Origin of the sequence: Mesorhizobium sp. B2-5-7, assembly GCF_006440875.1 — a bacterium.
Taxonomy (GTDB): Bacteria; Pseudomonadota; Alphaproteobacteria; order Rhizobiales; family Rhizobiaceae; genus Mesorhizobium; species Mesorhizobium australicum.
Genome location: NZ_VFUO01000005.1, coordinates 1 through 115,343 on the forward strand (window position 1 = coordinate 1; position 115,343 = coordinate 115,343).

98 protein-coding genes, 13 pseudogenes and 1 other annotated feature (1 of these 112 running past the window's edge) are annotated in these 115,343 nt (G+C 60.0%); of the genes and pseudogenes, 65 read left to right on the top strand and 46 right to left on the bottom strand.

Annotation, left to right across the window (positions count from 1 at the left end):
• From FJ543_RS21145 to FJ543_RS21165, 5 genes and pseudogenes are all read right to left on the bottom strand, one after another.
• A partial coding sequence (locus FJ543_RS21145; RefSeq protein WP_210243708.1) for a VCBS domain-containing protein occupies positions 1-1,283 on the bottom strand: 1,283 nt, incomplete at its 3' end.
• A gap of 19 nt (positions 1,284-1,302) precedes the next feature.
• A complete protein-coding gene (locus tag FJ543_RS31510) occupies positions 1,303-1,755 on the bottom strand; it encodes a hypothetical protein (RefSeq protein ID WP_181174029.1) in 453 nt (150 codons plus the stop codon).
• A 1,294-nt stretch (positions 1,756-3,049) separates the two neighbouring features.
• Positions 3,050-4,783: a DNA methyltransferase gene (locus FJ543_RS21155; protein WP_140876856.1), complete on the bottom strand. Its 1,734-nt coding sequence runs from the start codon at positions 4,781-4,783 to the stop codon at positions 3,050-3,052.
• A gap of 285 nt (positions 4,784-5,068) precedes the next feature.
• A pseudogene (locus tag FJ543_RS21160) lies at positions 5,069-6,144 on the bottom strand (nucleotidyl transferase AbiEii/AbiGii toxin family protein).
• A complete protein-coding gene (locus FJ543_RS21165; RefSeq protein WP_140876858.1) occupies positions 6,141-6,971 on the bottom strand; it encodes a DUF6088 family protein in 831 nt (276 codons plus the stop codon). Before FJ543_RS21165 ends, FJ543_RS21160 begins: the two are co-directional and overlap by 4 nt.
• Positions 6,972-8,578: 1,607 nt before the next feature.
• Here FJ543_RS21165 and FJ543_RS21175 point away from each other — a divergent pair.
• Entirely contained in the window at positions 8,579-9,559 is a 981-nt protein-coding gene (locus FJ543_RS21175; RefSeq protein WP_140876862.1) for a hypothetical protein, read from the top strand.
• 308 nt (positions 9,560-9,867) lie between these two features.
• Here FJ543_RS21175 and FJ543_RS21180 read toward each other — a convergent pair whose 3' ends face one another.
• Positions 9,868-10,746, bottom strand: coding sequence for a GNAT family N-acetyltransferase (locus FJ543_RS21180; protein ID WP_140876864.1), 879 nt, complete (start codon positions 10,744-10,746; stop codon positions 9,868-9,870).
• Positions 10,747-10,980: 234 nt separating this feature from the next.
• Between FJ543_RS21180 and argE the strand changes: the two genes are divergently transcribed.
• The 5 genes from argE to FJ543_RS21205 all read left to right on the top strand — a co-directional run bounded on the left by argE (position 10,981) and on the right by FJ543_RS21205 (position 16,186).
• Positions 10,981-12,105 (top strand): acetylornithine deacetylase, encoded by a 1,125-nt coding sequence (gene argE / locus FJ543_RS21185; protein ID WP_140876866.1) that lies wholly within the window; start codon positions 10,981-10,983, stop codon positions 12,103-12,105.
• A gap of 16 nt (positions 12,106-12,121) precedes the next feature.
• Positions 12,122-13,045, top strand: coding sequence for a glyoxylate/hydroxypyruvate reductase A (locus tag FJ543_RS21190; RefSeq protein WP_140876868.1), 924 nt, complete (start codon positions 12,122-12,124; stop codon positions 13,043-13,045).
• A 15-nt stretch (positions 13,046-13,060) separates the two neighbouring features.
• Entirely contained in the window at positions 13,061-13,417 is a 357-nt protein-coding gene (locus tag FJ543_RS21195) for a cupin domain-containing protein (RefSeq protein WP_140876870.1), read from the top strand.
• A 229-nt stretch (positions 13,418-13,646) separates the two neighbouring features.
• On the top strand, positions 13,647-14,690 hold the full coding sequence (locus tag FJ543_RS21200) for a tartrate dehydrogenase (protein ID WP_140876872.1): 1,044 nt from the start codon (positions 13,647-13,649) through the stop codon (positions 14,688-14,690).
• A 20-nt stretch (positions 14,691-14,710) separates the two neighbouring features.
• Complete coding sequence (locus FJ543_RS21205) at positions 14,711-16,186, top strand: NAD-dependent succinate-semialdehyde dehydrogenase (RefSeq protein WP_140876874.1); 1,476 nt, start codon at positions 14,711-14,713, stop codon at positions 16,184-16,186.
• A gap of 155 nt (positions 16,187-16,341) precedes the next feature.
• Here the strand turns inward: FJ543_RS21205 and FJ543_RS21210 are convergent, their stop codons facing one another.
• Entirely contained in the window at positions 16,342-17,031 is a 690-nt protein-coding gene (locus FJ543_RS21210; protein WP_140876876.1) for a haloacid dehalogenase type II, read from the bottom strand.
• 323 nt (positions 17,032-17,354) lie between these two features.
• On the opposite strand from FJ543_RS21210, the gene FJ543_RS21215 reads away from it, so the two are divergent.
• Positions 17,355-18,194, top strand: a complete 840-nt coding sequence (locus FJ543_RS21215) for a GNAT family N-acetyltransferase (RefSeq protein ID WP_140876878.1) — start codon at positions 17,355-17,357, stop codon at positions 18,192-18,194.
• Between the two features lie 14 nt (positions 18,195-18,208).
• Complete coding sequence (locus FJ543_RS21220) at positions 18,209-19,585, top strand: aspartate aminotransferase family protein (protein WP_140876880.1); 1,377 nt, start codon at positions 18,209-18,211, stop codon at positions 19,583-19,585.
• 179 nt (positions 19,586-19,764) lie between these two features.
• On the opposite strand, the gene FJ543_RS21225 is transcribed toward FJ543_RS21220, so the two are convergent.
• The 7 genes and pseudogenes from FJ543_RS21225 to FJ543_RS21255 all read right to left on the bottom strand — a co-directional run bounded on the left by FJ543_RS21225 (position 19,765) and on the right by FJ543_RS21255 (position 26,378).
• The gene (locus tag FJ543_RS21225; protein WP_140876882.1) at positions 19,765-20,241 is read right to left on the bottom strand and encodes an Lrp/AsnC family transcriptional regulator; all 477 of its coding nucleotides are present in this window, start codon (positions 20,239-20,241) and stop codon (positions 19,765-19,767) included.
• 10 nt (positions 20,242-20,251) lie between these two features.
• The gene (locus tag FJ543_RS21230; protein ID WP_140876884.1) at positions 20,252-21,325 is read right to left on the bottom strand and encodes a tartrate dehydrogenase; all 1,074 of its coding nucleotides are present in this window, start codon (positions 21,323-21,325) and stop codon (positions 20,252-20,254) included.
• Positions 21,326-21,401: 76 nt separating this feature from the next.
• Positions 21,402-22,727: pseudogene (locus FJ543_RS21235) on the bottom strand (FAD-binding oxidoreductase).
• Positions 22,728-22,930: 203 nt separating this feature from the next.
• On the bottom strand, positions 22,931-23,563 hold the full coding sequence (locus FJ543_RS31870; RefSeq protein WP_246678844.1) for a hypothetical protein: 633 nt from the start codon (positions 23,561-23,563) through the stop codon (positions 22,931-22,933).
• 39 nt (positions 23,564-23,602) lie between these two features.
• Positions 23,603-24,319 (bottom strand): hypothetical protein, encoded by a 717-nt coding sequence (locus tag FJ543_RS21245; protein WP_224682090.1) that lies wholly within the window; start codon positions 24,317-24,319, stop codon positions 23,603-23,605.
• A 20-nt stretch (positions 24,320-24,339) separates the two neighbouring features.
• A complete protein-coding gene (gene pdxA / locus FJ543_RS21250; protein ID WP_140876886.1) occupies positions 24,340-25,332 on the bottom strand; it encodes a 4-hydroxythreonine-4-phosphate dehydrogenase PdxA in 993 nt (330 codons plus the stop codon).
• A complete protein-coding gene (locus FJ543_RS21255; RefSeq protein WP_140876888.1) occupies positions 25,329-26,378 on the bottom strand; it encodes a four-carbon acid sugar kinase family protein in 1,050 nt (349 codons plus the stop codon). The genes pdxA and FJ543_RS21255 overlap by 4 nt, the downstream gene beginning before the upstream one ends.
• Between FJ543_RS21255 and FJ543_RS21260 the strand changes: the two genes are divergently transcribed.
• The 12 genes and pseudogenes from FJ543_RS21260 (at position 26,377) to tdh (ending at position 41,268) form a co-directional block, all read left to right on the top strand.
• Entirely contained in the window at positions 26,377-27,339 is a 963-nt protein-coding gene (locus FJ543_RS21260) for a LysR family transcriptional regulator (RefSeq protein ID WP_224682089.1), read from the top strand. The genes FJ543_RS21255 and FJ543_RS21260 overlap by 2 nt on opposite strands.
• A gap of 92 nt (positions 27,340-27,431) precedes the next feature.
• Positions 27,432-27,983: a hypothetical protein gene (locus tag FJ543_RS21265; protein ID WP_140876890.1), complete on the top strand. Its 552-nt coding sequence runs from the start codon at positions 27,432-27,434 to the stop codon at positions 27,981-27,983.
• 145 nt (positions 27,984-28,128) lie between these two features.
• Positions 28,129-29,793 carry an ABC transporter ATP-binding protein gene (locus FJ543_RS21270; RefSeq protein WP_140877679.1) on the top strand — a complete coding sequence of 555 codons (1,665 nt, stop codon included), beginning with the start codon at positions 28,129-28,131 and terminating at the stop codon, positions 29,791-29,793.
• Between the two features lie 36 nt (positions 29,794-29,829).
• Positions 29,830-31,500, top strand: coding sequence for a peptide ABC transporter substrate-binding protein (locus FJ543_RS21275; RefSeq protein WP_140876892.1), 1,671 nt, complete (start codon positions 29,830-29,832; stop codon positions 31,498-31,500).
• Positions 31,501-31,576: 76 nt separating this feature from the next.
• Complete coding sequence (locus tag FJ543_RS21280) at positions 31,577-32,527, top strand: ABC transporter permease (RefSeq protein WP_140876894.1); 951 nt, start codon at positions 31,577-31,579, stop codon at positions 32,525-32,527.
• A 32-nt stretch (positions 32,528-32,559) separates the two neighbouring features.
• Positions 32,560-33,438 (top strand): ABC transporter permease, encoded by an 879-nt coding sequence (locus tag FJ543_RS21285; RefSeq protein ID WP_140876895.1) that lies wholly within the window; start codon positions 32,560-32,562, stop codon positions 33,436-33,438.
• Positions 33,439-33,493: 55 nt separating this feature from the next.
• On the top strand, positions 33,494-34,807 hold the full coding sequence (locus FJ543_RS21290; RefSeq protein ID WP_140876897.1) for an FAD-binding oxidoreductase: 1,314 nt from the start codon (positions 33,494-33,496) through the stop codon (positions 34,805-34,807).
• Between the two features lie 358 nt (positions 34,808-35,165).
• Positions 35,166-36,488 carry an FAD-binding oxidoreductase gene (locus tag FJ543_RS21295; protein WP_140876899.1) on the top strand — a complete coding sequence of 441 codons (1,323 nt, stop codon included), beginning with the start codon at positions 35,166-35,168 and terminating at the stop codon, positions 36,486-36,488.
• A gap of 168 nt (positions 36,489-36,656) precedes the next feature.
• The gene (gene thrC, locus FJ543_RS21300) at positions 36,657-37,847 is read left to right on the top strand and encodes a threonine synthase (protein WP_246678845.1); all 1,191 of its coding nucleotides are present in this window, start codon (positions 36,657-36,659) and stop codon (positions 37,845-37,847) included.
• Positions 37,844-38,035: a hypothetical protein gene (locus tag FJ543_RS31875; RefSeq protein WP_246678846.1), complete on the top strand. Its 192-nt coding sequence runs from the start codon at positions 37,844-37,846 to the stop codon at positions 38,033-38,035. Before thrC ends, FJ543_RS31875 begins: the two co-directional genes overlap by 4 nt.
• Before the next feature lie 1,049 nt (positions 38,036-39,084).
• Positions 39,085-40,236, top strand: a pseudogene (locus tag FJ543_RS21310) (glycine C-acetyltransferase).
• Positions 40,236-41,268: pseudogene (tdh, locus tag FJ543_RS21315) on the top strand (L-threonine 3-dehydrogenase). Before FJ543_RS21310 ends, tdh begins: the two co-directional pseudogenes overlap by 1 nt.
• 217 nt (positions 41,269-41,485) lie before the next feature.
• On the opposite strand, the gene FJ543_RS21320 reads toward tdh, so the two are convergent.
• A complete protein-coding gene (locus FJ543_RS21320; protein ID WP_140876901.1) occupies positions 41,486-42,424 on the bottom strand; it encodes an ornithine cyclodeaminase family protein in 939 nt (312 codons plus the stop codon).
• A 305-nt stretch (positions 42,425-42,729) separates the two neighbouring features.
• Here FJ543_RS21320 and FJ543_RS21325 point away from each other — a divergent pair, with 305 nt between their 5' ends.
• From FJ543_RS21325 to FJ543_RS21350, 6 genes and pseudogenes are all read left to right on the top strand, one after another.
• Entirely contained in the window at positions 42,730-43,593 is an 864-nt protein-coding gene (locus FJ543_RS21325; RefSeq protein ID WP_140876903.1) for a GNAT family N-acetyltransferase, read from the top strand.
• An 18-nt stretch (positions 43,594-43,611) separates the two neighbouring features.
• A pseudogene (locus tag FJ543_RS21330) lies at positions 43,612-44,781 on the top strand (alanine racemase).
• A gap of 56 nt (positions 44,782-44,837) precedes the next feature.
• A complete protein-coding gene (locus tag FJ543_RS21335) occupies positions 44,838-45,029 on the top strand; it encodes a hypothetical protein (RefSeq protein WP_181174031.1) in 192 nt (63 codons plus the stop codon).
• Positions 45,026-46,480, top strand: coding sequence for an aldehyde dehydrogenase family protein (locus FJ543_RS21340; protein WP_140876905.1), 1,455 nt, complete (start codon positions 45,026-45,028; stop codon positions 46,478-46,480). The genes FJ543_RS21335 and FJ543_RS21340 overlap by 4 nt, the downstream gene beginning before the upstream one ends.
• Before the next feature lie 161 nt (positions 46,481-46,641).
• Positions 46,642-47,421, top strand: a complete 780-nt coding sequence (locus FJ543_RS21345; RefSeq protein ID WP_246678847.1) for a phosphotransferase — start codon at positions 46,642-46,644, stop codon at positions 47,419-47,421.
• Positions 47,328-48,126: pseudogene (locus FJ543_RS21350) on the top strand (aminotransferase class III-fold pyridoxal phosphate-dependent enzyme); the annotation flags it as partial. The gene FJ543_RS21345 and the pseudogene FJ543_RS21350, both read left to right, overlap by 94 nt.
• A 232-nt stretch (positions 48,127-48,358) precedes the next feature.
• On the opposite strand, the gene FJ543_RS21355 reads toward FJ543_RS21350, so the two are convergent.
• The gene (locus FJ543_RS21355; RefSeq protein WP_140876909.1) at positions 48,359-48,835 is read right to left on the bottom strand and encodes an Lrp/AsnC family transcriptional regulator; all 477 of its coding nucleotides are present in this window, start codon (positions 48,833-48,835) and stop codon (positions 48,359-48,361) included.
• A 930-nt stretch (positions 48,836-49,765) separates the two neighbouring features.
• Here FJ543_RS21355 and FJ543_RS21360 point away from each other — a divergent pair.
• From FJ543_RS21360 to FJ543_RS21410, 11 genes and pseudogenes are all read left to right on the top strand, one after another.
• The gene (locus FJ543_RS21360; RefSeq protein WP_140876911.1) at positions 49,766-51,166 is read left to right on the top strand and encodes an aspartate aminotransferase family protein; all 1,401 of its coding nucleotides are present in this window, start codon (positions 49,766-49,768) and stop codon (positions 51,164-51,166) included.
• A 1-nt stretch (position 51,167) separates the two neighbouring features.
• Entirely contained in the window at positions 51,168-51,968 is an 801-nt protein-coding gene (locus FJ543_RS21365) for an amino acid ABC transporter ATP-binding protein (protein WP_140876913.1), read from the top strand.
• A gap of 44 nt (positions 51,969-52,012) precedes the next feature.
• Positions 52,013-52,831 carry a transporter substrate-binding domain-containing protein gene (locus FJ543_RS21370; RefSeq protein WP_140876915.1) on the top strand — a complete coding sequence of 273 codons (819 nt, stop codon included), beginning with the start codon at positions 52,013-52,015 and terminating at the stop codon, positions 52,829-52,831.
• A gap of 59 nt (positions 52,832-52,890) precedes the next feature.
• Positions 52,891-53,601, top strand: a complete 711-nt coding sequence (locus FJ543_RS21375) for an ABC transporter permease subunit (protein ID WP_140876917.1) — start codon at positions 52,891-52,893, stop codon at positions 53,599-53,601.
• A 1-nt stretch (position 53,602) separates the two neighbouring features.
• Complete coding sequence (locus tag FJ543_RS21380) at positions 53,603-54,283, top strand: ABC transporter permease subunit (protein WP_140876919.1); 681 nt, start codon at positions 53,603-53,605, stop codon at positions 54,281-54,283.
• Between the two features lie 23 nt (positions 54,284-54,306).
• The gene (locus FJ543_RS21385; protein WP_140876921.1) at positions 54,307-54,660 is read left to right on the top strand and encodes a cupin domain-containing protein; all 354 of its coding nucleotides are present in this window, start codon (positions 54,307-54,309) and stop codon (positions 54,658-54,660) included.
• A 146-nt stretch (positions 54,661-54,806) separates the two neighbouring features.
• Positions 54,807-56,024 carry an FAD-binding oxidoreductase gene (locus FJ543_RS21390; RefSeq protein ID WP_246678848.1) on the top strand — a complete coding sequence of 406 codons (1,218 nt, stop codon included), beginning with the start codon at positions 54,807-54,809 and terminating at the stop codon, positions 56,022-56,024.
• Positions 56,025-56,030: 6 nt separating this feature from the next.
• Positions 56,031-56,243: a hypothetical protein gene (locus tag FJ543_RS21395; RefSeq protein WP_140876925.1), complete on the top strand. Its 213-nt coding sequence runs from the start codon at positions 56,031-56,033 to the stop codon at positions 56,241-56,243.
• A gap of 37 nt (positions 56,244-56,280) precedes the next feature.
• Positions 56,281-56,454, top strand: a pseudogene (locus tag FJ543_RS21400) (Tn3 family transposase); the annotation flags it as partial.
• Positions 56,455-56,512: 58 nt separating this feature from the next.
• Positions 56,513-57,275, top strand: a pseudogene (locus FJ543_RS21405) (IS1595 family transposase); the annotation flags it as partial.
• Positions 57,276-57,297: 22 nt separating this feature from the next.
• Positions 57,298-57,744 carry a hypothetical protein gene (locus tag FJ543_RS21410; RefSeq protein ID WP_181174032.1) on the top strand — a complete coding sequence of 149 codons (447 nt, stop codon included), beginning with the start codon at positions 57,298-57,300 and terminating at the stop codon, positions 57,742-57,744.
• A 183-nt stretch (positions 57,745-57,927) separates the two neighbouring features.
• On the opposite strand, the gene FJ543_RS21415 is transcribed toward FJ543_RS21410, so the two are convergent.
• Together FJ543_RS21415 and FJ543_RS21420 are read right to left on the bottom strand one after the other, a co-directional pair.
• On the bottom strand, positions 57,928-58,905 hold the full coding sequence (locus FJ543_RS21415; RefSeq protein WP_181174033.1) for a zinc-binding dehydrogenase: 978 nt from the start codon (positions 58,903-58,905) through the stop codon (positions 57,928-57,930).
• A gap of 30 nt (positions 58,906-58,935) precedes the next feature.
• Positions 58,936-60,585, bottom strand: a complete 1,650-nt coding sequence (locus tag FJ543_RS21420) for an ABC transporter substrate-binding protein (RefSeq protein ID WP_140876931.1) — start codon at positions 60,583-60,585, stop codon at positions 58,936-58,938.
• A gap of 161 nt (positions 60,586-60,746) precedes the next feature.
• On the opposite strand from FJ543_RS21420, the gene FJ543_RS21425 reads away from it, so the two are divergent.
• The 5 genes from FJ543_RS21425 (at position 60,747) to FJ543_RS21440 (ending at position 66,364) form a co-directional block, all read left to right on the top strand.
• On the top strand, positions 60,747-61,631 hold the full coding sequence (locus FJ543_RS21425) for a LysR family transcriptional regulator (protein WP_140876933.1): 885 nt from the start codon (positions 60,747-60,749) through the stop codon (positions 61,629-61,631).
• Positions 61,632-61,792: 161 nt separating this feature from the next.
• Positions 61,793-62,206 (top strand): ester cyclase, encoded by a 414-nt coding sequence (locus FJ543_RS21430; protein ID WP_140876935.1) that lies wholly within the window; start codon positions 61,793-61,795, stop codon positions 62,204-62,206.
• Positions 62,207-62,514: 308 nt separating this feature from the next.
• Positions 62,515-62,667 carry a hypothetical protein gene (locus tag FJ543_RS31515; RefSeq protein ID WP_181174034.1) on the top strand — a complete coding sequence of 51 codons (153 nt, stop codon included), beginning with the start codon at positions 62,515-62,517 and terminating at the stop codon, positions 62,665-62,667.
• Between the two features lie 339 nt (positions 62,668-63,006).
• Positions 63,007-64,455: an aldehyde dehydrogenase gene (locus FJ543_RS21435; protein WP_140876937.1), complete on the top strand. Its 1,449-nt coding sequence runs from the start codon at positions 63,007-63,009 to the stop codon at positions 64,453-64,455.
• A gap of 190 nt (positions 64,456-64,645) precedes the next feature.
• On the top strand, positions 64,646-66,364 hold the full coding sequence (locus tag FJ543_RS21440; protein ID WP_140876939.1) for a GMC family oxidoreductase: 1,719 nt from the start codon (positions 64,646-64,648) through the stop codon (positions 66,362-66,364).
• 122 nt (positions 66,365-66,486) lie between these two features.
• On the opposite strand, the gene FJ543_RS21445 is transcribed toward FJ543_RS21440, so the two are convergent.
• The 5 genes from FJ543_RS21445 to FJ543_RS21465 form a co-directional block, all read right to left on the bottom strand.
• A complete protein-coding gene (locus tag FJ543_RS21445) occupies positions 66,487-67,056 on the bottom strand; it encodes a maleylpyruvate isomerase N-terminal domain-containing protein (RefSeq protein WP_140876941.1) in 570 nt (189 codons plus the stop codon).
• Complete coding sequence (locus FJ543_RS21450; protein WP_140876943.1) at positions 67,053-68,156, bottom strand: cupin domain-containing protein; 1,104 nt, start codon at positions 68,154-68,156, stop codon at positions 67,053-67,055. The genes FJ543_RS21445 and FJ543_RS21450 overlap by 4 nt, the downstream gene beginning before the upstream one ends.
• A 29-nt stretch (positions 68,157-68,185) precedes the next feature.
• Complete coding sequence (gene maiA / locus FJ543_RS21455) at positions 68,186-68,830, bottom strand: maleylacetoacetate isomerase (RefSeq protein ID WP_140876945.1); 645 nt, start codon at positions 68,828-68,830, stop codon at positions 68,186-68,188.
• A gap of 32 nt (positions 68,831-68,862) precedes the next feature.
• On the bottom strand, positions 68,863-69,561 hold the full coding sequence (locus FJ543_RS21460) for a fumarylacetoacetate hydrolase family protein (protein ID WP_140876947.1): 699 nt from the start codon (positions 69,559-69,561) through the stop codon (positions 68,863-68,865).
• A gap of 64 nt (positions 69,562-69,625) precedes the next feature.
• Entirely contained in the window at positions 69,626-72,367 is a 2,742-nt protein-coding gene (locus tag FJ543_RS21465; protein ID WP_140876949.1) for a benzoate-CoA ligase family protein, read from the bottom strand.
• A 95-nt stretch (positions 72,368-72,462) separates the two neighbouring features.
• Between FJ543_RS21465 and FJ543_RS21470 the strand changes: the two genes are divergently transcribed.
• Positions 72,463-72,873: an acyl-CoA thioesterase gene (locus tag FJ543_RS21470; RefSeq protein WP_181174035.1), complete on the top strand. Its 411-nt coding sequence runs from the start codon at positions 72,463-72,465 to the stop codon at positions 72,871-72,873.
• Complete coding sequence (locus tag FJ543_RS21475; RefSeq protein ID WP_224682079.1) at positions 72,860-73,657, top strand: IclR family transcriptional regulator; 798 nt, start codon at positions 72,860-72,862, stop codon at positions 73,655-73,657. Before FJ543_RS21470 ends, FJ543_RS21475 begins: the two co-directional genes overlap by 14 nt.
• A gap of 177 nt (positions 73,658-73,834) precedes the next feature.
• Here FJ543_RS21475 and FJ543_RS21480 read toward each other — a convergent pair whose 3' ends face one another.
• The 3 genes from FJ543_RS21480 to FJ543_RS21490 all read right to left on the bottom strand — a co-directional run bounded on the left by FJ543_RS21480 (position 73,835) and on the right by FJ543_RS21490 (position 75,820).
• Complete coding sequence (locus FJ543_RS21480; protein WP_140876955.1) at positions 73,835-74,398, bottom strand: LysR substrate-binding domain-containing protein; 564 nt, start codon at positions 74,396-74,398, stop codon at positions 73,835-73,837.
• Positions 74,399-74,701: 303 nt separating this feature from the next.
• Positions 74,702-75,160 (bottom strand): hypothetical protein, encoded by a 459-nt coding sequence (locus tag FJ543_RS21485; protein WP_140876957.1) that lies wholly within the window; start codon positions 75,158-75,160, stop codon positions 74,702-74,704.
• 57 nt (positions 75,161-75,217) lie between these two features.
• A complete protein-coding gene (locus tag FJ543_RS21490) occupies positions 75,218-75,820 on the bottom strand; it encodes a hypothetical protein (protein ID WP_140876959.1) in 603 nt (200 codons plus the stop codon).
• Between the two features lie 96 nt (positions 75,821-75,916).
• On the opposite strand from FJ543_RS21490, the gene FJ543_RS21495 reads away from it, so the two are divergent.
• Positions 75,917-76,489 (top strand): helix-turn-helix transcriptional regulator, encoded by a 573-nt coding sequence (locus FJ543_RS21495; protein WP_140876961.1) that lies wholly within the window; start codon positions 75,917-75,919, stop codon positions 76,487-76,489.
• Positions 76,490-76,628: 139 nt separating this feature from the next.
• On the opposite strand, the gene FJ543_RS21500 is transcribed toward FJ543_RS21495, so the two are convergent.
• Positions 76,629-77,270 carry an ATP-binding protein gene (locus tag FJ543_RS21500; protein ID WP_140876963.1) on the bottom strand — a complete coding sequence of 214 codons (642 nt, stop codon included), beginning with the start codon at positions 77,268-77,270 and terminating at the stop codon, positions 76,629-76,631.
• 165 nt (positions 77,271-77,435) lie between these two features.
• On the opposite strand from FJ543_RS21500, the gene FJ543_RS21505 reads away from it, so the two are divergent.
• Entirely contained in the window at positions 77,436-78,290 is an 855-nt protein-coding gene (locus FJ543_RS21505) for a hypothetical protein (protein WP_140876965.1), read from the top strand.
• Here the strand turns inward: FJ543_RS21505 and FJ543_RS31520 are convergent.
• From FJ543_RS31520 to FJ543_RS21520, 3 genes are all read right to left on the bottom strand, one after another.
• The gene (locus tag FJ543_RS31520; RefSeq protein WP_181174036.1) at positions 78,282-78,653 is read right to left on the bottom strand and encodes a hypothetical protein; all 372 of its coding nucleotides are present in this window, start codon (positions 78,651-78,653) and stop codon (positions 78,282-78,284) included. The two genes, FJ543_RS21505 and FJ543_RS31520, sit on opposite strands and share 9 nt — an antisense overlap.
• A gap of 188 nt (positions 78,654-78,841) precedes the next feature.
• Positions 78,842-79,138 carry a hypothetical protein gene (locus FJ543_RS21515; RefSeq protein ID WP_140876967.1) on the bottom strand — a complete coding sequence of 99 codons (297 nt, stop codon included), beginning with the start codon at positions 79,136-79,138 and terminating at the stop codon, positions 78,842-78,844.
• A 578-nt stretch (positions 79,139-79,716) separates the two neighbouring features.
• Positions 79,717-80,274, bottom strand: coding sequence for a dihydrofolate reductase family protein (locus FJ543_RS21520; protein ID WP_140876969.1), 558 nt, complete (start codon positions 80,272-80,274; stop codon positions 79,717-79,719).
• Positions 80,275-80,708: 434 nt separating this feature from the next.
• Between FJ543_RS21520 and FJ543_RS21525 the strand changes: the two genes are divergently transcribed.
• The gene (locus tag FJ543_RS21525; protein ID WP_140876971.1) at positions 80,709-80,927 is read left to right on the top strand and encodes a hypothetical protein; all 219 of its coding nucleotides are present in this window, start codon (positions 80,709-80,711) and stop codon (positions 80,925-80,927) included.
• On the opposite strand, the gene FJ543_RS32215 is transcribed toward FJ543_RS21525, so the two are convergent.
• Positions 80,924-81,058: a hypothetical protein gene (locus FJ543_RS32215; protein ID WP_281405330.1), complete on the bottom strand. Its 135-nt coding sequence runs from the start codon at positions 81,056-81,058 to the stop codon at positions 80,924-80,926. The genes FJ543_RS21525 and FJ543_RS32215 overlap by 4 nt on opposite strands.
• Before the next feature lie 350 nt (positions 81,059-81,408).
• On the opposite strand from FJ543_RS32215, the pseudogene FJ543_RS21535 reads away from it, so the two are divergent.
• Positions 81,409-82,601, top strand: a pseudogene (locus FJ543_RS21535) (IS3 family transposase).
• Positions 81,692-81,806 (top strand) — a sequence feature (AL1L pseudoknot). Its footprint overlaps the pseudogene before it by 115 nt.
• Positions 82,602-83,616: 1,015 nt before the next feature.
• Here FJ543_RS21535 and FJ543_RS21545 read toward each other — a convergent pair.
• The 7 genes from FJ543_RS21545 to FJ543_RS21575 form a co-directional block, all read right to left on the bottom strand.
• The gene (locus tag FJ543_RS21545) at positions 83,617-84,072 is read right to left on the bottom strand and encodes an autotransporter domain-containing protein (protein WP_181174038.1); all 456 of its coding nucleotides are present in this window, start codon (positions 84,070-84,072) and stop codon (positions 83,617-83,619) included.
• Complete coding sequence (locus FJ543_RS21550) at positions 83,990-85,420, bottom strand: autotransporter outer membrane beta-barrel domain-containing protein (protein ID WP_140876977.1); 1,431 nt, start codon at positions 85,418-85,420, stop codon at positions 83,990-83,992. Before FJ543_RS21550 ends, FJ543_RS21545 begins: the two co-directional genes overlap by 83 nt.
• A 29-nt stretch (positions 85,421-85,449) precedes the next feature.
• Complete coding sequence (locus FJ543_RS21555) at positions 85,450-86,286, bottom strand: hypothetical protein (RefSeq protein ID WP_140876979.1); 837 nt, start codon at positions 86,284-86,286, stop codon at positions 85,450-85,452.
• Positions 86,287-86,333: 47 nt separating this feature from the next.
• Positions 86,334-86,600 (bottom strand): hypothetical protein, encoded by a 267-nt coding sequence (locus FJ543_RS21560; RefSeq protein ID WP_140876980.1) that lies wholly within the window; start codon positions 86,598-86,600, stop codon positions 86,334-86,336.
• A gap of 356 nt (positions 86,601-86,956) precedes the next feature.
• Complete coding sequence (locus FJ543_RS21565; protein WP_224682077.1) at positions 86,957-87,565, bottom strand: hypothetical protein; 609 nt, start codon at positions 87,563-87,565, stop codon at positions 86,957-86,959.
• Between the two features lie 44 nt (positions 87,566-87,609).
• A complete protein-coding gene (locus tag FJ543_RS21570; RefSeq protein WP_140876982.1) occupies positions 87,610-88,884 on the bottom strand; it encodes a YadA-like family protein in 1,275 nt (424 codons plus the stop codon).
• Positions 88,885-89,259: 375 nt separating this feature from the next.
• Complete coding sequence (locus tag FJ543_RS21575) at positions 89,260-90,372, bottom strand: helix-turn-helix transcriptional regulator (protein WP_140876984.1); 1,113 nt, start codon at positions 90,370-90,372, stop codon at positions 89,260-89,262.
• A 328-nt stretch (positions 90,373-90,700) separates the two neighbouring features.
• Between FJ543_RS21575 and FJ543_RS21580 the strand changes: the two genes are divergently transcribed.
• Positions 90,701-90,877: a hypothetical protein gene (locus FJ543_RS21580; RefSeq protein WP_181174071.1), complete on the top strand. Its 177-nt coding sequence runs from the start codon at positions 90,701-90,703 to the stop codon at positions 90,875-90,877.
• Between the two features lie 1,283 nt (positions 90,878-92,160).
• Here FJ543_RS21580 and FJ543_RS21590 read toward each other — a convergent pair.
• On the bottom strand, positions 92,161-92,784 hold the full coding sequence (locus tag FJ543_RS21590; RefSeq protein WP_140876988.1) for a TetR/AcrR family transcriptional regulator: 624 nt from the start codon (positions 92,782-92,784) through the stop codon (positions 92,161-92,163).
• Positions 92,785-92,874: 90 nt separating this feature from the next.
• Between FJ543_RS21590 and FJ543_RS21595 the strand changes: the two genes are divergently transcribed.
• Positions 92,875-93,330: a hypothetical protein gene (locus FJ543_RS21595; protein WP_140876990.1), complete on the top strand. Its 456-nt coding sequence runs from the start codon at positions 92,875-92,877 to the stop codon at positions 93,328-93,330.
• Between the two features lie 300 nt (positions 93,331-93,630).
• The gene (locus tag FJ543_RS21600; RefSeq protein ID WP_246678849.1) at positions 93,631-94,353 is read left to right on the top strand and encodes an alpha/beta fold hydrolase; all 723 of its coding nucleotides are present in this window, start codon (positions 93,631-93,633) and stop codon (positions 94,351-94,353) included.
• Positions 94,354-94,498: 145 nt separating this feature from the next.
• Here FJ543_RS21600 and FJ543_RS21605 read toward each other — a convergent pair whose 3' ends face one another.
• The gene (locus FJ543_RS21605; protein ID WP_140876994.1) at positions 94,499-94,951 is read right to left on the bottom strand and encodes a GNAT family N-acetyltransferase; all 453 of its coding nucleotides are present in this window, start codon (positions 94,949-94,951) and stop codon (positions 94,499-94,501) included.
• Positions 94,952-95,330: 379 nt separating this feature from the next.
• Here FJ543_RS21605 and FJ543_RS21610 point away from each other — a divergent pair, with 379 nt between their 5' ends.
• From FJ543_RS21610 to FJ543_RS21625, 4 genes are all read left to right on the top strand, one after another.
• Positions 95,331-95,804: a carboxymuconolactone decarboxylase family protein gene (locus FJ543_RS21610; protein WP_140876996.1), complete on the top strand. Its 474-nt coding sequence runs from the start codon at positions 95,331-95,333 to the stop codon at positions 95,802-95,804.
• Complete coding sequence (locus tag FJ543_RS21615; RefSeq protein ID WP_140876998.1) at positions 95,804-96,661, top strand: sigma-70 family RNA polymerase sigma factor; 858 nt, start codon at positions 95,804-95,806, stop codon at positions 96,659-96,661. The genes FJ543_RS21610 and FJ543_RS21615 overlap by 1 nt, the downstream gene beginning before the upstream one ends.
• Before the next feature lie 210 nt (positions 96,662-96,871).
• Positions 96,872-98,350: an FAD-dependent monooxygenase gene (locus tag FJ543_RS21620; protein ID WP_140877681.1), complete on the top strand. Its 1,479-nt coding sequence runs from the start codon at positions 96,872-96,874 to the stop codon at positions 98,348-98,350.
• 170 nt (positions 98,351-98,520) lie between these two features.
• Positions 98,521-98,907, top strand: coding sequence for a recombinase family protein (locus tag FJ543_RS21625; RefSeq protein ID WP_224682228.1), 387 nt, complete (start codon positions 98,521-98,523; stop codon positions 98,905-98,907).
• 181 nt (positions 98,908-99,088) lie between these two features.
• Here FJ543_RS21625 and FJ543_RS21630 read toward each other — a convergent pair whose 3' ends face one another.
• Positions 99,089-99,814: a GNAT family protein gene (locus tag FJ543_RS21630; protein ID WP_210243711.1), complete on the bottom strand. Its 726-nt coding sequence runs from the start codon at positions 99,812-99,814 to the stop codon at positions 99,089-99,091.
• A gap of 701 nt (positions 99,815-100,515) precedes the next feature.
• Here FJ543_RS21630 and FJ543_RS21635 point away from each other — a divergent pair.
• From FJ543_RS21635 to FJ543_RS21675, 10 genes and pseudogenes are all read left to right on the top strand, one after another.
• On the top strand, positions 100,516-100,842 hold the full coding sequence (locus FJ543_RS21635) for a DUF736 domain-containing protein (protein WP_140877000.1): 327 nt from the start codon (positions 100,516-100,518) through the stop codon (positions 100,840-100,842).
• Between the two features lie 292 nt (positions 100,843-101,134).
• The gene (locus FJ543_RS21640) at positions 101,135-101,416 is read left to right on the top strand and encodes a helix-turn-helix domain-containing protein (protein ID WP_140877002.1); all 282 of its coding nucleotides are present in this window, start codon (positions 101,135-101,137) and stop codon (positions 101,414-101,416) included.
• Between the two features lie 17 nt (positions 101,417-101,433).
• Positions 101,434-101,973, top strand: a pseudogene (locus FJ543_RS21645) (replication initiator protein A); the annotation flags it as partial.
• A 33-nt stretch (positions 101,974-102,006) separates the two neighbouring features.
• A complete protein-coding gene (locus FJ543_RS31880) occupies positions 102,007-102,255 on the top strand; it encodes a TrbG/VirB9 family P-type conjugative transfer protein (protein ID WP_246678871.1) in 249 nt (82 codons plus the stop codon).
• Positions 102,252-103,385, top strand: coding sequence for a TrbI/VirB10 family protein (locus FJ543_RS21650; RefSeq protein ID WP_140877004.1), 1,134 nt, complete (start codon positions 102,252-102,254; stop codon positions 103,383-103,385). The genes FJ543_RS31880 and FJ543_RS21650 overlap by 4 nt, the downstream gene beginning before the upstream one ends.
• A gap of 1 nt (position 103,386) precedes the next feature.
• A complete protein-coding gene (locus tag FJ543_RS21655; RefSeq protein WP_140877006.1) occupies positions 103,387-103,608 on the top strand; it encodes a DUF2274 domain-containing protein in 222 nt (73 codons plus the stop codon).
• Between the two features lie 860 nt (positions 103,609-104,468).
• Positions 104,469-104,567 carry a hypothetical protein gene (locus FJ543_RS31885; protein WP_246678850.1) on the top strand — a complete coding sequence of 33 codons (99 nt, stop codon included), beginning with the start codon at positions 104,469-104,471 and terminating at the stop codon, positions 104,565-104,567.
• A gap of 276 nt (positions 104,568-104,843) precedes the next feature.
• Positions 104,844-105,445 (top strand): annotated as a pseudogene (locus FJ543_RS21665) (transporter substrate-binding domain-containing protein); the annotation flags it as partial.
• A 768-nt stretch (positions 105,446-106,213) separates the two neighbouring features.
• A pseudogene (locus FJ543_RS21670) lies at positions 106,214-106,493 on the top strand (DUF2285 domain-containing protein).
• Between the two features lie 594 nt (positions 106,494-107,087).
• Positions 107,088-107,955 (top strand): annotated as a pseudogene (locus tag FJ543_RS21675) (SDR family oxidoreductase).
• 727 nt (positions 107,956-108,682) lie between these two features.
• Here FJ543_RS21675 and FJ543_RS21680 read toward each other — a convergent pair.
• The 5 genes from FJ543_RS21680 to FJ543_RS21710 all read right to left on the bottom strand — a co-directional run.
• Positions 108,683-109,747 carry a pilus assembly protein TadG-related protein gene (locus tag FJ543_RS21680; RefSeq protein WP_140877008.1) on the bottom strand — a complete coding sequence of 355 codons (1,065 nt, stop codon included), beginning with the start codon at positions 109,745-109,747 and terminating at the stop codon, positions 108,683-108,685.
• A 1,780-nt stretch (positions 109,748-111,527) separates the two neighbouring features.
• Positions 111,528-112,595: an NAD-dependent epimerase/dehydratase family protein gene (locus FJ543_RS21695; protein ID WP_140877012.1), complete on the bottom strand. Its 1,068-nt coding sequence runs from the start codon at positions 112,593-112,595 to the stop codon at positions 111,528-111,530.
• Positions 112,596-112,664: 69 nt separating this feature from the next.
• The gene (locus FJ543_RS21700; protein ID WP_140877014.1) at positions 112,665-113,768 is read right to left on the bottom strand and encodes a DegT/DnrJ/EryC1/StrS family aminotransferase; all 1,104 of its coding nucleotides are present in this window, start codon (positions 113,766-113,768) and stop codon (positions 112,665-112,667) included.
• A 1-nt stretch (position 113,769) separates the two neighbouring features.
• On the bottom strand, positions 113,770-114,795 hold the full coding sequence (locus tag FJ543_RS21705; protein ID WP_140793325.1) for a Gfo/Idh/MocA family oxidoreductase: 1,026 nt from the start codon (positions 114,793-114,795) through the stop codon (positions 113,770-113,772).
• A gap of 295 nt (positions 114,796-115,090) precedes the next feature.
• On the bottom strand, positions 115,091-115,343 hold the 3' portion of the coding sequence (locus FJ543_RS21710) for an acyltransferase (protein ID WP_140793327.1). It continues 233 nt past the right edge of the window; the window shows 253 of its 486 coding nt (coding positions 234-486); the start codon falls outside the window, past its right edge; its stop codon occupies positions 115,091-115,093.

Sequence of the window (115,343 nt, forward strand, 5' to 3'; positions counted from 1 at the left end):
GTGACGGCTACGACCTGCGTTGCCGTCGAGCCGTGGCCGTCGTTGACGGTTACGGTGTAATGCTCGATCACGCTCTGGCCGGCAGCCAGGTACTGCGAAGCCGCGTTGTTGAGGGCGTAATGCCACTGCACCGAGCCGTTGGCGGCATTCGCGGCTTCACTGACAGGGTCGAGCGAGAAGGTGCCGAGCGCAGTTTCGCCGGCGGTCGGAGCAAACGAAGCGGTATGGCCGTCACTGAGATCGACGTCGTTGAACGCAATCGTGCCGGCGGCGTTAAGGGAATCGGCCGGCGAAGGCGTCGTGTCGGCATCTTCGACGACCGCGCCAACCTGTGCGCCGCCGGTGATCGAGACGATGTCGTTGGTGCCGGTGATGGTGACGGTTAGTTGAGCAGTATCCGTAAGTCCGTGAGGGTCACGGACGGTGTATGTAAACACCTCAGTAACTGTGACCCCGTCCGACAGCGCATTGGTGTCCACATCGCTGTTGTCGAGAGCGTAGGTATAGGTGCCATTGGCATTCAAGGTCAGTGAGCCATACGTGCCCACCAACGCAGATCCGACCGTGCCAACACTTCCTGATCCGGATTCCGTACCTGTCCGCACCGCCAACACGACCAGCGACGCCTGGCCGTCGTCGGAATCCGTGTCGTTGGCCAGCACATTACCTGCCGCCGTGGAGACGCCCGCAAACGGTGTGTTCCCAGGGCCAACGCCAGCCTCTCGGACTCCAGTGGCATCGTCGAAACCGACGGGGGCGGTTGGGTCGACTCCGTAGCGCACCTGCTCAATCGCGGAGACCTTGAGGTTGATCGTGGTGAATGTGAATTCTGCCTGACCTGCCTGGCCGGTATTCGCGTTCGAGTTTGCGGCAATGAAGGTACGAAACTGAGCAATTTCAGCGTTAAACGCTGTCATGAATGACGTATTTGATAGTTGATCATTGCTTAGATAGATAACAAGCGTATCGATCTCGGCAGTGCCTTTCGCAGCATTGCCATTACCGCCGTCGTAGACGTCGTAGCCGGAAAAGGTCGTTTGTCCGACCGTTATCCCCGTGCCGTAGACTTGGGTACCAATCTTGTACTGATTTTCCCATGCTCGATAGATAAGCGTGTCCACTCCGGATCCGCCCAGGACTGTATCGAAACCACTGCCTCCATCGAGCGTATCTGCGCCTGACCCGCCATTCAGGCGGTCATTTCCAGCCCCTCCCGACAGTACGTCGTCGCCGCTGCCGCCGACCAGATTGTCGTCGCTACCTGTGCCGATGGTCGTTGCCATGCCCGTACCCCCTATCGCCTTAGTTGTTCTTGTCGGTCAAAAATTGCCGATGTCGACCTGACGCTGCGGCGGCGTGGTCGCTCAAAAAATGCGTCCTATGCGGGCAAATTCGCCATCGCCAAAAGGCGGCTTGATCCCTCGCGAGAGCGCCAGGATCATATGAATTCTCATTCAGCCCAATGACATTTGTACCGATGCGAAACGCCCACGCCCGCGGGTCCGCCGGTAGCTTGACGTCTGACGATTCTTTGCAATCGCCTTCCGCGGGTTTCTTTGCATCGGTCGAGGGGGAAAACTCGCCATCGATGGAGGAAACTATCTTTGCGGTACCGTTGCTCAGCGCGTTGTGGGAAATAATGACCAGGAGGGTAGAAGTGAGGACGACTGAATCTTCAGCAAAATTAAAGCGGTCGCCGACATCAGAAAGCGATATCGTCGCCCCATCGGCACCTGTGATTTGAGAATAAATCACCCTTGTCCCCACCCATTTTACTCGTACATACGTACAAATACAGATGCCCCCACACCTGTTTTACTGCCGCATTGAAAGCTTGACCATTCTCCATCTAAAACAGTATGAGCAACATGCTAGTTCGTCCACTGTCAGTGCGAAGTCCAGTCGCCGGTAGCGCAAAGTTCCGCGATCAGCCAGATGTCAAAATGGCCGCCCACATGCAGTCTTGGCTCAAGATTGCTAGGCACGACTCAGCTAGCCGCGCTGCGTTCCCTTTAGCCCCCTTGGCGCCGCCCATTCCCTGATTGTCGGTCACGCCATTTTTTAGGAGATGCTTATGTTAACACATTTCTAACGCTATCGAAGAGTAAGCGTCAACATCCAAATGGACGAACAGTTAACGGCCGAAAGTAGAGCATCAGCAGGGCCAGCTGCCGCGCCGGAGAACTGGCAGCACGAGAGCGGAAGGAAAAAGGGTCCGGCGACCTCATCCCCTCACCAGGTGCGATTGGCGATCTCTTTGCGCACGCCTTGACCTTCAGAGCCCTTGAAGCGCGCTCCTGCCATCGCAAAGTCGCGGTGGTGCGCACGCTGGCGGTGATCATGCTGTATCTATGGACCGGCCGCGCGGCGCAACGGAATTCGAGGGGAGGCCTATTTCGGCCCGAGACAACCTATCCTGCCTCGCACGGGAGCCGATGCTCCGGGCCCCGCACACCTGATCTATGTGGCAAGCCTCTATCGGCCATGGGTGCGCGTCCAGGTCTCAGGTGCGCGGGGAAGACCGCTGTGCCATCAGTTTCAAGTCACCTCGCAGGCCTTGGCAGGAACAGAGATACTCAAAACATCTGACGCGTTACAGCACGGGCTGCCTATGCGGTTCGAATCCGTGCGCAAACGAACGAGCGTGGTAAAGCACGCTCCACGCAATGCGCGCGAACTTGTTGGCCAGCGCCGCTGTCCAGGACGTTGTGATGGAGCCGCCGGGCTGCGGCGCTCAGCCATCAAGGCCCAACTTGGCCCGACCCCGAGACCGCGGTGCGGTGGCCGACGAGCCTGCCACGAACCCGATACAGGGCCTGAAGTCGAGCTGCTCGGCGCTCTTGATTGCACCAAGCGCATGGTGGGCCGCTGCACCGCTTCGGGGTCGGTCTCAACGGAATGTCCATCGTCTTGGCAGCCGCTGTGGTCGGCGACGACCTGAAGCGATATCCTGGCCTGGCCTTCAGATGCGCGGCGGAACAATCACGCGCATATTGATGAAGATGGTGAAGCCGCCACCGCCAAAAGACAAGCCAAAAAGCGCGATAGCCTATCTGGTTTTGCGCGTGTAGGCCGATCTGGTCACTTCGATCTCGACTGCGCGGATTGGCCGGTTGCCCTTGCGCTTTGGCGCTTCGGCTGCACCCTCAATGGGGAACAGCATCTCTGTCTGGCCCTCTACGCGCTTTCGTCCGCGCTTGGCCGGCGACGCCGGGGCTGAGAGCACCTCGGGCGGGTCTACCATTCCCGGCAGAAGAACGGGAGCTGATTGAAAGAGCTGCTCAATAGTGACGATTTGAATTCTTGGAACGCGCTTCGTCGAGGGGCCGGTCTCGCCCTCGGATGCGGCCTCACGAAGCATTGGCCCAGTCGGGGGATTAACGCAAACGAGAACGCCTATCTCAGCTTCCTCACGCTTCACCACGGACTTAAGTTTGTGAATTGCATCCACGCCTACGTTCAAGCCGCCTTTCACCGAGACTATCGCCCGGCTGGCGCGGTCCTTGCCAACTTGATGGTAGCGAATAATGCCGTCGATACCGCCATCAGCTCCCGGTCTGTCCTTTGGTAAGCCGTCGAGTGTGAACACCGCCCATTTCTGGAACTCAAGCCAATCGCGTGCAGCGAGAGCCCTTGCGTCTTCAGCATCTTCAGGGCGCCCGTATAGCTTATAAGTTCCTTTGATCGAGGGGCCGAACGCCTTCAGCAACCGCCCCTCAATCACATGAATAGCAAGGTATGTGACATCAATTCCAATCCATCGGCGGTTCAGGTTTTGAGCGGCTTCGATGGCAGTACCGCATCCGCAAAATGGATCGAGGATGATATCTCCCTCGTTGGACGACGACTGGATTATCCGTTTCAACAAGGCCAGCGGCTTTTGCGTCGAGTAACCAAGCCGCTCCTGCGCCTGAGAGTTGATCGGGCGGATATTGTCCCAATCGTCGCTTACAGGAACGCCGGGCATTTCATCCAGGTATCGCTTGAACTGCGGGACCATGCCGGGCTTTGTTTGGATGATGCGGCCCTCAGCAATTAGCTGGTCCATCTTTTCTTTCGAATAGCGCCAGTAGCGTTTAATCCCCATGACCTCGTAATGGGCATTGCCTTTCGCTGCACCTCCCGGTCCTGTGAGGTTGTCGAGCCGGTAGAGACGTCCGTCTTTGTCGAGATGGCGGTACTTGGAAGCCAAATATTCTTGATCGTATTCCGTAAACTGCTGGTTGAACGTCTGTCGTTCTTTCGGGTCTTTTGCATATCGGAGAATGATATCGCGAACTCTTGGAAAATGAGTTGCGCCTTGGACATAGTCGGCTTTCGCGGTGGTTCGCCGCCAACTAATCTCATTGATATAACCGCCCGACCCGAAAATCGCATCGAGAATAATTTTCAGGTAGTGGCTAGCGGTAGGGTCGCAATGCAAATAGAGCGTGCCTGTCGGATTCAGCACGCGACGCATCTCGATCAATCGCACGGTCATCATGGCCAGATAGGCCATCATATTGCTGTTTCCAAAGACCTTTTGGAACGCGTCTAAAAGAGACCCAGCCTCAAGATGTCTCTCTGCCGTCTCGTCCAACGCCCTTTGCGCATCTCTACCCCAAGTCCATGTATCTTCGAATGCATGAGATTGAGCTTTGGAAGCCCCACCATGTTTCGTGCCATAGAGGACGTTGTAATTCGCATTCGAATTGAAAGGCGGGTCAAGGTAGATCAAATCGATCGATTCTGCTGGCATCGATCGCAGCACGTCTAGATTATCGCCAAAATGAAGTTCATTCATAGCGTTGCTCTCCAGCTACAGAGTTGCAGCTTGTGGTTAAATATTTGAGAATTAAGGGGTTCTTTACGAGTTCATCGGCTTCGAACCGCGTGAATGGGACTGCTATGGCATTGCCAAGGAGAAGCTAAGGCAGGACCATAATTCTAGATCGGGTGATCCTCGCGGAGGTCGCGGTAGTCGGGCGCAAAGGCCAAGCAGCTATCAGAGGTGGAACTGAAGCGGTTCATGACGGCAGCGGCGGCGCTGCACAAAAGCATCGCCGCTGATATCGCCGCAGTGCGACCATTACCGCTCAATGCGCGGCCTATTACCCTGCTCGTTCAGACGCGTCTCAATCGAGCTGATGCTGCCGAGCACCCCCTCGAAATCCGGTGGGTCGCCGAAAATCATGCCCTGCATGGCCCTGTAGTCGACACGCAGTTGATCGATCATCGCGTCATGCGGGGCGAGCGCGAACGAGCCGGGCGCAGCGCTCGCGAGATCGAAGTCCGGTCGATTGAAGAACATTCGGGCGTGCGCTACGCAGTCTTCACCGAGCGCCGGATCAGCGATGGCGGCGGCGCCGACGGAGGCCGCGGCGAGCTGGTGCAAGTCATAATAGTGACGCGACACGCGTTGGCCGCCTCCGCGCAGTTCGCCGCGCTCGTCGAACCAGCGCCTCAGCCCGTGGAGGATGACGACCTTGTCCCAGAAGGTACGTTCCGGGTCGACCGTGCGCACGGCCGGCACGGTCAGGTCGAGCGCTGGCAGGTCATCATCGACATAAGGTATAATCGGCACCTCGCTGTTCGGATCGAGCGCGGATTTCGCGCCCGACTCGATCTTGATCGTCGCCCGCACATAATCCGATCGCGGCGTCGCCGTGGGATACCAAATCAGCAGCGTCTGCCCGTCGGGATCGGCGTCATCCGCCTCCACTCGTCCAGCGCGATATCGAGGCCGGCAGCATGGAGCCGGTCTCGTAGGATCAGGGTTAACTCAGCGTGCAGCGGACCGTTGATGTGGGCTTGGCAAGCGTCCTTGATCGCATTGAGGCGCGCCCGGCGTTTCTTGCCGCTTAGCGCATCGAGCTCCTCGATGGTCGCCGGCTCGCCAATGTCGTCTCGAAAAACCGTGACATCGATGTCTTCGGAGAAGCGGTTGATCAGACCGAACCCTTTAGAAAGAGAGGTTCCACCCTTGAAGAGGAGGCGGGGTCCGCTCTCTTTCAAGCCGTTGAACAAGGCATCCAGCGTCCAGCAGACCCAGAAGTCCTCCTCGATATTCTGAGATGACGTGCCGAGGCGTAGCGCCGCCGTATCGAAGGCGCTCAACATCGCGTCCGAACCGGCCGCGAGAACCTCGTCGAAAGCCGGATTCATGTCTTCACCGCCCGGGTTGTACTGCGCTTAGCGGGTTGTGTCTTCTGCCTAGGGAGCGGTTTCCGCTCGGGCCGGGCAACGCCAGCATGACGCTGATCATCCGCATCGTCCGTCGTTCCTTGGCGATGACGATCATGATCAGCATCATCACGATAATCATCGGTGTGCCGACGATGAACGCCGGCGTCGCTTTCAACGAGCGGCTTAAGAAACACCCACATCCATGTCGGAAGCGCCATCATACCGGCAGTGAGATCCGCTTTGAGGGGCGGTCCCACCGTCGGATCTTTGAAAAGCTTGGCGAGCTTACGTCTGACCTGATCACTCTCTCCTTCACGAACCAAGAGATCGCGTAGCCAGTGTAGCGCTTGGACTACGCGCATCGCTGGCCGTCCGGCCCAGAAGAGCTTGCTCGCTGCGGTCGGACGGAAGATGATCGTTACGTTGCCCAGCTTGATTGCGCGGCGCCGAGCGTCGGTGTGTACCACGATTTTGGCCGGGACGGCGTCAGTCAGGCCCAAATCGTTCGCCGCGGTCATGCCATCGACAAGCATCCGGGTTTGGTCACGTCGCCCGACGGCGTCGATGACTGAGCGCGGATCAGGTGGGTTGGGTTTGTGGGTGAGCTTGTTGAATCCAGGCTGATCATAGAGCCCGCGATCGATCCGTCTGAGGGTTCCGGCTTTCGTCAGCCGCTGCAACGCCTTATCGACGGCATCGCGCGAGGCGAGATCGACGAAATCGCTGGGCGTCCATATCTTGCGCGGCGCGTCTACACGGATGCGCTCAAGTATGGCTGTCTTTAGATTGGGCGAGGCATCGCTCATGTCCGAAATTTGTAGGCGTGTTTCGGACGAGGTGCAAGTTCTCTTGTCCGAAATATACAGGCAAATTTCGGACACCTTGCCAGCTAGGCGCCTTGCCCAGGTAGCCCAAATTCGTGTGGGCGCGCCATCAGGCCCACATAGAACGCGACCTCTACCTACCGGCTGAGACACAGAGCTCTCGACTTTGCGAACCTATGGTACTAATCGCTCGCTACGGTCTTGATAGAGGTGTGACAAGCTAATGCTGCAACCTGGCAACGAATTTGAACGGCTAGTAGTCGATTTCTGCAAGAGGAATTGGCCTACAGAACAGGTCCAATCGAATCGATCTGTCGATGGCCGGGAAATGGATGTCATCATTGATACTCCCGCCGACCTCACAATCATTGAATGCACGATCGAGCGATCGAGAAAGAAGGCCGAGCAAGACATCATTAAGATACGCTCAGCCAGACGCTCATTGCTAGGAGACCTCGAGAACAAGCCGGTTCATGGCTACTTCGTGACTCAAGGAGATCCTACACCGGAGATTCATCAGATCGCCGCGGAAAACGGATCGTGGATCGAGGCCTGCTCCTTTCCGGCATTTGTAAACCGCTTTAACTGCAGCTCTACTTACCTCATTGAACGCAGAAAGAGACCTTTTGGTAGCGTCCGCAACCCCGTTGACGACTCGATTCATATTTCCAGAAATCAGTACGTACCAGTACCGTTCAAGCTGTATGAGTCTAATCAAGAGATTACGTTGGATACCATAGTAAATGATATAAACGCACGTCGAAAAAGTAGGCTGATAGCGACGGGTGATTTTGGTATCGGCAAAAGCATGACGTATAGGGAGATATTCTTCCGGTTAGCAGAATTGTACGAAACTGGACAAACCTACCGATTTCCAGTGTACATAAACCTCAGTGATGCGTCAGTCGACGAGAACGATGATTTTGTCGATCTCTTAGAGCGGCATGCAAAATGGCTGGGATTGCGATCGGAGCGCGACAAGCTAGTTCATGCATGGACGTCGGACTGCTGCACGTTGATATTGGACGGGTTCGATGAGCTGATCCGAGCGGGCTTTACGAGGCTTACGACTTCATCACGGGACATAAGGTATGCTTCGTCTCGAATCATAAGAATGTCTGTCTCCGAGTCACCCAGATCAACTCCGATTCTAATTTCGGGTCGGCAGAGCTATTTCGCAAATTTTGATGAAATGAGGCAGTGCCTTGGCGCAAAGGAGTTTTCGCTCCTGTCACTTCAAGACTTGCGGGAGAATGAAGTAAAGGCGCTCTTCCGAAAGATAAATCCTAAGATGTCGGAACCGATCTTGATGGATTGGCTGCCTCAAAGGCCGCTTTTGCTATCTTACATTTATTTTGAGCTCGGGGATACAATCGCCCCTGACGATGAACTGCTAAATCCGCTCTCTCCGGGAATTGGATGGAACTTGTTACTCGATCGACTGTGCGCTCGAGAAACTAACGTAGCGCGCGGTGCAGAGCCAAACCAGATACGCAGGCTTCTTGAGCGAATTGCACTGTTCGCGCGAACGAACGTATCAGACCCAGGCCGTGTGACGAGCCTCTGTGGCGGATGCCTACCGAGATGTGATGTTGATCGAACCCGACATCTCGGTTCAACAAGTTCTCATGCGATTTCCCGGACTGACGACGGGGCATGCCAATGAGGAACGCGCCTTCATCGAGGCCAGTATTTTCGAAGCGGCACAAGCGGGTTCTCTCACTGAGATCATCGAAGCTCTCGCGACAAAAAGCGAGGAGTATATGAGGTCGGACGGTATACAGAAACTGATGCGTCTGTTCTGTAAAACAAGAAACGCGATTACGGCGCTCACGGCAGAATTGGTAATTGCGACTCTCAAACAACAGGAAAGGGTGGGCCTGCTCAGCGTGGCCCTGCAACAGGCGATGCTCAACGAGCAATCCGCCGTCGGCAATCTTCCGGCAGACCTCTTGATATGTGGCTCTCTACAGCCTGATCGACTGTTGCGTAAAGAGGTTAAAGCCATCGCGCTTCGGGGCGCGTCTATTCCTCATCTCGAAATCACTGCGGAGCTAACTGGCGGCAGAAAGCTTACATTCGAGGACTGCATATTTGATGAGTTAGACTTATCATTCAACTCTGACTCAATAGGAAGCGTTTCGTTTCATAGGTGCAGGGTACAAAGGCTTAGCTGCGCGCAGGATGTAGCGAACTGCATTAGAGACGTCGGCTTGGAGCCGGGAGATGTCGAAGAAACATCCGTTATTGATGCGACAAATGCGGATATCATGGAGATGTCGATCCCAGCGCAGCTAAAGGTGTTGAAAATAATACTCCGAAAGCTTTTCCAACAAAAAGGATCGGGCAGGAGAAGGGGCGCATTCTACAGGGGGATACACGGAATCGATCCTGATATCGTCGATCGTTGTCTGACCGCCCTCCTCAAAAGCGGTATTGCCTACGTGGTAGGGGCTCAACATTCTGATGACGCTGTATGGCATCCGAACCGGGCGCATGCACGGCGGGTGGCATTTCTGGTTGATACTCTGTCGATACCCGATGATGCCGTAGTTCAAGAAATTTTATAACGCTTGGCACGCAGACAACGCACGCATGCGATGACGAGGGTTCAATAGGCGCGCCGCAAAGTTGATGGTGCGTCCCAACACCCGGTTCCCGGTCTGTGCTCGAAAAGTCGCATAAATGGCAGACTGGAACTGCGGCTGCTTCGTCTCATATCGCCGACGCGATACCGACCTTGATCAGGACTGGTTCTGTCGTCTCGCCGAGCGTTATGAGGTCGGATATGACCCCATGGGCGAGCCAGGCATAATCGTTGGAAACCGCACCACCCCAATCTGCAGTGACGCCTTTCGCCCGCATTGTGGTGACGTCCTCAGCTCAATGCGTGGCCGGCCAATCCATAAACCCACGGTCCGTTTTCTTCCCGGTTCAGGAATCGGCGCCCTTTGGACATGGTCGTGACAGTCTCGGCAATGCCGAGGCCGCTCTGCTCGAGAAACGTGGCAAACACGCCATCCTTTTCCCTGGTATCCACTCGGACGAAGCGTCCTGCAAGATTTCTCATATGAACGCCGGTGAGATGGACCGCGTCCAGATCGCTGCGCGCGACCATCGGCCCGATCACATAACCACGTCCAAACTCGCGACACATAGAATAGCCGACGATCTCGCCGCCGCGGCTCAAAGTTTGGATTGAAGCATTCGCTGAAAGCAATGCGAGCAGCCTCTCGCGGTCTGTCCCAAATGCGCGCCTGTCGAGCGCAATGATCTCCGTCAGCCTCTCGCTCGGCAACGCCTGCAATTCACCGTCCAAGGCCGGCGGGGCCGAGAGTGCCGGCGGAACCTCCCCTTGGCGCATGAATACAATTCCCTCGGTCGTGAAACCGAGTGAGACATAGAGGGGATAGGCGGCATGGGTGGCGTTGAGCGCCAAATTGCGATCGCCACACTGCTCGAGCACCTGGTCCATGAGCCATCGGCCGCCGCCTTGCGCTTGTGTGCGGGGCGTTGTGATCACCACGCCGATGGTGGCGAAATCATCCCCTTGCGGAAACCACATCGCGCTGCCGAAAACTCGGCCAATGCCGTCTACGGCAACGATGCCGCGGCCCGCGCGGCGCAGAATGTCCCAGTCCTTCGGCCGATGCGGCCAGCGGACTGAGATCGAGAGCGCGTGGAGCAGATCGACTTCGACTTCGTCGATGTCCCGCGCGACCAGTTCGAAAGACTTCAGGCGCACTGATCTCTGCATTTCAGTCGACCCGCTCCTTATCCAAGTCCCGTGCTCGCGCCCCACGTCCTGACGCCGCTGGCGGTTCCGCAGCCGTCTTTTGCCCTATGATTGCATCCGAAAGCCAGCAGGTTTCGCTGGTTACAGACCGATATTCGAAATCTTCGGCCAAAGCATAGCTTCATTCGGCACGGAATGCTCTCGCCTGCTGCCACACTTGTTGCATCCAGCGAACTGCGAGTGGAGCGGCGCCCGGTGAATGTCGAAGAGATTCTTGCGAGGCTGATCGCGTTCCCCTCGGTCGTGGGCTCGCCCAATGGCGCGATCGTCGACTGGGTGCGTGAATATTGCGAGGCGGTCGGTGCAGAAGTGACTGTCCTTCGCGGCCCCGAAGGCGATCGGTCCAACCTGTTTATCACAATCGGACCTCGGCGCACCCGCGGCTACATCTTGTCAGGCCACATGGATGTGGTGCCGGCCGGGGAACGGGAATGGAATTCGGATCCCTTCGTACTGCGCCAAGACGGCGCCAGGCTCCATGGTCGGGGCACCTCCGACATGAAGGGCTTTCTCGCTTGCGTGCTGGCTGCCCTGCCGCGGCTTGCCGCGATGAACTTGCAGCGGCCCATTCATCTCGCATTCTCCTATGACGAGGAAGCAGGTGCCCGTGGTGTGCCCCATCTCATCGCCGCCCTGCCAAACCTGTGCGAGAAGCCGCTTGGCGCGATTATCGGTGAGCCGAGCCAGATGGAAGCCGTGCGGGGGCACAAAGGCAAGGCAGCTGCGCGGCTCGAGGTGATCGGACGGTCCGGCCATTCTTCACGACCTGAGCTCGGACTGAATGCAGTGCACGCTATGGCAGGTCTCGTCACGCAGCTCGTGGCCTATGGCCAGACCCTCGCAAACGGGCCGTTCCACACGGATTTCGCGCCTCCATACTCATCATTGCAGGTCGGGGTTATTGCCGGCGGCCAAGCCGTCAACATCATACCCGATCGCTGCACCGCCGATATCGAGGTCCGCGCCGTGCCGGGTGTTTCCCCATCATCTTTGCTCGAGCCCGTAAAGGCCGAACTCGCCGCTTTACGCGACAGAGGCTTTGAGGTGGCGTGGCATGAATTGAGCGCGTATCCGGGGCTTTCGCTCGCTCAGGAGAGTGACTTGGCAGCCCTTCTGGTCGAGTTAACGGGGCGGGAGCCCCTGTCTGCAGTGAGTTATGGGACGGAGGCTGGCCTCTATCAGCAGGCTGGCATCGACGCGATCATCTGCGGTCCCGGCGATATCAGCCGGGCTCATCTTGCCAACGAATATATCGAAATCGGCGAACTTGCTGCCTGCCAGAGCATGATCGAGCGTCTCGGCACGCGCCTTGCCGCATAGCAGGAGGGAGCGGTTTATGGCCTTTCTTTTCAATTCCGACCCAGTGCGCGCAGCAGTCTTCCGCAAGGTTTTCGCACGTGAGCTCCCGGACGTCGAACTTCTCCACAGCAGCGAATGTGTCGACCCGGAGAAGGTGCGCTACCTCCTGACCTGGACGGCGCCGGACGATATCGAGCACTACCGCAATCTCGAAGTGCTGTTTTCGCTTGGCGCCGGCGTCGACCAGTTCAAGCGTGAAAGCCTGCCTCAGCAGGTGAAGCTGGTGCGCATGGTCGAGGACGGCATCATTCGCATGATGCAGGAATATGTCGTTCTCGGCGTACTGAGCCTCCACCGGGATATGGTGGCGTATCGTGAACAACAGAAGCGCCAAGCGTGGCTCGGTCTTGCCGCTCCGCAAGCCGCCGAGCGCCGCGTGGGCTTTCTGGGCCTTGGCATGCTGGCGCAGGCGGCTATCGAGCGATTGATGCCGTTTCGCTTTCCTCTCGCCGCCTGGAGCCGAAGCAGGAAGGAGCTCGACGGCGTCACCTGCTTTCATGGCGCGGACCAGCTTGCCGGCTTTCTCGCGCGCACGGACATTCTCGTTTGCCTGCTGCCATTGACGGAAGAAACCCGCGGCATTCTCGATGCGGAACTCTTTTCCCTCCTGCCGGCCGGGGCGAGGCTGCTGCATGTCGGCCGCGGGCCGCAGTTAGACCAAACCGCCCTGATCCAGGCTCTCGACAACGGTCACCTCGCCGCCGCGATGCTCGATGTTACCGATCCCGAGCCGCTGCCGGACGACCATCCACTCTGGCGGCACCCGAAGGTGGCGATCACGCCGCACATTGCTTCCATAACGCAAGCAGATTCCGCGGCGCAATCCGTCGTGGACAATATCCGGCGCCACCGCGCCGGAGAAGAACTGATCGGCCTCGTCGATCGGACACTCGGCTACTAACCAGGGAAGCATGACATGTCACTTCTGATCACGATCGACACAGATCCAACCTTCGCGCCCAAGCAGGCTTTGCCAACTCCAGAGCGGCTCATTTCGGGCAATCCATCCTTCAAGACTTGGGCGCAGGATGCTTCGAAAGGCGACAAGGTCCTGACCGGCGTGTGGGAGGCGACGCCCGGCGAAACGCATTCGATCAAGGGCACTACCTGCGAGTTCTGCCACATCGTTTCAGGCCTCGTCGAGATCGAGGAGACGGGCGGTGAGACCAAGACTTATCGTACCGGCGACAGTTTTGTGATGAAGCCCGGCTTTGTCGGCGTCTGGCGCACGATCGAAACCGTGCGCAAGATCTACGTCAGCGTTTACGACTGAGCTCAACGCTCAAGGTCCGGCCGAATAGCGTGCGTAGTGGCTCCAGAACAATCGACTTTCCAAGTCCCGCCCGACGCGATTCGACGCCGTCGGGCGGCTCATCCTCGGCGGAAAATGCGGCGCGCTGTCGACTACTGTCCCGATGAAACCCGGTAAGAGATGCCGAATGTCGCTGCCGTGTTGAGCAAGCTGCGACCATCGGTGCCCATCGGTCTCCAGGAGGATCTCAATGAAGGCTTACACGATAGCGCACATCCCAGGCGACGGCATCGGCAAGGAGGTGACTGAGGCTGGATGGGAGGTGCTTCAGGCCGCGGCAAAGCGAGGCGGTTTCGCCCTTGAAGATACAAGGTTCCCATGGTCGTGCGCCTACTACCTGGAAACCGGTGCGATGATGCCGCCAGACGGGGTCGAGATCCTACGGAAGTTCGATGCGATCTACCTCGGCGCTGTGGGGTGGCCAGCGAAGGTGGCCGATTCCGTATCGCTTCACGGACTTCTCCTGCCGATCCGGAAAGGCTTCACGCAGTATGCCAACATACGGCCGCACAGGCTGTTGCCAGGCGTTCAGGGACCTCTTCGCCGTGATGGTTTCGACATCCTGTGCATCCGCGAGAACACGGAAGGCGAATACTGCGGCGCCGGTGGGCGCATTCATTCCGGCACGGCCAATGAGGTCGCGATCGAGACGGCAATCTTCACGCGTGAGGGTGTCGAAAGGATCCTCCGCTTCGGATTCGAACAGGCGCGGACGCGCCGCATGAAGCTCGCATCTGTCACCAAGTCCAACGCGCAGAAACATTCCATGGTTTTCTGGGATGAGGTCACGCGCGAGGTGGCGAAAGACTATGCCGATGTGGAGGTCTCGCACTACCACGTCGACGCCATTGCCGCCCGCATGGTCCTGGCGCCTGAAAGCCTCGACGTGATCGTCGCCTCGAACCTTTTTGGCGACATCCTCACGGATATTGGAGCGGCCATTCAGGGCGGACTGGGTTACGCCGCCTCCGCCAATATCAACCCCGATCGCAGTGCGCCCTCCATGTTCGAGCCGGTCCACGGTTCGGCGCCTGACATCGCGCATCTCGGCATCGCCAATCCGATCGCCGCAATCTGGTCGGGCGCCATGATGCTGGGGCATCTGGGCGAGGGGCAGGCCGCGGCCGAAGTAATGACGGCAATCGAGTCCGCAACCGCACGCGGGATAGGCACGATTGCGGGCAAGGACAGCACTGAAGCAATCACGCAGGCCGTGCTGGCAGGATTAAGCTGAAAGAGCAGAGGAAAAGAATCATGAACGCAATAACGAAGATTGGTTTCCTGAAGGATGCGGACCTGTTTCGCCAGCGGGGGCTCATTGGCGATGTCTGGCAGCATGCACACAGCAACGCGACTGTCGATGTCATCGATCCGGCCAGTCTGGAAGTGCTTGGAACCGTGCCCGACATGGGCCGGGATGAGACAAGGGCTGCAATAGATGCAGCGCACGCGGCGTTCAAGGACTGGAAGGCCAGGACCCACGCCGAACGCGGAGCGCTTCTGGAACGCTGGCACAGCCTGATACTGGAAAATGAAACGGACCTGGCGTTGCTGCTGACGCTGGAACAGGGCAAGCCTCTGGCGGAGGCCCGCGGTGAAATCCGCTATGGCGCCTCCTTCGTGAAATGGTTCGCCGAAGAAGCACGCCGGATCGGCGGCTCGACCATTCCGTCTCCCACGGCCGATCGCCGCATTCTGGTGCTGAAGGAGGCCGTCGGCGTCTGCGCCATCATCACGCCATGGAATTTCCCCAACGCGATGATCACGCGTAAGGTGGCGCCGGCGCTGGCCGCGGGTTGTACGGTTGTCATCAAGCCGTCTGAATTCACGCCATTCTCGGCGCTGGCGCTCGGCGTCCTGGCGGAACGGGCGGGTATCCCTGCCGGCGTGATCAACATTGTGACCGGCATGCCCACCGAGATCGGCAACGAATTCATGGCTAACGAGACGGTACGCAAGATCTCGTTCACCGGCTCGACCCGCGTCGGAGCGCTGCTCATGCGTGGCGCGGCCGATAGCATCAAGCGGCTCAGCCTCGAGCTCGGCGGCAATGCGCCGTTTATCGTCTTTGACGACGCCGATCTGAGCAATGCAGTGGAGGGTGTGATCGCATCCAAGTTCCGCAATGGCGGTCAAACCTGCGTCTGCGCGAACCGGATTCTCGTGCAAGCGGGCGTTTACGACGCTTTCGCCGAAAAGCTGAGCCAACGTGTCAACCGCATGAAGGTTGGCGCGGGGACCGACGACGGCACTGAGATCGGCCCGATGATCAATGCGGCGGCCATCGACAAGATCGAGCGTCACATCGCGGATGCACAGGCGAAAGGCGCGCGGATCATCGCCCAGAGTGAGACGGTGCCGGACGGCAAGCAATATGCACGGCCCGTCGTTCTGGGAGGGGCTACGACCGAGATGCTGCTGGCATCGGAAGAGACCTTCGGCCCGGTGGCACCGCTGTTCCGGTTCGAGACGGAGGACGAGGCCATCGCGATCGCAAACGGTACGCCGTTTGGCCTTGCCGCCTACTTCTACACCGAAAATCTCAAGCGGTCATGGCGTGTTGCCGAGGCGCTGGAGTTCGGTATGGTCGGGCTCAACACGGGCATGATCTCGACCGAAGTTGCGCCTTTCGGCGGTGTCAAGCAGTCAGGGGTGGGGCGCGAAGGATCCCAGCTCGGCATCGAGGAATATCTCGAGGTCAAGACGCTTCATGTTGGCGGGCTGAACTAGTTTCTCTTGCGAGCAGGTTGAAACCCCTGCAGCTTCCAAAGTGTTGGAACAACAAGAAAGGGGCGGTGAAAACCGCCCCTTTCTTGTTGCAACCGGTGATCATTAACGTGGTGGAGCGCGCCTCAGCCTGGCGCGGCTGCAGTAGCAACAGACGTTCAGGCGAATTCCCGAACGGGCTCCAATCCGACGGCGCCGGCCAGCCCGCCGATATCCTTGATTTCGGTGTACTCGTAGTAAGGGTTGGCGGGTTCGTGGCCGCGATTCACCCACACCTTGCTCTTGATGCCAAGATCGTAGGCGGTCATGAGATCGTAGCGGAATGAGGACGACACATGCGTGATGTCTTCCGGGCCGCAGCCGAGCTTGTCGAACATGTACTCGAAGCCCTTCATATGCGGCTTGTAGGCGCCGGTCTCCTCGGCCGTGATGATCATGTGGAAGGGTGCGCCAAGTTTCTCCACGTTCGACATGATCAGGCTCTTCATGGAGTTCGACAGGATCACCAGCGGAATCTCCTTGGCGATCCTGGCCAGCCCCGCCGGGACATCCGGGTGCGGACCCCATGTCGGTATTTCCGAATAAATGCGCTGGGCATCCCCGGGGCGGAACGTCACATGGTTGCGCTTGCAGGCGCGCTCCACGGAATTGTGCACGACCTCGCTATAAGGCTTCCAGGCGCCAAGAACCTCATCGAGGCGATACGCCGAGAAATCCTTGATCAACTGCGTCATTACGGCGGGGGAGAGCTCCGCACCGTAAACTCGTCTTGCCGCGCCGGCCATGTCGAAGTTGGTCAGCGTACCGTAGCAATCGAAGGTGATGTATTTCGGTCTGAAACGCGTCATTGGCGTCTATCCTTCCAATCCTGGCGGCACCGCGTGCCTTTAACGACAAGGATCATAACGAGCAGCGGAAAGGACTAGTCACCGCATTCTTTGCCGCTTGAAGCAGATTGTTTTGTATCGTGGCAGGGCTTTGGCAGAGAGTTGCGCACGACGTGGTTCCGAGCTTGCCAGGCGCTTCCCTCGTCCGCCGGCTGGTCGGCATAAGATGCGGCGCGGGCGGCAAAGGAAAGTCAAAACACCTATGGCTCAGGTTCCGGTCGGGAGGAACTGCTGTCGGCCGCAGCCTAACTTGGCATTGAAGAATTCAGGCCGGGAAACGACCCATGACCGCAGAGCGGGTCACGCTCAAAACGATGACAGCCGAGCATCTGAGCGATGCTGTCGAATTGTCCCGTCATGTTGGATGGCCGCACAATCGTGAAGACTGGGAACTGATGCAATCGCTCAGCCAAGGCGTCGTTGTCCAGGAGGAAGGACGAGTGGTGGGGACGATCTTGATGACGCCCTTTGGCGACGATGCCGCTACCGTCAACATGGTCATCGTCGATGCCGCACTGCGCGGTCGCGGGCTTGGCCGCAAGCTGATGGAGGAGGCGCTTGCCAAGGCAGGCGAGCGCACCTGCTATTTGGTGGCGACGCAGGAAGGGCTCCCGCTCTACGAGAAGTTGGGATTTGTCGCGACCGGCAGGATAGGGCAGCACCAGGGCCTGGCGCCGTCTGTCGACGCGCCGGCACATGTGTCATGGGGCGAGCCCGGCGACCACGCCCGCCTTGTTGCTCTGGATCGCACGGCGTTTGGTCATGACCGGTCGGCACTCATGAGCTCATTGCGCGAGCGCGCGAAGTTCGCCGTCGTTCGCGATCAAGGCGATGTTCAGGCGTTTGCGGCAATTCGTCGGTTTGGCCGAGGGCTGGTCATTGGGCCGGTGGTGGCAAGGAAGCTTCACGAAGCGAGATGCCTTGTCGACTTCCTGCTGGCCGACAGTCCGGGCGAGTTTGTCCGCATCGACACTGATGAATCCACAGATCTCGGCGAGTGGCTTACCCGCCGCGGGCTGGCCCGCGTAGGCGGTGGCATAACGATGCGACGAACCGCAGGCGAGCCGAAGGACGAAACCAAACCACACCGAACTTATGCGCTCGTCAGTCAGGCGCTACGCTGAAATCGGAGGAAGAAATGCTTGCAAACTCCCTGATCGAACTCGATCGCGAACATCTGGTTCACCCGTTTTCATGCTACCGGAGCCACGAAGAGACGGGCGTGCGTGTACTCAAATCCGCCAAGGGCGCGACAGTGACCGAGGCAAGCGGGAAAACCTTGCTGGACGGATTCGCGGGTCTATGGTGTGTAAACATCGGATACGGGCAGGAAAGCGTCGTCGAGGCGGCGGCCAAGCAGCTAAGAGAGCTTCCTTATGCGACGGGATATTTCGGGCTTGGGTCTGAGCCGGCCATTCGTCTTGCCGCCCGGCTTGCCGAACTGGCGCCTGGCGATCTGAACCATGTCTACTTCACGCTGGGCGGGTCCGACGCGATAGACAGCACGATCCGTTTCGTTCGCTATTATTACCACGCCAAGGGCACGCCGCGAAAAGACCAGTTTATCTCGGTCGAGCATGGCTACCATGGATCCTCGACGGTAGGGGCAGGTCTGACCGCGCTGCCGGCTTTCCATGCTGGCTTTGGCGTGCCTTACGACTGGCAGCACAAGATCCCCTCGCACTACGCCTATCGCAATCTGGTCGGTTCCAACCCGCAGGCGATCATCGATGCATCGGTCGCGGCGCTGCGGGCCAAGATCGCTGAACTGGGCGCCGATCGCGTCGCGGCCTTCTACGCCGAACCCATCCAGGGTTCGGGGGGTGTCCTGGTTCCACCGACAGGTTGGCTAAAGGCCCTGCACGCCGTGTGCAAGGAACACGACATTCTGTTCGTCGCCGACGAAGTCATCACCGCGTTTGGCCGCACGGGCCCCCTTTTCGCCTGTGAAGAGGACGAGGTCGTGCCGGATCTGATGACCACGGCGAAAGGACTGACGTCGGGCTACGTGCCGATGGGCGCCGTCTTCATGACCGACCATGTCTACAATACGATCGCGGACGGAGCCGGCAAAGCGGCTGTCGGCCACGGCTATACCTACTCAGCCCATCCGGTGAGCGCGGCAGTCGGGCTCGAATGCCTGCGTCTCTATGAAGATGGCTTGCTCGAGAACGGGCGCAAGGCCGGGAAGCGCCTGATGGACGGCCTCCGCTCGCTCGCCGATCACCCGCTGGTTGGCGATATTCGCGGTCGCGGCATGCTGGCTGCGATCGAGCTGGTCACGGACAAGGAGCGCAAAACGCCGCTGCCGGCGGCGGCCGACCCGGGGCGCCGCATCTTCGACCGCGCCTGGGAGAACGGCCTTGTCATTCGCGCCTTCAACAGCGGCATCCTCGGCTTTGCGCCGCCGCTCTGCTGCACCGACGACGATATCGATGGTATCCTCGAACGCACCCGGATGACGCTCGATCAAACACTCGAAGACAAGGATGTGCGGGAAGCGATGAAGGGGTGATCCTTGCCATCGCCGAGCCGCCTCGGTGGCGCTGCTCTCCAGACAACAAAAGGGTGATGGTTTCCCGGGAAAAGCGCATAGCGCTTTCCCTTGGGAATTGCGTCAAACCGAAGAGTTAGAGCGGTTAGCCGTTTTCGTGAAACGGTGAGATGCTAGGTCCAAGACTGCGGAGCGGCTGTTCATTTGTCGAAAATGACATCGAGAGGCAAATGGGATTTTACGATCGGTGACTTCAGCACGACGAAGCTGAAATATTTGTCGATCCCGATATCCAACTCGAGCATGCGCTCCATGATCGTTTGATACTCGCTTATGCCCGCTGTCACGAATTTCACAAGGTAATCGTAGCCGCCCGAAATCAGATGGCATTCGATGACGGAATCTACTTTCTGAATGGCGGTGAGAAATCTCGCGAAGTCGTTCTGTTGATGGTGCTTGAGCGTAACTTCGGTGAAGATCGTTAGGGTCTGTCCGAGCTTGGACACATCGATCTGGGCGGAATAGCCGGTAATGAAGCCTTCCGCCTGAAGCTTTTTCACCCGCATCAGGCAAGGGCTTGGCGATAGATTGACCAGGTCGGCAAGCTCGACGTTGGTGACCCGCCCGTTCTTTTGCAGTTGGGATAAGATCTTGATGTCGATCTTGTCGAGCTTCATTGCATACCCGTCACACGTTAGAACCGCGGATCGTGCGGCAGACGGCGTCCGTCACGTCCTGCGTGGTCGCTGTGCCACCCACGTCCGGCGTCAGCACGCCCTCACTCGTCACTGTTTCCACAGCGCTCATCAACCGGACGGCGGCTGCGCTTTCGCCCAGATGTTCGAGCATCTGGGCAGCGGTCCAGAAGGTGGCGACTGGGTTGGCGATACCCTTGCCGGCGATGTCGAAGGCCGAGCCGTGAATTGGCTCGAACATAGAGGGATAGCGCCGCTCGGGATCGATGTTGGCGGTCGGTGCAACGCCGAGACTGCCCGCGAGCGCGCCTGCAAGGTCCGACAATATGTCGGCGTGAAGATTGGTGGCGACGATCGTGTCGAGGCTGCGAGGTTTGAGTGTCATGCGCACCGTCATAGCATCAACCAGCATCTTGTCCCACGCGACGTCAGGGAAGTCCTGCGCTACTTCGGCTGCGATTTCATCCCACATTACCATGCCGTGACGCTGCGCGTTGGATTTCGTAACAACAGTCAGTAGCTTTCGCGGCCGTGACCGCGCCAGCCGGAATGCATAGCGCATGATGCGGGTGACGCCGACGCGCGTAAAGATCGCGACTTCGGTTCCGACCTCCTCGGGGAGACCGCGGTGAGCACGGCCGCCATGGCCGGAATACTCGCCCTCGGAATTCTCGCGCACGATCACCCAATCCAGGTCGCCGGGGCCAACGCCCGCCAGCGGCGAAACGATGCCGGGCAATATCCTGGTCGGCCGCACGTTCGCGTACTGATCAAAGCCTTGGCAGATCGGCAGCCGGAGACCCCAGAGCGTGATGTCGTCAGGCAGATCGGGGGAGCCTACCGCGCCAAAGAAGATGGCATCGAAGCGCTTCAGTTGCGACACTCCATCTTCGGGCATCATCAGGCCATTGGCCTTGTAGTAGTCCGAGCCCCAGGCGAAGTGCTGGACGCGCAGCTTGAAGTCGCCGCAACGCTGCTGCAGCGCCTCAAGTGCCTGGAGACCGGCTGCGATCACCTCTGGGCCAATCCCGTCGGCAGGAATGGCGGCAATCTCGTATTCTCGCATCGTCTCTTCCCTGTTTCAGCACCGGCTGCTCGGGCCTCAATCTCGTCTGCGACCGATTGTACCTTGGCTGATCTTCTCAGAATTCAGCGACCTTGCCCCACGCACCGGTCTTCAGGCGTTCTGGCCTATAAGGACGCGGATCGACGATAGGCTCGCTGCCAGTGATGATGTCTGCGATCATATGCCCCGCGCCGAGGCCAATGCCGAAGCCGTGACCACTGAATCCCGCCGCCAGGATGAAACCCGGAATCCCTTCCACTTCGCCGATCGCTGGAATGCCGTCGGGTGTGCTGTCGATATAACCCGCCCAGGCATCGGAGATCGCGACGCGATTGAGTTCGGGGATCAATTCGCAGGCTCTTCGATATGTCAGCCGGATCTGTCCCATGTCGGGCTTCGGGTCGAGAATCCGGTTCCGTTACATTGGCGTAATATCGTCAAGGCCCCATTTGCGCAGGCTTTCATGTCCCTGACGCCAGCCCTCGAAGGCGCCCGGGGCGAGATTGCGCCAGCGGCGGGCGAACATCGGCAAAAACTCGCGGCTGAACCTGAATTGCTGCGGCGTCGGGTCGACGCGAGCCCGTCCGCTGATCGCCAGCGTGTATGCACCGTTGCTGCGCCGCGTCAGCGAGACGCTCGCTGTGTGCAGGGCATCGGGCAGGCCGATTGCGCCTGGCGCCACGGCTAGAATGGATTGACGCACGGCAGCTTGCGGGAAGCGCATACCAAGCTGGTTGCAAAAGGAGGAGGCCCACGCGCCTCCGGCCATGACCACGATCTTCGTACGGATGGTTCCCGCTTCCGTCACGACGCCGCTGACCCTGCCGGCGCTCAACTCCAGTCCACGCGCCGCGCAATGCTGATGCACGGTACCGCCCGCCGCCAAGATGCCGCGCGCGGCAACCGGCACTGCCTTGGAGGGATCCGCCGTTCCGTCAGTCGGTGAGAAAACGCCGCCCTTCCATTTGCGTCCGGTCGCCTTGCCCTTCTCGGTGGCTTCCTCAGCGCTCAGAACATGCGTCGTAACGCCTACCGTCCTGGCGAAGTCACGCCATTTCGCCCAGCCCGCGAGTTCATTTTCGTCCTGTGAGAGATAGAGGAGCCCGCAACGGCGAAATCCGGTATCCCCGCCAGTCTCCTGTGCCACCTTCTCCCAGAGATCGAGGCTCTTGGTTGCCATAGGCAACTCGCGCGCATCGCGGTTCTGCTGGCGGCACCAGCCCCAGTTTCGGCTGGACTGCTCGGCGGCCACGCGCCCTTTCTCTACCAGGGCGACGCTGACGCCGCGGCGCGCGAGATAATACGCCGTGAACACGCCCACGACGCCGCCGCCGATGACGACGACGTCCGCCTCGCGGGGGAGGGAAGGGCTGCACTCGATGTGCATTAGCGGCGCGGGCATCTGCGGAACTCCGGAAACTCTGAAGCATTCTAACTCGCGCCGAGAATAGGCAGGCTGCGGAGTTGTGTGCCTGGACGGAATGTCCTGCGGTTAGTGACCCTTAGGACGTGCAATTATTGCGTGAAAAGCTCGCTGGCGTCCCACCTCACAGAGGGAGGTAGGCTGAAGCCTAAAAGCCGCCAGGGGACATGATGGATCTCGCTCTACGTCAGGCCTGGACGCTTTGGACCACGAAAAACTTCGCCACGCGATCGTTGCTTTCCCATCCGATAGATGCGCCCTGGGGCACGAAAAGCGCATCTCCGGTGCCCGCCGACAGTACGCTGCCATCGAGCGCGGCGAATCGTACACTCCCGGCCAGCAGATGCATGAACTCGTTCTGGCGATGCGGGCGAAAGGCCAAGCAAAGCCTCGGCCGGTAGCGAAGCAGACGGCTTGAAGTCGGCGTCGGCGCGCAATGGGACAAGGCCGGGCTTCGTCGGTTTGTCGCAAGCGGCCGCGCAGAACGAAAACCGCACGCCTGATTCAGTCTGGATGCGAAGCGTGGTGCCGCATCCGATGACAGCACCCGCTTGCGGACCGAGCACCAGCGGGGCCGCGCCGGCCGCCGTCAGGATCAGCTCTCCTTCCACCACGACGATGGTTTCGATGTGGGGGAAGCTTGCGACTTCGAGCTCACCAACAAAGCTGGTTCGGCCCACGATCATCGAGTCCGGTCCTTCCCAGGCGATTTCGCGATCTCCCACAAAGGGATCATCCGTGCCGAACGCTGTCCTGCGGAAAGGGGTTGCAACGGGGGCGCCGTCGGCGCGATGCAGCACTATAGCCACGGTCATGATTGCTCCTGCGAATTGCGCCATGATGTCACTGAAAACTTAGCAGACGGCACCGTCGTGAATTGGCGAAAGGTGCTTGTTCAGGACAGCGACGTCGCGAATGATTGCGGTGAGTTGGCTTGTTAGGTCATTCCCATTGGCCGGGTATTTGCCATCCAAAGCCGCAGTCCCAATCGTAAAGCCAGCTGCGCCGGCGCTTTGCACGACTGCAATTCGTTCAGGGGTGTCGATCGAACCTGCAACGTAGACAGGCTTGGTGACTGCAGCGCAGACAGCCTTCATCAGCTCAGGCACGTTCTCCGCCGAACGGTATGCCAGCAGGTCCAGGCCATGCACTCCATCGTGCTCTGCAACCGTCTTGGCACTTTCGACAATTTCGTCGATGGCGCCTTCAAGCACGCTCGGATGACCTGCGATCCGACCCGGAAACGGGAAGTACTGGATGCCGGTGTCCTTGATGATCGGCAGCACATCGTCGACCCGCGTGCCACCAAGAAGAACGTTAACGCCGATTTCGGCAGCTGCCCTTGCCGAAGCAATTTCGCTTTTGCGGTCCAGTGACACGACTTCCAGATAGGAAGTTGCACCGCCCGCCCTGATGGCTGCACTGAGGCCTTTCAGCTGCTCGATCGGCAAGCCGATATCCTTGAACCCGATGTGCCGCACGCCGAGGCTGAGCGCAGTTTTTAGCTGCTGTGAGGCGTCCGGAACCGTTCGGTCGTTGCGCGTGAGCATGAAGATGAAGCGTAACCCCATTGGTGTGATTCCTTTCGTATCTAGTTCTTCTTGGTTTGCGCCAACACGAGGCGCTTGGCGTAGGCAAGTGCTGTTTCCAAGCTGGCGTGGTCTGCAATTCCACGGCCCGCGATATCGAACGCCGTGCCGTGATCTGGGCTGGTGCGGACGAACGGCAGGCCAAGCGTGATGTTCACGCCTTTTTCCAGCCCGAGATACTTCACAGGGATCAGCCCCTGATCGTGGTATTGTGCCACCACAAGATCGAATCGACCTTGACGTGCTTGCATGAAGACAGTGTCGCCAGGATAAGGGCCAGTGGCATCGATGCCCTCGGCTCGGGCCGCGTCGATTGCAGGTCGTATGATCCGGATCTCCTCGTCGCCGAAGAGGCCACCTTCACCTGCGTGCGGGTTGAGACCTGCTACGGCGATACGCGGGGTCGCGAAGCCGAGAGCTTTTCCACCCTCATGGGCAAGCCGGATAGCGGATAGCTGAGCGTCGAAATCGCCTTGTTCGATCGCCTTGCTCAGCGACGTGTGGATCGTGACGAGCACTGTGCGGATGTCATCGTTGGCAAGCATCATCGCCACGCGCTTGGCACCGCCGTAGTCGGCCAGAATTTCGGTATGGCCGGGGTATCTGATACCCGCGCTGGCCATCGCCTCTTTATTGATCGGCGCCGTGACGATGCCGCTTACCTCGCCGGACTTCGCTGCTGCGATCGCTGCAACGAGGGCGTCGAAGGCCGCCTGCCCGGAGATCGCGCTGATACTCCCGATTGGAGGAGGCTCAGTAATCCGGGTGGTGTCGATGACTTCAATTGCCTGCGGCGGGAACTGGGCTGCATCGGCCGCATTGATGCGTCGCACCTCGACGTTCAACCCGAGCCGCCGCACGATGTCCTGCATGACAACATAGCTGCCGAACACGACGACGCGTTCGCCGCCCTTCGCAAGCACCTTCGCCACGATCTCCGGCCCAATGCCGGAGGCGTCGCCCATTGTGAGAGCAAGCGGGGGAATGTTCTTCATTGGGTTGCTCCACGTATCCGCGCGACGGCGCGCTCCAGAGCGTCGTCACCGCCAAAGCCACCCGCCTTCATAGCGAGCAAGAGCGAGCGCCCATCGCCAAGCCTGGCGAGACCAAGCGGGAATCCGGGATCGAGTTCTTGCAGGATCTCGAACTCACGGACGTTGAGAAGGTCCAGGATCGCTTCCATCGTGTCGCCGCCGGTGGCGATCAAAGCGCCGAAGCGTAGGCTTTGAAGCTCTCGCGCTGCGTCTTGTGCGATACGGCGCAGCACCGCTGCCGAGTCCCCTTCGCGCGTTCTTGGTCCGCGCAGCAGCATAACGCCGCTAGCCTCCTGGAGTTGATCTGCCTGCTGATGACTGCGCAAATTTGCGCTCCCAATGACGACCAAGACATCGCTGCTGATGCCATCGAGCAATGGCAGTGGTAGGGTCTTCGCCGGCACAAAACGCCGCGATAGCGCTGTAGCCATTCCAGGAGAGCCAACCCAAAGGATCGACGCTGGATCCTCGATGGCAGCAATCTGTGAGTCGAGTTCTTCCTGCGTTTCAGCATCAAGCAGCGTGACATTCTTGATGCAGCTTGGGACCAGGTCGACTAGCGCGGAATGCCGCACGGGATGCACAGGGTCATGGCCATACGAACTTTCCGAGACCGGAATGCCGTCAACAAGCTGAATGCCCCTCACCGTCGTACGACCGGCCTGCGGGAACGCCGGTGCAAACACCAGTGCTTTGCGGCCGCTCGCCGCAAAACATGCTTCAAGCTCAGCCGTTATGTGACCGCGAAGTGTGGAGTCTACCGTTTTATACAGCACGGTATGGCTGGCAAGTCGGGCGGTCAATCGAGCGACCGCCTCGAACGCTTGCGATGGAGTAGCAGACCGCGAACCGCTATCGACTGCCATTACCGCTGCCGCTCGGCTCGGAAGCTGGCCCCTGCCGATCGACGCAGTCAAGCCGCGGGCGACGAAAGGTGCTGCGCCATCTGCCGCGCTGGTGAGGTCGTCGGCGAGGACCGCTATACTGGGTTGATGATTGGTGCGCATGCATCAATTAACAAAACTCCACCAACCACGAATAGCGATAGTTTCTGACGGGATCGGTGATATATTGTCACCGATGGATCGCTCAGACATACCATCGCTCGACGACCTGCGAGCGTTCGAAGCAACAGCGCGGCTGGGCTCGGTCCGGCTTGCAGCAGACTCGCTTGCACTCACGCACGGCGCCGTCAGTCGCCGTATCACCAAACTCGCCAATGACATCGGGGTCAGGTTGTTTGAAAAGAATGGGCGAGGCCTGCGGCTCACCCCGGCCGGCGAGACGCTCAACCTTACCCTCAGCAGGTTTTTCGGCGAGTTGGCCGCCACAGTGCAAAGCCTGCGTGCTGCCAATGCCGGGAGGAGTGCCCTGGTGCTCTCCTGCGAGCCTTCAGTTGCCATGCGTTGGCTCATTCCGCGGCTTGGGGCGCTTCAAGTGGCGCATCCGAACATGGCCCTCCACCTCTCCGTTGGTGGAGGGCTTGTGGACTTTCATAAGAAACAGGTCGATCTCGCTATTCGACGGCTGGACTTCGCTGTGCCTGAGACGTGGAACGTCCGGCCCCTTTTTCCCGAAAGGGTTGGGCCTGTCATGAGGCCGGAACTCGTGCCAGAGTTCGAACATGGCGACTATCTCGCTCTCGGGTCGAAGACCCGACCTGAGGCGTGGGCGCAATGGCTGAAGACCCATCCGTCGGCGCTTCGACCCACAGAAATCCGTTACTTCGACAATCACGCCCTGATTGTCGAAGCTGCATCTGCAGGCCTGGGTGTAGCCCTCAGTCCGCTCGTACTCGCGATTGACGATGTGGAACGAGGAAGCCTGGAGGCACCTGCTGGCTTTGATCCTGACGGCAGTCAGTACGGGTTGATATGGTTGGGCTCGACTGAACTACAAGGTGTGGAGTTTGAACTCGCAGAGTGGCTCCAGGCGCAGTTCAGCCGCCTGGGCCCAAATCACCTTTGAAAGAGCGCCCTGCGAGCTTCGCCCAGCTAAATGTGGTCGACCGGCATCGAAAAGCAGCAACCGAGCATCGATGGGCCGGGTAGAGTTTCCCGATGAGCGGCACAGTTTGCCGTGCTTGGTTCTGCACTACCTTTTATTGGTATCCAGATGAGGCATCGCATCGGCGCATCACGGGCTTCGTGCAGGTGGCGCCGGTTGTTGCCTGCCTTCAACGCCTGGATGGGCGCCAATCTATTTCAAATGCGGAAAATTCCGGCGCGGCGGATCCTTCAAATTTCCTGGGCAAGGAATGCCGTGCCCGCCTTGGACAGGTCGGCACGGCCGCTGGCGTCATTGCTCATTCATTTTCGGGCAATCACACTCAGACTCTCACCTATGCCACGCTACCATCATCCATGCCAAACAGAGTGAAATGCCAATTCGGACGTTTTTTTCAGAAGTTCATGCCGCCCGAGCGCCAACTTTCGAAGACTCTGCGGAAACAGAACAGTCACACTGGCTGGAACAACGGGGTACCCTTCCTTACGGCAGGCAAGCTCCCGAGGACCTCCGATAGGCAGAGCTGCCCGATTGGAGAGTTCTCCAAGAAAAGGGAACAATGTCCGGTACACGGCCGGATTTTCATAAGGGAGCCGCCAGGGTGAGCAGAATCCGTCTCTCGCAGCCTCAGGGCGCGAAGCGCCGAGATGGCCAGGCTACGGCTGCTACGGTGACGTGTTGCTGCTCAAGGGGCGATGATGCGGTCCGCAACAGGGTGGATACGCTTCGATGGAATGGGAGGTGATCCAGATGGTCGCAAGTATCCAGGCTGTAGCCTCTCACGATGTGGCGCTTTCGGTGCGCGACCTCACGGTGAATTTGCCGAAAGGCATGGAACGAACCTATGCGGTCGAGAACATTTCCTTCGATCTGAAACGTGGCCAGATCCTCTGCATCATAGGCGAGTCAGGATCAGGCAAGTCGGTCACGGCGAACGCGATCATGGGGCTCCTGCCCAAGGTGATCCGCGTCTCATCGGGTTCAATACAGTTGGAGGGGATGAACATCATCGGCATGTCGCCCGACAAGCTGCGCAATCTGCGTGGTCGGGTCGTGTCGATGATCTTTCAGGACCCGCTCTCGGCGCTCAACCCCTTGATGACGGTGGGTGCACAAATTGACGAGGTCATGGCCGCGCATGGCTTCGGCACATCACAAGCCTGTCGAAACCGCGCCATCGAACTGCTCACCGAAGTGGGCTTGCCAGATCCCGAACTCATGTATCACCAGTACCCTTTCCGGCTTTCGGGCGGGCAGCGGCAGCGCGTCATGATCGCCATGGCCCTGGCGCTCGAGCCGACGGTTCTGATCGCGGATGAACCGACGACAGCGCTCGACGTGACCACCCAGGCACAGATTCTGGAGCTGATCCGCGAAATTCAGCGCCGCAAGGGCATGAGCGTGATGTTCATCACCCACGATTTCGGTGTGGTGGCCGAGATCGCCGACAGTGTCGTGGTGATGGAAAAGGGTCACATCGTAGAGCAGGGCAGCGCCGAACAGGTGTTGAAGGCACCCAAGCATCCTTACACCCAGCGCCTGATCGCGGCCGTACCTCATCTGATCGGCGAGGATCGCCCTCGTGCGGAGCCTGCCAGCAAGGTGCCGATCCTGAAGGTCGAGGGTCTGGTGAAGACCTATCGTGGTGGCGGTGCGTTGTTCGGCGCGCAGCGAATTGTGAAAGCTGTGAACGAGGTTTCGTTCGAACTGGCGCCTGGCCGAACGCTGGGGGTCGTAGGCGAGAGCGGTTCAGGAAAATCCTCGCTGGGCCGGCTTCTGATCAAATTGCTGGACAGCGACGGCGGCGAGATTTTGTTCGAGGGATCTGACATAGCCAAGCTTTCCGAAGCGAAGTTCCGCCCACTTCGACCGCGGATCCAGATGATCTTCCAAGATCCCTTCGCTTCTCTGAACCCACGCTCGACGGTCGGCCACATCATCACGGTAGGCCCGGTGGCACACGGGATGCCTTATGCCCAGGCGCGCGAAGAAGCGCGGGTGCTTCTGGCCCATGTCGGTCTCGATGCCGGCGCCTTTGGCCGCTATCCGCACGAGTTTTCTGGTGGGCAACGCCAGCGCATCGGCATCGCCCGGGCTTTGATGTTCAAGCCGAAGCTTTTGATTGCTGACGAAGCGGTCTCCGCGCTGGACGTGTCGATCCAGGCGCAGATCCTGCAGCTTCTGGATCAGATCCAGCGCGAGACCGGCGTGTCGATGGTCTTCATCACGCACGACCTGCGTGTCGCCAGCCAGATCTGCGACGAAATCGCGGTGATGCAGAAGGGCCGGATCGTCGAGCGCGGACCGCCCTCGCAGATATTCCTGAACCCGCAAGCAGCCTACACGCGCCAACTCGTGGCGGCGATTCCAGGGGAGAGACCGGGCAATGCCCATCCAATTGCAGCAAACGCATGAAAAGTACGCGAAAATCGCCACAAGAGAGGAACTGCTATGACCAAGAATTCAACGACTCAATCCAACTACTCAAGACGCCAGGCGCTGCGACTGATGGCGCTAGGTGGAGCTGCAGGCTTGATCGCGCCCAATTTGTTTGGCAAGCCCGCTTTCGCCAAGACCCCTGCCGGAGGTCCGGCCGGCCGCGTCGTCGTCGGACTCTCGCAAGAGCCGACCGTGTTCAATCCGTTGATGGCGCATATCGAAGTCGATGACGCGGTCCATTTTTCGATTTTCGACGCTTTGGTCAGGATGGATGCCAAGGGAGTCTTTCAGCCGAATCTAGCGGCCGAGGTGCCAAGCCAGAAGAACGGCGGTATCTCAGCGGACGGCCTCAACTGGCGCATCCGGTTGCGTGACAATGCACGGTGGCACGACGGTGAGCCCTTCACGGCCGAGGACGTGAAATACACCCTTGAGCTCATCACGAACCCGAAGTTTCGCGCCTGGCGTACAAGCGGCCATTCGCTCGTGCAGGACATTACGGTGGTTTCGCCCACCGAGATCACATGGCGGATGAAGGAGCCTTTTGCACCCTATCTGTCGTTCCTGGCCGAGACCTTCATCGTGCCCAAGCATATTCTGGAGAAAGAGGCCGATCCGAATGCAGCCGCGTTCAACCAGGCGCCGGTCGGCACCGGCGCATTCAAATGGAGCCAGCGCGTCGCGGGCGATCATATCGAACTCGTCGCCAATCCAGACTACGCCGGCGAAGGTCCGTATATCGAACAGCTCATCTTCAAATACATTCCCGATATGACGGTGCTCTACACTCAGTTCAAGAGCGGCGACGTGGACCTTGTCGATCAGTCATACATCACTCCCGACCACTACACTGAAGCCCAGGAACTGCCAGACCGTCTGGTGACACTGGAGACCGGCGCATCGCTCGAGTCGTTCTACCTGAATATGGGCCGCCCGCAGTTCAAGGACCTGGCAGTGCGCCAGGCGCTCTACGCCGCCTTAGACAGGAAGGCGATTGTCGACACGATCTATTACGGCGTCGGCACCCTCACCGAGACCTTCATGCCGAAGGAGTCCTTCTACTACGACCCGAACCTGCCGGTTCAGGAGTTCAATCTGGACCGGGCGCGCCAAATCCTGGATGAGGCCGGCTGGAAGCCGGGGCCGGATGGAATCCGCGCCAAGGATGGAGTGCGGCTGGCCTTCTCCAACTCGACAACTTCTGGCAACAACCTGCGCGAGCAGACGCAGCAGTTCATGCAGCAGACGTTTGCGGAGATCGGCGTTGAGATGACGATCTCAAACTTGCCGGCTGCTGTCATGTGGGGGGATTTCTGGCTGAAGTCGCAATTTGACACCGCCATGTCCGGCGTCACCTATCTGATTGCCTCGGACCCCGACGCCACAAACCGGCTGCATACGAAGGCAATCGCCGCACAAGGCGGACACGGTTCGAACACCGCGCAATATTCCAACCCTGAGGTCGATGCCCTGCTCGACAAGGGGGCTCGCAGCTTCGATCCGGACGAGCGGCGTGGGATCTACAATCGCGTGCAGGAAATGGTGCGCCATGATCTGCCCTTCCTGCCGCTGTTCGCGTACACAACCGTCCTCGGGCGCAAGAAGGGCCTGGATGGCTTCGAGCCCAATGCCAACACGCGCACCGCGTCGTGGCATGCCGCAGCCTGGCAGTGGAAGGCCTGATCCACTCAGTTGCCGCCGCCCGATTTCAACGCGGCGGCAACAAACAAAAATCGCCAACCCACAACGGAGGACACGAATGCGCGGCTTCCTGCTCAATCGCCTCTCGCAGAGCCTGGTGATGCTTGTGATCGTTTCGATCATCGGCTTCGGGATTCTGAACCTTCTGCCGGGGGGCCCGCTGGCGCAATTCGGGCTCGACCCCGGCATGACCCAGCAGGATATCGAGCGCCTCAAGGGGCTGCTGGGCCTTGATCGCCCCATATGGATCCAATATCTGGACTGGGCTTGGCGGCTGCTGCAGGGCGACTGGGGTCACTCCTTCCGCGACGGAGCGCCGGTGTTGCAGATCATTGGCAGCCATCTCTTTGCCACCCTGCTGCTGATGGGATCCTCAACGGCGATTGCGATCTCCCTTGGCGCCTGGATTGGAATCCGGGGCGCCACGCGCCGCTACTCGCTATTCGACTATCTCGCAACTGTCGGTGCCATGGTTGCATTGTCGGTCCCTACCTTCTGGTTCGGCCTCGTCGGCATCTACATCTTTACCTTGAAGCTGGGCTGGCTGCCCGCGGGCAATATGTCCGAGATCGGCGATAGCTCGATCCTGGGCTATCTCCACCATCTGATCCTGCCAAGTGTCGTGCTGTCGCTGGTCCATGTCGCGATCTGGAGCCGCTACATGCGGACGGCGACCCTCGATGCCATCAGCCAGGACTTCGTCAAGACGGCTCGGGCCAAGGGGTTGAGTGAACGCCGGATTTTAATGAAGCACGTCGTCGGCAACGCGCTTTTGCCGATGATTACGTTGGCCGGGATGCAGCTTCCCAGCGTCCTGACCGGCGCGCTGGTGACCGAAACTGTCTTTACCTGGCCAGGAATGGGACGGTTGTTCCTCGATAGCCTTGGTTACAGCGACTATCCGGTTGTGATGGGGCTGCTGATGTTCTCCGCTATCCTCGTTCTGCTTGGAAACCTGATCGCCGACATTGTCGTCGCTATCGTCGATCCGCGCATTCGACTGGCTTGAGCGCGCAACTTCCCCGACAGGAGACAGCCGATATGACCGCTCTCACCGCAAATGCAGCTCCAAGCCGATGGACAAACAACCGGGCGGCCCTTCGTTTCATGCGGCATCGCCTGGCGCTGCTCGGCTTGGCGATGATCATCCTTCTCAGCCTCGCTTGCGCCGTCGGCCCGCATCTCTTGCCTTATGATTCATTGTATATCGATCTGCGGGCCCGCTTTGCTCCCCCGCTTACGGGGCACCACTTTCTGGGTACTGATCCACTCGGCCGTGACTTGGCGGCAAGGCTCTTGATGGCGGGACGAATCTCGTTGCTGGTGGGCTTCTTCGCCATGCTGTTGTCAACGCTGATCGGCACGCTCGTTGGGGTAATTGCTGGATACCGCGGCGGCTGGATAGGAGCCTCACTGATGCGCTTGGTAGACGGCTTTCTGGCCTTTCCCTCTATCTTCCTTGTGCTGGCCCTTGCCGCAGCCCTGAAACCCAGCCCAATAATGATTACCGTCGTCATCGCTGCGACCAGCTGGATGGAAGTAGCCCGAATTGTAGAGGCCGAGGTCCGCTCGCTCCGCGAGCGCGAATTCGTCCAGGCCGGGCGAATGCTGGGGCTGAGCGGCACACATATCATGTTCCGCGAGATACTGCCCAACGCCATGGGACCGATTATCGTTGCTTCCACTTTGACCGTCGCGCGCGCCATTCTCATGGAAGCTTACATCAGCTTCCTCGGCTACGGCATCCAGCCGCCACTGCCAAGCTGGGGCAACATGCTCAATGGCGCCCAGCAATATCTGGGCAGCGCACCTTGGTTGGCGATCATTCCCGGAGCGGCAATCACCATCGCGGTGACCAGTTTCAATTTCATTGGTGACGGACTGCGTGATGCTCTGGACGTGCGAGATGACCATATTTGAATACCGCGACCGGTAACGTTCCTAACCCCTGAAAGCGCCAAGAGAAGTCAGTCACGTGCAAGAGCCAAAAGCCGCCGAAAAGAACACGCCCTACTGGTGGGAAGCGGCGCCCGTCATGCCGCTGCCGCCGCTGCCCGTTGCAAAGAAGCTCGACGTGGTGATTGTCGGCGCGGGCTATGCCGGGCTTTCTGCCGGGCTTGTGCTGGCGCGCGAGGGGCGCTCCGTAGCCGCTTTTGATGCGATGCATCCGGGCGAGGGTGCTTCCACGCGCAACGGTGGAATTACCAGCGGGAGCATCCGGCCCAACTATGCCACGATCACACGGCGCTTCGGTGAACAGAAGGCCATGGCGATTGAAACCGAGGGCAAGGTCGCGCGCGAATTTCTCTATGAATTGATTAAGACGGAAGGGCTTGACTGCGATTTCCAGCTGGTCGGCCGGTTCATGGGTGCTCTCGGATACGACCAGTACGAGAAGATGGCACGCGGCGCCGAGGCGCTGGCGAAGAGGCTGGGGATCGAATCCTACGCTGTTCCGCGTGCCGAGCAGTGCAACTACATCGGCACCGACTTCTACCGCGGCGGCACGGTTCGGATGGACATCGGTGGGCTGCACCCGGCCAAGTTCCACGCCGAGCTCTTGCGGGTGGCGCTCGCCTCGGGTCTGACGGTGCATTCAAAAACGCCTGTGACCTCGATCGAGAGGGATGGGTCGGGGTTCCGCGTCGCCACTTCGGCCGGAACGGTGCAGGCGCGGCAGGTCCTGGTCTGCACGAACGGCTATACCGATGGGGCCAGTCCCTTCCTGCGCCGCCGCCTGGTTCCCGTCCGCAGCCGAATTATCGCCACCGAGGAACTTCCGCATGAATTGATGGCGCGGCTGATGCCGAAGCTGATGATGATGGGCGAGAACCGGGAGCTAGGCTTCTACTATCGTCCTTCGCCCGACGGCACGCGCATTCTGCTCGGTGGGCGAGACAGTTCCCGCGGCAACAGCGATCCGGCAGCCCCGACGCTCCGCCTGCGTAACGGTCTGGTAGAGCTTTTCCCGGAGCTGGAGAAGGTTCGCTTTTCGCACAGCTGGTTCGGCAACGTGGCCATGAACCGCGACATGTTGCCCCGCATCTTCGAAAAGGATGGCATCGTCTATGCCACGGGCTTTTGCGGTTCGGGTGTGGTCTGGGCACCGTGGGTCGGTACGCGTGCCGCCTCCAAGCTGATGGGTCGCGCGACGGAAGCCAGCACGGCTTTCGACTTCCGACCGCCGGCTTCCATCCCTTTCTATAGGGGCGACCCCTGGTTCTTGCCGGCGATCATCAAAGGCTATGGTCTGCAGGACAAGATCGCTTGGTGGCGCGCCCGCCGCTGACGGCCAAAGGTGACGGCCTTTTGACCGTTCGTCGCTGCGGACCGGCTGTAGGCACCGCGAAGCTTGAGGGCGCTGGCGAAGCGGTATGGAATCAACCAGAAGACGTTGCCGCCCATAACTTCGCATGCAGGCTCAAGACCCTCAAGCGCGAACCAACGGACTCGCGACCAGGCTGCGCCGCCCTGCGCCGAACTGGAACTCGGTCGGACTTGAGCAGTTCGTATCGATCGGGGATCAAAAACCCGCACATCTGGCGAAGTCCTGGATGATTTCGGCACATTCTTTCGAGCGCACGATGCGATGAAGGGCTGATCGGAACTTTGCTTCCGCATTCTTGGCAGCCGAGGTTGGTTGGAACATGTCGCCCCGAGTCGAACGTATTCACAGCGATGAGCGTCTCCCGGCCGAAGTCGACGTCGTCATCGTCGGCGGCGGCATCCTCGGCTCTACGGCCGCCTATTTCCTGGCGAAGCGTGGCCTCTCTGTGGCTCTGCTCGAGAAGGGCCACGTCGCCTGTGAACAATCGAGCCGAAACTGGGGTTGGTGCCGCCAGCAGAACCGCGATCGGCGCGAACTGGCGCTCTCGGTGATCTCCATGCGACTGTGGGACGAACTGACGCGCGATATCAATCGCGACCTTGGATTTCGACGCTGCGGTCTGGTCTCTGCGACTCACGACGAGGCTGTACTCGCCGGCTGGGAAAGGTGGCGCGAGGTCGCCAGGGAATACGAGGTCGACACCCGCATGCTGAGCCGGGCGGAGGTGGCCGAGCGCGTCCCCGAAGCGCGCGACAAATGGGTCGGCGGGACCTATTCGGGCCGGGATGGCAAGGCCGAACCTGCGCTTGCCGCGCCGGCTATCGCCGAAGGGGCCAGAGCTCTGGGCGCCACCATCCATCAGGAATGCGCCGCGCGCGCGCTCGACTTGGCCAATGGCAAGATTGCGGGCGTGCACACGGAGAAGGGCTACATCAGAACCAGCGCGGTGCTGTGCGCCGCTGGCGCCTGGTCCTCGCGCTTCCTTAGGCCGCTCGGGATCAGTTTCCCCCAAGCGAGCATCCGGCAGACCGCGCTGCGTTCCACCCCGACAATCAACATAGGCGAGGCAATCTCCACACCCTACTGCACGATCACGCGCCGACTGGACGGCAGCTATACGCTTGCGATCAGCGGCAAGGCAAACCTCGAAATCACGCCCCAGGCTATCCGGTATAGCCGGGAATTCATGCCACAATTCTTGCGTCGCCTGAAGAACGTCAGGCTCGGCATCGGCCAATCGTTCGTTTCGGGGCCGGATTCAATGCCGGCGCTGCTGACCAACAACGATCGGATTTTCGAACAGAATCGCGTGCTGGATCCTCCGCCCTTGAAATGGCTGGTGAGCCAAGTTGTGGAGAGTGTCCGGAAAACCTTTCCCCAACTCGGCGATATAAAGATCGATAGCGCCTGGGGAGGCTTCGTCGATTGCACGCCGGACGCAGTGCCTGTGGTGTCGCAGGTGGACGGGGTGAAGGGCCTCGTCCTCGCGGCGGGCTGCTCGGGCCACGGCTTCGGTTTGGGTCCGGGGCTGGGCTATCTGGCTGCAGAGCTTGTCGTAAACGACACGCCTTGCGTCGATCCTACACCGCTCCGCCTGTCGCGTCTGGTCGACGGCTCGAAGCTGGACATCGCCGCTATCTGAAGATCAGCCGGAAGTCACGCCTGACGCGCACCAACAATCGTCGCTATGGCCTGCAGGACAAGATTGCCTGGTGGCGGGCCCGACGCTGACGGCTAGAGCTGGCGGCCCATCGACCATGGAGCACTGCGGCCCCGGCTGAACGATCGCGTCTACAAGGAAGAGCATCACATGCACTACATCTCGACGCGCGGCCACCCCGAACGCAGGAAGTTTTGCGAGATACTGCTTGAAGGTCTGGCCCCGGATAGCGGGCTCTATGTGCCCGAGACCTACCCGCGTGTGGATGACGCAATGCTGGATCGGTGGCGGAGGTTGTCCTATCCGGACCTCGCCTTCGAGATCCTGTCGCTCTACATCGACGATATTCCGCCCGCCGATCTGAAGGCTATCTGCGCGAAGACCTATACGTCCGAAATTTTCGGGACCGCCAGGATCGCGCCGGTGCGCGCGCTTGAGACTTGTCTCCACGTTGCGGAACTGTCGAACGGCCCCACGCTGGCGTTCAAGGACATGGCGATGCAGTTGCTTGGCAATCTGCTCGAGTATGAACTGGCGCGACGGGGTGAGGAGTTGAACATCCTCGGGGCGACCAGTGGCGACACGGGCAGCGCGGCGGAATATGCCATGCGCGGCAAGAAGGAGGTGCGGGTCTTCATGATGTCGCCGCACGGACGCATGAGCACCTTTCAGCAAGCCCAGATGTTCAGCCTGCAGGACGAAAACATCCATAACATCGCCATTGAAGGGGTGTTTGACGATTGCCAGGATATTGTGAAAGCCGTGTCCGGCGATGGTGATTTCAAGAGGCGCCACCGGATAGGCGCCGTCAATTCGATCAACTGGGCCCGGCTGGTGGCTCAGGTCGTCTACTATTTCTCCGCCTACTTCCAGGTCACTGCGGGGAACGCATCAGAGGTCGACTTCACTGTTCCTTCGGGCAACTTCGGAAACATCTGTGCTGGTCACGTTGCGCGCACGATGGGACTTCCCGTATCCGCACCGGCGTATATCGCGTGCGGGGCCGGGCGGACACGTACGAAACATCAAGCCCATCGATGGACATTTCCAAGGCCTCCAATCTCGAGCGTTTCGTCTTCGACCTGCTCGGTCGCGATGCGAGCCGGACGAAATCAATCTTCGACGACCAACTCAGGGGACGAGGCTCGTTCGATCTCAGTGGGAATTCCGCCCTCGCGCAGGTGGCCGCTCGTTTTGGCTTCTGCAGCGGCAAGAGCACGCACGCCGACCGGTTGGAAACGATCCGTGACACTTGGCGCCGCTTCAACACGCTGGTCGACCCACACACAGCTGACGGCATCACGGTCGCACGCAGGCACTCCGTCCCGGAGGTGCCGATGATCGTGCTCGAGACGGCCCTGCCGGTCAAATTTGCGGAGATCATCAGGGAGGCTTTGGGCCACGAGCCAAGCCGTCCAAAACGGTTCGACGGAATAGAAGATTTGCCGAGGCGATTTAAGGTCCTTCCCGCCGATGGACAGACCGTAAAGACCTACGTCGCCGAAATTTTGCACGGTGCGGCCCGTTGAAGACCGGCTTGAGCAATCGGAGACCGCTATTTCCGCCATGGCTGTATATACGGAGCTATCAGTCGACGAAGTCGCAGCGTTCTTTGGGGCGCTGGGTCTAGGCTGGCCGCGTTCTGTTCGCGGCATCACGACCGGAATTGAGAACACGAACTACTTCGTAGATACCGAATCCGGAGAGTATGTGCTCACCTTGTTTGAGCGCCTCACATTCGAACAATTCCCTTTCTACCTCCATCTCATAAAACACCTTGCGGCGCGGCGAATGCCGGTCCCGAATCCGGTTGCCAACGCGAGGGGCGAAATCCTTCACTCGCTGAAAGGCCGGCCTGCTGTGGTCGTCAACAGGCTTCCTGGCGAAAGCTTGACAGCACCGACAGTATCGCATTGTCGCTCTATTGGGGACATCCTGGCGCAAATACACCTGGCGGAACCGATTACCCACGACACCAGGTCAATCTGCGGGGGCTCGAATGGTGGAACGAAGTGGTGCCGGTGGTCGGCCAATACGTGTCCGATGAACAACGGTCGCTGCTCACCAGCGAGTTGACCTTTCAAAACCGAATTGCTGTGTCCTCCGCCTACGAGCAACTCCCCAAGGGGCCGGTGCACGCTGATCTCTTCGTGACAACGTGTTGTTTGACGGTGGTCAGCTAACCGGCGTTTTGATTTCTACTTCGCCGGATGCGACGCCTTCCTATTCGATATTGCCGTGTGCCTCAACGACTGGTGTGTCGATGACTGCACCGGCCGCCAAGACGGTGAGCGGGCAGCCGCTTTCTTAGGCGCTTATGAATCCGTTCGAGCGCTTACTCCAGCCGAGCGCATATTGCTTCCCGCGATGCAACGCGCTGGAGCATTTCGCTTTTGGCTTTCGCGTCTCTGGGATCTTTACCAGCCCCGGGAAGCTGCAACCCTCAAAGCACACGATCCAAGCCACTTCGAGCGCATGTTACGCGTGCACAGGGAAGAAATCGTATGAGCAAGGCCGCGAAGATCACCAGTGGAAGCGAAGGCAGTATGGCACCACTCTCAAAGACCGCGTTCTCGAGCTGCTTTCGCAGATCGAGGCGGAGGGCCTGTACAAGCGCGAGGCGCGTCATCACTTCGCCCCAGTCGTCCCAGATCGAGGTTGGATGCCGCAAGCTGCTCAATTTCTGTGCCAACAACTATCTCGGCCTTGCCGACAGCGAAGAGCTGCGCGAGGCGGCGAAGGCGGCGCTCGACCAATACGGCTACGGCATGGCCTCGGTGCGCTTCATCTGCGGCACACAAGAGGAACACAAGCAGCTCGAGGCAAAGATATCGAGCTTCCTGGGTATGGAAGACGCGATCCTCTACGGTTCCAGCTTCGACGCCAACGGCGGCCTCTTCGAGACGCTGCTTTCCGAAGAGGATGCGATCATCTCCGACGCACTCAACCATGCCTCGATCATCGACGGCGTGCGGCTCTCCAAAGCGAAACGCTTCCGCTATGCCAACAACAATATGGAGAGCCTCGAGGAAGAACTGAAAAAGACTGAAGGCAGCCGCTTCAAGCTCATCGCAACCGACGGCGTCTTCTCGATGGACGGCATCATCGCGAATTTGGCGGGCGTCTGCGACCTCGCGGAAAAATATGATGCAATGGTGATGGTGGACGACAGCCACGCTGTCGGCTTCGTCGGTGAGCATGGCCGTGGCACGCCGGAATATTGCGGCGTCGAGGGCAGGGTGGACATCATCACCGGTACGCTGGGCAAGGCGTTGGGGGGTGCCTCCGGTGGCTATACGGCGGCGAGCACGCCGGTGGTTGACTGGCTGCGCCAGCGATCGCCTTACCTCTTCTCCAACACACTGATGCCAGCGATCGCGGCAGCATCGCTCAAGGTTTCGACATCATCGAGAGGGGCGACCGGCTGCGTGAAAGTCTCTACGAGAACGCGCAGCGCTTCCGCTCCGGCATGGAAAAGCTCGGCTTCACATTGGCCGGAGCTGATCACCCGATCATTCCGGTGATGATCGGCGATGCTGCGCTGGCTTCGCAGATGGCCGATATGCTGCTTGAGCGCGGCATCTATGTGATCGGCTTTTCCTTCCCGGTCGTGCCCAAGGGCCAAGCCCGGATCAGGACGCAGATGTCGGCGGCCCATTCGGCAGCCGATATCGACCGGGCAGTTGCAGCGTTCGGTGAGGTCGGCCGCGAACTCGGAGTGATTGGCTGATATCCAACATGATGCGCGCACTCGTCAAAACTCGCGCCGAACCGGGCATCTGGTTGGAAGAGGTGCCGGTGCCGGAGATCGGCCCCAACGATGTGCTGATCAAGGTCAGGAAAACCGCGATCTGCGGCACCGACGTGCACATCTACAATTGGGATCAGTGGGCACAGAAGACCGTGCCCGTGCCGATGGTGACCGGCCATGAATTCGTCGGCACGGTCGCCGATTTCGGCGCCGCGGTCACCGAATACAAGATCGGCCAGCGCGTCTCCGGCGAGGACCACATCGTCTGCGGTCATTGCCGCAACTGCCGCGCCGGGCGAGGGCATCTCTGCCGCAACACGCTGGGCGTCGGCGCCCATCGCCCCGGCGCCTTCGGCGAGTACCTGGCGATCCCGCAGCACAATGTGGTGCCGATCCCTGACGACGTCCCCGACGAGATCGCCGCCATCTTCGATCCCCTGGGCAATGCGGTCCACACGGCGCTGTCGTTTGATCTCGTCGGCGAGGACGTGCTGGTCACCGGCGCCGGGCCGATCGGCATCATGGGCGCTGGTGGCGCAATGCGTCGGAGCGCGCAAGGTCGTCATTACCGACATCAACCCGGTGCGGCTGTCGCTGGCCAAAAAACTCGGCGTCCAGCATGTCGTCGACGCCTCGAAGGAAAAGCTGCGCGATATCATGCCGGCGCTCGGCATGACCGAAGGTTTTGACGTCGGTCTCGAAACGTCTGGCGCCGCACCCGCCTTCCGCGACATGATCGACGCCATGAACAATGGCGGCAAGATCGCCATTCTAGGCATCGCGCCGACCGGCTTCGAGATCGACTGGGACAAGGTCATCTTCAAGATGCTGCATCTCAAGGGCATTTATGGCCGCGAGATGTTCGAGACCTGGTACAAGATGATCGCACTGGTGCAAGGCCCGCTCGACGTCACCGGCCTCATCACCCACCGCATCGGCATCGACGATTTCCAGACGGGGTTTGACGCGATGCGGAGCGGCAGTTCGGGCAAGGTGGTGATGGATTGGTAGCCGGCGGTCGGGACTAGCCTCGAGAGGCGCGATCTACCCATGAAATTCCGGAGCCCCGCGATTTCCGATTCCTGAGGTGTTCCACTCAGGGCTGCCTTGTGTGGTTGGCGGTAGGCCGGCGGATTTGCGCTCGCACCGGGCCGCGGAGCTCCGTCGTAAGGCTCTTTGTTCCAGTGCAGCCGCACCATCGAGGCGGGACTTGTCGGTGCGAAGCTGATCAGCGGCGGGGCGTCTTGGCGCTGATCAGCGCGTCAGCCATGTAGAGGTCCTGCAGGGAGATACCGGAGCTGTCGAAGACAGTGATTTCGGTGTCGGAGAGGCGTCCGGACACACGCTTGGCAATGACGTCGCCGACTGGTGCTACTGCAAGCACGCCGGCGTCGATCTCGTCGCGCACGTGTTGGAACTCGCCGATCTGAACGGACTGGGAAAGCAGATCGCAAAACAGACGCGCGTTGGGAAATAGTTCGCTCGGCAATTCGCGCTTGCCTGGGGCATCCGACCCCATGCTGACGATATGGGTTCCGGGTCCCACCCAGGCGGCATCGAACAGCGGTTCGCGTGAGGGGGTCGCAGTGACCACGATGTCGGCCGCGCGCACGGCTTCTTCGGGCAAGACGGCGCGCGCATCCAGGCCTTTTTCGCCGATCTGATCGACAAAAGCGTCGAGCCGCGGCGAAGGCCGCGCCACGACCAGCACGGTTTCGATTGGGCGGATGCGAGCCAGCGCCATCACTTCGAAGCCTGCCTGGTTGCCGGCACCGAATATCGCCAGGACCTTGGCTTGCTTGCGCGCAAGGAAATCCGCAGCAACCGCGTCGGCGGCGGCCGTCCTGTAGGCGTTGACCTTTCCGGCCTCGATTACAGCGCGGAGCCGTCCTGTATTCTGATCGAGCAGCACGATGGTGGAGTTGTGCCGGGGAAGGCCACGTGCGGGGTTGCCCGACCAGAAGGAGCCGATTTTCACTCCGGTCAGGTCGTCCGACGAGCCGGATTTGATAGAGAAGGTATTGCTCGCCTCCTGCGTGCGCCCGATGACAGCAGGGAAGACCCAACTCTGCCCCGAGGCTGCTGCCTCGAGAGCCTCCCGCGCCGCCTCGAAGGCAAGTTCATGCGTGACAAGGGCGGCTGACTCGTCTTCGCTGATGTAGATCATCCGAAATTCCTTCTGAGCATCAAGCGCTCATCGCTGAGACGTGTCCCGGCTATGCCATCGTGGAGGCTGAGAACACATCCGTTTTGGATGGGTGCGGAGGACACGCCGAGCGAGGGTAATCACAAACGGGGACTCAAGCTGCCCGATATTGTTCGCCCGATTTGTGCAACTTGGCGTGCCGAGGAACTGCCGAAAACGAATGATCTCGCTTATTTGAAAGGGCAAAACAGCAGAGAAATCTGCTGTTGGGGCGCAATTCTAAGGTCCGACTTCAATTCGACAGCGATCAAGAGACTGCACCTCCCATGGCCCCCCAACTCGAGCGAGACATCGTCATCCCTAGCGAGCTGATGAAATTGGAAACCCGTCATTTGCCGGGCGCACTGAAGCTGTCGCAGGAGATGGGCTGGCCCTATCGCCTGGAGGATTGGGAATTCGCCGCCGCTGTCGGCAGGGGCCTGGTTCTCGAGCAGGCAGGGCAGGTGATTGGCACCGCCATGTCGTGGATTTACGGCAAGGCTTTTGCCACCGTCGGCATGATCATCGTCACTGGCCCCGCGCAAGGCGGTGGCAACGGTTCGCGGCTGTTTGATGGATTGCTTGAGGCGGCGCAGGGTCGCAACGTGCTGCTCACGTCCACCGAAGAGGGGCTCGCGCTTTACAAGCGCCGCGGCTTCACTGCCTGGGGCACGGTGCTCCAGCACCAAGGCCTGCTGACCACTGCGGTGACGCGGGGGGGCGGTGACGGTGTGCGTCAGGCGACGCTCTCCGACCTCGCCGCGATCCAGGCGTTCGATGAACGGGCCACGGGCATGCCGCGACCATCGATGGTCGCGGCACTCGCCGATGTGGGCAAGGTCGTCGTAGTCGAACGCGACGGGCGGATTGCCGGCTACGCCATCAGCAGGAGGTTCGGCCGTGGCTATGTCATCGGCCCCTGTGCGGCCGAGTGTGACCAGGATGCGCGGCTTTTGATCTTGGCGCAGCTTTCTAAGCTTCATGATCAATTCGTTCGCATCGATATCTATGCCGAAGATAGATTGAGCGATTGGCTCGAGAGCCTCGGCCTCCAGCAGGTCAGCTCGGCGACCGCCATGGTCAAGGGCCAACGGCCTGTCTCCGAGGGCTCAGCCCACATGTACGCGCTGGCAAACCAGTCGTTCACCTAGGAAACGAGAATGAACAAGATGGCGGCAAACCTGGCAGCGAGCGAGACGACCGAGACGTTCGACGCCTTGATTACCCCAGCGCTGCTTTTGGATCGCGGACGGCTCGAACGCAACATTCAACGGCTGGCTGAGCGTGCCAAGAAGCTTGGCGTGGTGCTGCGCCCCCATATGAAGACGGCCAAAAGCATCGACGTCGCCCGATACGCGTTCCCTCGCGAGCCCGGTCCGATCACGGTCTCGACCATCGCCGAGACGGAATATTTCGCGGACCACGGCTTTCGCGACATCACTTATGCGGTTGGCATCTCGCCGGCTTCGGCCAGGCGCGCCATGGAGCTTTGTCGCCGTACCGGCGCTGATGTGAAGCTGTTGCTCGATACTGTGGAGCAGGTCGATGTCTTGGCCGACGCGCGCCAAGCCACCGGCATGGCGCCATCGGTGTTCATCGAACTGGACTGCGATGACCATCGCGGCGGATTGAAGCCGGACGACCCGAGATTGCCCGACGTGGCCAGCAGCGTCGTCGCTGCCGGTGCCAAGCTCGTCGGGGTGCTCGCTCATGCGGGCGAATCCTACGGCTTGAACACACCCGATGCACTGGTCAGGGCAGCAGAGAATGAGCGTTCAGCCACCGTGCGCGCAGCTGAAGTCTTGCGCGCCCATGGCCATGCCTGTCCGATCGTCAGCGTCGGCTCGACGCCAACCGCGCATTTCGCCCAGAATCTCGAGGGTGTCACGGAATTGCGCGCCGGGGTCTACATGTTCTTCGATCTCGTTCAGCACGGGGTTGGCGTCTGCGACCGCGACGATATCGCGATGTCCGTATTGGCCACGGTGATCGGCTCCAAGCCGGAAAAGGGATGGGTGCTGGTTGATGCCGGGTGGATGGCACTTTCGCGCGACCGGGGAACCGCAAACCAGCAGATCGACCAGGGTTTACGGTGTGGTCTGCGACGAGAAGGGGCGGGTGCTTGAAGATGTGATCGTGGCCCAGGCCAGCCAAGAACACGGTATCCTCGCCATTCGTGCCGGCTCTCGAAAGTCCATGCCGGAGTGCCGCTCGGGGCTCGGATCCGAATTCTGCCCAACCACGCATGTGCGATGGCCGCCCAGCATGATTTCTACAGCGTCGTTAACGGGGACAGCACCAGGATTGAAGCGCGTTGGGAGCGGATGCGCGGCTGGTAGGCGCGCAACTATGCCTCGGATTTCGCCCAATCAAATCAGCATTGGTGGTCAAGAAAATGAAGTTTACCTCTTACTGGCTGGATATGTCGACGCTGATAGGCAGCACCACGGCTGATGTTATGGATGGGCGCCCCGACTTGAATCCCTGGAAGGATTTCAACTGGCCGGCGATCCCCGGCTATTTGGGGCGTACCTTGTTCCTGCCGGTTCTCGGTGCCTATTACCGCATGAAGGACCTTATCGGGTGATGACGCCCCTCGAACACCTGTCGCGCAACGGCCACCTGGACAAGTTCTTCATCGAAGGTCGATGGGCCGAGCCGCGCGGCACCGCGCCGGGAGTCGTCATCAATCCCGCCACAGAAGAGGTCGTTAGCCAGTTTCCGCTTGGCAATAGCGAGGACGTGGACGCAGCCGTGTCAGCGGCTCGAAGGGCATTCGCCACCTGGAGCCGGACCACGCCAGAATACCGCGCGGGTCTGCTCGATAGCCTGCAAGAGTTGCTGGAGGCCCGCGGCGAACTGTTGGCTCAATGCCTCACCCTCGAAATGGGCGCGGCGATCGGCTATGCGCGCAGCGCTCAGGTGCCGCTGGCTATCGCGCATGTTAAGGTTGCGCGTGATGTGCTGACAGCCTTTCCCTTCGTCAAGCAGCGGGGGCAAACCGCCATCACCCACGAACCGATCGGTGTCTGCGCCTTGATCACTCCATGGAACTGGCCACTTTACCAGATCACCGCCAAGGTTTCGCCGGCTCTCGCTGCAGGCTGCACGGTCGTGTTGAAGCCGAGCGAGCTTTCCCCCCTGGACGCTCTTCTGTTCGCCGAGGCGATCGAGGAGGCCGGCTTCCCTGCCGGAGTTTTCAATCTGGTGCAAGGTGATGGTGCATGCGTGGGTGCTGGTCTGGCATCCCATCCGGATGTCGACATGATCTCCATTACCGGGTCCACCCGCGCGGGCATTGCGGTGGCCCAGGCGGCAGCGCCGACCGTCAAGCGTGTCGCGCAGGAACTGGGTGGCAAGTCCCCCAACGTGATCCTGCCTGACGCCGATCTCGACCGCGCCGTTTCCGTGGGCATAGCCGCCGCCTTCCGCAATCTCGGCCAGTCATGCAGCGCCCCGACGCGCATGATCGTGCCACGCGAGCGGCTGTCCGAGATCGAGGCAATCGCCAAGAGGGCCGCGGCCCAGGTCGTCGTCGGAGATCCTCTTTCGGAAGCCACAACTCATGGGGCAATTGCCAACCGTGCCCAATTCGAACGCATCCAAACCATGATCGGCGTCGGCATATCGGAAGGAGCCAAGCTCGTCATCGGCGGGCCGGGTCGTGCACACGATCTGAACGTCGGCCTCTTTGTGAAGCCGACGATCTTTTCGGACGTGCGCACTAGAATGCGCATTGCACAGGAAGAGGTTTTCGGTCCAGTTCTCTGCATCATCCCCTACGACACAGTCGAGGAGGCCGTAAGTATCGCCAACGATACGGTGTACGGCTTGGGAGCCCATGTGCAGGGCGAGGACTTGGATGTCGTCAGGGACGTCGCGTCGCGCATTCGCTCCGGCCAGGTTCATCTCAATTACCCGGCCTGGGATCCGCACGCCCCGTTTGGCGGTTTCAAGCAGTCCGGAAACGGACGTGAATATGGGATCGAGGGCATGTTGGAATATCTCGAGGTAAAATCCATCCTCGGATATTTCTAGGCGACAGCTTTGCCCGGTGCAGAGGCGCGCCGGCTGCGCCATCCATGCCAACAGGCGCCTTCAATGGGCACCCCGCATCCAGGGGCACTATCTTCGCATTCTTCCGTTGGCAGTGGTGGCGCTAAGGGACGGACGGCCGCCGATTAATCATGAGGACGTCGATGCGACCAGAGGCGGTCGACAGCTGTCGTTTTCAATCCGGCACCATAGCCGGATTGGAAGGGGCAAGAGGCTTTGTCGCACCCCAAGTGGTCCGCACGACCAACGGCGCATTGATGTTCGAGCAAGGGGGAGTATGCGGCTATCTGCAGACCCGAATTGAAGGGATGCCACTGCATCAGGCGATGCCCACCCGCGACCTGCTTTTTCGAACCGGCAGCGCTCTGGCCCAACTGGACCTAGCTCTTGATCGGGTCAGCGTGCCCGCGGCCCACCGTCCCGCTCTATGGCATGTCGGTTGCTGGTCGAGATTGAAGGAACTGCAGGAGTACCTGCCCTCCGGGACGGTCGCCGGCTGCGTTCGCGTCGCGATGGGCGAGTATACCGAGTTTGTTCAGCCGCAAATCTCGGATGTGGCGTGGCAGGTAACGCATAATGATCGCAGCCCGTCCAATATGATGGTGACCAAGCGGGGAATGGGTTTTATCGATTTCGGCGATGGCTGCTGGAGCCCCAGGATCCAGGATCTGGCGATCGCTGCAAGTCATGTTGTAAAGGATGCGACACTTCCTTTGGGTGGCGCCGAACATCTCATTGCTGGCTATGCCTCTGTCATTACCCTTTCGGCGCTGGAAGCAAGGCTGCTCGTCGGACTGATGCGGGCGCGACAAAGCGCACTGATCTTGATCAACTACTGGCGATCTCATCTCTTTCCGGTGTGCCGGAATCGCAGGCAGCGGACTTTTTCGAGGCGCAGATCCGTTCGGCCATTGTGGATCTGAACCCTCGCAGCATTGGCGTCGCGGCCCTGCTCATCGACAGTATTTTTTCCAGTGATGGCGTTTGGGTGGATCCTCCCCGCTTCATTGCCAGTGGCGTTGAGGCGGTGCGGGAGGCAGGTGGTCTCATCATCGCCGACGAGGTTCAACCGGGCTTCGGACGAACCGGGGCTCATATGTGGGGCTTCGAGCGGCACGAGATCGCTCCGGATCTGGTTACCCTCGGCAAGCCGATGGGCAATGGATTTCCAATTGGCGCTGTTGTTGGTCGCAGAGCACCGATGGAGCAATTTGGTGCCACATCTCGCTACTCGAACACTTTCGCCGGAAATACAGTTGGCATAGCGACGGCGGACGCCGTGCTGACAATCCTGCAGCGTGATCAGATCCCCAGAAAGCGCATGCCATGGGTCAGCGCCTTCGAGCCGGGCTGGAGAAAGTCGCGCAGCAGCCTTGCGGGGTTCGCGGAATCCGAAACGCTGGGCTTTTTTGGGCGTCGACATTGGGCCTGAGAGCGCGCCCTCGGCGGACCGGCGTGCAATGGCTTTGGATGTCGTGAACGCACTGCGCGACGACGGGGTGCTTGTCAGCACGACAGGCGCCAACGAGGATTCACTCAAAGTGCGGCCTCCGCTCGTCTGCGAAGCCGAGCATGTTGACCTTTTCCTTGCATCCATGAAACGCGCGCTGCTCAAGGTCACAGGCTAGAGGCGGGCGAGCCGTTAGGCATTCCCTGTCTGCCCGCCGTTCAGAAACCGGCCAGCGTGTGCTCGTACACGTGACGACGGAGCTGCCGAAAACGGGCAGCTAGCGGGTGTCGATCAGCTTACGCGAGCCAGTCTTGATTACACAATGAGCGAAGCGTCCCCAGGCCGGTTCGGCGTCGTAAGCAAAATCCAGCACAAATTTCCTCAAGCCAAACAGCGCCCTTCATCCAAGATCATGAGAAATCATCGGGGTCGATCGGAACGGAAAAGCCGACTTTGACACGGTCCATGATCACCATTGTTTTAAACCCCTTAATATCTGGGTTCTCATAAAAAAACTTGCGGGTAAAACTCTCATAGTCTTCCATGCTTTTGGCCGTGACGATCAGCACGAAATCCGCATCGCCGGTTATATAATAGCCATTCATGACCTCCGGCGTGTGTCGAATGGACTGCTTGAAACGGTCGACTATATCCACACGCTCACGTTCGAGAGACACCAAAACCAGCATTGCGATCGGACGGCCGACGGCCTTGGGTTTTACGACGGAGATGTCGGCCTCGATCACTCCCTCATCCCGCAAGCGCTTGACGCGCCTTTGCACCGCAGTGGCGGAAAGGCCCACCATATCGCCGAGTTCCTCGCTCGTGTGGCGATTGTGTGTCTGCACCATTCTCAGCAGGCGTGCGTCAAGTTGGTCAAGCCGCATAAACATTCCCGCACATTTGATTTGTTGATCGCGATCACATGACCCCGAGAAAGCTGCAGATTGTCGTCCTCAGAATGCGAATCGCGGTGCCTTGGATGCGGGGTCGCTTCAGAACGAGGTCGAATAGATCCTTGGCAGTTACCGCCATTTGGAAATCGACAAGCGCGCCGCAGCACTCAAAGTCAGCGAGTTCGGCCTACGCGATCGATGTCCTTCGTTCCCATCAAACTGCCTTGTAGATCAAAGGTAGGCCCAACAGCATGGCAGAATGTGCCGCAATGCGTGCTCATTCCGCAGGACCTCGATCTGCCGGTCGCAAAAACCAGCACGAACTGCCGTCTCATTCGCCTCTTGAGCGAACCGGCCGAAAGTCGCTGTCCCTCTGTCTAGCTACAAAACGCCGTCGACATGGGGTCTGTTGAACCTGCCAGTTCGAGTGCTCTTTCACGTTTGGGTAAAATTCCAAGCCATGAGATATGTCGCTTGTGATTGGGCCGCCCCGTCGACGAAACCCAGCCTGCCCGAAGTCGGCGATTCATGGAGCTCTCCCAGAGAGCCCGCAACCATGACAGCGGGCGGACCGCAGACGGTCTTCGGCTTGCGAGGGTGATGTCCGCCGCGCTCGCCCCTGAGTCACGAGTGCTTGAGGCGCCTTAGCACCCCAGTGCCGGAAAGGCGTATCATGTGGCCGAGGCTTCGGTTGTGTGATGGTTGGGCGTCTGCGGGCGCCCATCAAACGGTCAATCCGCGTGACTGTCCTGCTGCGTGATTTCTGCATCCTGCGCAAAACAAGGCAGGAATCCTGCGTCATTGTTCCGGTTTCATCGCAAAATCAGCGCACTCGTTCCATTAGCCTTCACTCAACGAGTCGATATGTCGGAAGACGTGCCTCACGGCAGGCGCGGCGTGGCTGCGTAGGGACAATGGCGAATGGTAAATGTTGCTGAAATTGCGGAGATGGACCGCAGGACGGTGCTCCATCCCTTCACTTATCTGAAGGATTATGCATCCGGCGGGGTCGATCCTACGATCGTCGAGACAGGAAAGGGCGTCACGATTCAAGACGCCACCGGTCGGGAATATATCGACGGCTTTGCCGGCCTATATTGCGTCAACATCGGCTATGGCCGCACTGAGGTCGCGGAGGCGATTTCCCGGCAGGCCTACAAGCTCGCCTACTATCATTCCTATGCGGCGCACACGACGGAAGAACTTGCGCGGCTTTCGGACCGGCTGGTCAGGATGGCACCGGGCAACATGTCCAAAGTCTTCTACGGCCTGTCCGGCTCGGATGCGAATGAGACCCAGGCGAAGATCGTTTGGTATTACAATAACCTGCGGGGAAAAACGAAGAAGAAGAAAATCATCGCGCGGGAACGCGGATATCATGGATGTTCCGTCGTCTCTGGCTCGATGACGGGAATGAGTTTCTATCACGACCACATGGATCTGCCGGTCTCCGGCATTCTCCGCACCGGCGTCCCGCATTTCTATCGCGGTGCGCATCCGGGAGAAACCGAGCAGGACTTTTCGGCGCGGCGCGCCGATGAACTGGAGGCGCTCATCCTGGGTGAAGGCCCGGATACCGTGGGCGCGTTTATCGCCGAACCGGTGCTGGGGACCGGTGGCATCACGCCGCCGCCGATCGGATACTGGCCGAAAATCCAGGCTGTGCTACGCAAATACGACGTTCTGTTGATCGCCGACGAGGTGATCTGCGGCTTCGGGCGCACCGGTGCCATGTTCGGATCGGACCTCTACGGCATCGAGCCCGACCTGGTAACCGTCGCCAAGGGCCTGACATCGGGTTACGCGCCTCTTTCGGCGTCCATCGTGTCACAGAAAGTCTATGAGGTCATGGAGGAGGCAACGCCGCGCGTCGGCGCCTTCTCGCATGGCTATACCTATTCCGGACATCCCATCAGCGCTGCTGCGGCGAACGCCGTCCTCGACATCGTTGAACGCGAGGATCTTGCCGGTCAGTCGGCTCGGAAAGGTGCTTATCTTCTTGCCCGGTTGAAGGCGGAGTTCGTACAGAATCCTATCGTCGGCGAGGTTCGGGGCATTGGCATGCTGGCAGCCTTGGAGTTCGTCGCCGACCGCGGAACAAAAGCCACTTTCGATCCGGGGCTGAAGGTTGGCGCACGCATCTCGCAGGCAGCCCGCGACCGAGGCCTCATTGCTCGCGCCATGCCGCATGGAGACATCCTAGGCTTTGCGCCGCCGCTGGTCATGACGGAGGCGGAGATCGATGAGATGGTCAGTATTGCCAAGGCGGCTGTGGACAGCGTGCTCATAGACATGGATGCGCAAGGCGCGGTGGCCGGTTAACATGCTGCACCGCAAGATCTCACGTGCGGCCGAAGTCCTCAAGGTCAAAGATCTCGCTAAGGTATTCGGCGCCACGAAGGTGCTGGACGGAGTTAGCTTCACCGTAAGGCAGGGCGAGGTCGTCTCGCTGATCGGGTCGTCGGGGTGTGGGAAAAGCACCGCGCTTCGCTGCACTAATTTTTTGGAGACGCCGACTTCCGGGCAGATCGAATTCCTGGGAGAGGCCATCTCTGTGACCACCGACGCGCGCGGAGAGCCGAAGATTGTCAACGCAGCTGCGGTCAGAGGGCTTCGACGCCACGTGGGAATGGTTTTCCAGAACTTTAATCTCTGGCCGCACCGCACCGTTCTCGGCAACGTGACCGAGGCGCTCGTATGCGTACTCAGGCTGTCGCGGAAGGAAGCAGAAGAGACTGCGCTGTGGGCGTTGTCGAAGGTCGGCATGGAAACCTTCCGCGACCGCTACCCGCAACAGCTTTCGGGCGGCCAGCAACAGCGCGTCGCTTTCGCGCGCGTCCTGGCGATGCGCCCGAAATTGATGCTGTGCGATGAACCGACATCCGCGCTCGATCCGGAACTGGTCGGAGAGGTCTTGAAGATCATACGCAGGCTCGCGGAGGAGGGTGCGACAATTCTCCTCGTGACGCACGAAATGCGGTTCGCAAGGGAGCTGTCGAACCGAATGCTATTCCTGCAAAAGGGCCGCCTCGAGCAGGATGACACGCCGGAAGAACTGTTTCGAAACCCCGCGAGCGAAGCGGTGAAGCGGTTTCTTTCGAGCGTTATGCCGGCCAATGCCTGAAGACAGGCGCTGGGACAATCAAGAATCAAACAAGGGGAACTGAGATGAACATCAGCAAACTAATCAAGTCCGCATTCGCATCCGGCCTGCTGGTCGCCGGGGCGGCGACCATGGCCTCGGCCGAGGAAGGTGTTTTGCGAATCGGCACCGAAGGCGACGCGCCAAAGTTCAGCATGGCCGACCCAAGCGGCAACGTCACCGGCTTCGACGCTGACATCGCCAATGGGATCTGCGCCGAAATGAAGGTCCAGTGTAAGTTCGTCGTCCAGACGTTCAGTTCGCTTGTGCCCTCAATGGACAGCGACCGATTTGACGTCATCATCTCAGGTCTTGGCATTACGGCCGAGCGAGAAAAAAAGATCGACTATTCGATCCCCTACGCAACGACACCTCTTTACTTCGTCGTTGCGAAGGATTCGCCGCTGGCCGGCCTGAAAAGCCTTGATGAAATCAAGAAGGCGATCGTTGGCAAAAGTGTCGGTGTCCCCACAGGCACTACTTATGCCAGGTTCATAGAAAAGCGGATGACGGGCGTCGACCTGAAAACGTACGACGCCGTCACCCAGTTGACGGCCGACCTCGCTAGCGGTCGCATCGACGTAGCTTTCGGAGATTCACCGACCTGGGTCGACTTCCTGGCAACGCCGGACGGCGCGAACTTCGCGAAAGTCGACGTCAAGATAATTTCCACGGATGATCCGGAAGTCCTCGGCCGAGGCATGGGCGTCGGGATACGCAAAGGCAACACCGACCTCAAGGCGAAGATCGACGTGGCCCTGTGCAAGATGATTAACGACGGCACGGTCAAAAAAGCTTCCATGCAGTGGTTCCAGGACGACTACACCATTCCCTGCAAGCAGTGATCCTTCGATAGTAGCGGCCTGCCTTGGCGTCGCCCAAGGCAGGCGGATGGGGGGCCTCTATGCAGGATTTCTGGGTTCTGATGGTGGAGCATGGCTGGGCGCTGGCTCTCCTGCGGGGCAGTGCAGTGACCATAGCGATCGGGCTGCTCGGCATGCTTCTCGGTTTCGTGGTGGCGACTCCACTGGCCATCCTGCGCTGGCAGAAGGTCATGGTCGTCTCACAGATGGTGGATGCCTACAGCATCCTGATCCGCGGTATCCCAGGACTGCTGGTGATCTACCTGTTGTTCTACGGCTCCTTGGGCTGGGTGAGAACCGTCGCGGGGACGTTCGGCTATGAGCAAGTCGCAGAGAATGCCTATCCGATGATCGTCGGCGTCATAGCGATTGCCTCGATCTCCTGTGCCTACTCGATCGAGGTCATCCGCGGCGCTCTACAGGCCGTGCCCTCCGGCATGCTGGAAGCCGCTCGCTCCCTGGCGCTTCCGCCAATGGTGACCTTCTTTCGCGTTACGTTTCCGCTCGCCTTGCGGCTCGCGCTCGGCGGAATCAACAATGTGTGGCAGATGACGATCAAGGATACGTCGCTGATCTCGGTCGTCGGCCTGCAGGAATTGATGCGGACCGCTGCAATCGCCGCCGGCATCACCCGGTCGCCGCTATTTTTCTACTGCATTGCCGCAGCGCTGTTCTTCGCCATGACGCTCGCCAGCCAAACCGCATTCTCGAGGATCGAACGGGGCCTCAACCGCGGCTTCGGAGGGATGTGACATGGACTTGGGCATCATGGCCTACGCGTTCCCGTTTCTGCTCGAGGGCGTCAAGATAACGCTTATCATCTCAGTCTTCGGCATTGTTCTGGGTCTGCCGCTGGGAGTGCTGGTCGGCGTTGCGCGCGGATCGAAAAACCGGATGCTTCGCGGTTTTTGCGACGCCTATTGCGCGATATTTCGCGGCACGCCAATGCTGGTGCAGATCTTCGTGATCTACTACGGCTTGGCCCAGGTAAGTTTCATCCGGCACAACCCGGTTCTGTGGTGGATGATTGGCGATGGGCTCCATGCAGCCATCCTGGCCGTCGTCCTGAACTCGGGCGCTTACACCGCCGAGACCTTCCGCTCAGCCTTCAACTCGCTTCCCAAGGGGCTGATCGAAGCGGCGGAAGCTTGCGGCATGAAGCCATGGCACATTTTCCTTCGTATCAAGTTCCCGCTGGCGTTGCGACAGGCACTTCCCGCCTACAGCACCGAGGTGGCCATCATCGTCAAGGAATCGAGCCTGGCTTCCGCGATCACGGTCCTGGAGATCACCGGCTACGCCAAGCGCCTGATGAGCGAAACGTTCGCAGTGATGGCTATCTTCGTCATAACCGCCGCCTTCTATCTCGTGATCAGCGTCATTGCGCTGATGTCGATGAAACTTCTTGAACGCCGTTTGGCCATCCCTGGCTAGAACCAGTCCTGAAAGGAAAGACCATGTCCAACCTCACTTTCATCGACCAGAATAACCTGCCCAAACCCCGCGAAGGCAAGCCTGCTCCGGACAGGCTGATCGAAGGCGATCCGCGCTTTCTTAGTTGGGACATCGCACAGACCGCCGACGGAATAGTTCAGTCCGGAGTGTGGGAGGCGACGCCTGGAGCCTATCGCTCGATAAAGGGCAAGACTTTCGAGGTCTGCGTTATCCTGTCAGGCGTATCCGAACTGACAGAGGACGGGAAGGAGCCGCGTCGCATCACGGCCGGCGACGCCTTTGTCATGCATCCGGGTTTCACCGGCGTCTGGAAGGTCATCGAAACCACGCGCAAGCTCTGGGTTAGTCGCGACTAGTCGGCTCCCGAGCTTTCCTTTGCAACCAGCAGCAGTACCGGTTCATGACACAGACGCTTTCCAAAACGATTAAATCGACGCCATACTGGTGGGACGATTGTGCCTTTCCGCCTTTGCCTAGGCGCGAACTCGATCGGAGCTGCGACGTGGCGATCGTCGGCGGCGGTTATACTGGTCTCTCCGCCGCAATCGAGTTGGCGCGGGCAGGCAAGCACGTCCAGCTTTTCGATCGCCAGTCGCTCGGCCAGGCGGCTTCCAGCCGTAACGGTGGCATGGCAAGCGGCAGCATCAGGCCTAGCCGCAAGGAACTGATCCGTCGCTTCGGTTTGGATAGGGCGAACGGCATCCTGCTGGAAGGCCAGACCGCGCGGCAGGACCTTTGGCGGTTTCTCACCCCGGAGTGTATCGAGGCCAACTTCACGCTGTCCGGCTTATTCGAAGGGGCGATGACCGCCGAAGAGACAGAAGAGCTCCGGCGCCATGCGGGCTTTCTCCACGACAGCCTTGGCATCGAGACCTTCGCCGTCAAAGGATCGGACGTGCGGCAGTATATCGGAACCGACCTCTATGTTGGTGGCATGGTCCGCATGGACATCGGCGGCCTTCAGCCCGCGAAGTTGCTCGCCGGGATGATCCGGGTCGCGCGCGAGGCCGATGCCATACTGCACGAGAACACCGCTGTCCTGGGATCGGTCAGCGATACGGCAGGCGTGCGGGTCACCACCGAACGCGGCGATGTACTGGCAAAGAAGCTGCTTGTATGCACCGACGGATACACCGACGGGTTCGATCCATGGCTACGCCGCCGCTTGGTGCCGGTTCGCAGCCGAATCGTAGCCACCGAACCGCTAGACAAGCAGGTCATGGACCGGCTGATGCCCGCGCGCATGATGTACAGCGACATGCGCAAGCTGAGTTACTACTACCGCCCGTCGCCCGATGGGTCTCGCATCTTGTTCGGCGGACGCGACGGCACGACCGCAGGCGATCCGCTCACGCCGACCGTCAATCTGCGGACGGAGCTCGCCAGACTTTTCCCGGAACTAAAGAATATCGGCATTACGCATAGCTGGTTCGGGAATGTCGCCATGCACCGGGATATGATCCCCCGCATCTTTTCACGCGGCAACACCATTTACGCGACTGGCTATTGCGGTTCCGGCATCGTGTGGGCGCGGTGGCTCGGCAAGAAGGCGGCGCTCAAGATCCTCGAAGACGCCGAGCAGCCGCGCTCGGCTTTCGATTTCGATCAGGCTCCCAAGGCCGTACCGTTTTACCGCGGCCGACCATGGTTCATTCCGCTTGTGTACTGGATGTATGAGCGCCACGACCGGAAGACGCTACGTCGTCGCAAGGATGCGTGAGGCGGTATGGCGTTCCTGTTCCTCTGTGATGCAACCCGAGGGGCCGTGTTTGCCGAGGTGTTCTCGGAGCACCTGCCGGATGTTCGGTTCTGCATGGGCCCTGACGCCATCGGCGACGAGGACATCCGTTTCATCATGACCTGGAAAGTGCCGGAAAACCTTCGGCGGTATCCCAACCTTAAGGGGTCGGAACAAGAGCAGTGCGAAATCGTACGTTAACGGCGAACGAAGCGGGAACTCTAGGCAGCCCGCCGCAACCCACCTACGCAACGTGCGCCGCGAGATTCCGGATCACCTGCTCAAGCACATCTCGCCGCTGAGCTGGGAGCATATCAATCTGACAGGCATTTACACCTGGGATAGCGAGCAGCATCTGCCGGAAGGTTTCCGGTCGCTTCGGCTTCCAGTTGGGTTGCAGCGGGCTGCCTAGAGTTCCCGCCTAACGGCTGTTTAGTGCGATTCGTTGGCCTTATTCGAAGGAGGCCTGAATGCATGAGACCATGACCGAAATGCTTGCCAGGATCCGAACAATCGAAGAGATGGTCATGGCTTTCCGCGATGAGGAACATTGTCGGAGATTGTTGGAAGGCATGGTGTGGCCGGAAGGTCGAATTTGTCCCTCCTGCGGATATAAGCGCTCAATCGCCATAGCCGGTCGTGACATGGGCAAGCGGCGGGCTCGACCGGGACTATATCAGTGTTCGAGCGGTGACTGCCGGTTCCAGTTCACGGTTACAACGCACACGCCGCTGCACTCCACGAAGCTTCCCTTGCGTGTCTGGCTGAAGGCGATGTGGCTGATCCTGCAATCGGACAAGGGCTTGTCCTCGGTTCGGCTCGCTGAGAGCCTTGGAGTGAGCCAGCCGACGGCTTGGCGGATGGGACATGCTCTGCGTTTGATGATGGCGCGAGAACACATGCTCGATGGGACAGTCGAGATTGATCATTTCCATCTCGGTGGCCGCCAAAAGAAGCATCCAGACGATCCGCCGCCCGGGCGAGGCTCGGAAAGGTCAGGCGAATACGGAGAAAGCGCCGGTCCTGGCAATGGTGCAGCGGCCAAATGACATCACCCCTGGCATGTCTGCAGGTGACGCGCGCGCCACGATCGTGGCCGACCTCTCTTCGCGAGCAAGCGAACGCGTCATTGAAACGCGGATCGAATTGGGGGCTCATTTGATGAGTGACGAGTGGAAAGCATTCATGTCCATTGGCGAGAGCTTCGCCGAGCACGAGACCGTGAAGCAAGCACCGGCAGATGCTGCCGGAGGTCATGGCGCTCGCCCGCTCAATGGGCGTTGACAGGCAGGTCGACTATTGGGGCGACCTGAAGACGGAGGCAGACCTCTCCTGGATCCGCAAGGAGGTGGAACCACACGGCGTTCTTTTCATGGCCAAGGCCCGCCTCGACCATCCGGACGCCGACAGGCAACTCGACCTGTTGTTCAAGCTTTGCCCTGCCTTGTGCGAGATCTATTTCGATCGCCTGGACCAAGTAGCGGCACTCAAGGATAGATGCAGCGATGCCGGCATCGCCCTCTGGTACAATACGCGCGATCCGGTTTCCTGCGCCGGGTTCACCGACACGGCGGCGCTCAAGGATCCGGAAGCAATATGGGGCCGCCTTATCGATGCGGTCATCTCCGCCATTCAGACTGATCATGCAGAGCTCCTGAAGGCCTTTGTCGCCCACCGTGCGAAGAACACCGAGAGTCCTTGAGCGGCCCACCAGGATCGCAACCCTGTCAGCAGATGGTGGTCACTCGGCGATCAAAGTGGACCAGCGGCTCCGCTACTCCCTCCGTGACCGCGACATCGATTGCTTCGCCAACTAAGCGTCAAGACCAACGATCTCTCGCGCGAAAGTTAACCGGCGGGATCGCCGCGTCGGTATCGGCAGCCTTTAAGGGACCAGCAAAATACGCCCCTTGATCCCCCCCTGTTCGAGCGCGGCATGGGCACGGGAAGCATCAGAGAGTGGCATCGTTGTCCATTTGGGCGTCTGCATAGCTCGTTTGGCGGCGAGGCGTGCCAGCGTTGCGACGGCAACTTCAAGTGCCGTCCCGTCAAGGCTCTCTGATGAGTACCCAGTCAGCGATACCGGCCGGATCAGGTTCCAGAGATCGAACCGGACATCACTACCTCCTACCGCGCCAACAAGGGACAACGTCGCGCCAGGTTTCAGGGCGGAGAGCGATGTCTCAAAGACGGCAGCTCCCACCGTATCGAAAACGCCATCGACGCTTTCCGGCTCGACCAGAGACAGTTCACCGGCTTTTGAAGCCAGGACGCGTCCCGCCCCCAGCGAGCGAACATAATCAGCCTGCTCCGGCCGCGACACGATGGCCAGAACATGTGCGCCCAGTGCGGTGGCAAGTGAAACCGCCGCCGAGCCCACGCCGCCCGCCGCGCCGGTGACCATGACTTGCCGTCCCTTTAGAGGTCCAAGAGGGCGCAAACCCTCGTGCGCGGTGACGCCGGCCAGCCCAATCGCTGCCATAACCACCGGATCCGTGCCAACGGGCAGTTGAGCTGCCGCGTTGGCTTCGACTGTGACGAACTCGGCATAGCCCCCGGGCCGATCGGCCCGGACCCCGCCGAGGCCCTGCATCATCGTGATCACCTTTTGGCCGATAAGTGCGCGCGCCACCAGGCCTCCGGTCTCAACGACCTCGCCGACGACTTCAACGCCCGGCACGTATGGAAAGGGGTCTGGCTTGCGGATAGGCCAATTGCCCGCCCTTACCTCAAGGTCCGTGTGATTGACCGCGGCGGCGATGGTCCTGATCCTGATCTCCGACGCGCCTAGCGGAAGGACCGGAACGGCCTTCCACTCAAGGACGTCCGGACCGCCGTAGCGGCTGACGACGATCGATCGCATTTCGCTTTGCATAACGGGTGGTTCTCAGGTTCAGGTTTCGTCGAGCCAGACGTCGAAGTATTCATGTTCTTGCGTTGGATGGACCCGCACACCTTTGAGGGCGGGAACCCAGTGCTTGTAGAGTTTCCGCCAGTAGGGCTGGATCAGAATTCCAGCATCCTGCAGCATGGCCTCGATTTCTTTCATCGAACCTTTGCGCTTCTCGGCATCCGGAATGGCCAGTGCGGCATTGAGCTTGGAGTCGAATTCAGGATTTGACCACGCACTTTCGTTCCACGCCTCGCCCGTCCGGTACGCGACGGCAAGGACCTGTACGCCGAGTGGCCGCATGTTCCAAGTCGTCATTGAAAACGGGTACTTCGTCCAGTCGTTCCAGAAGGTTGAACCCGGCAGGACGGTCCGCTTGATCTTGATCTTCGCTTCACGCAATTGGGCCGCGATAGCGTCGCCTGTGTTGCGGTGAAAGTCCTCGTCGGCCGTGATCAGCTCGAACTCAAAGTCCGTGCAACCGGCCTCTTGAAGCAAGCGGGCGGCCTTGTCGATGTCACGGCCGACTGCGGGCAGTTCGACGTACTCGGGATGAATCGGCGAGACATGATAGTTGTGGGCCACGTCGCCGGCGCCGCCATAGCCAAGATCGAGCACAACCTTGTTGTCAACCGCCAACTGCAGCGCATTGCGTACCCGCTGATCGTCAAAAGGTTTATTGGTGACATTCATGCGAGCCAGCAGAGTCCCCGCGGTCGCCGCCTCACCTTTGACCAGCCCAAGTCCATCCAAGCCTGCCAGCTGGTCTATCGGGGACTCGTAATTCGTGTGAATCTCGTGCGCTTCGAACGCCCCAAAGGTTGCGTTCGGATCCGTCCCATAATCAATGAACTCGATGCCATCGAGGTGAGGCTCTCCACCCCACCAGTTTCCATGTGTACGACGTTTCAAGACAACGCGAACGCCGACGTCGTAGGAAATCAACTCAAACGGTCCGGTTCCGATCGGGCATGCGCTGAAAGTTGCCCCTTTTTCGTCGAAACTTTTGTGAACCAGCAATGCCGGGTAGTCGGCTAGGTTGGGAATGAATGTAATGTCCGGCCGCTGAAGCGTAATGCGCAGGGTCATGTCGTCGAGGCGTTCGATCGCTGTTTCGCGCAATTTGCCGGTCGACTGGTCGACGAGCGTGCCCATCCGCCCGGCCATGGAGTTGCCTGCGGCATCCCGCTCGCACCAACGCCGCAAATTGAAGATAACGTCATCGACCGTGAACGGGTCGCCATTGTTCCAGATCGCGCCGCGCCGGCAATGCAACACAAACTGCGTCGCATCGGCGTTGACCTCCCAGGATTCGAGCAGACGGCCTTCAAACGTGTAGTCGGCAGTGTATTTGACGAGCGGCTCGAGCGTCTGGCGCTGTGCATTGGCAATCTCCGACCAGTCCGCGGTCCTCGGGTCCTTCGGATCCTTTACGAACATCGCGACCTTTAAGGTGCCACCGCGTTTGGGCTCCGCCGCCAGGGCCGGCGTCAGCGACGCACCGATAAGCCCGTAAGCCATAGGCGCCGATGCGCCGAACGCACTAGCCAGTGCCAGGAATTCGCGACGATCCAACTGGCCATTCAGACAAGATGCCGCCGAGGCGAAGATGTGTTCAGGAACCTTGTCGGAATTGCTCGTAAACATTGGCATTTTGCTTCCTTAAAGCCACAGTCCCGCGCGCAACCGTCATGCGCCCGCGCGCGAACCGTCATGCGGGATCTCAAACCGAGTCCGGCCGGGACACTTCCATATGAAACGTATTCGAGATAAGTGGGCGTAAGAGAGCAACACTTGAAACGAATTGTGTTGAAATGGACCGCTTCGCCGGCATGACCGTCTTCGTTAAGGCTGTGGAGCTCGGCTCCTTTTCAGCCGCGGCGGAAGCCATGTCGACCTCGCCGCAGCTCGTCGGAAAATACGTTCGCGCGTTGGAAGACCATCTTGGTGTCCGCCTTCTAAACCGAACCACACGCCGGCAAAGCGTAACGGACTTCGGCCGCGCCTATTATGAGCGAGCCAAGCACATCCTCGCCGAAGTTGAGATGGCAGAGGGGTTAGCCGAGGAGACAAAGTCGGTTCCAACAGGTAGGCTGAGGATAAACGCACCGGTAAGCTTCGGGATACGCAGCCTAAGTCCTAGTCTGCCGGAATACCTGAAGGCCCATCCACAGATTTCTGTGGAATTGACGCTTTCCAATAGAGCGGTCGATGTTATCGACGAGGGATATGATGCGGTGTTTCGAACCGGCGAACTTGGCGATAGCGGCCTCATCGCCAGACCTTTGGCTGCTTACCGACTGGTTCTGTGCGCCTCTCCTGCATACCTTAAGACACATCCACCCATCAGGCACCCACTCGATCTCCAACAGCATGAGTGTCTTGGCTTTTCCTTCACCGAGTTGAGGACGCACTGGACGTTCGACGGCCCGGAGGGAAGGGTTGTGGTTCCGGTATCTGGCCGTGTGATGGCCGATCACGGCGAGCCCCTGCTATGCGCGGCTGTGGCGGGGATAGGCGTCTTGCTACAACCGAGCGAAATCGTGAGTGAGGCCCTGGCAAGCGGCGACCTAGTCGGGATTTTGCCGGACTATCGCCCGCCGACCCGACCGCTCAATGTGATCTACGCTCCCGATCGCCGCATAACCGCCAAGCTTCGGAGCTTTCTGGATTTCGCCGTAGCCAAATTTGGACGATAGTGCCTCGATCGCAAAACCCCTGCCTAAGGCCGCGCGGGGTGTAATTGGAGCGAATCTGTTGTAGGTCAGCAACCATTGGCGCGATTTATCCCGCCCTGTTTCAACCATACATCTCTCAGTATCGCCGCTACCGCGGCTGCAGCCAAATTGGGACGTTTGTTATGAGCAGCACCGCTACCTCTTTTATGGCCAGGTTCGTCGAATTCATCAACTCGGCGGATGAAAACCTGGCGAGCGAGCTCGTCTCACCGAATGCCATCTTCCATGTCCCTGGTAGGCCAGAGCCGATGACCGGCCCTGCCGGCTACATAGCGATCGTCGCAATGATGCGAGGAGGCTTTTCCGACATCCAATGGACCTTGGAAGAGGCGATCGCCGAGGAGAACAAGATCGCGGCCCGCTTTACGATGAGCGGCACCCATACCGGACCATTCATGGGCGTGCCGCCAACTCAAAAGACGATCCGCGTCCAGGCTCTGAACATTTATCACCTTGAGAATGGCAAGATCGTCAAAGAATACGGTCAGCCCGACATCCTCGGCCTCTTAATGCAGCTAGGCGCGTTTCCCTCCTAGCTTCAAGGGGAGACCAGACCATAGGCAGGCCGCGTTTTCGCCCTCCACCGTCGCGCGGTTGAAGGTAATAAAATCCTGGATTCGCGGCGCGATAAGCGGGGAGTCCCCAGTCGACTGCGGGTCGCCATCGCGACCTGTGCACCAACACGCCGCTCTCTCCTCGGGGAGGGCCGTTGGGTAAGCGCGTCTCGGCGCGCGTGGCGCTTGCTTTTCATTCCAGCTTCTGGATGCGCCCCTAGGCGGAACACGCCATCATTGCCGCCCTGGCGCTCCAAGTCGGTCAACTCCGCAACCTGGGCCAGTCGATCATGGTGATCGACAAGAACGTGAAGCGCCTCGCGACATTCGTCGACCAGTTCTACGTGGTGGAGAAGGGCTGCGTTGCGTGGAGCGGCAATGCACAGGAGGTCGTCGATGAAGAGGCGACGATCAATCCTTCATCAGCATGTGAGTGCTTGTAGCGCATCGCTTGCCGATAGGGGCGGGCGTTGCGTCAGCGCGCCGATGGCACGGTGGGAACGCCGGACCGGGACAGCTGCTTGCATTTTACGCGCAAAGGCACGAATACCTATAAAATGTTGCCATATCAGGTTGTTACAGAGCTTTCTATATGCCAGACGAGCTCACAATGTTTTCCGTATTATAAAAATCATTGCACAAAACAAAAAAAGATGTAGCGTATATGGAACGAGGGGGAGAGGTTTGGCGTCGGGAATTTGCACAGGACGCAAAGCGCCGGAAAGTGATCGTGCCTGGACACGGCCGCCTTGACCCAATGAACAAATGATTGGGAGGAAAAGTTGGATACTCATCTTTATATCGGGAATGAAGAACGGGGTTCGGAAACTGGTGCGACGTTCGAACGGCTGGGTCCGGCGTCTGATACGGTCGTCACGCGTGGCGCCGCCGCCAGCGTGAGGGATGCCAATGCCGCTGCGGATTCGGCTCAGGAAGCCTTTGTCGAATGGTCGAAGTCCGGTCCGTTTCAAAGGCGGATGCTGCTGCTCAAAGCCGCGGACGAGATCGAGAAGCGTGGTGATGATTTTGTCAACGCGATGAAGCTCGAAGTCGGCGCGAACGAACTTTGGGCCCGCTTCAACGTCTACCTTGCCGCCAACCTCTTCCGGGAGGCTGCGGGGCTTGCAACACAGCTGCAGGGCGAGACGATCCCAACGGATAAGCCCGGCACGCTGTCCATGACCATTCGCCAGCCGGTCGGTGTCATCCTCAGCATCGTGCCGTGGAACGGCGCCGTGGTTCTGGCGGCACGCGCTATCGCCTATCCCCTGGTCTGCGGCAACACCGTCGTCTTCCGCGCATCCGAGACCAGTCCCCGGACGCATGAAATCATGGCTCAGGCCGTGCATGCCGCAGGCTTCCCTGTCGGCGCGCTCAACTTCGTCACCAACGATCCCAAGGACGCGCCTGAGATCATCGACGCGCTCATCGCCCATCCGGCGGTGCGTCGTATCAATTTCACCGGATCCACGCATGTGGGCCGCATCATCGCGGAGAAGTCGGCAAAGCATCTCAAGCGCTGCATCCTTGAGCTCGGCGACAAGTCGCCGCTCGTCGTCCTGGACGACGCCAATGTCGATGATGCCGTATCCGCCGGCGTGTTCGGTGCTTTCCTCTATCAGGGTCAGATTTGCATGACCACGGAACGCATCATCGTCGACGAAAAAATTGCCGACGAGTATGTCGCCAAGTTCACCGAGCGGGCCAAGGTTCTGCCGGCGGGAGATCCGGCCCAGGGTGCCTGCGTTCTCGGCCCGGTCATCAGCAAGGACGCGGCCAAGCGTCTCAACGGCCTCTTGGATGATGCGCTGTCGAAGGGCGCGATCCTGCTTGCCGGCGGACGGTCCTCAGGCAACCTGATGCAGGCCACCGTGTTGGACGCCGTGACGCCCGCCATGCGCATCTATGGCGAGGAGACCTTCGGCCCCATCGTGTCGATCATCCGCGCCAAGGATACCGACGATGCCGTGCGGATTGCCAACGACACCGAATTCGGCCTGTCCGCCGGTGTGTTCGGCACCAACATCAGCCGCGCGATCGACGTGGCGCGCCGTATCGATACCGGCTCGGTCCACATCAATGGTTCGACCGTGCAGAACGAGGCGCAGGCGCCTTATGGCGGCACCAAGTCCAGTGGATTCGGCCGGTTCGACGGCCGCGCCGTGATCGACGAATTCACCGAGCTGAAGTGGCTGACGATTGAAAGCAGCGGTCAGGGCTATCCGTTCTGATCCTGTCATGTCTCCCCGGATGACCTCCGCGGGGATTTCAATGCAGGGCAATTTCAGGTCGATCGGGGCACGGGCTGATGCCCGTGTTCAGGCGAAGCGTGGTTGAGTCCGGCGATGCGAAGGGCTGCGCCCATCGCTGGGGAGTTGTCGTGCGCTCGCGCGCGCAGTGCGCCATATTGGGAGGACATAAATGGCAAATCAGAAAGACCGGCAGCTCGAGGCATTCGAGCACTCGCTCATCACGGGGCGAATCGGCCGCCGCACGTTCGTAAGGGGAGCGCTTGCAACAGGCGTGCTTGCGATTTCTGGGGTTCAGGCGCTCGCCGATGAACTCGACGCGATCCGCGCCAACCAGGACAAGCGGCGTGCTTCGTTGGGGAAAAGCTATGATTACATCGTGGTCGGCACGGGCAGCAGCGGTTGCTCGCTTGTCGGCGCGCTAGCCAAGAACAGTTCCGCCAAGATTCTGGTGATCGAAGCAGGCGATTGGGATACTGCGCCGTCCGTGCAGGATCCTCGCGTCTGGTTTACGAATCTCGGCACCGAGCGCGACTGGGGCGATGCTGCCATTCCGAGCGCTGGCGTCAACAGCCGGTCGATCCCGGAACACACGGGCAGGGTCGTTGGCGGCGGCAGCAGCATCAACGCGACGATCTGGGCGCGTCCATTCAAGGCTGACCTCGACCATTGGGCCTCGGAGAGCGGCGACGACAAATGGAGCTATGACCATGGTCTCGAAATCTTTAAGAGGGTCGAGAACTGGCAGGGCACACCGAACGAGAAGTTCCGTGGCAAGGGCGGTCCTGTCTGGGTGCAGCCGGCCGCCGACCCGCTGCCGCTCGCATCGAGCGTGCTCGAGGGTTGCCGCGAGGTAAACCTGCCCGTGGTCGACGACCTGAACGGCGATCGCGAGATCACCGGCAACGGCTTCGGCTACATGAACCAGATCATCAAGGATGGCCGCCGCCAGAACATGGCCCGAGCATTCCTCTACCCGGTGCTCGGCCAGGAGAATGTGACGCTTCTCATCAATACCCAGGTCAACAGGATCGTGCTCGATGGTGACCGCGCGGTCGCGGTCGAATGCGTCCATCAGGGCCAGCCGCTGACTGTCGCCGCGGATCGCGAGATCATTTTGGCTGCGGGTGGCTTCAACACGCCGAAGCTGCTGATGCTGAGTGGCATCGGCGATGAGGCCGATCTGAAAGCCGTCGATCTGAAGACCCTGGTGAGTTCGCCGGAGGTCGGCAAGAACGTTCAGGACCACATCCTCCACGGCGGCTGCCTGTATGAAGCGCCGGCGGCGTTCGAATACAAGAACAGCGCCGCCAATATCTCCGGCTATTACAAGACGGACTCATCGCTGGAACTGCCCGATGTCAGCATCGTGCAGATCGAAATCCCCTATGCTAGTGAGGTCATCGCCAAGCAATATGCCCCACCGCCGACCAGCTGGGCGCTCTGCGCGGGTCTCGTGACACCGAAGAGCCGCGGAACGGTCAAACTCAAGTCCAGCAATTCCGACGATCGCCCTGTTGTGGATATGCAGTTCCTGAGCCACCCCGACGACGTCAAGACGTTGTCCAACAGCATCGACATCGCACGCTCGATCGCCAATTCCAGCGCCATGAAACCCTTCGTGGTCCGTGAAGTCGCGCCCGGCAAGAAGCTCGAAGGCGAAGCCCTCGCGACCTTCGTCAGAGACGGCGCCACGACGTATTTCCATTCATCCGGTGCCTGCCGCATGGGCAAGGACGACAAGGCGGTGGTGGACAGCCAACTGCGTGTAAACGGTGTCCGCAACCTGCGGATTGCCGACAGCACGATCATGCCGCGCATTGTCGCCGTACCGACGATGCCGGCCTGTGTGCTGATCGGCCAGCGCATGGCCGAAATCCTCGCGGCCTGATCGTCAACGATGCTGGCGCCTGTACCGTAGGCGCCAGCCGGAGATTCCACGGGTTCTCTCGAAAATTGTACGACAGGTTCAGGCATGCGGATAGAGCATCGCTGCCTTGGGAAGCCTATCAGTCAGGCGCTCGGAGCATCCCGCAACAAGGCCGGAATATCGGCAAGCCGTCCGCCGGCATCGAGCTCCAATGCGGTTCGCCAGAGCGCACGCGCTCGCAGCAGCGGCGTATCCGTAATGAGCATGGAGTTGCCCACTGCGTCGCGCACCTGCAACTGCCAACCATCATCGGTCAGGTCACGCCATTCGACGTTGAGGTGAACCTCGGAGTGCGCAAGGAGATTTCGCAATGCCTGGGCCGGCAGCGTGGCGGCGAGATCGATCTCGGCCGGGTCAACCGTCAGATGGAAGGGCAGGATGTCCAACGCCGTATTCGAGCGCGCCCAGCCGACGCTTTCGGCAAGCATGCGAGCCTGCAATCCGATCGAGGCAATGAGCCAGCGCCGGTTCTTCTCATCGATGCGGGACGAGCCACTAAGCGCCTCGTCGTCGAGATTGTTGACCAGCCGCGCGAAATAGGCCGTGCCGCGCCTGGCCAGGTCGAGTGACCTGGCGGGAGCACCCGGTGCATCATAGCGCGCGCCTGCGCCCTGGCGGGCACGCAGTTCCGCGCGTGCCTCCGCCTCGTTCACGGCCGCGCTCCCTCGACCAGCGTCCGCCCGAAATTCAGGCGCTCGACGATCGGCGCATCCGAGAAGCGGAACAGGTCGAATTGCGTTTCGGCCTGAAGCGACCACTGTACCCAGGATGGGATAACGAAAATGTCGCCGATGTCGAGTCCATGCTCGGTACCGTCGATCACCACGCCGCCGCGTCCCTCGAAAACCTGGAAGATCGTCGATCCGACTTCGCGGCGGGGCGCGGTTTGGGCGCCGGCGCGCAGGCGGTGGAACTCGCAACGGATCGTCGACATGACGTCACCGCCGGTGGTCGGATTGACGTAGCGTATCGCGGCATGGCCCTGTTCGACCGTTGCGGGCTGCCCCTCTTCCTCAAGCAGAAGCTGCTCGGTCAGTGCGCGGTCCGTGTGCTCCCAGCGATAGGCGCCGATGGGGGTATTGGCGGTATCCTGAAGCTTTGAAAGCGGGCGCAAACCGGGATGACACCAAAGGCGCTCGGAACGGGAAAAGCGCGGTGTTGCATAATCCGTCACGCGTTCGGCGCCGAATTCGAAGAAGCCGACATCGTTCTGGAATGAGAACGGGATGTCCAGGCCATCGATCCAGGCCATCGGATGATCGGTGTCGTTATGATGGCCATGGAAGTACCAGCCAGGCGTAAGAAGCAGATCGCCGCGGCTCATACGTACGGAATCGCCGTTGACCACGGTCCAGACGCCATCGCCCTCGACGACGAACCGGAAGGCGTTCTGCGAATGTCGATGTTCGGGTGCGGTCTCGCGCGGGCCAAGGTACTGGATCGCGCACCACAGGGTCGGGCTGATATAGGCGTGGCCGCCAAGGCCGGGATTGGCGAGGCCGAGCGCCCGCCGTTCGCCGCCACGCCCGACAGGAACGAGATCGCCCGAGCGCTGCGCCAGTGGCAAGAGGTTTGCCCATTTCCAGATATGGGGAACGGCCCGTGGCCTGGGATGCTTCGGCATCAGGTTGCCGATCTGCGTCCAGAGCGGCTTGATGTTTTCCCGCTCGAAGCCGGCATAAAGTTCGCGCAGTTCGGGCGTATCCTCAGGCTGCATGGAATGTGCCTTGGGCTTCGCTGCCGTGTCATCCATGAAAGTTCTCCTTCGTCGGGCTTGGCGGCCTATCTGGCATCCGGCTGAACCAACGGCGCGGCGTCTCTGAAAGCCGGAATCGCATCGAGCCGGGTGAAAATGCCGGCGATCGTGGGCCAGGCCTGGAGATCGATGTCGAAACGCTTGTTGTTCCAGACCTGTGCATAGAGGCAGATGTCGGCCAAGGTGGGCACCTCGCCGTGGCAAAAAATGCCGGTGGCCGCATCTTTCGACAAGGACGCCTCGAGCGCGTCGAAAGTCAACGTGACCCAACGCACGAACCAGGCCTTCTGGGCATCGTCGCCGGCGCCGAACGCGTCGCCCAGATATTGCAGTACACGCAGGTTGTTCAGCGGGTGCACCTCGCATGCGATCATGAAGGCAAGGGCACGGACCCTTGCCCGGGCATCTGGATCGGCGGGAAGCAGCGGCTTGTCGGGATATGTCTCGTCCAGCCATTCGATGATGGCAAGGGACTGGGTCATGAACGATCCGTCTTCGCGCTCCAGCACGGGAACAAGGCCGGCGGGGTTCATGGCGAGATAGTCGGCCGTACGGGTATCTCCACGCCTCAGCACATAGGGAATGTAGTCGTAGTCGAGACCCTTGAACTTCAGCGCCGCCCTGAGCCGGGTGGACGTCGAGGACCTGAAGAAATTGTGCAGCTTGAACATATCACGCCGCCTTGGGGCCGATCGTGAACATATCACGCCGCCTTGGAGCCGATCGTGGTGGAAATGCTGCCGAGACCATAGATCGCCACCACGCAGGTATCGCCCGGAGAAAGGGCGCCGACGCCGGCGGGCGTGCCCGTCATGATCAGGTCGCCTGGCTTGAGGGTGAAGGACTGCGACAGGATCGAGATGATCTCGGGAACCGACCAGATAAGCTCCTGGAGATCGGCGTCCTGCTTCGTCTCGCCATTGACGGTCAGCTTGATCGAGCCCGAGGACGGGTGACCGGCGGTCGCGACAGAATGGATCGGGCCGATGACGGCGGAATTGTCGAAGCCCTTGCCTTCATCCCAGGGCCGGCCCTTATCGCGGGCCTCGAGCTGGATGTCCCGGCGCGTCAGGTCGTTTCCGACCGCATAGCCCCATACGTGCTTGAGGGAATCTTCCACGTCGACATTGGTAGCCTCAACGCCGATCGCCACGACCAGCTCGGCCTCGTAATGGAAGTTGGATGTTCTCGGGGGATACGCCACGCTTACGCCGCTATCCACGGCGGCATCGGCCGGCTTGGCAAAGAAGAATGGCGCTTCCCGGTCTGGATCCTTTCCCATCTCTCTTGCATGCGCGGCATAATTCCTGCCGACGCAGAAAATCCTCCGCACCGGAAAGCGATCTTCTGAGCCCTGCACGGCAACGGACGGTTGGCGAGGAGGGGCAATAACGAATTTCACTGGATACTCCTTTAATCAGGCCGGGCGCGGGCGGGCATCGCGGCGTGGCCCCACATTCTGGTTTTCAGGCGGCCGAAGCATCCTGAAGCAGCGCTTGACGGTCGATCTTTCCCGTTCCTGTCTTGGGAATTTCCCGCACATACTCGATGATGCGGGGATATTTGTGCGGTTGCAGCCGGGCCTTGACGAAGTCGGCAAGCTCCCGGGAGCGTGTATCACCGGCAGCCAGCCCGGAACGGAGCTGGACGACTGCACGAAGTGTCATGCGCTGATCGGGAAGCTTATGCGCCATGACGGCGCACTCCTGCACATCCGGATGCTCGCTCAGGCACCGTTCCACCTCCAGTGGCCAGACCCATTGACCGGAGACCTTGATGAGATCATCGGCACGTCCCTGGAAGTAGTAGTAGCCGTCGGTCTCGATGAAGCGGTCGCCGGTATAGATCCAGTCCCCCCGCATCGTTTCACGGGTCTTGTCCGGCCTGTTCCAGTAGCAGGGCGTCGATGAATGGCCGCGCACGAACATCAGGCCCTCTTCGCCGGGCTGGGCCGGTTGGCCGTCCGGCGTTTCGAGCCGGATTTCGTAACCCGGCACCCGGCAGCCTGCCGAACCGATGCGATGATCGTCCTTCTTGTTGGAAAGATAGATATGCAGCATTTCGGTGGAGCCGAGCCCTTCCGTCGGCCCATGACCGGTCAGCTGTTTCCATGAAGTGTAGACTTCCTGAGACAGGATCTCGGCCGCGGACATAGACAGGCGAAGCGAGGACAGGTCGCGCTTCTCGACCTCCTTGCTGTGGACAAGTGCCGTGTAGAGTGTGGGGAGGCCGAAAATGACCGTGGGCCGGTATTTCTCAACTGCGTCGAGGACAGCTTCCGGCCGGGGCTGGCCCGCTAGCAGCAGGCTCGTCGCGCCCACCGCGAACGGAAACAGCAGCGAGTTGCCGAAGCCATAGGCAAAATAGGCCTTGGGCACGGAGAACCCGATGTCATCGACCTGCAGATCGAGCACGCGGGCGCCGAAGGTCTGCTGGCTATAGGCCATGTCATGATGAAGATGCACGATGCCCTTCGGACGTCCCGTCGAACCGGACGAATACATCCAGAACGCCATGTCGTCAGGCGTCGTCGGCGTGCATTCCAGTGTTTCCGAATGCCCCGCGAGAAAGGCGTCGGACCTTATCAGCCCAGGACCGTCGCATTCGCCGTTGACGATGACCGTCTGCTTCAGCAGCGAGCCCTCGACAGCCTGATCCGCGAACATTGTGGCGAAGGCCGCTTCGCAAACCGCGATCGTCGCCGATGTGTCCTTCAGGAAGAAGTTCAGGACATCCGGACGGGTCTGGATGTTGAGAAGCACGGGAACGAAGCCCGCACGCACGGCGCCGAAGAATGCCTCGGGGAAGGATGGTGTGTCGTCGAGGAAGAACGGTATTCTGTCGCCCTGCGCCAGGCCGGCCGCCTTGAATGCGTTGCCCCATCGTGCCGCTTCCGCGATGAGCTCCCGATAGGTCCGCGACCCCGCCGGTCCGATGACCGCGAGTTTTTCCGGATTGCGTTCGAGATTGTCCCAGAGGAACGAGGAGCAATTCGGATGGTCTGCCTTGCGGAAACCGATCTCCTCGGCACCCGACGTTCCGTCGCCGACGGGATCGATGATCGCGGCCGGCGTCGCCGCCTTTTCGCGCTCGTAACGCGCCACGAATTCCGGCGCGAGTCGCCGCATCCGATCCAAATCCATGCGGCCCGAACGCGACATGTAATCGAATGCGAAGTCGAGCGGCGGAAGCTCCATCTTCGATGCGAAATCTTCGTACCAGCGCGCGGATGTGTTGGCTGCATTGACGATTTTCTTGGCGATCGGCGGCCGCTCGGCCTGATAGGCGGCGAGAGCCTCATCGACATCGTCAATGGTCGACAGCTTGTCGACGAGAGCGATCGCGTCCTCCAGCGCCAGCCGGGTCCCCGATCCGATCGAGAAATGCGCGGTATGTGCAGCATCCCCCAGGAGGACGTGCCGGCCCGCGACCCACTTTTCGCACCATAGTTTCGGGAACTGGCGCCACATGGACTTATTGGTAACGAGTTGAGCGCCTTCCAGCACTTCCGAGAACAGACGCTCGCACATCTGTGCGCTCTCCTGCTCGCTCTTGGAAGCGAAACCATACCGCTGGAACGTTGCATCGTCACATTCCACGATGAACGTGCTTCTGTTCTTCTCGAACCGATAATGGTGGGCATTCAAGGCGCCGAGCTCAGCGTCTATGAAGGTCTGCGTGAGCGTTTCGAACGGCCGGTTCGTGCCGAACCACGCGAAGTGGTTGGTGAAGTGCTCGAGATTGGTCCCGAACTCGGTTTCGGAGCTTCGACGGATGAGGGAGTTCAGTCCATCTGCGCCGACGATCAACTCAGCATCGAGCTCGTCAAGGGTCATGACCTGATGCGAGAAACGGAGTTCGACGCCCATGGATTGCGCCTGTCGCCGCAGGATTTCGATAATCTCCAATCGCCCGATTGCCGAGAACCCTACTCCATCCAGGGTCACGTTGCCCTTCGGCAGATTGAGCGTCATGTTCTTCCAACGCTCCATATGTGGCGTGATCAGATCATATATCGCAGGATCGGAAGCCTTGAGGAAATCCAGAGCCTGGTCGGAGAAAACGACGCCGAAGCCAAAGGTCGCGCCCGAGGGATTTTGTTCGGTCACGCGCAACTTCACGTGCGGCATGAACCGGCGCATTAGGATGGCCGTGTAGAGACCCGCGGGACCTGCCCCAAGAATTTCGACGTTAGCAAGCCGTGCCATCTCTCCTCCTCTAAGATCGCTCGACAATCATTGCCGGCCAGATTAGTCTCATTTCCAGAATGTGCAATGAGTTTTTAATCGTGGAAAAATTGGACATGGAGCATCTGACCCGGGTCGAGGTGACATTCGGCGATTGCGATCCCGCTGGCATCGTATTTTATCCCAATATTTTCAGATGGTTGGACAAAACCTTCCATGATTGGCTGAAGACTGCGGGGGGGCATGCCGCCATCTGTGAACAACTGGATGCGATAGGTCTTGGCCTATTCGACACCAAGACCCAATTTCACAGGCCGCTGACTGATGGCGATATCCTCGAAGTGACGCTGGCCTTAAAAATATGGAACCGCAAGGCCATCGTCCTGGCCTATGAGGGAAAGGTCGACGGACAGTTGAGGTTCGCCGCACAGGAGACCAGGGGGCTTTTCAAGCGCAGCAGCGATGCTATGTTCGCGGCCGAAGTCGCACCATTCAGGGAGGTTATGGAAGCAGTTGGCCAAGGATGAGGGAGCCGCGAGGCAAAGCGCTGGAATTCAGTCCCTCGATGCAGCGCTGCGCGTTCTCAACACGGTCGTGGCCTTTCGTGAGCCTGTAACTCTTTCTGAGTTGGCTCGCACGTGCCGAATGCCGGTTAGCAAGGTGCATCGCTACTTGTCTTCCTTCATGAAGGTTGGGCTGGTCGCGCAAACTGGGAGGTCCGGAAAATATCTGCTTGGGCCCGGCGCACTTCAGCTTGGTCTGGCTGCCATTGGCCGGCATGATTTCGTCAACTTCGCGGCAGACGGTGTCGCCGAACTTTGCGCCGAAACGGGCATGACGGCGCTTCTTTCCGTGTGGGGCAACGGTGGTGCAACCGTTGTTCGCTGGGAGCGCGCAGAGTCCCCCACCGTTACGTCGATGGGACTCGGCACTACGCTGCCATTGTTGAATTCGGCCACGGGAAGAGCCTTTCTCGCCTGGGCTCCACCGGCGGCCATAAAGGCATCTTGTGACGCGGAACTGCGCCGCATCAAGAAGAACCCCTCTATAGCGCCCGATCTCGAACCCACCGTCAATGGGATCGAAAAGTTGAACAGGCTTACAAGGGAAAGGGGCTACGCCTTCGTTGAGGGTAAATTTATTCCGGGTCTGGTCGCCATTGCCGCGCCTATCTTAGACTGGCAGCATGAAGCCCAAGCAGTTATCACCCTGATCGGGACAGATACGGAAGCGATCAAGCCGGGCTCCTCGGAAGTTATAAGCCTCGTGGCATTCTGCGCGGAGAAATCCGTCGTGCCGCCGTCAATCTGAAATGATAGGTACGACAATCTTCGCGCGCGATGCAGGCACTGTTATTGGTCAATCAATTGATCTTTCACACTTAGCGACAATCAAGTAATCCGATAGTTACAATGCGGTGGAGAGCCGGCACTTGCGACTTTCAGCAGTTTGGCGGACTATTCCATGCCGCGAAGCTACTTTCGGACTTTAAGGAAATAGCGTGTTGTGACGATAGCCCAGAATCAGTGAGGCCTCGGCGATCAGCCAATCGACGAAGTATAAAACTTCCTCGTGCCCGCGTTTCGTTTCCGGGCAAATGCAATAGTAATTGTGAATGGCAGGAACCGACATAGGAGGGGTTACCAACCGCCCCTCGTCAAGATCTCGCGCGGAGATGATCTCATCGCTGAGGGCGACACCGAAACCGTCTCGAGCTGCCTGAAGAACGATTCCGAAGTCGTCGAAATAGACGTCGGTCAGGCCGACATGGCCGCCTCCAACCGCTCCCTGATAGCGCCGCCACTGCGAACCATCATCTTCATGCAGCAACCGGTGATAAGCTAGGTCGCTTGGCTGCCGAATAGCGGTCGGACCGCGCAGAAGTTGCGGGCTGCATACAGGGGTCATGTGGATTCCGTGAAGAAGCCGCCACCAAAATCCCGGCCATGGCGGGATGCCATATACAACCGCGACATCGGTTTTCTTCCAGTCCACGCCCTGAAACTGGCCGGACGTCGTCACGGTAAGCCTGAAGCGTGGGTTGTCGGCCATGAAGTTGAACAAGCGGCGTTAAGCTATTGAATTTCTAGTTCCATAAGATGATTAAGCGACTTTCATCAGTAAAAGATAATACTTCTTAACATTTCAACGTATTTATAGCACCTTATTCCGCCTTGCCGATTGTAATCTACAGCATTACTATCAGCTTCCCTCAGATCGACAGATCGATGTTAAACGGCCCCCATCTCACCCTCAGATTAAAACTTGGTGGGCGACTATGGACTCTTCTTAACCGCCCGCGTCCCAAGTGGGACCCTATCGGCCTTCGCTCGCTCGCCTCCCCTCTCGGTGCACTCACTTGTGTGGCATGCAATAGACCCCCTTGGATTCCATCAGAACCGCGCCCCCCTTCAACTCGCTCAGTGCGCCGACCCACGCTTGCGAATAAGTGCGTCTGGCATCCACGGCCGTCAGCCAAAGAACGCGATTGTCGGACAGTTCAACTTTAACTTCCTGCTGCAAAGGGCTCCCCTGCACGGTCTGTTGATAGTGGCGTTTGATCCTGACATTGCCGGCCGGAAACTCGGCTTCGTTGCTGCCGTAGTTCAGCACAAATCCAGTGCGGTCCTCAGCCGCCGAGCAACTGCCATCACGCTCGCACACGATTTTGGTAGCTGTGTTGCAGTCCCATTTTAGTGAAGCGGGCCACATAGGATTGTCCACGTTTGATCGCGGCTTGTCGCTCTGACCAGCCGCTGTCAACACAGCGCCTGTGTTCAAAATCACAGTGGACAGGAGAAGCACCTTGAACACTACAAACCTCGCTGAATTGTGACCCCCATAGCGACCCGTCCTGAGTGATCGCCTTGCCTATGGCATGTTGAGGTTAAACCAGCTTTTCTGGCGTATGCCGTTCGCATCGTCATACTCGATGAACCAGGGTTTTTCTCGCATCGGTCGATAGATGGTGAAGTAGGTGGGACCATTTCCAGCGGAATGCCCACTATCGTTGCCCGTGCTCTGGATTTCTGCCGTCACCAACTTACCGTTGATTTCGATTTGGACCGGACGTGATCCGTCTCCATGATGCCCGCCGAGGGCGTTGTTTTTGAAATCAACGGGCCGGGAGAGCCTATCGGCAGCGATGCGGCAGATATTTCGTTCTTGACCTAAGCCCGGCCGATCGGATTCGGAGCTGCCAACTGCTTGCCAGCCAGACGGACAATCCTCATACTTCTCGAATCTCGCCGCGCTGGAGTTGGCTTGCGGACAGGTCGGCCAATTAAAACCCGGGGCTTCCATCGCTGCGATCAACTTGTAAATTGGAGGGTGGCACGAGGGGGTGCCTTGCCAGTCGCCGGAAAGACATAGGAGGACCTGACATCCCCATTCCGACGCTTTTGATTGGGATGGAAGAGCCGCTGTGCCCGCCAGCGCGACGGCACTCGCCAGAAGGAATTTGAGTATGGTCATAGCCTTTTCCTCGCTGCGGATTTGACAGTTTACTATGGATGATCCGCGCGAAAAAGGACAGATCGAAAAGGCAGGTTTGTGCGAGTACACCGATTTATGAAACGAGACGACGCGGGCGCGGTCAACAACCCGTTGCGCGCCAACATAGCCCTGGCGCTTGAGCGGGAGAGAGCCAAACGTGTCCTTTCCCATATGCACATGGCCGAGCTGTTTCGGACCGCCGAGGGCGAAAAACTGGCCTATCGAACCTACATCCAGACCGTGCGTCAGAAAAATAATGTCACATTAACGACGCTGCAGATCATGGCAAACGGCTTGCAAGTTTCTTTTGCAGGGCTGCTCGCCGGCGGCAAGAAAGTTCCGGAATGGGCGCATCGGTTAGACGACAATGCGATCCGCAAGAGGCTGGCACACATCATCGATTTTGAGCGACAACGACGTACTTTGCACCGCTATGAAATGGCCGAGCTCATCGGCGTGGCGGAGGCGACATACATGAAATTGGAACGCGCGAGCGGCAATATCAGCGTCGACACGATTGCCGCGATCGCCAAAGCGTTGAGGCTTGATCCAGCGACCTTCCTCTTTTCTGATAAAATTCCGCCAACAACTGATCCACCCGTTATTAATCCAGCCGGGCGCGCAGGTAGTCCTCTCAGTGAGACATGAGACACCTGCACAACCAATATCCGTCCCTGAGGCAACGACGGTAATGATCTAATCTTTGTTCTCGCGAACGGGTTCAGTTGACAAATGGAAACTGACCCTCGTCAGATGCAAAAGCAGTGTTGGTTCGGATCGGGCCACTCTACCCACGAGCTTCTTTTCGCCCGCGCCTGAGGAGCGACTGCCATGAAGTGGCGGCAGTCGAGTGCACTGGAATCCTGATTCCTACGGTTGTGCCGGCACCGGGTGCGCTGTTGATAATAAGTCTTCCTTTCAGCGTCGAGACCATCTGGGAACATGCGGTCAGTCCAAGGCCAGTATGATTTCCAGCCCGCGTTGAAAAGAATGGGGTCGTCGCTTTTGCAACGATTTCAGGTGGCATGCCTGTGCCTTTATCCGTCACTTCTAGCATGAGATAACTGCACGGGAGGAATGGGTGCCGCTTGAGTGTCGCGGAGATGAGAACTCGTTCGTTTTTGACGCTGAATAACGCGGCCAGAGCGTTTTCTATCAGCTCGTTGACCACCAACCGGAACGGCGCCGCCGGTACAGGGTGCAGGCGCGCTTTGGGATCGACCAAGACTTGCACCAAACTGCCGCGATCGCGCGTGATATCCTCGAGCAGTCGGCCGAGCGCCATGGTGCTTGAATCTTGTGGTGCATAGGCGATCTGAAGCACACCGTTGGTGATCGATTCCAGTTCGGCAGCAGCACTGCGCGCAGCCTCAAGCATTTCGCCGCTCGGCTGCTTGTCTGGTTGTGCGTGCTCAAGAAACAGCCTCAAGGCGCCACTCGAAATCGGTCAGGTCATATCGGCTCATGTCGAGCTTGAATCAGAATCCAGTGCAATATGAAAGACGTCAGTTGGAAAACGACGCATTGCAGACGTTGCGACAATTCAGTGGCAGCCGCTAACTCTTCCGCAATCGGCATCATGTAGAGGCGGGGAATGATACGACGCCCCTTGTCTTCGTTCGTTTTGGTCACTTGCCTCGTGATGGTTAGCAACAATTTGGCATCGTGCTCGCCCTCGCCAAAACATGTCTCGGATGCTGATATCGATTTTCTCGCCTCCGATGCTCATGTCGTTGTCGGCGACGTGCCTCTCGTCTTGCCCTTTATTGCGCTCACCGGTTATGTCGCCGCGAAACCGTCATTCTCGCTAAACAGACAGCAAGATCGCCATGCGGCGACAGATCGCTTGGAGGCGTTTCGCAAGGCTGCCACCAACCCCCAAGGCGCGGCGAAGATGGATCAGCTTGAGATTGAGGTATATGCGTATGGATGGAATGACCTCGACCCGCAGCCGTTCAAAAGGATCTGTGCTCGGCTTAGCCGGCAATGGTCCAAGTCCGTTTGCGATGACCCATGGGCGGCGCTTAAGCAGGCGATGCCGGAAAATCGCTTTTATGTCGTCGACGACAGGAAATTTGATGCGTTCGACAACCATTTCACCGTTGGCGGCGAACGCGTCTCCGACCAACTTCATTCGATGCAACTGAGGGTTAACGAAGCTTCTGTCGTTTGTGATCGGAACCTCAAGTCTTCCAAAACCAATTTTTGCACGGCAGCAATACCAATCAAACAGCATCTTGCTGCAGTATGGACGGTTTGGGATAGCACTGGTGAGAGCCATTCTCGGCAAGCTGAGCGCGAAGGCAAAGCCATCACGGCATTTGTGCGCCACGCTATTGGACCGTCCGAGGACTTCCCGGCTCTTTTCGCAGAGGCATGCCGACTGAGGAACCCCAAGAGCAGTATCGGGCCGGGTGGCAGCCTTTGCGGTGGTCCTATTTCAAAATAGCGCTAACTCCGCTTCAACCCCATCTCGGTCAATCCCATTTATGAGTTCACGGCCTAGCACTCTGGCGCGCTCGCGCGGCACGGGCGTTATGCCGTCGGGAAGCCTGATTGGTTCGTCGTTCATCTGCGGAAAGATGCCATGAGACCGCTTGACGGGCAAGGAATTTGTTCCTTTTCTGTTCTCATGGCGCAAGATCCGATCGACATGCTGGGGAAGGCGACTCGGCACAATATGCTTGTGAAGGTGGAATGCAGTTGCGGCAACGTCCGCTACTGCAGATCGGCCGATCTCATAATGGTCTATGGCGGCGGCGTTGATCCTTGAAGCTGAAATTCGACTGCAACCGGTGCAGCCATCGGTCAAGATCACGCTCCTCGAGGTCCACCCAAACACCTTCCCAAGAAGCTGATGATCCACAAGCCGATGAAGATGGACGGCAAGATCACCTGGTACACCGAAAGGTTTCGGGGATGAGCGGCCTTTCTCGGCGGCCCGAAGATGCCTGCCGCGTATCTCTACAACTAGCGATTTGGTTTCGCTTCCCCTTCGGGCTACCTCTGGTCGTTTGTCTGGCCCACCTGCCGGGCCAATTCCGAGAAGGGCGGCACCCCGGTCTCGTCCTGCGAAAGATTGGCGAGCTGCAGCAGCCTCAACGGGAAACAGATCGCATCCCTGTTGGCCGGCGACATGTCCTCGTAGACCCGCTCTTCCCCTATAACTGAAGCTTCAGCCTTGCGTAGCGCATCGTCGATTGCATCGATCGACAATATCCCATTGTGGACGAGCGCGTTGTTGATGGCCGCTACTGCCATCATCAGCCCCTCTAGTTGCAGGTTTGCGACGTTCATCGTTGCTCCGTTTGACGATGTAATCAACTCGATGCGCGTCAGGAGGTTCCTGCATGCGAACACTTGGCGCCAGGTGCTCCGGCAGAAGTGTCCGGAGCTGCCCGCTTCACATTGGCTCACCTCAGGGGCTCGCATCGATACGTGGCACGAGCAGCCGACGATGGAGAGGCAAAGCCTGAAGTCGTCAAAGGGCGCGAACGCTAGCAGCTCAGGTGGACGCATTGGCGACGCTGCCGGCCCTTGCCGGCCGCCAAAGTAAGGCCCTGAAGCTACACGCGTTGGCACGGTCCATCCATGACCAGGATCGCCAGTTGCCGCACTCGGTTTGAGCAACCAAAGCACGGCGCGCTGGGGCCTGGAAGCCCGCGCCCCTCGGCAGAAGAGCGCGGGCCGACCAAGTTTGCCCTTGGCCAGCAATGCGAAGGGATGCGCGACGTTGACCCTCGGATGAGAAGCCGCGATCGCCGACAACATCTCCAGCATCACCCTAGCTCCCATCAAAAGGAGGGACATGTCCCTGTGGAGAGGCGGCGTCCTGCGGCGCGCTGATCCGAGATCCAGCGCGACAAGCCGCTAGGTCAGCGCGCACGCCGGTAATGCATGGCGACCGCGCCGCTACGGAGCGGCTTGGCCGAGATCAGTTCGAGTCGTCGTGTGCTGGGCAGCCCGCCCTGGTAGAGGGTCGGTCCGTGGCCGGCGATCCTCGGGTGGACAAGGAATTTGTACTCGTCGATCAGGTCCAGTCGGCCCAACTCGGCCGCTAACTTGCCGCTGCCGAGGAGCACACCAGCAGGGGTTGCGTCCTTGAGCCCCTGGACCACCGTGCAAAGGTCGCCAGCGATACGGTGGCTGTTCGTCCAGGGGAAAGCCTCTCGCTTCGAGGACACTACGTACTTCGGCTTGGCCTCCAACTTAACCGCCCATTCCCATATCGCCGACGGCGCCTCCACCTCGCCGCGGGCGACCGCGGGCCAGTAGCTTTCCATCATTTCGTAGGTGACGCGACCCCACAGCATCGCCCCGGCCTCGTCCAGAAGGCGTGTGAAGAAGGCATGGGTCTCATCATCGGCTATACCCTCCTGATGGTCGACGCAGCCATCCAAGGTAACGTTTATGCTGAAGGTCAATACTCCCATGCAGCGACCCTAGCCAATACCATGCAGAACACCTACGCCCATTGCTTACGGCTCATGTTGAATTCGTCAAATGAGGTCGAAAGCCGTCGCTGAAATCGGAGCCCTTTAACGGCCGCATTTGATCCTCGACATCCGATAGCGGACCGGAGACCGCCCGTTGTAGCCATCCAATAAAGATGCTTGCGGGAAGAAACTGTCGCGTTCACTAGGCAGCGAGGCAGCGGGGCAGCAAGGTAGGCATCTTGTGAAGCAACGAGGCTGTGACAGTAGATTTTGAGAGACCGGACTGTAAGTGGCGGTGCTGTCACAGAGCTTAGCCAGCCCGTCGAGCCTCGATCACGCCAAAATTGATTGCGGAATTCACACTCTTGTCGCACTCTCCGAGCTTCGTAGCCTTTTGGAGGAAGGCTATGTTGTACCCCGGTCATGTTGTCATGGACGACGAGCTCGCCATGCTGACCCGCGTCTACAAGGCCATCTGCCTAGAGCGTGGGATTCCGTTTGACAGCCCGCGCCGGGAGAAAGTCGCGGCCCACATTTTCATGCTCTTCATGAACGGGTTCACCGACGAGGATGAACTGCTGTTCACCATGCGGAATCGCGGTCCGCTTGTGCCGCCTTACCAGACAGCCGACCTGGCGCAGGTTCGTTAGACAGCAATCAGCTTGCCGAGCATCTTGCGCTCTTCCACGTTGTGGCCGACAGCCAGACGCACAATTCGCGTCAAGGCCGCAAAGAGAAATATTAAAAACAACAGGCTATCTATCGGATCGCTCCCAGCCATTGACTTGCGCCCGCACCTCGGAACGATCGTCTCCATTGCGAAGGGCTGACGCCGAACCGATCTAGGAACTGCGTACGGAAAGTCACGGCACTACCGAACCCCGCGTCGAGTGCAATTTGCTCAAGGGAGCGGTTACTCGCCTCCAGATGATGCTGTGCCAGTGTTAGGCGCTGGTCACTCAGCCAAGAAATGAAGCTTGTTCCCATCGTCTCATGGAAATTTCTAGTGAAACTACGGCGGCTCATACCCAATCTACCGGCCACTGCACGCCGCGGTAAGGTGATTGCTATCATATCTCGATCTGAACCGCACCGGGTGGATCGGAGGCTCTAACTCCTGAAGGTGGAGCCATGACAAGCAAGACGACCAACAAGTTCTCTCCCGAGGTCCGAGCCCGTGCGGTGCGGCTGGTCCTGGATCACGGAGGCGAGGATGCCTCGCAGTGGGCGGCGGTGTCATCGATCGCCGCCACAATCGGCTGCACGGCGCAGACGCTGCATGAGTGGGTGAAGAAGGCCGAGCGCGACAGTGGCGTGCGAGCCGGTGTGCCACGGATGTGGCGACGAAACTCAAAGCTTTGGAGCGCGAGAACCGCGAGCTTCGCTAGGCCAACGAGATCCTTCGCAAGGCTTCCGCGTATTTGCCCAGGCGGAGCTCGACCGCCGGTTCAAGCCAATGATCGCGTTCATCGACGATCACCGCGAGGCGCATGGTCGAGCTGATCTGCAAGGTGCTGCCGATCGCCTCGTCGACCTACCACGACAATGTCGCCAAGCGCATCGATCCCTCCCGGTTCGGCTCGGGCGAAGCGGGACGAAGCTTTGAAGGATGAGGTCCGACGCGTGTTCGAGGCTAACGTCCGCGTCTACGGCCTTTGCAAGGTCTGGCGGCAGTGCAGCGCGAAGGCTTCGATGTCGCCCGCTGCACGGTTGCCCGCCTGATGAAAGCCATGGGCCTCGAAGGCATCATCCACGGCAGGCCGATCCGCACCACGGTGAGCGACAAGGCGGAACCTTGCCCTCTCGATCACGTCAATCGCCAGTTCCATGCCCCGGCGCCGAACATGCTGTGGGGCTCCGACTTCACCTACGTCGCGACTTGGACCGGCTTCGTCAATGTTGCCTTTGTCATTGACACTTATGCCCGTCGGGTCGTTGGCTGGCGGGCGAGCCGGACGGCGCATGCGAGCTTCGTCCTGGACGCTCTGGAACAGGCTCTCCACGATCGGCGGCCAATCAATTGCGGTGGGCTCGTGCACCATAGCGATAGAGGCAGCCAATACGTCAGCTTCGATACACCGAGCGTTGGCGGAGGCCGGCGTTGAGCCCCTCTGTGGGTAGCGTCGGCGACAGCTACGACAATGCTCTCGTCGAAACGATCAACGGTCTCTACAAGGCCGAGGTCATTCACCGACGCGGACCCCTGGCGCTCATTCGAGGCGGTTGAGTTCGCGACGCTCGAATGGGTCGACTGGTTCAACAATCGCCGGCTGCTGGAGCCCATCAGCAACATCCCGCCGGCCGAAGCCGAGGAGCGCTACTAGCCAGGGGGAGCTGTCGTTCTGGAAGAGCGGCGACCTCATGGCGACTGAAAAGTCTGCAATCTCGAAAGCGGTTCCGTGAGCGGCCGCCTCTCGGCGGGAAAGATGACCGCCGCCTACTGAAACTCTCGGTGTTGCGAGGCGACAGATTGCGGACGTTTGGACCTTGCATCTGTTAAGGGCTTGTCGGAGTTCGCAGTGTTCAACCTTGGCCGAGTTAGAAAGGGGGTGATCCCAGATCGCTCAACTTTTGCGACGGCAAGTCTGCAAGCGTCAACGTTTACCCGCTGTCACAGCCGAAACCTCTTCCTTGATGACGGTCACAGAGCTCACCGGCTAATTGAAAATGTCTATCGTTACCACCCGCCCAATGCCGAATGGTGGCGGGCTTTTTATTGACACTCGTCCCGCAACTCGAACTGCTCGGTAGGGCAAGCTGGCGTACTGGATACTCGCCAGCTCCGGTAGTCTGTCACTTCAAGGAAATGATCAACTCATCTGGGAAGCGTCAGTGGGCGCCCTGTAGCTTGCTCGGCGGCTCTGAAAGAGGTGCTGGCCTCTATGTGATACTCGGCAAGCATTCGCCCCGACATCTCGCTGCTCGGGGACGAGGGCAAATCCTTCCAGGCGATCATGAAGGAGGGGGTTTTCTATAAGAACGAACTTTCCCACTAAGGGCGTTCGACAAGATGGAGGCTGTGGCGAGGGCGACGGGTCCTCGCGGTTTATGCCGGAGGCCGCGAGCGCCGCGCTGACGGCGGCTTCGTTATCGTACATGGCTGCCATATCGATAAGGCGGAAGCCGAGGGGGCAAGCCCGCTTTCGACCAACGAACGGGCGGCGTCGCCCGGCATCCGGAATGTACCGAGCCCCAAACGGGGAATACGACGCCTCGAGTTAATCCGACTCCATGATCGTTCCTTTGAATTGCGTGGGACGCGGCGGCAGACCCTCCCTGCTCAGCTGTTCGCGAACAGTTGCAAATGGAGGCGCTGAGAACATGCCTCGCAACGCCAGACTAGAATTTTACAATTAAATCGATCTTTGTCCCTTGATCAGCCACAGCCTCGCCAAACTGCCTGGAATAGGAAAGTCCGAGGGTGGCATTACGGGCGAGCCACAGGTCAAGACCAACTTCCAGCAGCGCTGCATCTTTGAGTATCTGCACGCCGGCAACGCCGAAGGGATCGCCACCAGCGAAGGCCACGGTCGACAGCGGCGTGATATCGCGAAAGGCGTGACGCCAGCCGAGCATGCCGCGCGCGGTGGCGTCAAGTGTGCCGAGCGCCAGGCCGGTCGTGCCGCGCAGGCCGAGCGTGGTGAAGGTGGCATCGGTGGTCGAGCCTGTGCTGGTCAGGGCCGCCGGACCACCCCTTTCGGTGAAGCCATAGCTATGTACTCTGACATAAGCGAGGTTGGCGAACGGCTCGAACTTGACGCCGCTTCCGGCATCGATCTTGTTCGAGTTCGCCAAAGACCTGCGCGGTGCCGGCATCGTAGTCGGCCGACAGGCCATCGGCAAAACCGGTGAAGGCAACGGAACGATGCGCCGAAAGACTGTTCCAGCTATAGGCGGCACCGCTGCGGATGGCGAGGGCACCCCAGTTGGTGCCGCCGTACAGGCCGAGATGATAGCTGTCGGCCTTGGCGGAAGAATTGCGATCGGCGGCATCGAGGGAGGAATGGCTGTAGCCACCGAGCAAACCGAGACGCCAGCCGCCCACCAGCGTGTCGGCGCCCGCCAGCACGCCGCCGCTTGAGCGATCGAGTGCGGCGGCGTTGCCGTCGGAATCCGCATTCCCCCACGCACCGAAGGTCTGGCCCCAGACGGCGAACCGGTCAGTGTCAGCGGCGGCCATTTCGGGACCACCTTCGCCATAGGCCATCACCGACAGCTCGGTTGCGTCGGGGTCACCGAAAGCGGCACGAATGCGGCTGGTCGCGGCATCGCGCAGGAAGCGGCTGTCCTCGACCAGCATGCCCTTGACCGATGAATGGATTTCGCCCGAAAGCTGGTCGAAGGCTGCCTGGGCCTGGGTATCGGTGGCGAGATCGGCGAGGGCGGTGAACAGCGGACCGGATTGCGGCATGCTGTCCAGCCCTTCGCCGGTGGCGATCTGATTGGGCGTCCGGCCCGCATCGCCGAAATCGCGCACCTTGGTCACGTCGAGATAGGCGTTGTTGATGTCATAACTGTCCGTCACCGACACGAATGCTGTGTTGGTGACCCCGGTAACGGAAGCGAACTCCGTTCCGCCAAGCCCGCTATCGGCGGTCAGCACCTTGAACTGACCAATGGCGAGGCCGTTTGTGCTGACCGCCAGCGTGGCCCCGCTCAGATCGGCGCTGCCGGTCACGCTGGCGAACGACGACGTGACAGGATCAACGAACACCTGGTAAGTGCCGTCGTTACAGCTGAGATTGCCGGCAACCGTGAGGGAGCTTCCCGGCCCGCCGGACCCTGGCGCCAACACACCACCGTCAACGATGGTGTCGCCGACCGCTCCCTTCCCCTTCAGTGTGCCGCCCGGCTTAATTGTGATCAGAGACGATGATGCGAGCGAGCCATTTACGACGAGTGTGCCGCCATCCACATTGGTCGCCCCCGTGAAGCCCGAACTGTCGGCGGTCAGGAAGGTCGTCCCGCTGTCATGGTTCAGAGTGTGAGTACCGGTACCGGTGCTGGCGAGGGCCGCGGAGAATTCGTAGGCCGTGCCAGTATGGTTGAAGACCAGGGTGCCGATGCCGTCGCCAAAATTCAGCTGCGCGGCATCCAGAGTTCCCGGCGCGGCGGCCGTAATGGTCGCCGCTGCACCGATCACAAGCGTGCCGGTGCTGGTAGCCTGGTCGCCTATCGAGACAGCGCCCGCGCCGCTGGTGCCGACGCAATCGTGCCGTCATCGGCGATAGCCAGTGCGCCGGTGCCGCCATCACCGACATGGAGCTCGACAGAATTCTCCCACAGCGCGCCAGCCCCGGAGACCGTTCCCGCACCATTGCCGGTACTGCTGTTGCCGATATAGCCATACTTGTTCGTGACGGTACCGCCCGCCCCGACATTGAGCGCGCCCGTTCCTGAAACGCCAACGATGAGGATATTGGAATTCTGCCACAGCGCGCCTGTTCCCGCGACCGTCACGGTGCCATTGCCGGTGATGGCCTGAGCAATATTGCCAAACGTACTCTTGACCGTGCCGCCCGCCCCGATATTGAGGGCGCCGTTGCCGGAATAGCCGACACGAAGGCCCAGGGAGTTGTCCCACAGCGCGCCTGCCCCCTCGATCGTCGCGGTGCCATTGCCGGCGCTGCTGGTGCCGATATAGCCGTCCGTGCTCTTGACCACGCCGCCGGCCCCGACACCAAGCACGCCGGCGCCGTTATTGCCAACGTTGAGAGCGAGAGAATTTTCCCATAACGCGCCTGTCCCGGCAACTGTTACCGTGCCATTGCCGGTCGAGCCCCAGCCGAGGTAGCCAGAAGTATTCTTGACGGTCCCACCCGCTCCGACATTGAGCCAGCCGGTGCCAGAATTGCCGATACTGAGTTCCTGCGAACTCTGCCAAAGCGCGCCAGCCCCTAAGACCGTCACGATACCATGGCCGGCGGTGCCCCAGCCGCTATAGCCATAGGTGTTCTTGACCGTGCCTTCGGCGTCCACATTGAGCGCACCGGTGCCGGAAATACCCACACTGAGTTCTTGGGAATTTTCCCACAGGGCGCCAGCCCCCGATACCGCTACGGTGCCGTTGCGGTGCTGCTGGTGCCGATATTGCCATACCCGTTCGTGACCGTGCCGCCAGCCACGACGGTGAGAGCCCCGACGCCTTGGGTGCCGACGAAAAGATCACCGGCGACGTGCAAGTCGGGTGGAACCGTCCGCGTCGTGCCGTCGATGATCATCTGGGCGATGGTGGGTGTTGGTGCGAGAGCCGCCCATGGTGCGGCCAACGTCAGCGCCAGAAGGAGGTTGCGATGGTGACGATTTCGGTCGCTGAAATTCATGTCCCGCCCTTGCCCAAATCCCGACAGCCGGCCTTCGGCACGATGCCGAGGTGGCCGTCGGTGCGTCCGATGCAATGGCTGATTGAATGCGGCCAACTTTCATAGTCGTCATATGACGAGGGTTGGTGCGTTTGTGGCGCGGCTACTGCCTTGCTGGAACCAATGGTTGCCGCCGGGATATACATTCATTTGCGCTAATCTTCAGCGACGCAGGATTGGGCAGCATCGCTGGATTCAGCAAAGGATTCTCGCCGGCTGCTCCGGGCGCGGTACATCGTGGATCTGTCAAAACGCTCCAATATCGACGCGCGGTTTCGGCTCGGTGAAGGCACGACCGCGTCGACCTACGCCACTCGCTATGGCTGGACCTTTTTCGGCTGGACGGCGATCGACGGCCCATCCGGTGGCGGGCCGCCAGCGGCTGGCTTCGACTGATCGGCAACAGGCGTCTCCGGTGCCTGCGGGCCGCCCGATGTGAGGTTGACCGATACGCCGTAGATTTTCCACTGCCTGTTCACAGCCTCGAATAGAAGCTCAAAATTGACCTGCAGCGGCACCGACGGAAAGAAGCCCGCCATGTGCAGCATGCCGCTTGGCTCAATCTGGGGCAGGAGCGTCAGTTGTGGCTCCAGCACAGCAATCGCACTGAAGTCGAGCCCCTGCTTGCGCTGGCTCGCAAAGATGTCGCCGAGCCCTGCCGCGCTGTTGGCCTGGAAGTTCGGCGAGCCAAGATCGCGCAGCACGGTATAATTGCCGGTCTTGTTGGCCTGGTCGAGTGCCAGCAAGGCACTCCGTGCCAAGATCAGCACGCCATTACGATCGATGTTGGCGGGATGAGCCGTCTTCTGTCCGACCCTCTTCTCTTTGGCCTGGGCATGAGCCGCGGACGGCGGCCCGACGATCGTCACCAGCGCCAGAATAGCACCGGCAACGATCGCCCCCCGCCGAAGACAGCCTTCCCGCACGCCGGTCCGCCGTGTGCCTGCGGTTACCGCTGTCCTTGCCCAGATCAATTAAGCGTCCATGAGGCGCCGAGGCTGACCCCGACATCGCCATGGTTGGTGGTTGCCGAAATAGCGCCGTTGAGGCGGAAATCCAGGCTGGGATTGTAGCCGAGTCCCAACGCGAGGCCCGATTGTCCCTTGAAATTGCCGAACCCGCCGGCGAGCGAAAGCTTGCCGGGACGATCATCGTAACGCAACCCCGCCGCGGCGAGGGCCAGCGCCGTGCCGGCACGCGCTTCAGTGCGGTTCTCGCTGATCTGCTCGCCGAGATCCTGGAAGCCGGATTCCAACGCACCGATGCGGCCGTCGAGTGCGGCGATGTTGGTGGTGTTGCTCGTCACTCTGGTATCGAGGTCGATGATCTGAGTGGTGTGCTCATTCAGCGTGTTGGTGTTACTGGTGATCCGGGTTTCTTGATCGGCGAGTTCGGTCGTGTTGGCCGCGATCTGCGTCGTGTTGTTGGTGATGCGTCTCTCGTGGTTGGCCAATTCGGTGGTGTTGGCCGTGATCTGCGTCGTATGATTGTTGACATTGGTGCTCAGGTTGGTGATGTCGGCGCTGTTCTGTGCGACCTGTGCTGGCAGGTTCTCAAGAGTCGCCAGATCGAAGGTGGAGGTGGCCATATTCCCGGCGTCATCGGAGGTCACCAGATAGGTTGTCCCGGATTGCGCGTCTTTGCTAGCCTGACGGTTGATGCCGGACATTGTATATGTCTGATTACCGTTGCCGATCCTGATCTGGTTGTCGCGATCCGTGACAACGCCGTTACCGATTGCGATTGATGCTTGGAAGTTTGCTTGCGCTCCATTGCCAAGTGCGACAGCGCTGCTTCCCCCCGCCTTGGACTGGTAACCCAGCGAGATTGCGGCATAGCCGTCTGCACCAGCCTGATTTCCCACCGCGATTGAGCCGTCCCCGGACGCCTGAGTTCCCGGCTGCAGCGCTTCAGGGAGGCTACCACCTATAGCGACCGAGCCTTCCCCCAGCGCTTTAGATCTGGATCCGATCGCGACATTGGCATACTTGCCAGACAAACCGGCTTGGGCATTGTATCCGACGGCAGTTCCTTCATGTCCCGCCTGGCTGGAACCGCCGATGCCAGTGCTCGCTCCTCCCGCCGCGTTCGAGGAGGATCCACAGGCGAAATCGCCTTGGTCATCTCCATCGCACCCGTCTTCGTCGCCTATTACCGCCTGGGCAAACGCCGGGCCTAAGGTCGCCAACGCCGACACCAGTACCGCGGCAACTACGTAGACGCCTCGAACTCTCCAATAGCTCATGTGCCGCTCCAAACCATCGTCTGCCTGCCCCCAGTTCCTGGTGTCCCCCGCCACGATTTTGGTCGGCCAGGACACGTGGGGCGAAATTGAAGGTCAGATGAGTGTTCGGACAGTCGGCAAATGACGACTGTCCGGCCATTTGTGATGCAGCTGGTGCCTTGTTGAGCGAGGCTGTTGCCGTCAGGTTACACATGCATTTTTGCTAATGATCGACGAAGCTGGCTTTATTCCAGCTCGTGCACGTTTCGATCTCGGCCAACCTTGAGAAGCAGACGGCCGGCGCCGATTTTGGGCAAATCGATTTGCAGGGAGGAGCCCGGCGGCGCTCAGCCCGCCGCATTTGGGCGTCAAGCGACAGCTGTATTGTTCTTGCCGTCATCCGCGGCTGGGCAGCTCCGCATTCCTCAGCAATGCCACAAGCTGGCTTTGCTGACGGGTTCCGGTCTTGGCGAAAATCCGCTCGAGATATGTGCGGCCGGTCTTTACCGTGATGCTCAAGTCGAACGCGGCGTCCTTCAAAGGCTGCCCCCGCGAAAGGGCTGCGGCAAGGCGCGCTTCGGCAGGCGTCAGGTCGAACAACCCCGCAAGCAGAGTCGGGGACGGCACGACCGAACTCGCACCGACGGCAGTGGCGGCAATCAGAATGTCGCCTCCCGAAAAGATCTCGTGCGCCGCGCGGCGCAGCGGCAAAAGATGAATGACCAACGCCGGTTGATCCTCTTTCGCAGGAATGGGAATCGAACGTACGACACGACTGTGCTGGTTTTGGATGACTGCTTCCTGGAAAAGCGCATTGGCGGATGCGTTGCCGAGTGCCAGGCCGCCGCGAGCGATCGCGATAAAAAGGGACGGCATGCTTTCCAGCAGGACATTGGCCGTCACCACACGTCCCGACGCGGTCAACACCGCGGCTGGCAACCCGATGGTCTCTAGCGCAGAGACGGTGGCTCTGGCTTGCTCCACTCCCAATCGCGCCGATATCAGGCCCGCGCGTGCGAGATGGGGACGAAGCTGGTCGAGCCGGTCGACCGACGGCTGATCGTAAAAGCCGTCCTTGGTCCATCGCTGAAAGACGAACGTGACGAGTTCGCCGCTTGGCATGGCAACCGCGGAACAGAGGTGAGCGCCGATCCCTGCTGCCCTCAGCCGCAGCCGCACCAAGTCGCGCTCGATCTCTTCTTCGCTCATGAAAGCTTCGACATGGACGAAACTGGCCGGATGCATGTCGTACATCCGCATGACGCCAGGAGATAGCTTCCAGTTCTCGCCGGTGAGGAATTCTTCGAATACAGGCCGGACGCTTTCGAGCGCGTTGCCGTGACCCATGGAATTGTCACTGATCCTGCCGCGAGTCGGAGAATTGTCGTTCATAACGAAGATGGAACCGCTGGCCGAGCCCGAAAGCTCGCTGGCCGCCTCGAGCGCAGCCGCCCACATGTCCGGGACAAAGGCGGCCTCGTAAATCTTATCCGTGAGATCATCGAACATGGGTGTGACGCTTCGTTGAGCTGTGGTGAAACAGGGAAGCGGCATGCCAGCTCCTGCGCCAACATGCCACGCCTAAAACTCCGGTCAAGCGACGGATGTCTTTGAGGCGAGTTGATTGGAGCTCAACGAGACGCGTGCCAATCTCCCCAGTGCTTAACGTCGCTTTGCAAAGCTTTGAGCCCCAGCTTGCGTATGCCTGAAGCGAGCGGCTACGGAACGGCTGCTTCTGACCAAATCTCCCTGTAAGCCGACGGTCCGCTTCTGATGCAGTGGACGGCTCTCCTCCCGCCCTGCGGTATGATCGTGGGGCCAGAACTGGAGGAGCTCTATGATGGGCAACGTTACGACAATTTGTCTGGATATTGCGAAGTCTGTGTTTCAAGTCCACGGGGTGGATGCGGCGAGTGAGGTTGTCGTTCGCAGGAAGCTGACGCATGGGCGCGTGCTGGCATTCTTCGAGGGAGCCGGTCATCGTATAGAACAAGATAAGGCGAGCGATCGCTGACGAGGTTGGAAAGGCGGACAGGAGCTAATGTCGGTTGTTACCGCCGGATCAGGAAAACCCACTGGGGCCGTGCACCTCGAGTGCGAGCTTACGATCGGGACCTGAGACGCGCGAATGGTATTATGGCCAGCGGCACATGATAGGCCGCACCTACAGGTCGGATACATGGCCGCACCAACCAGCAAAGGCAAAGCTCAAGCAATCCCTTGCCAACGGAGAGCCAACGATGGAGGCACCCGAGCGGGCCGGGACCTGCACGCCATGACCCGGCATGGAATGGTTCAGCCTTCAGCTGGAGGCACTCAGCCTGCGGCGACGGATCGACGCAGGTCTATGGTGATTGTCGACTCCGACAGCGCCGCGCCCAGCCGCCCACCGTCCCGACAATACCGCGCGGAGGCGCAACGAAGCTGTCTGTCCGCATTCACCCCAGAGCTTCCCGGCGGCGGTCGCGCCATCGCCGACATCAGCCGCAAATCGAAATCCCCATAGTCAGCGCCTGTTGCCCGCGGGTTTCTGCATGAGAGGCTTTCGTACGCCTGACGGCACCCGAAACCCTTCCCAATGTAAAATTTCGAAGCAAATTCCACCAGCTGACTTTCAGCTTTTATGGCGATGACGCCTGGTAGGACGTGGGTTCACTGCTGCCCGACGCGGCTACCGTCAATTGCTTCGCGCGCGACGGCGCCTTTCCTGAAGGGGTTCGACGCCGCCTGGTTCACTTGATGCGTGGTCTCCAAGCCGGGCCTACGATCCTGAAGTGAACGGCGTTTTTGCGCCTCCATGCGGTCGTTTCAGGCGCAAGCGATACTCCCTAATAGCAGACATAAATCACGACTAGCCCTAGGCAATGTGGAGAGTGAGGCTTAGGCGTGGCTCGAGCCGAATTTCGATCCCGAGGCGGCGGAAAGACCGCAGTGGCGTCCACTTCCGCAAGAGCTTCTCAACGAACTCAGGGTCGAAATTTCGCGTCTCGAAAGGATAGGGGCAAAGCGCCCATTTCTTCGTCGCGACGCTTCGAAGAAGTTCAACTCCGCCTACGGTCCTCGAACTGTACGATTTGTCCTGATGCCACGCTCCAAATCCTTACTGTCCGCACTGCCCAGGTTGAGGCTGATCTGTTACCCGGCGGCATAGCTCGGAAACCTGACGGGGTCGATCATGGTACGGATGCGCGCACGATGACATGTGCGCTGGGGACCTTCGCATTGAAGGTAGGACACGAAAATCGACTTCGGTCGGGGCGGGCAGTGCAGCGGCCAATGGGGTAGGTTGCGCCGCGACTATTGCAGATATCCGACCACTAGGCGGGTGGTTTCGTCGATGAGCGTTCCGATCGCTTCATTCGAGAGCCTTTTGGAGCTGTGCAACACCGCAGTGTGCGCCAGCGCCTCGATCGAAGTCACGCACACGAAGGCTGCAAGCCCTAGATCGGCCACGCGCAGCTCGTTGCTGTGATCTTCTAGATAGGTCTTGAATAGGGCATGGGCTTCGCGATTGAAGGCTTCGACGTTTTCAAGGCGCCCTGTACGCGGGATCTGCTCGGCAAGGACACGATGCAGCTTGGGGTCGATGCGATGCGCCTCGATCGCCACGGCGACAAGCCTGCGCACCGCTCGATCGACCGGCAGCGACGCGACCTCGGCAAACGCCCCACGCACGACCTGCATGATCTCCCGGTTGTGACGATCGATGACGGCGGCGACTAGCGCCTCCTTGCCGGGGTAATATTGATAAAGCGAGCCGACGCTCACGCCTGCTTCTTCTGCGATCCGGTTGGTGCTTGCCTTGTCGAAACCTTCCCTGATCAAAATGCGAGCGGTCGCTTCAACAAGCGCGTCAACCGTCGCGCGTGATCTCTCCTGAGACGCGTCCTTCCTTGGATTCGTGAGCAGCTTGGGTGCCATGTTCCTGTCGTTTCCAATGCGAGTAGACAATTGTGAGCTATCGCTCGCATTATGTCCACCAATGCTTTCGATCGATGTGGACGATGACAAATGCTTTATGGAATTGTTTTGGGAATCCATACGTGCACCCTGTGCGCCGCCTTGCTGCTGTTCGCCGTGAATGAACTGCTGCTGATTCCTGCCCGAAGAGGGCAACGGGGACCGGCCAGAATGGCCTTTTTCGCCAGTCGCTTTGCGGGGCTTCTGATAACTGCCGGTGTGCTCGCCGGCATCGTCCTTGTCTTTATTGGCGGCTGGTCCTTATTGACACCCTGGCTGGTGCTGTCGTTTGCGCTTATCGCCGCCTTGATGGCGGTCGAGCACAAGTTCGTTCGTCCATGGGCGACGCAGGCCCAGGCGGCGCTTCGCGGTGCCGTCTCGGCCGTCGAGGTTAAGGCAATCGCTAGCGACAAACGCGCACTGGCTGGACGCATGGCCATGATCACGCTGTTTGCGCTCATTGTCGCATTGATGACCACGAAGCCCGAACTGAACCGGTTTGCGTGATCTCGGACTTTGGCGGTCTCCGGACGACGCCGACGCTGAAAACGGAATGCATGTGAAAGCGAGCCCAAAATGACACAACAGTTTCGAGACGGCAAAAGAACGTCGCGACGACTGGCGTCGAACAACGACGGGCCAAGCTTACAAAGCCGAATCATCGTTGGTTTGCTGAGGCTGCTTCCGATCAAGAAGCGGATGGCATCCGCGGCCGTCGTGCAAGAGCAGGTGCGCCGATTGGCATTATGGCCCGCGTCCTACGGACCAACGGGCCTAGGGCGTGGCGTGGAGGTGACGAGAAAAGACGTGGCTGGGTGGCCCGTCTACCATACGGCCCCGTCAGCGCATCACGACGTCAGCAAGATCGTGGTGTTCCTGCATGGCGGCGGCTATATCAACGAGATCGTTCGCGCTCACTGGCGCATCGTCGGCATGCTGACCCGCGAGGCTGGCGTCCGCTGCGTCGTCCCCATCTATCCGCTGGCTCCCCATGCCACCGCCAGGGATGTCGTGCCGGCCATGGGCGAATTGCTGCGCAGGTTTGTCGAAGATGCGGGGCCTGCGAAGATCACGGTGGTCGGCAATTCGGCGGGCGCCGCACTGGGGCTGGCGGCAACCCAATGGCTGCGGGATCACGGATATCGGCAACCGCACGGACTCGTGCTGATCTCACCTGGCGGAGATTTTTCGATCGGCCGCCCGCAGCAGGTGGCGATCGCCGAGCGCGATCCGATCAACGATATTCCCGGCGCGCGCGAAGCGGGACGCCTCTATGCCGGCGACCTCGATGTCACCCACCCCTATGTCAGTCCGCTGAATGGCGATTTCCGTCGGCTGCCTCCGATGATCCTTTTCTCGGGCACGCTCGATCTTTTCTATCCCGACTGCATTGATCTTGCCGCAAAGGCGCGAGCCGCGGGTGTGTCGGTGGAGCTTCACCTGGAACAGGATCAGCCGCACAACTATGCGGGAATGCCGACGCCAGAAGGCCGGCAGGCGCGGGCGATCATCCTGCGCGCAGTTGCTTGAGGACCGGCGTGAACGGTGATGCGACTTTCTCCTCGTGATCGCACAGCCGTTCCCAATTCTCCGCCTGCGACGAACCGCTTAGTGGCAGGGCAAGGTCATCAACAACTCGTCATAATACCGAGTGCCGCTCTTCAATGCCCGTCGTTCAAGTCCGTTCCTTGAACCCAAAACGGGAGTAGATGCGAACTGCGGCTTCATTGGATGTAACGACCCGCAGTTGGATTTCTTCAACAACGCCCTGAGCCTCGCCTATCATACGCTGGACCAACTCTGCTGCCAAACCAGTCCCTCGCGCCTCCGGGCGGACATACATACCCCAAAGCATGCCCTTATGGCTTTGCTTCGGGGCTTGTTGGATACCCAGGCCAGCGGTGCCCAAGAGCGGTAAGTCGTCAGCGAAACCAGCTATCACGATATTACGCTCCAGCCGGTCAGAGAACCAATCCAATGGCATGATTGCTTCTTCCTCCCATGATCCGCCAAAGGCCTCAGGATGATTTTGAAGCCCTTCGAGGCGCAAGTCGCGATAGGCATCGGCATCGGCAGCGCTGAGGCGGCGAAGCAGGTACGGAGACGATGTGGAAGATGTCTGGTTCATCTATTTTTGAGCGTATCGCGGCGGCCGGACGGCAGCAACGGGTCACGGGGGGAATTCGGCCGAGAGGGACGAGCGTCTGCTCAGGGTCGACTCCATCCTCGCGATGAGAACAATAGAGCGGAGGGAGCGTTCACGCGGCGGCCCGCCGTCCTGTCCACGCCTCAGCCTCATACAGATAGGCCGGGGCGTGGACACGCAACGCCTTTCTATACGGCTCTGCAATGCTGGCCGACAGGATATCTGCAACGCTCAAGCATAGCCACCTGACCCTCGGGCAGGGCCTGATCGCTGCTGCGCCGACCAGAGATTCTTTGTGTGTGTGTCACATTGACGGATCCTGACTCGTCATGATGTCGACACCAACAGAAGGAAGCCAATCATGACTGCAAAACTTGACCTTTTCGCCGCCGCCCCTTCGCTGATGAAAGACTGGCAGCGCGCATCCATTGCCATTTCCTCCAGCCTCGAGCCCAGCCTGGCCGAGCTTGTGAAGATCCGTGCGTCCCAGATCAACGGCTGCGCCAACTGCCTCAACATGCACACTGTGTTTGCACGCGAGGACGGCGAAACCGAGCAGCGCATCTATCTGCTGTCGGCCTGGCGCGAGGCGCCTTGCTACACCGATCGTGAACGCGCCGCGCTCGGCTGGACCGAGGCGCTGACGCGGATTAGTGAAGGCCACACGCACGAAACTGCCTATGGCGCCCTGAAGGCCGAATTCACGCCCGAGGAGCAGGTCAAGCTCACCCTGATGATCAATGTCATCAACGGCTACAACCGCCTTGCGGTTGGGTTCGGCGGCTGGGCTGATCCGGCGGCCATACGGTCTGCTGCCAAGGCGGCGGCTGCCTGATGACGAACGCGGGATCCGAGCATGCGGGAGCGGAGTTCGACCCGCTGCGCCCGACGCTGATGCGGGTCGCCTATCGCATGCTTGGCTCCGTGGCCGATGCCGAGGACGTCGTGCAGGAGGCCTTCATCCGCTGGATGAGGGCCGACCGCGGCACGGTGCGCGAGCCCGAGGCATTCCTGCGCCGCACGGTAACGCGGCTCTGTCTCGACCAGCTCAAAGCCGCGCGACACAAACGCGAGACCTATGTTGGCCCGTGGCTTCCCGATCCCGTCGTCGAAGAGGACGAGGTGGACGATGTCACCTTGCCGCTTATGCTGGTGCTGGAACGCCTGTCGCCGCTCGAGCGCGCGGCCTTTCTGCTGCACGATGTGTTCGGGCTTGGATTCGACGAGGTGGCGGCCGCCATCGAGCGCGACCCGGCGGCCTGTCGCCAGCTCGCCGCCCGAGCACGCGGCCATGTCCGCGAGGCGCGACCGCGTTTCAAGGTGGAAAGGCAACGTGGCCTCGAAATCGCCGAGGCTTTCTTCGCCGCCTCGCGCAGCGGCAACATGAAGGAGCTTGGTGCAATGTTGACGGCCGACGTCAGCGCCCATGCCGATGGCGGCGGGAAGCGTCCGGCAGCCACGGAAGTGATCCTGGGCTTCGATGCCGTCATGGCGCAATACGAGCGTGTAGCGGCCTGGCTCCAGAAGAACGGCTCCACACTTGTCCGTATTGGTTTCGTCAACGGATTGCCCGGGTTCGTTACGCTGGAAGCCGATGGCGAACTGCAGACGACCGCACTCGACGTCGAGGACGGGAAGATCGCGGCGATCTATGTGGTGCGGAATCCCGAAAAGTTGAGGCATCTGCACTAGACTGGCAGACTGTAAAATCCCGGGATATTGCGGCGCGGGGTTCGAGGTCGGCATTTGGGGTTGCTTTGCCTGGTCGACAACGGTGGCCCCGCACGTCTGCGCCGATTTAAAGCAATGAAGCGCTTATCGTTCAGAACCTGCAGGAGGACCTTAGATTTGCGCTCTAGCTCAGAAGATATTGCTGGTGAAAGGCGCGCCAAAGGCTCCGCGGTGACTGGCCATGCTGTGGTGATCGCGGGAGGAGGTCCGACGGGGCTGATGTTGGCAGGCGAGTTGGCTTTGGCAGGGGTCGACGTTGCCATCGTCGAGCGGCGCTCCAGCACTATCCTGAAGGGCTCGCGCGCAGGCGGCCTGCACTCACGCACCATCGAGGTTTTCGATCAGCGTGGCATCGCGGATCGGTTCCTTTCGGAGGGAAAGGTTGCCCAAGTCGCCGGATTCGCCGGCGTTTCTTTCGACATTAGCGACTTTCCCACCCGGCACCCTTACAGTCTCGGACTGTGGCAGAATCACATCGAACGCATACTCGCCGGCTGGGTCGCCGAATTGGCGGTGCCAGTCTATCGCGGAATTGAGGTGACGGGCTTCGTTCAGGACGATGCCCGCGTCGACGTCGCATTATCCGATGGTCAGTCGTTGCGGGCGCAATATCTCATCGGATGCGACGGCGGACGCAGCCTGATCCGCAAGGCAGCCGGCATCGCATTTCCGGGATCGGATCCGGCCGAGCTGGCCGAGAGGCCACCAGAATGGGGGATCCGCCGTGACGCCCTCGGCATCCACTCCCTCGGCAGGGTTGATTATGAGATCCGCAATGGCGAGATCGTCTATCCCGACGAGGGGCCGGTCCGCGTTCTGGTGACTGAGCGGGGCGTCGGAGGAACGACCGAACCCACCCTGCGCGATCTCAGCGATGCGCTCATCGCCGCCAACGGGACCGACTACGGCATTCACTCTCCCACCTGGATCTCCCGGTTCACCGACGCGGCCCGGCAGGCTGCGTCATATCGCAAGGGGCGCGTGCTGCTGGCCGGCGACGCCGCGCATGTGCATGCCCCCGATGGTGGCCAGGGCCTCCAGACTGGTGTGCAGGATGCGGTGAACCTGGGATGGAAGCTGGCCCAGGTGGTCAAGGGGACGTCGCCGGAAAGCCTGTTGGATACATACCACGCCGAGCGCCACCCGGTTGGTGCGCGCGTGTTGCGCAACACGATGGCGTCGGTCGCCCTTCGCCGCGAGGACGACCGCACGAAGGCGCTGCGCGACACCGTGGCCGAGCTCCTGGGCATGGCAGAGCCGCGCAACCATTTCGCCGCAATGATGTCAGGTCTCGATATTCACTACGACCTCGGCGAGGGACATCCGCTGCTCGGACGCCGTGTGCCCGATCTCGGCGTGCTTGCCGCCAATGGCCCGCTGCGGGTCTTCACCCTGCTGCATGGTGGCCGGCCGGTGCTGCTGAACCTCGGCAAGTCCGGCGGCCACGACATCGCATCGTGGGCGGATCGGGTCCAGCTGGTCGATGCCAGATACGATGGCGTGTGGGAGCTTCCGGCTCTTGGCGCGGTCGCCGCGCCCACCGCCGTGTTGATCAGACCCGACGGCTATGTGGCTTGGGTGGCAGACTCGACCGGGATGGGCCTAGCCGAAGCGCTAACCATTTGGTTCGGACCGCCTACCACGGCGTAGCGCACCGGCTTCCACGTTCATTCTGTGAAACCTATAACGTCGTCGGTCGCAGATTCGGCATTGTCCGCTGGTGGCTGCATTGTGGAGAAACGGCGCGGCGCCATTGGCGCGAACACAATAGTGTGGCGATCGCCTTTTTGCGTGCTGCTGCACAGCGGCTTTCCAGGCTGATGGACAAGCTCGAGGCTGGAGACATTTTGATTGTAACCAACCTCGACAGGCTCAGCCGCGACACGATCCAAGTCTGCATCACGGTCAAGACGCTGGCCGAGATCGCGGTCCGGGCCTGCTTCCTCGCCCTTGGGGGCGCTGACCTCACGAGTTCGACCTGCACGATGACGATGAACGCGTTCAATACCGTCGCACAGTTCGAGCGGGACTTGCTGATCGCGCGGACGCAATCCGGCCTCACGCGCGCCAACTCGGAAAGGTCCCCGGTCGCCCTTCGACGGTCAGCGAAAAACAGAAGCAGAATGTCCGCAGACTTAGCGGTAGGCGCCGGCATTTCGGCTACTGCCGGGAAGTTTGCGTTAAGCCGTCCGACGATATGCGTTTAAGAGATACACGCCGATAGAGAGGAGCTTCGATTGAGGACAGCAAACGTGGGAGCTTCCCATCCTTGGCGTGGTCGCCTCGCCTACCGCCGTGTCGGCCAGACCCGACGGATATGTGGCTTGCGCAGGTACTCGACCCAGATGAATCGCCGACTGGCGCATGCGTCACCGGTTAAAGTCAAGTTCACTTTGATCCTTGCGCCCGTTCTCGGATTTCGGCGAGTGTTGAGCGAGCAGTGCCAGTAGCATCGAAATTGTTATCGTCCAGCCATGCCAAAAGCGCGGCCTTATGCGATGGCCACTCGTCGGCGAGCATCGAGTGCCAAGCAACGTCGCGCTGCCAACCTTTGACGACGGCCGCCGCGCGCCATATACCCTCAGCTTTGAACCCGTAGCGCCCCGCCGCGCGACCTGAAGCTGTATTCAAAGCTTGGCAGCGCCATACCAGTCTCGTGTATCCGAGTTCGTCAAAAGCATGCTGCATGAGGAGGAAAATCGCCTCCGTTGCTGCGCGTGTTCGCTGTAGTCTCGGCGAAAACCAGATACTGCCAATTTCAATCGCCGCATCGGCCGGATAGATATCACAGAAGGACAACCATCCCTCAACCTTGCGGTTGGAGCGAGGACGTACAGCCCAGAACGGCTGATCAGCCCGTCCAGCCAAATTCCGGACATGGCTGGCCAGTGCGTCGGCTGAGGAAAACGGCCCATACCGCAGATAGGTCCAGGATTGTTCTGCGTTTTTGGCAGCGTCCCAGAGCTCGTGGATATGATTTTCCGCAAGAGGCTCCAAAGACACCGAGACTCCGTGGTGAACCTCGCGCTTGGGAAACGGGCGAGGCGTAGGATCCACGGCTATGCCGAGAACAGGCTCATTCATCGAAATATCTACTCCGCATTCGTCGTCCAAGCGAAAGTCCGACTTTCGGGTCAGCTTCGGACTTTGATCTGGCTGGGCTGAACGTCCGCTATCTTTTCTTCAGGCGACAAGAGCCGCAATTCCGCTTCCGGCCCCTAATGAGACATTCAGACAATGCCGGCGACGAAAAAAGGTAGCATCAAAACGTCTTTCGCCGCCGATTCCCAAAGTGTCCAGCAAACGTCATCATAGATCTGCGGGAAGCGCGATCCAAATGGCGTTGCACCCGTAGCACGACCCGTCGACGCTGCCGCGCGGGCGAACGCATCTCGATTCGAGCAGTAAGCCGCTCGAAGGTAGCGTGCGATTGGCACTGGAGGAAATGAGGCTTCGATACAGTACTTGCCGAGTCCGTGTCAGGAAATCCGCTGGCGAAACAATCCGCTTAATCTTTGTTGATCCCGCATGCCGCCATTGCCTCCGTGGGCCGTTTCGCGGAGCGCACCAGCGACCTCTCGAACGGGCTGATCTGGCCGAAGGACGGCTGAAGCCTCGACCGCCTATGCCGCAATGGCGCCGCGCGAGTTTCTTCCCCTGGGCAAGCCCATTCCTCGCGGAACCAAGAAACGCGCGCCTGCGCCATCCTGCGCTGTGCTGCGGTCGCAAGCGATGCGGCGGCGGTCGCCTCCGGCCTCACGATCGCCATCGAGGCCGCATGGTGCGGGCTCGGAAAGGAAGAACGGAGACTGAAAATGGCTACCATCGGCATCTTCAAGAAGACCAGTGCGAACGAGTTCGCCGGCGAGATCGTCACCCTCAGCGTCCAGGCCAAAGGCGTGCGCATCGTCCCCGACACCCGGGCCAGCGGCGAGAACGCACCAAGCCACCGCGTCGTGGTCGGCAAGGCCGAGATCGGCGCCGCCTGGTCCAAGCGCTCCAACGAGGGTCGCGATTATCTCGGCCTCAAGCTGGATGATCCGAGCTTCACCGCTCCGATCTACGCCAACCTCTTCGCCGACGAGGAAGGCGAGGGCCACAGCCTGATCTGGTCTCGCCCCAGCCGCCGCAACGGCGAGTGAATTGGCAGACGCCTCGCCCGGTACCGGGCGAGGCGTCTCCTGATGAGGCGAAAGCTTTCCGCGGGCTGCCATGCCCGGGCCTCCTGTCATCAGCTACGGTGCTGATGCGCGACGGCGTGAAGATGGTCGCGCGCCGCGCCAGCCAATTGCAGCACGCGTCGGCGGCACTGCCGAAGGCCTCTTAGCGGTGCGAAATAGCGCCCCTCAATTGCGCACCTGATCATGGTGCCCTTGCTCCTCCATCCTGGCCATCGATCGCCGTTCAACCTCGACGGCCGGAAGGAGACACCTCATGAACACCGACGCCGCGCCATTGCCGCCGCGCTACCTGCGCACTTCGGAAGCCGCGCATTTCCTCAGTCTCTCGGCGCGCACACTTGAGAGACATCGCACCTACGGCACAGGGCCCGCCTATCGCAAACTCGGCGGCCGCGTCGTCTACGCCGTCGACGACCTCCAGGCCTGGGTTCAGCGCGGCGCGATGACATCGACATCCGATCCGTATGGCTCGCTGCTGCCCGCCAAGCCTCAGGCCGCCCGCCTGATCCCCTATGCCGGACGCGAACGGCGCTGAGCCCGCCGATTTCCCCCATGTCGGCACGGCCACGCCCACCATTGGAGCGCGAACAGCTCGATCTGTTTCAGGCGGTGCCCGGTGTCGTGGCGCCACGCGATGCGCAGGACCTCATGGCATATCCCTTCTTCTCCCTCGCCAAATCCAGGCGCATCGCGCCGATCGACTTTCACGCCGGCGATGTGGCGATCCGCGTCGAAGCGATGCCCGATCACGGCATGGCGACGATCTGGGATGCCGATATCCGGATCTGGGCAGCGAGCCAGATCGTCAACGCTCGGGACGCCGGATTGCGCACATCCCGCCTGATGGCCGCGACGCCATATGAGATGCTTACCTTCATCGGCCGCGGCGTCTCGAAGCGAGACTACCTGCGCCTCAAGGCGTCGCTCGACCGCCTGCAGTCGACAAGCGTTGTCACCTCCATTCGCCAGCCGGCCGAGGGCCGCCGTCACCGCTTCTCTTGGATCAATGAATGGCAGGAGCGCTGCGGTCGAAACGGTCGCCCGCTTGGCGTCGAAATGATCCTGCCCGATTGGTTCTATCGCGCCGTCATGGTCCAGTTTCCGCGCGGCATCGTGCAAGGCGAGATGCCGCCGATTTTCGTCATCGGTCCGGACGGCGAGGCTGAAATCATCAACAGTCGCGTCTATCAAAACGTCCTCATCATCGACCGCCTTTTTGGTGCGGCCGAACTGCGTCTTGGCGCAGGCAAGCGGCAGCAGACGGTCAGGATAGTGCGCGTCGACAGAAGAAGCGGTGGATTGGGGCGGGGCCCAAGCGACAGCGCCGCGTCGGAGCTGCCGAACGCAATGCACAGGGGAGCGCGGCAGCCATGAACGGGAAGAATATGGCTGAACCCATGCGGCTTCGCGCCGACCCGCCGCGTGTGACGCGTCTGTCGCGCAAGATGCTCGCAGCGATCGGCTTCGTCGCCTCGCTCGGTGTCGGCGGCGCGCTGGTTTACGCTCTGCAGGACGCCAGCACATTCAAGCAGGGCGAGGAGCTCTACCCTACCTCCAATCGGCCGCCCGCCGACGGGTTGGCAAGACTGCCGTGCGACTATGCCGGCCCGATCCTTGGGGCGCCGCTGCCTGGCGATCTCGGCAGGCCGATTCTCGATGCACAGAACAAAGGGCAAGCCGTGGTGCCCCCATCAATCGCAAGTCCCGCGATCAACGAAGGCGAGCAGCGACGCCAAGCCGAAGAGGAAGCGGCCAGAACCTCGCGCGTGTTCTTCCAGACAGCGCAAGGAGATTCCAGGACCGCCGAAGCGTCCGCTCCTGCTATCAGCGATCTTGCCAGTCAGTACGCTCAGCCAAATGGGCAGGATCGCCAGCTTTCCTTCCTGTCCGCCGCCGCTGACCGGCGTACCGTGGCCTCGGATCACATCACCCCTCCCGCGTCACCCTATGTGCTTCAAGCCGGTGCCGTGATCCCGGCCGCGCTCATTACGGGTATCCGGTCGGACCTTCCAGGGCAGATCAGCGCTCAGGTGACCGAAAATGTTTATGACAGCCCCACCGGCCGCTCGCTGCTCATCCCGCAAGGCACTCGAATTGTTGGGCAGTACGATAGCGCAATTGGTTCCGGGCAGCGCCGCGTGCTGCTTGTCTGGAACAGGCTGATCTTTCCCGACGGACGCTCCATGGTGCTGGAGCGGCAGCCTGGTGCAGACACTCAGGGCTATGCCGGCCTAGAGGATGCGGTCGATTATCACTGGCGCGAGTTGTTCAAGGCCGCGGCGTTGTCGACCGTTCTGAGCGTTGGCGCGCAGGCCGGTTCTTCTGATCAAGACAGCGATATCGTGCGGGCTTTGCGTAGCGGCGCTTCCGATAGCGTCAGCCAGGTAGGCCAACAGGTCGTTCAGCGGCAACTCGCTATCGCCCCGACCCTCACGATCCGGCCGGGGTTTCCCGTTCGCGTCCTCGTCACCCGCGACCTTGCCCTTGAACCATACGGAGGTTGACATGGCCAAGTTGAAACTTGCAACGATCGCCGACGACAAGCCGGTGAAGATTACGGTGGAACTGCCGGCGCCTCTGCATCGCGACTTGGTGAAATACGCAGAGATCCTTGGCCGCGAGACCGGGCGGCCATCTGCCGATCCATCACGCTTGGTTGCGCCGATGCTTGAACGGTTCATCGCAACCGACCGCGGCTTTGCGAGAGCAAAGAAGGAAGAGGTTTAGACCGAGCTTTCCTACGGCCGACGAGCGGCGGGCGTGTTGAGCCGGGAGGCCGATAGGATGCGCTCCTGTCGATGGCTTACGGCCACTTAGGCCTGAACGGCCAAATCGTTCGCTATAGCTTTGATTAACTTCAAAGCGACGCAGCTCGATCCGGCTTTACCTGCTGGCAGTGGCAATGAACGATCGGACGGCTCCGCAGCGCTCGGCTGGTCCGGCTTCGGAGAAACAAATGATCCTGAATAACGGCACACCGGACTGTGAGGGACATGGATCAAGAAGAATGACAGCTCTGCCATCCAAAGGTGTATGTTGCCAATCTATTTTAGATAGAGCTAAATGAAGGTTCGAACCGGGTGGACTGGTCCCCTCCAAGTCCCCCGCGAAGATGGAGGTCGATTGGGCTCCTGGCCTAGTCGGCCTTCTTCGCTGGTCAGTTGCGTGAGGGTCCTTGCCACAATTTTGATTATTTCGGAACGATTGGCCGGCCGCGGATATTGTGGGACAAATCCGACATCAACTATCGTGAGAATGCCAACAGGCCGACGGCTCTAGCTGCGTCTGTCATGCGTCAGATGGCTCAAAGGCATTGAAGCACTACACGGCGACCTTGCCCATCTTCCGCGTTGACGAAACCCTCCCGAATAGGGTCAAAGAACTCCTTGAACGGCTGGACCATGCAGAAGAAGCCAGCCTCTACGAGGAACCTCCCCGATGGCACTCAGCTGGTTTAGCCCTGCCGTCCCTGTGACAACGGGTGAGATGGGCCCCACGTATCACTGCTCCAACGTTGAGGGCGCCGCTGCCGAATTACTGAAATGGAACAAACGCGGCCCCACTGGGAGAAAGCAGTCCGCGCCTGCATGGCCTGTCTTGCCGATCAAGCGACGCCGCAAGAGGCCCGGCGGCTGTTCCGTCTCGCAGCCAAGGAGGCGGGTGCGCTTTGGGAGAATGTCCACTGAGACGGCTAGGGAAATGCGGCAGACCGTGGAAGCGATGTCGCAAGTCCTTTATCTTACCAGCACATTTCGCAATGCGGATTGAGAGTGCTGTGATCTCGCAAAGGGCGATTGGTTTGAGTGGACAATCTCAAGCGCCTGGCCTCTGGTCGTTGACCACCTTTGCGGTACGCTGGATGCTGAGCACCTAATCGGCGAATGTATCCAGTAGCTATGGATCGTTCTGTTGCGTTCTGGCCTAAGATCATTGTGAATTTCATTGAGCTCGTCTTGCACTACCTCAAACCAAGCAGCGCCGCCGTGTGCGTGCAGAGCGGCACGACCACCGAGCTCAACCTCGCCGACTACTTCAAGGCGAACAAGATGGAGTACAATCCGGTCGTCTTCGAGAAGCTCGAAGAGGTCAATGCCGCTTATGATGCCGGCCGTTGCGACGTCTACACAACTGACCAGTCGGGCCTTTACGGCATTCGCTTGACGCTCGGCTCGCCGGCCGATCACGTCGTACTGCCCGAGATCATCTCGAAAGAGCCGCTCGGACCCGCCGTTCGCCAGGGCGACGACCAGTGGTACCACATCGTCAAGTGGAGTTCGCTCTGCTCGACGCCGAGGAGCTCGGCATCACCAAGGCCAATGTCGACGAGATGAAAAACTGCGCCAGCCCGGAGATCAAGCGTGTGCTCGGCCAGGAAGCAGACACCAAGATCGGCACCGACCTCGGCGTCTCCAACGACTGGGTCGTCAACATCGTCAAGGCCACCGGCAATTACGGCGAAATGTTCGACCGCAATGTCGGCTCCGGCAGCCCGCTCAAGATTGCCCGTGGCATCAATGCGCTATGGACCAAGGGCGGCCTGCAATACGCGCCGCCGATCCGCTGATCGAAATGTGATCCGGAAGGCAGGCTCCTGCCTTCCGGTTTCTCTTTCACAGGGGACGCTCTCGAACAGCCGCTCGTCAGAAATTTTCCACCCTCAGCAAGCTGTCGGTCGGTGGCTGCGGATTTCACATCGCTCGATGCGCCGCGCTCTTGGCGAGCACCACTTCACGGCTCCGCACTTCTACAAAGTCCATGAAATCCACGTGCCTTCTGGAAAGTCTGAGGTTGATCCGGGATGGAAGGGCTGGATGGATTAAGCGGCAATAGAGGTTACGGCCTGCAAATCGGGCGGGGAGGAAGTTTCTGGCGCTCGGGGGTCGTAGCGGCCGGGGGCTACCGCCAATACAGCGCTGGCGATCTTGCATGACATCTCGATCTCGCGGGAGAAAGGGCGGTGGTCTCGTGGGCAAGGTCGCTGCCCGAGCTTTTGTACATCCAGAGGAGAGAAATCGATGTTGCGTTATCTCACTCTCACCGTTGCGTGCGCCTGCATTGGCGTACCGATTCACGCCTGCGCGCAACAGGCAGTCCGATGCCATTCGGTAAACCGCCAATACAATGAATGCTGGGCAGGACCGATGCGGCGACCAGTAGTCGTTCAACAGACGTCAGGAGCGCCTGCATTCCGGATCGCTCGTGGGGCTACAATCCTTAGGGACCAGAAAGGGAACTATCGTTCTAGGAATGATTGTTTCTATTTGTTATGATCATAACTCGACCTGAATAATAGTTCCTTCGGGATCGCCGCCAAACATTAGCGATTCGATACATGCTTAAGCCGCTTCTCGATCCCGATGTTGCCGACGTCGCGCCGAATGCCTCGGTCCTGACCGGCTATGATGAGGAGCGGCTGCTCACCTACATCCGCCTGCTCGACGCGGCGGCTGAAGATGCGGATTGGCGCGAAGGTGGCCAGGATCGTCCTCCACATAGATCCTGACCAGCAACCGGAGCGGGCCTTCCGGTCGTGGGAGACGCATCTGGCCCGCGCCCGCTGGATGACGACGAACGGCTACCGATATCTTCTGGCCGGCGGTGCGCCACACTGAGAGCCCCAGGCCATGGTTTGCTGAATCAGCACAGCCATTTGCCGACGGTTTGCCGACTCTCCAACTACCCGATTGCGTATCGGCAGGAATGCTCATTCCCAAGTCCGCTGCCTGGTGCGGGTACCGGGAGAGGACTTTGCACATTGCTATCTACCTGGTCTGCGAGCGGGCCTCGTCCCTCTCGCAAGCGAGCCACTGGCACCCAGATGGTCGACCGTGCCCGCTGCCCGTCGAACTGCAAGCGCCGACTTATGTTCCGGATGATCGGGAAGAATCTCGCTGTTCTCAGCCCGAGTCCGGCGCGTCCGTCATGAGTCACGCTGGCGAAAGCAGCGCTCACTACGGTCGCGGCAGCTGTGAGTTGATCCTATTGATGTTCTTCCTGGGGTTGGAGTTTCATCTCCAGATAGCCACCTCCTCCTCGTGCCGGGCTTAGGGCAACTCGCGGTGATCCTGCCAGTCGCCAAGTCAATCATTGCGAGGTGCTCAACGAGGGGTCAGCCGGCCCAACCGGCTCGAGTCGACGTGTATGAAGTGTGGGGAACATCCTCACGTCAGCGTCGTTCGGGATTGGTTTCAAAGGAGACAATGCACATGACCTCTGGCGTGGACACCCGGGACCTGGAAGAGAAACTGCCGAAGCAGCAGCAGGACATTCCGGGCGAAACGAACGAAATGTCTCCTCGACCCGATCACGGAGAGTATAGTTACAAGGGGAGTGGCAAGCTCGAAGGGCGAACGGCGATCATCACTGGTGGAGACTCCGGTATCGGTCGCGCCGTGGCGGTCGCTTTTGCCAGAGAAGGTGCCGATATTGTTCTGGCGTATTTGAACGAACACGATGATGCGCGCGAGACGGCTGGTTGGGTCGAGCGCCCGGGACGACGTGCAATCCTCGTTCCCGGCGACGTAGGGGACGAAAGCCATGACATTGAGATATCGAGACGGCCATGCGCCAGTTTGGGCGAGTTGACATTTTGGTCAACAACGCTGCCCACCAGACCGCCGTCGATGATATTGCCGATCTCACAGCAGAAGAACTGGACCGGACATTCCGGACGAACATCTACAGTCAGTTCTTTTTGTCGAAAGCCGCATTACAACACATGGGGGAAGGTGCCAGCATATCAACACGGCATCCATCCAGGCAGCTGACCCATCTCCACAGTTGCTGGCTTACGCGGCCACCAAGGGCGCCATCGTGAACCTGACCAAAGGGCTAGCCAAGATGGTCGCCAAGCGCGGCGTCCGCGTCAACGCCGTTGCTCCCGGACCCGTCTGGACACCGCTTATCCCTTCGACCATGCCGCCGGAGAAAGTTGCCGAGTTTGGCCGAAACACGCCTATCGGCCGGCCCGCTCATCCGGCGGAGTTGGTAGCGGCCTATGTTCTGCTTGCCTCGGCAGATGCAAGTTACGTCACTGGCGCGGTCATAGCCGTCACCGGCGGCCGCGCCATGTAGCGGTCTGATGAAGCTCCTCCGCCAAACTGCCATTGTCCGAAGCGGGGGCGCCGAGTCATTGTTCGGTGAAGAAGGACCCCAATCCGCAATGTCATCTTCCGGCGCCGCCGCAAACGTCAGCGGTAAGGTCAGGGTCAATGTCGATCCCTGGTTCGCGCGTATGGTGCTGACGCCGAATCGTGGCGGCTATCGTTGCTGTCGCTTGACCTGATCGCCAGCAACCACGGCGAGGAGACGGTAGCGGGTGTCCACGTAGCGGTGCGCTTCGGCCTGGCCGACGGCGCATCGCTCGTCGCGCGCAAGATACTGGAGACAAGGGCGCGGAGGGCAGACGCTGACCACGGATGACCGCTTTCTCGGGAGATCAGCTTGGAAGCTGACCGGTAGCCAGCGGCCTCAATCCCGGCCTTACTGGTAATCGGGACCTTCCAAGCGCGTGACCTATCATCGGCGCGTCACATCAGGTTTTAAGCCCAGCACGACGTTGTAATAAATGGCTGACCTTGGCTCAAAAGTTACGCCGAGAAGGGGAGTTCGAGGACGTCACGTAGGAGTATACCCTACGCTGTCGCGCCTCTTCCGACCAACCTAACCGTACATTCAACAGACTCAAGGTTTGCTCCGGTAGCCCTTGTCGGGCGCCCATTTGGTACGTTGCAGCCGCCGCAGGCGAGACACTGACGCCACCGCACCACATCCAATCTCCCCTTGTGGGGGATCGTCCACGTCACTGCGTCAGTGCCGTCTGCGAGGGCCGCTTGTTGAAGTCGCATTTGCCGGTCACGTTGTAGAAGAAGTCGGCATTGCTGACTGGGGCCGGGACCGAGTTGCCGCCGTCTTCCCAGGCCTGATAGGCTGTCGCGCCACAAGGCACGACGCTGAAGATATCGACAGGCTGACCGGTGGCCGTTTCGGTCAGGGTGGTCGCACTCAACCCGCTATAGAGCCGGTTGGACGTCGTCGGATCATTCGAGATCAGCTTTTTCGGGTTGCCCGACGGTACGTCCATCTGCAAATAGAGGCCGCCCATCGCGCTGACGTCGATCGCCGCGCCGGCGCTGTTGGCCGGATACATCGTATCGACGCAGTAGTATTTCGTGCCGCTCGCATCGGTCTTGAGGGTCACGCCGCTTGGCGGATTGTTGCCTACGGTGCAGACCTGCTTCTGGACCAGCGTGGTGACGGTCTTGCCGGCTGAATCGGTGGTGAGGACGTTGACATTGGTCGTGCCATAGCCCTTGGGATCCTTGGTGTTCCCATAGGTATAATCGATCGTCATCAGCGGCTTGGCCACCGTCGCGCCGAATTGCGTGCCGTAAAGCGTCATTGTCTTGTTCCAGTAACCCGAAACCCCGGAGACCTTGAAGGTAGCCGCAACCAGCGCCGGCGGCTTGCTGACCGCCGCGCCGACGGCGATCGGTACGGTGTTGATCCTGGCAATCGACATGAAAACGGTCGGCATGGCGAAGCTTGCCGTGGCCTGCGCCGTGGTGGCGGTGGTGGTGTTGCCAGCCGCGAAGTTGGTCAGCGTCGCGGTGCCCTGCCCGCCATTGGCGGTAAAGGAATCCTGGAGCAGCGTCTGGCGCTGCGCCAGCGTCGACGTGGTGTCCATGGTGGTGATCGTCAGGATCGCGGCATCCAGCGCCTGCTGCTGGTTGGATTTGGTCTGGACGGCGCCGGTATAATCGACCGAGAAGCCGATCACGGCGATCAGGGGCATCAGGCTCACCAGGAAGAGCGGCATCATCGACCCGCTGCTGGAGCGGGCAAAGCCGCGCAAAATCCTGAACATTCCAAACCCCCGACAGACATTAGCGAGCGTGCAATTACCACGAGCCGGCGAACCAAGCTCTAATGTGACCCATCAAAGTTTATGTATTCCTTCCCCGCGGGCCGGTTTTTTCAATTCTTTTGCCGATCTCACTGTCCGCTGTTACGGCCGGAACCTCTTCGTCGATCACGGTCACAGGCCCGACCAGCTAACCGAAAGATCTGCCGTTACCACCGCCCGCTGGCTTCCGCCGGCGGGATTTTTTGCTTCCGGCCGGGAACCGATCCTGTCGGCCCAAGTTCACTACTCGACGCCCCCGACAGAGGCGCCCGAGAGTTGTTCGGACAGTTTTCAAACAAGGCCCGCCACCGTTCCCTCAGTGGCGGGCTTTAGTGTGTTTAGCCGCGGCGAGGTGGATTTGAGTACCTACGTGAGACAGCGTATGGCTGAAATCAAAGATGATCCCTCCGCGAGCTAAGGGCCGGCCTTCGCTAAGGCAGCTCTCCGCTGCCTCGCGGCTACTCGCGGTCCTGGGTTTCAGCAAGCGGTTGCTGATCCTTGTTCATCTGATGGATGGTGAGAGATCGGTGTCGGAGCTGGTCTCTTTGGTCGGTGGGACACAGTCCGCCCTTTCACAGCATTTGATCGATATGGCCAAACTCGGAATTGTCAAATCGCGAACCGAAGCCCAACGGCGGTTATATTCCTGCACGTCCGAGCAGGCGAAGATGCTCGTCGGCTTCCTCAGCAACCTCGCCGACAATGACAAACTCCCGGTGGGAAAAGGATCGGGAAAGAAGTCGTCTTCCTGGCGCCTCGGGTAAGCCGCAGACTGGCCGGCCTGAACAATCGCATACTCGTGGCCGACGCAGATCCAAGGGGGCGTGATGCCGGAACTTGCCTCATGCGACATCGTGTTGGCGTTGGCCTGCCTTTCTGAATGCTCGCACCCTATTTTCTCGGCGGCGCTGTTCGAGGCCGTGCCGTGATCGTTGGAGGCAATGCCGGAGATGGCGGCTGCCTGGGATCGGCCAAGGTGTTGCTAATATACAGCACCCCGGCTGCTTCTCGAGCGGCCTCGCTCGGACCGGCTTCCATCGGCGACCCGCTAGCGTCAAAATGACAGCGAACAATGCGAGACGGCGAAGATGGACAAGCAGCAAGATACCAGAACCATCGAGATGTGCTGCCTTCTAGCCGTGCCAGTGTCACTGCTTCTCACTGTGGTATTCGCTGGAATGGTCCTTGGCTGAACTGATACGCTCCAGGCAGCCTACGTCGGCTTGTCGACCAGTGTCGTCTTCCCCACCGATCACATGAACGAGAGGCGGGTAGCTGCCCCCCTGGTCGCCGTGCCCCCGGGGAGTTTACGATCCAGAATTGCTTCAAAATTTTGTACTTGGCTCTCGGAGCGCCAGCCGATTTGCAGGCGCTGCAAATCTGCAAATTAGAGCCCAGTGGACGAACGCACTCGACACGTTGTTTCAGACGATGGTCGCTATCAGTGGCCGCGTGCAATGTGAAAACAATTGGCATCACGGTCGGAGGCAACGGCTGATCCTTAATGTGGCGCGTGATCAGCCGCCCCGAAGTACGCGCCAGATGTCGGGCCAGTCGGCGGTAATCAGGAAGGCAGAGCCGCCGCCATTCCAGTTACGCCGAGGGACCCAACCCCACGAGCTGCAGCACGTCACTTCTGCAGTGACTTCCTTGACGCTGGTCCGCTTGCCAAGATTGTGTGCTGGTCCGATCGCACCCAGGTGAAGTGCATGGCGCTAGCCGGAGCGGCAAGCTTGTGGCGCTATCTGGCCCGCGCAATCCCTATCAGGGAAAACTCAGCGTCGCGCGCAGGCGGCGTGCGAAGCCTATCAGGAGAGCTTCGCCGCCCGAGTGGGCCGTCAGTCACCTGCTCGCGATTGGCGCGCCACCATTCGACCAGGCGGGTGAGGCCCTGGTCCAGGTCAATGGTCGCCTTGAAGCCCAGCATCTTCTCTGCCTTCGACGTGTCGGCCAGGCGCCGTGAGACGGGGTTCACCTTGCGCTCGGGCCCGTACTCCGGCTGGAGTTTGGAGCCCATCACGCGCAGGAGCGAGGCGGCCAGGTCGTTCAGGCTAGTCTCCACGCCGCTGGCGATGTTGAACACGTCGTCCTCCACGTCCGACAGCAGGGAAAGGATGTTGGCTCGGGCGATGTCCTCGATATAGACGAAGTCCATGGTGGCGGACCCGTCGCCGAGGATCAGCGGCGGCTGGCCGGCGTCGATGCGGTCCATCCAGCGGATCAGAACCTCGGTATACTTACCGTGCAGGTCCATGCGCGGGCCGTACACGTTGAAATAGCGCAAGGCCACGTAGGGCAGGCCGTACATGTCGTTGAACGAGCGCAACAGGCCTTCCAGCATGATCTTGCTGGCGCCGTACCAGGTGCGGTTGTTGTAGGGATGGTGGCTCTCATCGGTCGGGAAGAGGTCGGCCAAGCCGTAGACCGAGGCCGAGGAGGCCGCGCAGATCTTTTTCACGCCTTTGGCCTGGGCGGCCTCAATGACGTTGTAGCTGCCATCGCACATGACGCCGAGGGCTTCGCGAGGCTCGGCGGCGCAGGCGATGACCCTCAAGGTTGCCATGTGGATGACGGCGTCCATCCCGTCAGTGGCCTTGTGGACAGCCGCCACGTCGCGAATGTCACCTTCGACGAGTTCGACGCGCGGGTCTTGCAGGGCGTCCTGGACGTTTTGCAGGCTGCCACGGACCAGGTTGTCGAGGATCACGATCTTTTCCGGCGCGTGCTCCTTCAGTAGCAGGTCGATGGTGGTCGAGCCGATCAGACCGCAGCCGCCGGTCACCAGGATGCGAGAGCCTTCAAGTTTCATCGTATTTCCTTGTCATCGGTTTGGAGGCGCCTTAGTAGGCCTGTTTCCGGCTGAGCGGGGACCCGCTCGTCAAACGCTTGCTTGCAATTCCTTGACGGCGGCCACCACCACGTCCTGCTGCTGCTCCGTGAACTCCGGAAACATCGGTAGGGACAGAACCTCGGCGGCGGCCTTTTCGGAGTGCGGGAACTGGCTCTGCTTGTAGCCGAGGTCGGCGTAGGCGGGCAGCAGGTGCACCGGAATGGGATAGTGGATGCCTGACTGGATCCCCTGGGCGTTCAGCGCCTCCTGCCAGCCGGCGCGGTCGGGCGTGCGGATGGCGTAGATGTGGTAGACGTGGCGCACATCATCGCGCACGAAGGGGGTCGGCAGCCCGGTGCCGGCGAACATGGCGTCATAGCGGGCGGCAGTGGCGCGGCGCTGCTCGGTCCACCGGTCCAGGTACTTGAGCTTCACGCGCAGGATAGAGCCCTGAAGGCCTTCCAGTCGGTAGTTGTAGCCCTTGACTTCGTGGTGGTACTTCCGCTCGGCGCCCCAGTCGCGCAGCATGCGTACGGCGCGGTTGTGGTCGGCGTTGTCGGTCGTCAGCATACCGCCTTCGCCATAGGCGCCAAGGTTCTTGCCGGGATAGAAGCTGAAAGCTGCCATGTCGCCGATGGCGCCGACGCGCTTGCCTTTGTATTCCGCGCCGTGAGCCTGGCAGGCGTCTTCCAGCACCATCAGGCCGTGCTTCCGGGCGATGGCCATGATCGGGTCCATGTCGGCCGGCTGGCCGTAGAGGTGGACCGGGATAATCGCCTTGGTGGCCGGCGTGACCGCGGCCTCGATCTGAGCCGGGTCGATGGTGTAGGTTGCAGGATCGATATCGACGAGCACGGGGGTCGCGCCTGTGTAGTAAATGGCCGCCACTGTCGCCACGAAGGTGAAGGGGGAGGTGATCACCTCGTCGCCGGGCCCAATCCCGGCGGCCAGCAGGCCCAGGTGCAGGGCGCTGGTGCCGGTGTTGACGCCGGCGCCGAAGGCCGCTTGCGAATAGGCGGCGAATTCCTTTTCGAATTCAGCGACATCGGCGCCCAGGATGAACTGAGAGGTCTCCAGGGTGCGCTGAATGGCGGCATCTACCTCGGACTTGATCGAGACATACTGGGTAGTGAGATCGACGAACGGGATCATATCAGGCGGCGTCTTTGCGTCGCAGGTGAACGGTTTCGCCACGCCCGCGCATGGAACTGGTGGCGGCTTCGATGATTTCCACCACGCGCAGGCCAAGCCGGCCATCAGCGGTCGGAACCTTCTTTTCGATGATGCAGTCGATCCACTCCTGGCCAGCGATGCGCAGGGCCTCCGTGGAGTCGAGCTTGGGCGCCCACATGTCGCCCGTCCGGTAGCCCACGCGCATCTCGTGGATCTTGGCCGGGTCGTCGGTGAAGGACACGCCCTTGTCGTAGACCTTGACCTTCTCGGAGGGCTCCAGATCGTCATAGGTGATCATCTTGTTGGAGCCGCCCACCAGGATGTTGCGCACCTTCACCGGAGCCAGCCAACTCACATTAATGTGCGCCATCATGCCGGAGTCGTAAAACAGCGAGATATAGGCCAGATTTTCCGGCGTGCCGGGGAAATGGTTGATGCCGCTGGCCGAAACCGCGGTCGGATGCTCTTCAAACAGACGGTCGATGATCGCGAAATCGTGGACCGCCAGGTCGGAGATGACGTTCACGTCCTTCTGGAAGAGGCCCAGGTTCACCCGGGTTGCGTCGTAATAATAAATCTGGCCGAGGTCGCCGGCGGCGACGATCTCGCGCATCTTCCGGACCGCACCGGTATAAATGAACGTGTGGTCGACGATAAGGGTCAATCCGCGCTTGTCGGCCTCATTGACCAGCATCCTGGCCTGTAGCGAGGTTTCGGTCATCGGCTTCTCGAGCCAGAGATGCTTGCCGGCCTTCAGCGCCGACATGCCCAGTTCGAAGTGGCTATTGACCGGCGTCGCCACGGCGATGGCGTCGATCTCGGGATCGCGGAATAGCGCCTGGACGTCCCTGGTGGTCTGGACACCCGGATAGCGACGCTCCACCAACTCGCGCTTCTTGGGATCCAGGTCGGCGACTATGCGGACCCGGGCATCGGGAAACTCCATGAAGTTGCGCAGGAGGTTCGGCCCCCAGTAGCCGTAACCGATGATGCCGATATTGATCATTTTGACCTACCCTTCACTCCACCCCCGGCCCGCCGGAGTCTTGGAGGCCCGTTGAAGCCTGTCGTCGGTTGAGAAAGGAAGTCGCCAATTGATCGTCCAATGTCGTGCCATCTCGACCTCTTCAACTCGTAGTTTGAAGCGGCAAAGCCGTGCGGTCACTATGGCCGTTGGGTCATCAAGACCTAACCAGCATCATCCAGCCAGGCGAGGGCGGGCCCTGGAAGTACCTCAAACGATCTCTCTAAATCCACCAAAGATCGCAATTCGGTGTATAGAAACCCTGCCGACAGGGGAGTCAGCCAGGCTTTGCGGTCCTTACGTCTCCGACCACGCGGGCTGGAACGCCGGCGGCAATGGCGAAGGCGGGGATATCACGGGTGACGACGGCGCCGGCGCCGATCAGTGCCCGCTCTCCGATGGTCACGCCCGGGGTGATAGTGGCGTTGGAGCCGATGGAGGCGCCCTTCTTGACCAGGGTCGGCTCGACCTTCCAGTCGGCATCACTCTGGGCGCTCCCGTCCAGGTTGGTGGCTCGGGGAAGGCGGTCG

Excerpts from the sequence above, each read along its gene's own strand:
- FJ543_RS21260 (WP_224682089.1), top strand. The coding sequence starts at position 26,377 with ATGCATCAATTAACAAAACTCCACCAACCACGAATAGCGATAGTTTCT.
- FJ543_RS21220 (WP_140876880.1), top strand. The coding sequence starts at position 18,209 with ATGCTTGCAAACTCCCTGATCGAACTCGATCGCGAACATCTGGTTCAC.
- FJ543_RS21200 (WP_140876872.1), top strand. The coding sequence starts at position 13,647 with ATGAAGGCTTACACGATAGCGCACATCCCAGGCGACGGCATCGGCAAG.
- FJ543_RS21215 (WP_140876878.1), top strand. The coding sequence starts at position 17,355 with ATGACCGCAGAGCGGGTCACGCTCAAAACGATGACAGCCGAGCATCTG.
- FJ543_RS21295 (WP_140876899.1), top strand. The coding sequence starts at position 35,166 with ATGTCGCCCCGAGTCGAACGTATTCACAGCGATGAGCGTCTCCCGGCC.
- FJ543_RS21415 (WP_181174033.1), bottom strand. The coding sequence starts at position 58,905 with ATGCGATCGATCGTCGTCAGCCGCTACGGCGGTCCGGACGTCCTTGAG.
- FJ543_RS31870 (WP_246678844.1), bottom strand. The coding sequence starts at position 23,563 with ATGACCGTGGCTATAGTGCTGCATCGCGCCGACGGCGCCCCCGTTGCA.
- FJ543_RS21175 (WP_140876862.1), top strand. The coding sequence starts at position 8,579 with ATGTTGATCGAACCCGACATCTCGGTTCAACAAGTTCTCATGCGATTT.
- FJ543_RS21520 (WP_140876969.1), bottom strand. The coding sequence starts at position 80,274 with ATGGGAGTATTGACCTTCAGCATAAACGTTACCTTGGATGGCTGCGTC.
- FJ543_RS21560 (WP_140876980.1), bottom strand. The coding sequence starts at position 86,600 with ATGAATTTCAGCGACCGAAATCGTCACCATCGCAACCTCCTTCTGGCG.
- FJ543_RS21655 (WP_140877006.1), top strand. The coding sequence starts at position 103,387 with ATGGCCAAGTTGAAACTTGCAACGATCGCCGACGACAAGCCGGTGAAG.
- FJ543_RS21320 (WP_140876901.1), bottom strand. The coding sequence starts at position 42,424 with ATGATCTACATCAGCGAAGACGAGTCAGCCGCCCTTGTCACGCATGAA.
- FJ543_RS21270 (WP_140877679.1), top strand. The coding sequence starts at position 28,129 with ATGGTCGCAAGTATCCAGGCTGTAGCCTCTCACGATGTGGCGCTTTCG.
- FJ543_RS21380 (WP_140876919.1), top strand. The coding sequence starts at position 53,603 with ATGGACTTGGGCATCATGGCCTACGCGTTCCCGTTTCTGCTCGAGGGC.
- FJ543_RS21450 (WP_140876943.1), bottom strand. The coding sequence starts at position 68,156 with ATGGATGACACGGCAGCGAAGCCCAAGGCACATTCCATGCAGCCTGAG.
- FJ543_RS21370 (WP_140876915.1), top strand. The coding sequence starts at position 52,013 with ATGAACATCAGCAAACTAATCAAGTCCGCATTCGCATCCGGCCTGCTG.
- FJ543_RS21280 (WP_140876894.1), top strand. The coding sequence starts at position 31,577 with ATGCGCGGCTTCCTGCTCAATCGCCTCTCGCAGAGCCTGGTGATGCTT.
- FJ543_RS21385 (WP_140876921.1), top strand. The coding sequence starts at position 54,307 with ATGTCCAACCTCACTTTCATCGACCAGAATAACCTGCCCAAACCCCGC.
- FJ543_RS21480 (WP_140876955.1), bottom strand. The coding sequence starts at position 74,398 with ATGGCCGACAACCCACGCTTCAGGCTTACCGTGACGACGTCCGGCCAG.
- FJ543_RS21255 (WP_140876888.1), bottom strand. The coding sequence starts at position 26,378 with ATGCGCACCAATCATCAACCCAGTATAGCGGTCCTCGCCGACGACCTC.
- FJ543_RS21375 (WP_140876917.1), top strand. The coding sequence starts at position 52,891 with ATGCAGGATTTCTGGGTTCTGATGGTGGAGCATGGCTGGGCGCTGGCT.
- FJ543_RS21230 (WP_140876884.1), bottom strand. The coding sequence starts at position 21,325 with ATGCGAGAATACGAGATTGCCGCCATTCCTGCCGACGGGATTGGCCCA.
- FJ543_RS21245 (WP_224682090.1), bottom strand. The coding sequence starts at position 24,319 with ATGGGGTTACGCTTCATCTTCATGCTCACGCGCAACGACCGAACGGTT.
- FJ543_RS21355 (WP_140876909.1), bottom strand. The coding sequence starts at position 48,835 with ATGCGGCTTGACCAACTTGACGCACGCCTGCTGAGAATGGTGCAGACA.
- FJ543_RS21440 (WP_140876939.1), top strand. The coding sequence starts at position 64,646 with ATGGCAAATCAGAAAGACCGGCAGCTCGAGGCATTCGAGCACTCGCTC.
- FJ543_RS21580 (WP_181174071.1), top strand. The coding sequence starts at position 90,701 with ATGATGGGCAACGTTACGACAATTTGTCTGGATATTGCGAAGTCTGTG.
- pdxA (WP_140876886.1), bottom strand. The coding sequence starts at position 25,332 with ATGAAGAACATTCCCCCGCTTGCTCTCACAATGGGCGACGCCTCCGGC.
- FJ543_RS21410 (WP_181174032.1), top strand. The coding sequence starts at position 57,298 with ATGGCGCTCGCCCGCTCAATGGGCGTTGACAGGCAGGTCGACTATTGG.
- FJ543_RS21570 (WP_140876982.1), bottom strand. The coding sequence starts at position 88,884 with ATGAGCTATTGGAGAGTTCGAGGCGTCTACGTAGTTGCCGCGGTACTG.
- FJ543_RS21420 (WP_140876931.1), bottom strand. The coding sequence starts at position 60,585 with ATGCCAATGTTTACGAGCAATTCCGACAAGGTTCCTGAACACATCTTC.
- FJ543_RS21700 (WP_140877014.1), bottom strand. The coding sequence starts at position 113,768 with ATGATCCCGTTCGTCGATCTCACTACCCAGTATGTCTCGATCAAGTCC.
- FJ543_RS21265 (WP_140876890.1), top strand. The coding sequence starts at position 27,432 with ATGAGCGGCACAGTTTGCCGTGCTTGGTTCTGCACTACCTTTTATTGG.
- FJ543_RS21335 (WP_181174031.1), top strand. The coding sequence starts at position 44,838 with ATGAAGTTTACCTCTTACTGGCTGGATATGTCGACGCTGATAGGCAGC.
- FJ543_RS21395 (WP_140876925.1), top strand. The coding sequence starts at position 56,031 with ATGGCGTTCCTGTTCCTCTGTGATGCAACCCGAGGGGCCGTGTTTGCC.
- FJ543_RS21465 (WP_140876949.1), bottom strand. The coding sequence starts at position 72,367 with ATGGCACGGCTTGCTAACGTCGAAATTCTTGGGGCAGGTCCCGCGGGT.
- FJ543_RS21575 (WP_140876984.1), bottom strand. The coding sequence starts at position 90,372 with ATGTTCGATGATCTCACGGATAAGATTTACGAGGCCGCCTTTGTCCCG.
- thrC (WP_246678845.1), top strand. The coding sequence starts at position 36,657 with ATGCACTACATCTCGACGCGCGGCCACCCCGAACGCAGGAAGTTTTGC.
- FJ543_RS21635 (WP_140877000.1), top strand. The coding sequence starts at position 100,516 with ATGGCTACCATCGGCATCTTCAAGAAGACCAGTGCGAACGAGTTCGCC.
- FJ543_RS21490 (WP_140876959.1), bottom strand. The coding sequence starts at position 75,820 with ATGACCATACTCAAATTCCTTCTGGCGAGTGCCGTCGCGCTGGCGGGC.
- FJ543_RS21515 (WP_140876967.1), bottom strand. The coding sequence starts at position 79,138 with ATGAACGTCGCAAACCTGCAACTAGAGGGGCTGATGATGGCAGTAGCG.
- FJ543_RS21195 (WP_140876870.1), top strand. The coding sequence starts at position 13,061 with ATGTCACTTCTGATCACGATCGACACAGATCCAACCTTCGCGCCCAAG.
- FJ543_RS21155 (WP_140876856.1), bottom strand. The coding sequence starts at position 4,783 with ATGAATGAACTTCATTTTGGCGATAATCTAGACGTGCTGCGATCGATG.
- FJ543_RS21205 (WP_140876874.1), top strand. The coding sequence starts at position 14,711 with ATGAACGCAATAACGAAGATTGGTTTCCTGAAGGATGCGGACCTGTTT.
- FJ543_RS21180 (WP_140876864.1), bottom strand. The coding sequence starts at position 10,746 with ATGCAGAGATCAGTGCGCCTGAAGTCTTTCGAACTGGTCGCGCGGGAC.
- FJ543_RS21275 (WP_140876892.1), top strand. The coding sequence starts at position 29,830 with ATGACCAAGAATTCAACGACTCAATCCAACTACTCAAGACGCCAGGCG.
- FJ543_RS32215 (WP_281405330.1), bottom strand. The coding sequence starts at position 81,058 with ATGGCTGGGAGCGATCCGATAGATAGCCTGTTGTTTTTAATATTTCTC.
- FJ543_RS21225 (WP_140876882.1), bottom strand. The coding sequence starts at position 20,241 with ATGAAGCTCGACAAGATCGACATCAAGATCTTATCCCAACTGCAAAAG.
- FJ543_RS21610 (WP_140876996.1), top strand. The coding sequence starts at position 95,331 with ATGACTGCAAAACTTGACCTTTTCGCCGCCGCCCCTTCGCTGATGAAA.
- FJ543_RS31880 (WP_246678871.1), top strand. The coding sequence starts at position 102,007 with ATGCCGCCGATTTTCGTCATCGGTCCGGACGGCGAGGCTGAAATCATC.
- FJ543_RS21695 (WP_140877012.1), bottom strand. The coding sequence starts at position 112,595 with ATGAAACTTGAAGGCTCTCGCATCCTGGTGACCGGCGGCTGCGGTCTG.
- FJ543_RS21285 (WP_140876895.1), top strand. The coding sequence starts at position 32,560 with ATGACCGCTCTCACCGCAAATGCAGCTCCAAGCCGATGGACAAACAAC.
- FJ543_RS21210 (WP_140876876.1), bottom strand. The coding sequence starts at position 17,031 with ATGACGCGTTTCAGACCGAAATACATCACCTTCGATTGCTACGGTACG.
- FJ543_RS21705 (WP_140793325.1), bottom strand. The coding sequence starts at position 114,795 with ATGATCAATATCGGCATCATCGGTTACGGCTACTGGGGGCCGAACCTC.
- FJ543_RS21650 (WP_140877004.1), top strand. The coding sequence starts at position 102,252 with ATGAACGGGAAGAATATGGCTGAACCCATGCGGCTTCGCGCCGACCCG.
- FJ543_RS21190 (WP_140876868.1), top strand. The coding sequence starts at position 12,122 with ATGGCCTTTCTTTTCAATTCCGACCCAGTGCGCGCAGCAGTCTTCCGC.
- FJ543_RS21470 (WP_181174035.1), top strand. The coding sequence starts at position 72,463 with ATGGAGCATCTGACCCGGGTCGAGGTGACATTCGGCGATTGCGATCCC.
- maiA (WP_140876945.1), bottom strand. The coding sequence starts at position 68,830 with ATGTTCAAGCTGCACAATTTCTTCAGGTCCTCGACGTCCACCCGGCTC.
- FJ543_RS21425 (WP_140876933.1), top strand. The coding sequence starts at position 60,747 with ATGGACCGCTTCGCCGGCATGACCGTCTTCGTTAAGGCTGTGGAGCTC.
- FJ543_RS21590 (WP_140876988.1), bottom strand. The coding sequence starts at position 92,784 with ATGGCACCCAAGCTGCTCACGAATCCAAGGAAGGACGCGTCTCAGGAG.
- FJ543_RS21505 (WP_140876965.1), top strand. The coding sequence starts at position 77,436 with ATGATACGACGCCCCTTGTCTTCGTTCGTTTTGGTCACTTGCCTCGTG.
- FJ543_RS21605 (WP_140876994.1), bottom strand. The coding sequence starts at position 94,951 with ATGAACCAGACATCTTCCACATCGTCTCCGTACCTGCTTCGCCGCCTC.
- FJ543_RS21640 (WP_140877002.1), top strand. The coding sequence starts at position 101,135 with ATGAACACCGACGCCGCGCCATTGCCGCCGCGCTACCTGCGCACTTCG.
- FJ543_RS21525 (WP_140876971.1), top strand. The coding sequence starts at position 80,709 with ATGGACGACGAGCTCGCCATGCTGACCCGCGTCTACAAGGCCATCTGC.
- FJ543_RS21430 (WP_140876935.1), top strand. The coding sequence starts at position 61,793 with ATGAGCAGCACCGCTACCTCTTTTATGGCCAGGTTCGTCGAATTCATC.
- FJ543_RS31875 (WP_246678846.1), top strand. The coding sequence starts at position 37,844 with ATGATCGTGCTCGAGACGGCCCTGCCGGTCAAATTTGCGGAGATCATC.
- FJ543_RS31885 (WP_246678850.1), top strand. The coding sequence starts at position 104,469 with ATGGCCTGTCTTGCCGATCAAGCGACGCCGCAAGAGGCCCGGCGGCTG.
- FJ543_RS21345 (WP_246678847.1), top strand. The coding sequence starts at position 46,642 with ATGCGACCAGAGGCGGTCGACAGCTGTCGTTTTCAATCCGGCACCATA.
- FJ543_RS21495 (WP_140876961.1), top strand. The coding sequence starts at position 75,917 with ATGAAACGAGACGACGCGGGCGCGGTCAACAACCCGTTGCGCGCCAAC.
- FJ543_RS21680 (WP_140877008.1), bottom strand. The coding sequence starts at position 109,747 with ATGTTCAGGATTTTGCGCGGCTTTGCCCGCTCCAGCAGCGGGTCGATG.
- FJ543_RS21625 (WP_224682228.1), top strand. The coding sequence starts at position 98,521 with ATGGACAAGCTCGAGGCTGGAGACATTTTGATTGTAACCAACCTCGAC.
- FJ543_RS21165 (WP_140876858.1), bottom strand. The coding sequence starts at position 6,971 with ATGAGCGATGCCTCGCCCAATCTAAAGACAGCCATACTTGAGCGCATC.
- FJ543_RS21325 (WP_140876903.1), top strand. The coding sequence starts at position 42,730 with ATGGCCCCCCAACTCGAGCGAGACATCGTCATCCCTAGCGAGCTGATG.
- FJ543_RS21365 (WP_140876913.1), top strand. The coding sequence starts at position 51,168 with ATGCTGCACCGCAAGATCTCACGTGCGGCCGAAGTCCTCAAGGTCAAA.
- FJ543_RS21615 (WP_140876998.1), top strand. The coding sequence starts at position 95,804 with ATGACGAACGCGGGATCCGAGCATGCGGGAGCGGAGTTCGACCCGCTG.
- FJ543_RS21595 (WP_140876990.1), top strand. The coding sequence starts at position 92,875 with ATGCTTTATGGAATTGTTTTGGGAATCCATACGTGCACCCTGTGCGCC.
- FJ543_RS31515 (WP_181174034.1), top strand. The coding sequence starts at position 62,515 with ATGGTGATCGACAAGAACGTGAAGCGCCTCGCGACATTCGTCGACCAG.
- FJ543_RS21360 (WP_140876911.1), top strand. The coding sequence starts at position 49,766 with ATGGTAAATGTTGCTGAAATTGCGGAGATGGACCGCAGGACGGTGCTC.